Source organism: Sphingomonas glacialis (assembly GCF_014653575.1).
GTDB lineage: Bacteria > Pseudomonadota > Alphaproteobacteria > Sphingomonadales > Sphingomonadaceae > Sphingomonas > Sphingomonas glacialis.
This window is the reverse complement of the sequence record NZ_BNAQ01000005.1, coordinates 1-111077: the sequence shown is the minus strand read 5'-3', so window position 1 is coordinate 111077 and position 111077 is coordinate 1. Positions and strand designations below refer to the sequence as shown.

General features: G+C 67.5%; 116 protein-coding genes and 4 tRNA genes (1 of these 120 running past the window's edge). 45 read left to right on the top strand and 75 right to left on the bottom strand.

From position 1 onward, the window contains the following. The 6 genes from IE187_RS15905 to IE187_RS15880 all read left to right on the top strand — a co-directional run. Nucleotides 1–654, top strand: the end of a protein-coding gene (locus tag IE187_RS15905) for a TonB-dependent receptor (protein WP_229839448.1). Its footprint begins 1626 nt before the window's first position; only the last 654 of its 2280 coding nucleotides appear in the window; the start codon falls outside the window, past its left edge; its stop codon occupies nucleotides 652–654. 116 nt (nucleotides 655–770) lie between these two features. Further along, the gene (locus IE187_RS15900) at nucleotides 771–2066 is read left to right on the top strand and encodes a glycoside hydrolase family 1 protein (protein WP_189677046.1); all 1296 of its coding nucleotides are present in this window, start codon (nucleotides 771–773) and stop codon (nucleotides 2064–2066) included. A gap of 10 nt (nucleotides 2067–2076) precedes the next feature. Beyond that, nucleotides 2077–2970: an alpha/beta hydrolase gene (locus IE187_RS15895; RefSeq protein WP_189677045.1), complete on the top strand. Its 894-nt coding sequence runs from the start codon at nucleotides 2077–2079 to the stop codon at nucleotides 2968–2970. Beyond that, nucleotides 2967–4280 (top strand): glycoside hydrolase family 1 protein, encoded by a 1314-nt coding sequence (locus IE187_RS15890; protein ID WP_189677044.1) that lies wholly within the window; start codon nucleotides 2967–2969, stop codon nucleotides 4278–4280. The genes IE187_RS15895 and IE187_RS15890 overlap by 4 nt, the downstream gene beginning before the upstream one ends. Nucleotides 4281–4341: 61 nt before the next feature. Continuing rightward, nucleotides 4342–7713, top strand: a complete 3372-nt coding sequence (locus IE187_RS15885; protein ID WP_189677043.1) for a glycosyl hydrolase — start codon at nucleotides 4342–4344, stop codon at nucleotides 7711–7713. Next, nucleotides 7710–8183: a hypothetical protein gene (locus IE187_RS15880; RefSeq protein ID WP_189677042.1), complete on the top strand. Its 474-nt coding sequence runs from the start codon at nucleotides 7710–7712 to the stop codon at nucleotides 8181–8183. The genes IE187_RS15885 and IE187_RS15880 overlap by 4 nt, the downstream gene beginning before the upstream one ends. A 485-nt stretch (nucleotides 8184–8668) precedes the next feature. Here the strand turns inward: IE187_RS15880 and IE187_RS15875 are convergent. Then, a tRNA-Ser gene (locus IE187_RS15875) sits at nucleotides 8669–8761 on the bottom strand. 167 nt (nucleotides 8762–8928) lie between these two features. Here IE187_RS15875 and IE187_RS15870 point away from each other — a divergent pair. The 3 genes from IE187_RS15870 (at nucleotide 8929) to IE187_RS15860 (ending at nucleotide 10456) form a co-directional block, all read left to right on the top strand. Next, nucleotides 8929–9786, top strand: coding sequence for a DUF1134 domain-containing protein (locus IE187_RS15870; protein WP_189677194.1), 858 nt, complete (start codon nucleotides 8929–8931; stop codon nucleotides 9784–9786). A gap of 116 nt (nucleotides 9787–9902) precedes the next feature. After that, on the top strand, nucleotides 9903–10307 hold the full coding sequence (locus IE187_RS15865) for a DoxX family protein (RefSeq protein WP_229839447.1): 405 nt from the start codon (nucleotides 9903–9905) through the stop codon (nucleotides 10305–10307). Then, a complete protein-coding gene (locus IE187_RS15860; RefSeq protein WP_165954556.1) occupies nucleotides 10304–10456 on the top strand; it encodes a hypothetical protein in 153 nt (50 codons plus the stop codon). The genes IE187_RS15865 and IE187_RS15860 overlap by 4 nt, the downstream gene beginning before the upstream one ends. A 7-nt stretch (nucleotides 10457–10463) precedes the next feature. Here IE187_RS15860 and pyrC read toward each other — a convergent pair whose 3' ends face one another. Further along, the gene (pyrC, locus tag IE187_RS15855; RefSeq protein WP_189677040.1) at nucleotides 10464–11501 is read right to left on the bottom strand and encodes a dihydroorotase; all 1038 of its coding nucleotides are present in this window, start codon (nucleotides 11499–11501) and stop codon (nucleotides 10464–10466) included. A gap of 90 nt (nucleotides 11502–11591) precedes the next feature. Here pyrC and ygfZ point away from each other — a divergent pair, with 90 nt between their 5' ends. Further along, nucleotides 11592–12293 (top strand): CAF17-like 4Fe-4S cluster assembly/insertion protein YgfZ, encoded by a 702-nt coding sequence (ygfZ, locus tag IE187_RS15850; RefSeq protein ID WP_229839446.1) that lies wholly within the window; start codon nucleotides 11592–11594, stop codon nucleotides 12291–12293. A 14-nt stretch (nucleotides 12294–12307) separates the two neighbouring features. Here the strand turns inward: ygfZ and IE187_RS15845 are convergent, their stop codons facing one another. The 27 genes from IE187_RS15845 to IE187_RS15715 form a co-directional block, all read right to left on the bottom strand. After that, nucleotides 12308–13621 (bottom strand): UDP-glucose dehydrogenase family protein, encoded by a 1314-nt coding sequence (locus tag IE187_RS15845; RefSeq protein ID WP_133191680.1) that lies wholly within the window; start codon nucleotides 13619–13621, stop codon nucleotides 12308–12310. Nucleotides 13622–13828: 207 nt separating this feature from the next. Next, entirely contained in the window at nucleotides 13829–14959 is a 1131-nt protein-coding gene (locus tag IE187_RS15840; RefSeq protein WP_165954589.1) for an OmpA family protein, read from the bottom strand. Between the two features lie 138 nt (nucleotides 14960–15097). Then, on the bottom strand, nucleotides 15098–15604 hold the full coding sequence (locus IE187_RS15835) for a DUF2793 domain-containing protein (RefSeq protein WP_189677039.1): 507 nt from the start codon (nucleotides 15602–15604) through the stop codon (nucleotides 15098–15100). A 12-nt stretch (nucleotides 15605–15616) separates the two neighbouring features. Beyond that, a complete protein-coding gene (locus IE187_RS15830; RefSeq protein WP_189677038.1) occupies nucleotides 15617–17794 on the bottom strand; it encodes a phage tail protein in 2178 nt (725 codons plus the stop codon). 1 nt (nucleotide 17795) lies between these two features. Beyond that, nucleotides 17796–18197: a peptidoglycan endopeptidase gene (locus IE187_RS15825; RefSeq protein ID WP_189677037.1), complete on the bottom strand. Its 402-nt coding sequence runs from the start codon at nucleotides 18195–18197 to the stop codon at nucleotides 17796–17798. Further along, nucleotides 18194–19006: a phage/gene transfer agent baseplate hub protein gene (locus IE187_RS15820; protein ID WP_189677036.1), complete on the bottom strand. Its 813-nt coding sequence runs from the start codon at nucleotides 19004–19006 to the stop codon at nucleotides 18194–18196. Before IE187_RS15820 ends, IE187_RS15825 begins: the two co-directional genes overlap by 4 nt. 106 nt (nucleotides 19007–19112) lie before the next feature. Continuing rightward, complete coding sequence (locus tag IE187_RS15815) at nucleotides 19113–21419, bottom strand: DUF2460 domain-containing protein (protein ID WP_189677035.1); 2307 nt, start codon at nucleotides 21417–21419, stop codon at nucleotides 19113–19115. Nucleotides 21420–21528: 109 nt separating this feature from the next. After that, nucleotides 21529–22086, bottom strand: a complete 558-nt coding sequence (locus tag IE187_RS15810; protein ID WP_189677034.1) for a tail tape measure protein — start codon at nucleotides 22084–22086, stop codon at nucleotides 21529–21531. Beyond that, nucleotides 22079–22279, bottom strand: coding sequence for a phage tail assembly chaperone (locus IE187_RS15805; protein WP_189677033.1), 201 nt, complete (start codon nucleotides 22277–22279; stop codon nucleotides 22079–22081). The genes IE187_RS15810 and IE187_RS15805 overlap by 8 nt, the downstream gene beginning before the upstream one ends. Beyond that, on the bottom strand, nucleotides 22279–22593 hold the full coding sequence (locus IE187_RS15800) for a gene transfer agent family protein (protein WP_189677032.1): 315 nt from the start codon (nucleotides 22591–22593) through the stop codon (nucleotides 22279–22281). Before IE187_RS15800 ends, IE187_RS15805 begins: the two co-directional genes overlap by 1 nt. Continuing rightward, a complete protein-coding gene (locus IE187_RS15795; protein ID WP_189677031.1) occupies nucleotides 22590–22997 on the bottom strand; it encodes a phage major tail protein, TP901-1 family in 408 nt (135 codons plus the stop codon). Before IE187_RS15795 ends, IE187_RS15800 begins: the two co-directional genes overlap by 4 nt. A gap of 215 nt (nucleotides 22998–23212) precedes the next feature. Then, entirely contained in the window at nucleotides 23213–23599 is a 387-nt protein-coding gene (gene gp17, locus IE187_RS15790) for a tail completion protein gp17 (protein WP_189677030.1), read from the bottom strand. After that, a complete protein-coding gene (locus tag IE187_RS15785) occupies nucleotides 23596–23793 on the bottom strand; it encodes a hypothetical protein (protein ID WP_133191669.1) in 198 nt (65 codons plus the stop codon). Before IE187_RS15785 ends, gp17 begins: the two co-directional genes overlap by 4 nt. Next, nucleotides 23787–24335 carry a head-tail connector protein gene (locus tag IE187_RS15780; protein WP_189677029.1) on the bottom strand — a complete coding sequence of 183 codons (549 nt, stop codon included), beginning with the start codon at nucleotides 24333–24335 and terminating at the stop codon, nucleotides 23787–23789. The genes IE187_RS15785 and IE187_RS15780 overlap by 7 nt, the downstream gene beginning before the upstream one ends. Nucleotides 24336–24494: 159 nt before the next feature. Further along, entirely contained in the window at nucleotides 24495–25538 is a 1044-nt protein-coding gene (locus IE187_RS15775; RefSeq protein WP_189677028.1) for a phage major capsid protein, read from the bottom strand. A gap of 129 nt (nucleotides 25539–25667) precedes the next feature. Next, on the bottom strand, nucleotides 25668–25865 hold the full coding sequence (locus tag IE187_RS15770; protein ID WP_133191666.1) for a cold-shock protein: 198 nt from the start codon (nucleotides 25863–25865) through the stop codon (nucleotides 25668–25670). After that, on the bottom strand, nucleotides 25858–26325 hold the full coding sequence (locus IE187_RS15765; RefSeq protein ID WP_189677027.1) for an HK97 family phage prohead protease: 468 nt from the start codon (nucleotides 26323–26325) through the stop codon (nucleotides 25858–25860). Before IE187_RS15765 ends, IE187_RS15770 begins: the two co-directional genes overlap by 8 nt. Then, nucleotides 26322–26636, bottom strand: coding sequence for a DUF6127 family protein (locus tag IE187_RS15760; protein ID WP_133191664.1), 315 nt, complete (start codon nucleotides 26634–26636; stop codon nucleotides 26322–26324). The genes IE187_RS15765 and IE187_RS15760 overlap by 4 nt, the downstream gene beginning before the upstream one ends. Nucleotides 26637–26752: 116 nt before the next feature. Then, nucleotides 26753–27910, bottom strand: coding sequence for a phage portal protein (locus IE187_RS15755; protein WP_189677026.1), 1158 nt, complete (start codon nucleotides 27908–27910; stop codon nucleotides 26753–26755). Nucleotides 27911–28079: 169 nt separating this feature from the next. Then, nucleotides 28080–28763: a spermidine synthase family protein gene (locus IE187_RS15750; protein WP_133191662.1), complete on the bottom strand. Its 684-nt coding sequence runs from the start codon at nucleotides 28761–28763 to the stop codon at nucleotides 28080–28082. 232 nt (nucleotides 28764–28995) lie between these two features. Next, the gene (locus tag IE187_RS15745) at nucleotides 28996–30345 is read right to left on the bottom strand and encodes a DNA-packaging protein (RefSeq protein WP_189677025.1); all 1350 of its coding nucleotides are present in this window, start codon (nucleotides 30343–30345) and stop codon (nucleotides 28996–28998) included. Beyond that, nucleotides 30342–30899, bottom strand: coding sequence for a hypothetical protein (locus IE187_RS15740; protein ID WP_189677024.1), 558 nt, complete (start codon nucleotides 30897–30899; stop codon nucleotides 30342–30344). Before IE187_RS15740 ends, IE187_RS15745 begins: the two co-directional genes overlap by 4 nt. A 148-nt stretch (nucleotides 30900–31047) precedes the next feature. Continuing rightward, complete coding sequence (locus IE187_RS15735) at nucleotides 31048–31596, bottom strand: glycine zipper 2TM domain-containing protein (protein ID WP_189677023.1); 549 nt, start codon at nucleotides 31594–31596, stop codon at nucleotides 31048–31050. A 71-nt stretch (nucleotides 31597–31667) separates the two neighbouring features. Beyond that, nucleotides 31668–32612, bottom strand: coding sequence for a diaminopimelate epimerase (gene dapF, locus IE187_RS15730; protein ID WP_189677022.1), 945 nt, complete (start codon nucleotides 32610–32612; stop codon nucleotides 31668–31670). Between the two features lie 84 nt (nucleotides 32613–32696). After that, nucleotides 32697–33776 (bottom strand): DUF2855 family protein, encoded by a 1080-nt coding sequence (locus IE187_RS15725; RefSeq protein WP_189677021.1) that lies wholly within the window; start codon nucleotides 33774–33776, stop codon nucleotides 32697–32699. A gap of 57 nt (nucleotides 33777–33833) precedes the next feature. Further along, complete coding sequence (locus tag IE187_RS15720; protein WP_189677020.1) at nucleotides 33834–34160, bottom strand: hypothetical protein; 327 nt, start codon at nucleotides 34158–34160, stop codon at nucleotides 33834–33836. A gap of 6 nt (nucleotides 34161–34166) precedes the next feature. Continuing rightward, nucleotides 34167–34628: a DUF6456 domain-containing protein gene (locus tag IE187_RS15715; protein ID WP_189677019.1), complete on the bottom strand. Its 462-nt coding sequence runs from the start codon at nucleotides 34626–34628 to the stop codon at nucleotides 34167–34169. Between the two features lie 91 nt (nucleotides 34629–34719). Here IE187_RS15715 and IE187_RS15710 point away from each other — a divergent pair, with 91 nt between their 5' ends. Continuing rightward, nucleotides 34720–35304, top strand: coding sequence for a helix-turn-helix domain-containing protein (locus tag IE187_RS15710; protein ID WP_189677018.1), 585 nt, complete (start codon nucleotides 34720–34722; stop codon nucleotides 35302–35304). Continuing rightward, nucleotides 35304–36083, top strand: coding sequence for a glutaminyl-peptide cyclotransferase (locus tag IE187_RS15705; RefSeq protein WP_438810933.1), 780 nt, complete (start codon nucleotides 35304–35306; stop codon nucleotides 36081–36083). Before IE187_RS15710 ends, IE187_RS15705 begins: the two co-directional genes overlap by 1 nt. A 47-nt stretch (nucleotides 36084–36130) precedes the next feature. On the opposite strand, the gene IE187_RS15700 is transcribed toward IE187_RS15705, so the two are convergent. The 9 genes from IE187_RS15700 to IE187_RS15660 all read right to left on the bottom strand — a co-directional run bounded on the left by IE187_RS15700 (nucleotide 36131) and on the right by IE187_RS15660 (nucleotide 41604). Next, nucleotides 36131–36496, bottom strand: a complete 366-nt coding sequence (locus tag IE187_RS15700) for a hypothetical protein (RefSeq protein WP_133191652.1) — start codon at nucleotides 36494–36496, stop codon at nucleotides 36131–36133. A 128-nt stretch (nucleotides 36497–36624) separates the two neighbouring features. After that, nucleotides 36625–36700 (bottom strand) — tRNA-Val (locus tag IE187_RS15695). Nucleotides 36701–36779: 79 nt separating this feature from the next. Then, nucleotides 36780–37742: a hypothetical protein gene (locus tag IE187_RS15690; protein ID WP_229839445.1), complete on the bottom strand. Its 963-nt coding sequence runs from the start codon at nucleotides 37740–37742 to the stop codon at nucleotides 36780–36782. 196 nt (nucleotides 37743–37938) lie between these two features. Next, complete coding sequence (locus IE187_RS15685) at nucleotides 37939–39447, bottom strand: NAD(P)(+) transhydrogenase (Re/Si-specific) subunit beta (protein ID WP_189677015.1); 1509 nt, start codon at nucleotides 39445–39447, stop codon at nucleotides 37939–37941. A 108-nt stretch (nucleotides 39448–39555) separates the two neighbouring features. After that, a complete protein-coding gene (locus IE187_RS15680) occupies nucleotides 39556–39864 on the bottom strand; it encodes a proton-translocating transhydrogenase family protein (protein ID WP_189677014.1) in 309 nt (102 codons plus the stop codon). An 18-nt stretch (nucleotides 39865–39882) separates the two neighbouring features. Then, nucleotides 39883–40098: a type II toxin-antitoxin system HicB family antitoxin gene (locus tag IE187_RS15675; RefSeq protein ID WP_133191648.1), complete on the bottom strand. Its 216-nt coding sequence runs from the start codon at nucleotides 40096–40098 to the stop codon at nucleotides 39883–39885. Continuing rightward, the gene (locus tag IE187_RS15670) at nucleotides 40095–40343 is read right to left on the bottom strand and encodes a type II toxin-antitoxin system HicA family toxin (protein ID WP_189677013.1); all 249 of its coding nucleotides are present in this window, start codon (nucleotides 40341–40343) and stop codon (nucleotides 40095–40097) included. Before IE187_RS15670 ends, IE187_RS15675 begins: the two co-directional genes overlap by 4 nt. A 9-nt stretch (nucleotides 40344–40352) precedes the next feature. Next, entirely contained in the window at nucleotides 40353–41474 is a 1122-nt protein-coding gene (locus IE187_RS15665; RefSeq protein WP_189677012.1) for an NAD(P) transhydrogenase subunit alpha, read from the bottom strand. Between the two features lies 1 nt (nucleotide 41475). Continuing rightward, nucleotides 41476–41604, bottom strand: coding sequence for an aa3-type cytochrome c oxidase subunit IV (locus tag IE187_RS15660; RefSeq protein ID WP_133191646.1), 129 nt, complete (start codon nucleotides 41602–41604; stop codon nucleotides 41476–41478). Nucleotides 41605–41804: 200 nt separating this feature from the next. On the opposite strand from IE187_RS15660, the gene IE187_RS15655 reads away from it, so the two are divergent. Together IE187_RS15655 and IE187_RS15650 are read left to right on the top strand one after the other, a co-directional pair. Continuing rightward, nucleotides 41805–43229 carry a sigma-54-dependent transcriptional regulator gene (locus IE187_RS15655; protein WP_133191645.1) on the top strand — a complete coding sequence of 475 codons (1425 nt, stop codon included), beginning with the start codon at nucleotides 41805–41807 and terminating at the stop codon, nucleotides 43227–43229. Between the two features lie 96 nt (nucleotides 43230–43325). Continuing rightward, entirely contained in the window at nucleotides 43326–43700 is a 375-nt protein-coding gene (locus IE187_RS15650; protein ID WP_189677011.1) for a hypothetical protein, read from the top strand. A 24-nt stretch (nucleotides 43701–43724) separates the two neighbouring features. On the opposite strand, the gene folP is transcribed toward IE187_RS15650, so the two are convergent. From folP to glmM, 6 genes are all read right to left on the bottom strand, one after another. Further along, entirely contained in the window at nucleotides 43725–44786 is a 1062-nt protein-coding gene (folP, locus tag IE187_RS15645; RefSeq protein WP_189677010.1) for a dihydropteroate synthase, read from the bottom strand. Between the two features lie 120 nt (nucleotides 44787–44906). Then, nucleotides 44907–46034: a site-specific DNA-methyltransferase gene (locus IE187_RS15640; RefSeq protein WP_308435293.1), complete on the bottom strand. Its 1128-nt coding sequence runs from the start codon at nucleotides 46032–46034 to the stop codon at nucleotides 44907–44909. 153 nt (nucleotides 46035–46187) lie between these two features. Continuing rightward, nucleotides 46188–46811, bottom strand: a complete 624-nt coding sequence (gene rnhB / locus IE187_RS15635; protein ID WP_189677009.1) for a ribonuclease HII — start codon at nucleotides 46809–46811, stop codon at nucleotides 46188–46190. Beyond that, a complete protein-coding gene (locus IE187_RS15630) occupies nucleotides 46792–48024 on the bottom strand; it encodes a bifunctional hydroxymethylpyrimidine kinase/phosphomethylpyrimidine kinase (RefSeq protein ID WP_189677008.1) in 1233 nt (410 codons plus the stop codon). The genes rnhB and IE187_RS15630 overlap by 20 nt, the downstream gene beginning before the upstream one ends. Then, nucleotides 48021–48251, bottom strand: coding sequence for a DUF1272 domain-containing protein (locus IE187_RS15625; RefSeq protein WP_189677007.1), 231 nt, complete (start codon nucleotides 48249–48251; stop codon nucleotides 48021–48023). Before IE187_RS15625 ends, IE187_RS15630 begins: the two co-directional genes overlap by 4 nt. Nucleotides 48252–48409: 158 nt before the next feature. After that, nucleotides 48410–49750 (bottom strand): phosphoglucosamine mutase, encoded by a 1341-nt coding sequence (glmM, locus tag IE187_RS15620; protein ID WP_189677006.1) that lies wholly within the window; start codon nucleotides 49748–49750, stop codon nucleotides 48410–48412. Between the two features lie 74 nt (nucleotides 49751–49824). On the opposite strand from glmM, the gene IE187_RS15615 reads away from it, so the two are divergent. Continuing rightward, nucleotides 49825–51108: a dicarboxylate/amino acid:cation symporter gene (locus IE187_RS15615; protein ID WP_189677005.1), complete on the top strand. Its 1284-nt coding sequence runs from the start codon at nucleotides 49825–49827 to the stop codon at nucleotides 51106–51108. Here the strand turns inward: IE187_RS15615 and IE187_RS15610 are convergent. The 8 genes from IE187_RS15610 to IE187_RS15575 form a co-directional block, all read right to left on the bottom strand. Then, nucleotides 51105–51848, bottom strand: a complete 744-nt coding sequence (locus IE187_RS15610; RefSeq protein ID WP_133191636.1) for a sigma-70 family RNA polymerase sigma factor — start codon at nucleotides 51846–51848, stop codon at nucleotides 51105–51107. The two genes, IE187_RS15615 and IE187_RS15610, sit on opposite strands and share 4 nt — an antisense overlap. Continuing rightward, nucleotides 51845–53896 (bottom strand): flagellar biosynthesis protein FlhA, encoded by a 2052-nt coding sequence (gene flhA, locus IE187_RS15605; RefSeq protein WP_189677191.1) that lies wholly within the window; start codon nucleotides 53894–53896, stop codon nucleotides 51845–51847. Before flhA ends, IE187_RS15610 begins: the two co-directional genes overlap by 4 nt. A gap of 49 nt (nucleotides 53897–53945) precedes the next feature. Next, complete coding sequence (locus IE187_RS15600) at nucleotides 53946–54848, bottom strand: lytic transglycosylase domain-containing protein (RefSeq protein WP_133191635.1); 903 nt, start codon at nucleotides 54846–54848, stop codon at nucleotides 53946–53948. Nucleotides 54849–54908: 60 nt separating this feature from the next. Continuing rightward, nucleotides 54909–55259 carry a flagellar protein FlgN gene (locus IE187_RS15595; protein WP_133191634.1) on the bottom strand — a complete coding sequence of 117 codons (351 nt, stop codon included), beginning with the start codon at nucleotides 55257–55259 and terminating at the stop codon, nucleotides 54909–54911. Next, nucleotides 55256–55543, bottom strand: coding sequence for a flagellar biosynthesis anti-sigma factor FlgM (locus IE187_RS15590; RefSeq protein ID WP_133191633.1), 288 nt, complete (start codon nucleotides 55541–55543; stop codon nucleotides 55256–55258). Before IE187_RS15590 ends, IE187_RS15595 begins: the two co-directional genes overlap by 4 nt. Nucleotides 55544–55636: 93 nt before the next feature. Further along, nucleotides 55637–56182, bottom strand: coding sequence for a flagella basal body P-ring formation protein FlgA (locus IE187_RS15585; protein WP_189677004.1), 546 nt, complete (start codon nucleotides 56180–56182; stop codon nucleotides 55637–55639). After that, nucleotides 56179–56769 (bottom strand): flagellar motor protein MotB, encoded by a 591-nt coding sequence (locus IE187_RS15580; protein ID WP_189677003.1) that lies wholly within the window; start codon nucleotides 56767–56769, stop codon nucleotides 56179–56181. Before IE187_RS15580 ends, IE187_RS15585 begins: the two co-directional genes overlap by 4 nt. Next, nucleotides 56766–57422 (bottom strand): MotA/TolQ/ExbB proton channel family protein, encoded by a 657-nt coding sequence (locus IE187_RS15575; RefSeq protein WP_189677002.1) that lies wholly within the window; start codon nucleotides 57420–57422, stop codon nucleotides 56766–56768. The genes IE187_RS15580 and IE187_RS15575 overlap by 4 nt, the downstream gene beginning before the upstream one ends. A 282-nt stretch (nucleotides 57423–57704) precedes the next feature. Here IE187_RS15575 and flgB point away from each other — a divergent pair, with 282 nt between their 5' ends. The 15 genes from flgB to IE187_RS15500 all read left to right on the top strand — a co-directional run bounded on the left by flgB (nucleotide 57705) and on the right by IE187_RS15500 (nucleotide 71287). Next, nucleotides 57705–58055: a flagellar basal body rod protein FlgB gene (gene flgB, locus IE187_RS15570; RefSeq protein ID WP_133191630.1), complete on the top strand. Its 351-nt coding sequence runs from the start codon at nucleotides 57705–57707 to the stop codon at nucleotides 58053–58055. A gap of 1 nt (nucleotide 58056) precedes the next feature. After that, on the top strand, nucleotides 58057–58464 hold the full coding sequence (gene flgC, locus IE187_RS15565; protein ID WP_133191629.1) for a flagellar basal body rod protein FlgC: 408 nt from the start codon (nucleotides 58057–58059) through the stop codon (nucleotides 58462–58464). A gap of 1 nt (nucleotide 58465) precedes the next feature. Beyond that, nucleotides 58466–59149 (top strand): flagellar hook assembly protein FlgD, encoded by a 684-nt coding sequence (locus IE187_RS15560; RefSeq protein ID WP_189677001.1) that lies wholly within the window; start codon nucleotides 58466–58468, stop codon nucleotides 59147–59149. Between the two features lie 42 nt (nucleotides 59150–59191). Further along, nucleotides 59192–60439, top strand: coding sequence for a flagellar hook protein FlgE (locus IE187_RS15555; RefSeq protein ID WP_189677000.1), 1248 nt, complete (start codon nucleotides 59192–59194; stop codon nucleotides 60437–60439). 23 nt (nucleotides 60440–60462) lie between these two features. Further along, nucleotides 60463–61206, top strand: a complete 744-nt coding sequence (locus IE187_RS15550) for a flagellar basal body rod protein FlgF (protein WP_189676999.1) — start codon at nucleotides 60463–60465, stop codon at nucleotides 61204–61206. Nucleotides 61207–61220: 14 nt separating this feature from the next. Continuing rightward, complete coding sequence (flgG, locus tag IE187_RS15545) at nucleotides 61221–62009, top strand: flagellar basal-body rod protein FlgG (protein ID WP_010184707.1); 789 nt, start codon at nucleotides 61221–61223, stop codon at nucleotides 62007–62009. Between the two features lie 11 nt (nucleotides 62010–62020). Next, complete coding sequence (locus IE187_RS15540; protein WP_229839444.1) at nucleotides 62021–62707, top strand: flagellar basal body L-ring protein FlgH; 687 nt, start codon at nucleotides 62021–62023, stop codon at nucleotides 62705–62707. A 119-nt stretch (nucleotides 62708–62826) separates the two neighbouring features. Continuing rightward, the gene (locus IE187_RS15535; protein ID WP_354288133.1) at nucleotides 62827–63909 is read left to right on the top strand and encodes a flagellar basal body P-ring protein FlgI; all 1083 of its coding nucleotides are present in this window, start codon (nucleotides 62827–62829) and stop codon (nucleotides 63907–63909) included. Continuing rightward, nucleotides 63906–64256, top strand: coding sequence for a rod-binding protein (locus IE187_RS15530; protein WP_133191624.1), 351 nt, complete (start codon nucleotides 63906–63908; stop codon nucleotides 64254–64256). Before IE187_RS15535 ends, IE187_RS15530 begins: the two co-directional genes overlap by 4 nt. Beyond that, on the top strand, nucleotides 64253–65599 hold the full coding sequence (flgK, locus tag IE187_RS15525; protein WP_189676997.1) for a flagellar hook-associated protein FlgK: 1347 nt from the start codon (nucleotides 64253–64255) through the stop codon (nucleotides 65597–65599). Before IE187_RS15530 ends, flgK begins: the two co-directional genes overlap by 4 nt. A gap of 8 nt (nucleotides 65600–65607) precedes the next feature. Next, entirely contained in the window at nucleotides 65608–66522 is a 915-nt protein-coding gene (locus IE187_RS15520; RefSeq protein WP_189676996.1) for a flagellin N-terminal helical domain-containing protein, read from the top strand. Nucleotides 66523–66694: 172 nt separating this feature from the next. Further along, nucleotides 66695–67558: a flagellar motor stator protein MotA gene (gene motA, locus IE187_RS15515; protein ID WP_133191621.1), complete on the top strand. Its 864-nt coding sequence runs from the start codon at nucleotides 66695–66697 to the stop codon at nucleotides 67556–67558. A 286-nt stretch (nucleotides 67559–67844) separates the two neighbouring features. After that, complete coding sequence (locus IE187_RS15510; protein WP_189676995.1) at nucleotides 67845–68750, top strand: flagellar motor protein MotB; 906 nt, start codon at nucleotides 67845–67847, stop codon at nucleotides 68748–68750. Then, nucleotides 68750–70144 carry a glycosyltransferase gene (locus IE187_RS15505; protein WP_189676994.1) on the top strand — a complete coding sequence of 465 codons (1395 nt, stop codon included), beginning with the start codon at nucleotides 68750–68752 and terminating at the stop codon, nucleotides 70142–70144. The genes IE187_RS15510 and IE187_RS15505 overlap by 1 nt, the downstream gene beginning before the upstream one ends. Before the next feature lie 9 nt (nucleotides 70145–70153). Beyond that, the gene (locus IE187_RS15500) at nucleotides 70154–71287 is read left to right on the top strand and encodes a GNAT family N-acetyltransferase (RefSeq protein WP_189676993.1); all 1134 of its coding nucleotides are present in this window, start codon (nucleotides 70154–70156) and stop codon (nucleotides 71285–71287) included. Here the strand turns inward: IE187_RS15500 and IE187_RS15495 are convergent. The 6 genes from IE187_RS15495 to IE187_RS15470 form a co-directional block, all read right to left on the bottom strand. Beyond that, nucleotides 71284–72900 (bottom strand): hypothetical protein, encoded by a 1617-nt coding sequence (locus IE187_RS15495; RefSeq protein ID WP_189676992.1) that lies wholly within the window; start codon nucleotides 72898–72900, stop codon nucleotides 71284–71286. The genes IE187_RS15500 and IE187_RS15495 overlap by 4 nt on opposite strands. A gap of 218 nt (nucleotides 72901–73118) precedes the next feature. Continuing rightward, nucleotides 73119–74855: a hypothetical protein gene (locus tag IE187_RS15490; protein ID WP_189676991.1), complete on the bottom strand. Its 1737-nt coding sequence runs from the start codon at nucleotides 74853–74855 to the stop codon at nucleotides 73119–73121. A 90-nt stretch (nucleotides 74856–74945) separates the two neighbouring features. Next, nucleotides 74946–76166: an argininosuccinate synthase gene (locus IE187_RS15485; protein WP_189676990.1), complete on the bottom strand. Its 1221-nt coding sequence runs from the start codon at nucleotides 76164–76166 to the stop codon at nucleotides 74946–74948. A gap of 35 nt (nucleotides 76167–76201) precedes the next feature. After that, nucleotides 76202–77458: an SAM-dependent methyltransferase gene (locus IE187_RS15480; protein ID WP_189676989.1), complete on the bottom strand. Its 1257-nt coding sequence runs from the start codon at nucleotides 77456–77458 to the stop codon at nucleotides 76202–76204. 19 nt (nucleotides 77459–77477) lie between these two features. After that, nucleotides 77478–78239 (bottom strand): molybdopterin-dependent oxidoreductase, encoded by a 762-nt coding sequence (locus IE187_RS15475; protein WP_189676988.1) that lies wholly within the window; start codon nucleotides 78237–78239, stop codon nucleotides 77478–77480. After that, nucleotides 78236–79003, bottom strand: a complete 768-nt coding sequence (locus tag IE187_RS15470) for a cytochrome b/b6 domain-containing protein (protein WP_189676987.1) — start codon at nucleotides 79001–79003, stop codon at nucleotides 78236–78238. Before IE187_RS15470 ends, IE187_RS15475 begins: the two co-directional genes overlap by 4 nt. 108 nt (nucleotides 79004–79111) lie before the next feature. Here IE187_RS15470 and IE187_RS15465 point away from each other — a divergent pair, with 108 nt between their 5' ends. Then, nucleotides 79112–79741, top strand: coding sequence for a flavin reductase family protein (locus tag IE187_RS15465; RefSeq protein ID WP_189676986.1), 630 nt, complete (start codon nucleotides 79112–79114; stop codon nucleotides 79739–79741). A 39-nt stretch (nucleotides 79742–79780) separates the two neighbouring features. Here the strand turns inward: IE187_RS15465 and IE187_RS15460 are convergent, their stop codons facing one another. The 6 genes from IE187_RS15460 to IE187_RS15435 form a co-directional block, all read right to left on the bottom strand. Continuing rightward, complete coding sequence (locus IE187_RS15460) at nucleotides 79781–80650, bottom strand: 3-hydroxybutyryl-CoA dehydrogenase (protein WP_189676985.1); 870 nt, start codon at nucleotides 80648–80650, stop codon at nucleotides 79781–79783. Between the two features lie 58 nt (nucleotides 80651–80708). Next, nucleotides 80709–81686, bottom strand: coding sequence for an L-histidine N(alpha)-methyltransferase (gene egtD, locus IE187_RS15455; protein ID WP_133191609.1), 978 nt, complete (start codon nucleotides 81684–81686; stop codon nucleotides 80709–80711). A gap of 1 nt (nucleotide 81687) precedes the next feature. Further along, entirely contained in the window at nucleotides 81688–82926 is a 1239-nt protein-coding gene (egtB, locus tag IE187_RS15450) for an ergothioneine biosynthesis protein EgtB (RefSeq protein WP_229839462.1), read from the bottom strand. A gap of 96 nt (nucleotides 82927–83022) precedes the next feature. Then, nucleotides 83023–83619 carry a cob(I)yrinic acid a,c-diamide adenosyltransferase gene (locus tag IE187_RS15445; protein ID WP_189676983.1) on the bottom strand — a complete coding sequence of 199 codons (597 nt, stop codon included), beginning with the start codon at nucleotides 83617–83619 and terminating at the stop codon, nucleotides 83023–83025. Between the two features lie 25 nt (nucleotides 83620–83644). After that, nucleotides 83645–83884, bottom strand: coding sequence for a twin transmembrane helix small protein (locus tag IE187_RS15440; protein WP_133191606.1), 240 nt, complete (start codon nucleotides 83882–83884; stop codon nucleotides 83645–83647). Nucleotides 83885–83893: 9 nt separating this feature from the next. Further along, on the bottom strand, nucleotides 83894–84919 hold the full coding sequence (locus IE187_RS15435; RefSeq protein WP_189676982.1) for a glutamyl-Q tRNA(Asp) synthetase: 1026 nt from the start codon (nucleotides 84917–84919) through the stop codon (nucleotides 83894–83896). A 68-nt stretch (nucleotides 84920–84987) separates the two neighbouring features. Between IE187_RS15435 and IE187_RS15430 the strand changes: the two genes are divergently transcribed. From IE187_RS15430 to ppc, 3 genes are all read left to right on the top strand, one after another. Further along, a complete protein-coding gene (locus tag IE187_RS15430; RefSeq protein WP_140852173.1) occupies nucleotides 84988–85554 on the top strand; it encodes an HNH endonuclease in 567 nt (188 codons plus the stop codon). An 88-nt stretch (nucleotides 85555–85642) separates the two neighbouring features. After that, complete coding sequence (locus IE187_RS15425) at nucleotides 85643–86029, top strand: EF-hand domain-containing protein (RefSeq protein ID WP_189676981.1); 387 nt, start codon at nucleotides 85643–85645, stop codon at nucleotides 86027–86029. Between the two features lie 46 nt (nucleotides 86030–86075). After that, entirely contained in the window at nucleotides 86076–88754 is a 2679-nt protein-coding gene (ppc, locus tag IE187_RS15420) for a phosphoenolpyruvate carboxylase (protein ID WP_189676980.1), read from the top strand. A gap of 38 nt (nucleotides 88755–88792) precedes the next feature. Here the strand turns inward: ppc and IE187_RS15415 are convergent, their stop codons facing one another. From IE187_RS15415 to IE187_RS15400, 4 genes are all read right to left on the bottom strand, one after another. Then, on the bottom strand, nucleotides 88793–89419 hold the full coding sequence (locus tag IE187_RS15415) for a YbhB/YbcL family Raf kinase inhibitor-like protein (protein WP_189676979.1): 627 nt from the start codon (nucleotides 89417–89419) through the stop codon (nucleotides 88793–88795). A 64-nt stretch (nucleotides 89420–89483) separates the two neighbouring features. Then, nucleotides 89484–89873, bottom strand: coding sequence for an acyl-CoA thioesterase (locus tag IE187_RS15410; protein ID WP_189676978.1), 390 nt, complete (start codon nucleotides 89871–89873; stop codon nucleotides 89484–89486). Continuing rightward, nucleotides 89870–90445 carry a DedA family protein gene (locus IE187_RS15405; protein WP_189676977.1) on the bottom strand — a complete coding sequence of 192 codons (576 nt, stop codon included), beginning with the start codon at nucleotides 90443–90445 and terminating at the stop codon, nucleotides 89870–89872. Before IE187_RS15405 ends, IE187_RS15410 begins: the two co-directional genes overlap by 4 nt. Nucleotides 90446–90587: 142 nt before the next feature. Continuing rightward, on the bottom strand, nucleotides 90588–92648 hold the full coding sequence (locus tag IE187_RS15400; protein ID WP_189676976.1) for a S9 family peptidase: 2061 nt from the start codon (nucleotides 92646–92648) through the stop codon (nucleotides 90588–90590). A 364-nt stretch (nucleotides 92649–93012) separates the two neighbouring features. On the opposite strand from IE187_RS15400, the gene IE187_RS15395 reads away from it, so the two are divergent. Then, nucleotides 93013–94806 carry an aminopeptidase P family protein gene (locus IE187_RS15395; RefSeq protein ID WP_189676975.1) on the top strand — a complete coding sequence of 598 codons (1794 nt, stop codon included), beginning with the start codon at nucleotides 93013–93015 and terminating at the stop codon, nucleotides 94804–94806. Here IE187_RS15395 and IE187_RS21625 read toward each other — a convergent pair. After that, nucleotides 94796–94921 carry a hypothetical protein gene (locus IE187_RS21625; protein WP_268249518.1) on the bottom strand — a complete coding sequence of 42 codons (126 nt, stop codon included), beginning with the start codon at nucleotides 94919–94921 and terminating at the stop codon, nucleotides 94796–94798. The two genes, IE187_RS15395 and IE187_RS21625, sit on opposite strands and share 11 nt — an antisense overlap. Nucleotides 94922–95002: 81 nt before the next feature. Here IE187_RS21625 and IE187_RS15390 point away from each other — a divergent pair. The 9 genes from IE187_RS15390 (at nucleotide 95003) to IE187_RS15350 (ending at nucleotide 102162) form a co-directional block, all read left to right on the top strand. Continuing rightward, nucleotides 95003–95077, top strand: a tRNA-Thr gene (locus tag IE187_RS15390). A gap of 512 nt (nucleotides 95078–95589) precedes the next feature. Further along, nucleotides 95590–96567: a glycosyltransferase gene (locus IE187_RS15385; RefSeq protein WP_229839443.1), complete on the top strand. Its 978-nt coding sequence runs from the start codon at nucleotides 95590–95592 to the stop codon at nucleotides 96565–96567. Between the two features lie 2 nt (nucleotides 96568–96569). Then, nucleotides 96570–97199, top strand: coding sequence for a class I SAM-dependent methyltransferase (locus tag IE187_RS15380; protein WP_189676974.1), 630 nt, complete (start codon nucleotides 96570–96572; stop codon nucleotides 97197–97199). Then, entirely contained in the window at nucleotides 97163–97579 is a 417-nt protein-coding gene (locus tag IE187_RS15375) for a GtrA family protein (protein ID WP_189676973.1), read from the top strand. Before IE187_RS15380 ends, IE187_RS15375 begins: the two co-directional genes overlap by 37 nt. A gap of 75 nt (nucleotides 97580–97654) precedes the next feature. Further along, on the top strand, nucleotides 97655–98425 hold the full coding sequence (rfbF, locus tag IE187_RS15370) for a glucose-1-phosphate cytidylyltransferase (RefSeq protein WP_189676972.1): 771 nt from the start codon (nucleotides 97655–97657) through the stop codon (nucleotides 98423–98425). Then, nucleotides 98425–99483: a CDP-glucose 4,6-dehydratase gene (rfbG, locus tag IE187_RS15365; RefSeq protein ID WP_189676971.1), complete on the top strand. Its 1059-nt coding sequence runs from the start codon at nucleotides 98425–98427 to the stop codon at nucleotides 99481–99483. The genes rfbF and rfbG overlap by 1 nt, the downstream gene beginning before the upstream one ends. Beyond that, nucleotides 99480–100040, top strand: a complete 561-nt coding sequence (locus tag IE187_RS15360) for a dTDP-4-dehydrorhamnose 3,5-epimerase family protein (protein WP_189676970.1) — start codon at nucleotides 99480–99482, stop codon at nucleotides 100038–100040. Before rfbG ends, IE187_RS15360 begins: the two co-directional genes overlap by 4 nt. Beyond that, nucleotides 100037–101260, top strand: a complete 1224-nt coding sequence (locus tag IE187_RS15355; protein WP_189676969.1) for a class I SAM-dependent methyltransferase — start codon at nucleotides 100037–100039, stop codon at nucleotides 101258–101260. Before IE187_RS15360 ends, IE187_RS15355 begins: the two co-directional genes overlap by 4 nt. After that, a complete protein-coding gene (locus tag IE187_RS15350; protein ID WP_229839441.1) occupies nucleotides 101260–102162 on the top strand; it encodes an NAD-dependent epimerase/dehydratase family protein in 903 nt (300 codons plus the stop codon). Before IE187_RS15355 ends, IE187_RS15350 begins: the two co-directional genes overlap by 1 nt. A 49-nt stretch (nucleotides 102163–102211) precedes the next feature. On the opposite strand, the gene IE187_RS15345 is transcribed toward IE187_RS15350, so the two are convergent. Beyond that, nucleotides 102212–103480 (bottom strand): glycosyltransferase family 2 protein, encoded by a 1269-nt coding sequence (locus IE187_RS15345; protein ID WP_189676967.1) that lies wholly within the window; start codon nucleotides 103478–103480, stop codon nucleotides 102212–102214. A gap of 201 nt (nucleotides 103481–103681) precedes the next feature. Here IE187_RS15345 and IE187_RS15340 point away from each other — a divergent pair, with 201 nt between their 5' ends. Then, nucleotides 103682–105403: a hypothetical protein gene (locus tag IE187_RS15340; RefSeq protein ID WP_189676966.1), complete on the top strand. Its 1722-nt coding sequence runs from the start codon at nucleotides 103682–103684 to the stop codon at nucleotides 105401–105403. A gap of 128 nt (nucleotides 105404–105531) precedes the next feature. Here the strand turns inward: IE187_RS15340 and IE187_RS15335 are convergent, their stop codons facing one another. The 5 genes from IE187_RS15335 to IE187_RS15315 form a co-directional block, all read right to left on the bottom strand. After that, nucleotides 105532–106950 (bottom strand): TolC family protein, encoded by a 1419-nt coding sequence (locus tag IE187_RS15335; RefSeq protein WP_308435290.1) that lies wholly within the window; start codon nucleotides 106948–106950, stop codon nucleotides 105532–105534. After that, complete coding sequence (locus tag IE187_RS15330) at nucleotides 106947–108038, bottom strand: efflux RND transporter periplasmic adaptor subunit (RefSeq protein ID WP_189676965.1); 1092 nt, start codon at nucleotides 108036–108038, stop codon at nucleotides 106947–106949. The genes IE187_RS15335 and IE187_RS15330 overlap by 4 nt, the downstream gene beginning before the upstream one ends. Next, nucleotides 108028–109713: an ATP-binding cassette domain-containing protein gene (locus tag IE187_RS15325; protein ID WP_189676964.1), complete on the bottom strand. Its 1686-nt coding sequence runs from the start codon at nucleotides 109711–109713 to the stop codon at nucleotides 108028–108030. The genes IE187_RS15330 and IE187_RS15325 overlap by 11 nt, the downstream gene beginning before the upstream one ends. A gap of 88 nt (nucleotides 109714–109801) precedes the next feature. Then, nucleotides 109802–110701: a hydrogen peroxide-inducible genes activator gene (locus IE187_RS15320; RefSeq protein WP_189676963.1), complete on the bottom strand. Its 900-nt coding sequence runs from the start codon at nucleotides 110699–110701 to the stop codon at nucleotides 109802–109804. A gap of 299 nt (nucleotides 110702–111000) precedes the next feature. Further along, nucleotides 111001–111077 (bottom strand) — tRNA-Met (locus IE187_RS15315).

Here is a 111077-nt window from a genome sequence, read left to right as displayed (position 1 = left end):
ATGGCGTATGAAGCGGGCCTCAAGGCGACGCTGTTCCGTGGTCTGGTTGCCGATATCAACCTGTTCTACACCAAGGTGACGGACTTCCAGGCGCAGCAGTGCACCACGGTTGCTTCGACTGCCGCCTTGTCGTGCGTTCAGACCAACATCGACGGCGTCAAGACGCGCGGGGCCGAGATCAACTTCTTCGGGCGCGTGAACCGGAACCTGTCGCTCAACACCGGCTTCATCTACGCCAAGGCGACCTATCCGACCAAGTACCTCGGCACCGACGGGACGCAGATCGGCGGGACGCAGCTCGCTTATGCGCCAAAGTACAAGTTCACGCTGTCGGGCGAATATCAGCAGCCGGTGACGACGCGGCTCAACGCGTTCCTGGCGGCCGACACGGTGTGGAAGTCGCGGATCCGCTATGAAGCCAATTCGCGCCCAGAATCGACCTTCCGCCCGCATTGGACGGTCGGCGGGCGGATCGGCCTGCGCACCGAGGACGAGCGCTATCAGATCGCGGTGTTCGCGCGGAACCTGTTCGACGTGCATGAGCCGTCGCTGTACCAGAGCGACTTCCCGTACAACGGTGCGGCCAATGTCGGCGCGATCTATGGTCCGCAGTCCTTCCGCCAGGTCGGACTGAGCCTGGACGCGAAGTTCTGAGGATCGCCAGCGGCGGATCGGTTGATGATCCGCCGCTGCGGTCGACGATCCTGTCCGGCCGTTTCGGCGGCGGGCAACCGGGCGAAGGCCCATGTGCTGCCGCGAGGGAATATCTGGTGCTCGATCGTAGAACCCTCCTCGCGGCGGCGTCCGCCATGCTAGCCGCCCCGGTGGTCGCACAGCCGCGCCGCAGCGGCGGCTTTCCCGCGGATTTCCTGTGGGGCGCGGCGACCGCCGGGCACCAGATCGAGGGCAATGACACCAACAGCGATTTCTGGCTGCTGGAAAGCATCAAGCCGACGATCTTTGCCGAGCCGGTCGGGGATGCGTGCAACAGCTTCGAGCTGTGGACGCGGGATCTCGATCTGGCCAAGGCGATCGGCCTCAACAGCTATCGCTTCAGCATCGAATGGTCGCGGATCGAGCCGGTCGCGGGTCAGTTTTCGATCGCGCTGCTCGATCATTACAAGGCGATCATCGCGGGGTGCCACGCGCGGGGGTTGCAGCCGGTCGTAACGTTCAGCCACTGGGCGGTGCCGATCTGGTTCGCCGCGCGCGGCGGCTGGACCAACCCCGAATCTCCGCAGCTGTTCGCGCGCTATTGCGATCGCGCGGCGCGGCATTTGGGCGACGGGATTGCGCGCGCGGTGACGCTCAACGAACCGAACGGTCTGCTGATCGCCGCAGCCATGGTACCGCCGCAAGCGATCATGGCGCAGCAGCCGATGCTGGCGGAAGCGGCGCGCGTGACCGGATCGCAGCGCTTCGTCGGCGGTCCGGCGTTCGGCTCGGCACGCGAGACCTTGCCGAATTTGATCAAAGCGCACCGGGCTGGGTTCGCCGCGATCAAGGCGGTGCGGACGACGCTGCCCGTCGGCTTCTCGTTGGCGATCGTCGATGAACAGGCCGTTGGCGCAACCGCCCTGCGCGATGCCAAGCGGCAGGAATTCTACGGGCCGTGGCTCGAGACCGCACGGCAGGACGATTTCGTCGGCATCCAGAACTATTCACGCAATCAGTGGGATGCCACGGGCCTCGTCGCGCTGCCTGCGACGGCGAAACGCGATCAGATCGGGAACGAGACCTATCCCGCCTCGCTCGCCAATTGCGCGCGCTATGTCCACGCCGCGACCGGCAAGCCGATCTTCGTCACCGAACATGGCATCGCGACCGAGGACGATCGCGACCGGGTCGCGCTGATCCCGGCGGCGCTCGCCGAATTGAAGCGCGCGATCGACGAGGGCGTGCCGGTGATCGGCTATCTCCATTGGTCGCTCATCGACAATTTCGAATGGGTGTCGGGATATCGCCCGAAATACGGCCTCGCCACCGTCGATCGCACCACCTTCCGCCGTGTGCCCAAGCCGAGCGCCGCCGTGCTCGGCGCGATCGCGCGGCGCAACGCCTTGTGAGCACGCAGCCATGACTCGACAATCGGATTCCCTCCGCGCCGCGATCACCGCGATCACCGCGCTCGGCCGAACGCTCGGCCCGACGACATTGGCGCAGGTTCAGGATCTGTTTCGCGCCGAGCAGGATGCGTACCGCACCGCCCAGCCGGCAAGCGCGTGCGATCTCGCCTATGGCGACGATCCCCGTCAGCAGCTCGATCTCTACGCGCCCCCCGCGTCGGCGACGGGCGTCCCGGTCGTGCTGTGGGTCCATGGCGGCGGCTTCGTGCGCGGCGAGAAGAGCAGCCCGGATCATCCGTTCAACGCGCATGTCGGGCGCTGGGCGGCGCGCTCGGGAATGCTCGGCGCGGTGATGAACTATCGCCTTGCGCCCGAAGCCGTCTGGCCCGCGGGCGGGGAGGATGTCGGCGCGGCGATCGACTGGTTGCGGGCGAATGCCGCCGACCATGGCGGTGATCCCGACCGAATCGTCGTCATCGGCACGTCGGCGGGCGCGGTGCATGTCGCGACGCATCTGCGCTTGCGCGCCGCCGATCCCGGCGTGCGCGGCGCTGTGCTATTGTCCGGGCTTTACGGCTACACGCCGCTCGAGGAGCGCGACGTGCTCTATTACGGCCCGGCCGATACTTATCCCGCGCGCCACCCGCGCGATGCCATGGTCGAGACCGGCGTGCCGCTGCTGATCGCGTGCGCCGAGTTCGACCCGGCCCGCTTTCAGACCGAGACGATCGCCGTGTTGGCGGCGCGGCTCGCGCGGTACGGGCATCTGCCGCGCAGCCATATCGCATCGGGCCACAATCACTTCAGTCTCGCTTGCCATATCGGCGGCGCGGACACGCGGATGACCGACGAGATCCGCGCCTTCATCGCCGACGTCGCGGCACCACAGCAGGAGTCCCTATGACCATCGATCGCCGTACGCTGCTCGCCGCCGGTGGTGCGCTCCTCGCCGCCCCGGCGTTGGCCCGCCGCGCGGACCCGGGCGTCACCGCACGCGCTTTTCCCAAAGGCTTTCTCTGGGGTGCCGCGACTGCGGGGCATCAGGTGGAGGGCAACAACACCAACAGCGACCAGTGGGTGCTGGAGAATGTCGAGCCGGCGCTCGGCCCACCATCGGGCGATGCCGACAACAGCTTCGAGCTGTGGCGCACCGATCTCGACCTGGTGAAGAGCCTTGGCCTCAACAGCTATCGCTTCAGCCTGGAATGGCCACGGATCGAGCCAGGGCCCGGCCTGTTCTCAATCGCGATGCTCGATCATTACAAGGCGATGATCGACGGCTGCCGCGCGCGCGGGCTGACCCCAGTGGTGACCTTCAACCATTACACCACGCCGCGCTGGTTCGCGGCGCAGGGCGGCTGGACGAACGCGCAGGCTCCGGCGTTGTTTGCGCGCTTCTGCGAGCGGGCGGCGCGCCATCTGGCGGGGGGAATCGGCTATGCGATGACGTTCAACGAACCCAATATCGCCAGCATGCTGCCGATCGTCCTGCCACCGGCCTTTTTCGGCCTGCTCAAGGCGAATCTGGCGGCCGCGGCGCGCGCGACCGGGTCGGCCAAGTTCGTCGTGGCCAATACCGTGCTGCCCGAAGATGTGCCGGCGGTGACGCGCAACATGCTCGCCGGCCACAAGGCCGGGCGCGACGCGATCAAGGGCGTCCGGCCTGATCTGCCGGTCGGCATCAGCCTTGCGCTTGCCGATGACCAAGCGGTCGGCCCCAACAGTTTGCGCGATGCCAAGCGCGCCGAACTCTACGGCGTCTGGCTCGAATCGGCCAAGGGCGACGATTTCCTCGGCGTCCAGAATTACGAGCGATCGGTGTGGAATTCGACCGGCAAGCTGCCGCCACCGCCTGGCGCGACACTCAACTTCCGCGGGGCGGAGGTGTATGCGCCCTCGCTCGCGGGCGCGGTGCGCTATGCGCATGAAGCAACGGGCAAGCCGATCCTGGTCAGCGAACACGGCGTCGGCACCGATGACGACCGCATTCGCAGCGCGCTGATCGCCGGCGCGCTCCCCGAATTGAAGCGCGCGATCGACGATGGCGTGCCGGTGCTCGGCTATATCCACTGGTCGCTGCTCGACAATTACGAATGGGGTGCCGGGTTCGACCATGGCTTCGGGCTGGCGAAGGTCGATCGCACCACCTTCAAGCGGACGCCAAAGCCGAGCGCTACCGTGCTCGGCGCCTTCGCGCGGCGCAACGCGCTGTGAGGCGGCGTGCTGCGGTCGAGGCGCGGCGCCTGCCGACGCGAAAACTCTGAGGAACGCCCTGATGCAGCATCGCTTTCGCTTCTTCGCGCTGACGGCGGCGCTGCTGGCCTCGTCGGCCGCGCTCGCCCAGACCGCTCCCCCGATCGCGGACCAAGCGTCGGGTGACAGCCTCGCCGCCGGGTTCGTCGATCCTCCGGCGGAGGCGCGGCCGCGGGTGTGGTGGCACTGGCTCGACGGCAATATCAGCGAACCCGGGATCGTCGCCGATCTCGAATGGATGAAGCGCATCGGCCTCGGAGGCGTGCAGACCTTCGACGCTTCGCTGATGGCCCCGCAGGTGGTCGAGCGACGCCTCGCCTATATGAGCCCGGAGTGGCGCCACGCCTTCCGACTTGCGGCGACGACCGCAGACCGGCTCGGGCTCGAATTCGCGGTCGCGGGATCACCGGGCTGGAGCGAGACCGGCGGACCGTGGGTGGCACCCGCCGACGGCATGAAGAAACTGGTGTGGAGCGAAACCGACATCGTTGGCGGCCATCGCTTCGCCGGGCAGCTGGCATCGCCGCCGCGCACGACCGGGCCGTTCCAGGCGCTGCCGTTCGACGATCCGCTGGCCGCCTTTGGCGGCAAGGCATCGAAGCCGCCGACGGATTATGCCGATGTCATGGTGCTCGCCTATCCGGTCGATCCGCCCACAGCCGCGATTCCGGCCGCGACCGTCGCCGGTCGCCCGGTCGATGCCGCGGCATTGCTCGACGCGGATGCCAAGACGTCGGTCGCCGTGCCGCGCGGCAGCGCCGATCAGCCCGGCGTCGTGACGCTGACCTACGCCCGTCCGACCACGATCCGCAGCGCAACGCTGTTCATCCCAGGTGCCTTGCCGCCGTTTGGCGGCGCGCTGTTCCAGCCCGTGCTCGAGGTTGCCGATGGGGCGGGCTGGCGCGCCATCGCGACGCTGCCGCTTGGCGCGGTACCCACGACGGTCAGCTTTGCGCCGATTACCGCGCGTGCGTTCCGGCTCGTGCTCGGTCCCAACACCGCGCCTCCCCGGATCGGGCTCGGCGCGCCCGCGCCCGGCGCCGTGGTCGATGGCATGTTCCCGAGCGGACCGCCCGCGACATCGGTCGCGGTCGCGCAATTGCGCCTGTCGGGTGAGGCGAGGATCGATCGGTTCGAAGCCAAGGCCGGTTTCGCGACCGTCGCGGATTATTACGCACTCAGCGGCGCTGTGCCCGAAAGCATGGGAATCGATCCTGCGCGCGTGGTCGATCTCACCGCGCGGATGCAGCTCGACGGCACGCTCGACTGGACTGTGCCCAAGGGGCGTTGGCGGATTGTCCGGCTGGGGGCGACGCTGCTCGGCACGACCAACCATCCCGCCACCGCCGAGGCGACGGGGCTCGAGGTGGACAAATACGACGCCGCCGCGGTCACGCGCTACCTCGAGCATTATATCGGCATGTACCGCACGGCGGCGGGCCCCGATCTGGTCGGCGCGAAAGGCATCCGTGCGATCGTCACCGACAGTTTCGAGGCGGGCGACGCCAATTGGACGCCGTTGATGCTCGCGCAGTTCAAACGGTTGCGCGGTTATGATCCGCGCCCGTGGCTTCCCGCGCTGACCGGGGCGGTGGTCGGCTCGCGCGCGCGCAGCGACGCCTTCCTGTACGATTACCGCCGGACGCTCGCCGATCTGCTCGCGAGCGAACATTATGGGACGGTCGCGCGCGTCGCGCATGCCGCTGGCCTCAAAGTGTATGGCGAGGCGCTCGAGGATGGCCGCCCGGCGCTCGGCGACGACCTTGCGATGCGGCGCCATGCCGACGTGCCGATGGCGGCGATGTGGACCTATGATCGCGCCGGCAAGCCGCGCCCGACCTTGCTCGGCGATCTGCGCGGCGCGGCGTCGGTCGCGCATCTCTACGGCCAGACCATCGTCGCGGCCGAATCCTTCACCTCGGGGCTGGCGCCCTGGGCATTCGCGCCGGCCGATCTCAAGCGCGTCGTCGATCTGGAGTTTGCGAGCGGCATCAATCGGCCGGTGATCCACACCTCGGTGCACCAGCCGGTCGACGACAAACTGCCCGGCCTGTCGCTCGCGATCTTCGGGCAATATTTCAATCGGCACGAAAGCTGGGCCGAGATGGCGCGGCCGTGGATCGATTACATCGCGCGGTCGAGCTATGTGCTCCAGCAGGGCCGCAACGTCGCCGACGTCGCCTATTTCTATGGTGAGGAAGCGCCGCTGACCGCGCTGTTCGCGCGTGCGCCGCTCGGCGACACGCCGACCCATTATGGCTATGATTTCGTCAACGCCGATGCGCTGACGCAGGATCTGTCGGTCGCGAAGGGAAGCGTGGTTTCATCTGGCGGTGCCCGCTACCGCGCGCTGTATCTCGGCGGTTCGGCACAGCGCATGACGCTGCCGGTGCTGCGCCGGTTGGCGACGCTGGTCGAGCAGGGGGCGACCCTCATCGGCGATGCGCCGACGGGGTCGCCAGCGTTGGGCGACGATCGTGCTGCTTTCTCCGCGCTGGTTCGGCGCCTGTGGTCGGGCACGCCGGTCACGACCATCGGGAAGGGGCGCGTCATCGCCGGGCACGACGTCGAGACCGCGCTTGCCGGAACCGGTCTGCTGCCCGATTTCGCCTATACCAAGCCCGCACCCGACAGCGAGATCCTCTTCGCGCATCGCGCGCTCGCCGATGGCGACGTCTATTTCGTGACCAATCGCCGCAACCGTGCGGAGCGCATCGCGGCGCGTTTCCGCGTCACCGGCAAGGTGCCCGAACTGTGGCACGCCGATACCGGGCGGCGCAGCGCCGTTTCGTATCGCATCGAGGGCGGCCAGACGATCGTTCCGCTCGATCTGGCGGGCGAGGAGGCGGTGTTCGTGGTGTTCCGCCGCGAAGCGACCGACGCCAGCGTGACACGCGCTGCGCCGCCGTCGCGAACCGTGGCACGGATGGACGGCCCGTGGACCGTCACCTTCCAGCCCGGACGCGGGGCGCCTGCGACCACGACGCTGGCGCGGCTGGCCCCGCTCAACGAAAATGCCTCCCCCGCGATCCGTTATTTCTCGGGAGTCGCCAGCTATGCGGCGGCCTTGGATGTGCCAAGGACGCTCGATCGCGCGACGCCGCTGCTGCTCGATCTCGGCCAAGTCGGCGATCTCGCCGAAGTGCGCGTGAACGGCGTTGCGGTCGGCACGGTGTGGCACGCGCCCTATCGGATCGACATCGCCGCCGCGGCGCGCCCCGGGCGCAACCGGATCGAGGTGCGCGTCGCCAATCTCTGGGTCAATCGCCTGATCGGCGACGCGCAGCCGGGCGCGCGCAAGCTGACCTGGACGGCGATGCCGAGCTACCGCGCCGATGCGCCGTTGCGCGCGTCGGGGCTGATCGGGCCCGTCACCGTGCTGGCCGCACCGTGACCCCGGCGCATCGGCGCTATGTGCGCACCGAGATGGCGATCGCCGCGGTCATCAACGCGGCGCTGAGCGCGGTGTTCGTATGGCTGGCGTTCGGCGGCGAGGCGGTTGTGCCAGTGCTTGGCTGGCGCGGGCTGGCGGTCGACACGGTCCCGCAGAGCCTGATGGTCGCGTTGATGAGCTGCCTGGTTCCGACGCTACTGACGCGGCGGCGGCTCGCGGCCGGGCGCGTGACCGCGCTGTCGCGGGGGCGCAGATGGCCGCGCCACGCGCTCGTGCGCGCGCTGCTTGTCGCCGTACCGATCGCGGCGCTGGCAGGGTTGGTGGGCGCGGCCGTGCTGCCGTTGACCGGATCGTCCTGGCCGTTAGGCGCGGTCGCCGTGCTCAAGCCGCTTTATGGTGCGTTGCTTGGTGCCATCATCGCGCGGCTGGCGGTGCTGCTCGCCCTTGGCGATGCGCCTGGTCGAAGGTGATGACGGCAATCGGGAAAGTCCTATCGCATTTCAAGCTCGATGATAGCGAACTCACCGTATCCCCGACGAGTGTTTCGTGTCGAAGTAACCCGAATAGAGACTAACGGGTACAGTAGCGGAATATTGTTCATTTCTTCTATTGATGGCTATTTGTACCGTAACACGCGCTCGACCTGGTTCCGATCGCGGTAGCGTCGGAAGTCACGGGCGGGCGGCTCGCGACGGTTCGCTTCTGGCGGGATGATCGGCAGGATCCCGCGCCACAGCAGGTCTTGGCGGACGCGCCGGCGCTACGCCCAACACGCGCTGCCCGTCGAGCTCGCTCTAAAGGCCGCCGCGCCAGATTTACGAAACGCCCTGTTTGCAATCGCTAACGACGGTCGGCGCGCGTCGGGCTGGGGGCAGCAACGCACCCATGTCGCCGCCTATGATAGGGCTAGATGACCTGCGGCTGATTTTTTTAGGTTCCAGGCTCGCGAGGGCGCTGGCGGAGACGGAGGGATTCGAACCCTCGGTACCAGTAAACCCGGTACGGCGGTTTAGCAAACCGCTGGTTTCAGCCACTCACCCACGTCTCCGGATCACAGCGAAGGCGGGCTATAACCGCGCTTTGCTGCCACGGCAACCGCTTGTGCGCATGTTGCTCGCCGCGGAATCGATTCCGCTGGTCGCGACGGCGCTGCTCGTTCATTGGCGCGACAGCCAGGACGGCGCTATCATGGCGCAATTGCAGCCCCGGGGGAGAATGACGATGCATTTGCGCTGGACCAGCGCGCCGAGGATTGGCGCTGCAATCCTGCTCGCGCTAGCGACCGCCGGGGCACCGCTTGCGGCGCAAGTGCGCACGATCGATCCCAACCAGGCGATCGATTCGGATCTGCGCCAGGCGCAGCCGAAAGCGCAGCCGCCCCGCCGCACGCCCACCCCGGCCCCCGCTCAGTCGGATCCTGTCCCGCTGTCCGACACCCCGCGCTATCCCGACGCGCCAGGATCGACCGAGCCGGTCGAGTCCGGCTCCAGCGGATCGTCCGCGGGCAGCCCCGCAGGCGCGCCGGCAGTCACGAACGGATCGGCACAGGACGTCGCGCGCGACGGGGCAGAGGTCGAATCGGCCGACAGCCAGACCTTCCAGAAGCAGGAATTGCTGCGCGCCGCCGAAGGCACGTTCGGCAAGGGCGCATCGGGGCTCGCCGGCATCCTCGAGCGCACGCTCAAGGAGCAGGGCTATCCCAACGCCTATATCGCCGGGCGCGAGGCGTCGGCGGCGGTCGTCGTCGGCCTGCGCTATGGCAAGGGCGAGATGTTCCACAAGGTCGAGGGGCGCCAGCCCGTCTATTGGACCGGCCCGTCGGTCGGCTTCGATCTGGGCGGGGATGCCAACAAGGTGTTCGTGCTGGTGTACAACCTCTACGACACCGCGGACCTGTTCAAGCGCTTCCCGGCGGCCGAGGGTCGTGTGTATTTCGTCGGCGGGTTCGCGGCGACCTATCTGCGCCGCGGCAACACGGTGCTGATCCCGATCCGGCTCGGCGTCGGATGGCGGCAGGGCGTCAATCTGGGCTATATGAAGTTCAGCCGGACCTCGAAATGGTTCCCGTTCTAAGCGCAGCGCGGCAGGCCGCAAAAGCGGCCTGACTCGCGCAAGCTCGGCCGGCGGGGCCCGCCCCGACCGACGGCATGGGCTTTGCCCATGCCCGACAAGCGCGTAACGTCCCCTGCGTGACCACCACCCGCCAGATCCTCCGCGCCCTGCTCGCCGCCGCTTATCTCGCCGCTGGCATCCTGCACGTGTTCGTGCCCAAACCCTTTCTCGGCATCACCCCGGACTGGGTCCCCTTCCCCGCCCAGGTGATCCTGCTGACCGGCCTGTGCGAGATCGCCGGGGCGATCGGCCTGTTCGTGCCGCGGCTGCGCTGGTGGGCGGGCGTTGGCCTCGCCGCCTATGCGGTGTGTGTCTATCCCGCCAATGTGAAGCACGCGCTCGATTTCATCGAAACCGGCCGCGGCGGGCTCGGGCTATGGTACCATATCCCGCGGCTTGCGTTTCAGCCGGTGATCGTGTGGTGGGCGCTGTTCGCCGGTCGCGTGATCGACTGGCCCTTCCCGCGACGGAGCGCAGCATGAGCGATATCGACGACACCATCATCGACACGCCCGAAGGTCCGATGACCTGGGCGGCCTGGAAGAAGAAGAACCCGGTGCAGATCCCGTCGCGCCGCACCAAGGGCAAGGACCTGCCCGTCAAGGTGAAGCGCTTCACCGAACCGAAGTGACGCTCGGTTAGCCGATGAAGCGCCAGCCGAGCGTCTGGCCGGCGTGGAACGGCACGACCGCAGTGTCACCCGCGCCGATCAGTTCGGGAACCGCCTCCTCGCGCCGCTCGAGCGTGATCGTGCCCTCGTTGAGCGGCAAACCGTAGAAACGCGCGCCGTGTTCCGAGGCGAAACCCTCGAACCGGTCGAGCGCATTTTCCTCGTCGAACACTGCGAGATAGCTTTCGAGCGCGTACGGCGCGTTGAAGATGCCCGCGCAGCCGCAGGACGCTTCCTTGCGCGCGCGGCCATGCGGGGCGCTGTCGGTACCGAGGAAGAAGCTCGGCGACCCCGACACCGCCGCCGCGCGTACCGCAAGGCGATGGCGTTCGCGTTTGATCACCGGCAGGCAATAGGCGTGCGGCTGGAGCCCGCCATCGAACATCGCGTTGCGATTGAGGTGGAGATGCTGCGGCGTGATCGTCGCGGCGACGTTCGGCCCCGCGTCGGTCACGAACGCGGCCGCCTCGGCGGTCGTGATATGTTCGAGCACGATCTTCAGCGCAGGATAGTCGCGCACCAGCGGCGCCAGCGTCCGCTCGACGAAGATCGCCTCGCGATCGAAGATGTCGATCTCGCGGTCGGTCACTTCGCCGTGGATCAGCAGCGGCATGCCGATCCGCTGGAGCGTCTCGAGCACGCTCGACAGCGCGCGGATATCGGTGACGCCGTGCGCCGAGTTCGTCGTCGCATGCGCCGGGTACAGCTTGCACGCCGCCCACACGCCCTCGGCATAGCCGCGCGCGATCTCGTCGGCGTCGGCCGCATCGGTGAGGTAGCAAGTCATCAACGGGGTGAAATCGGTCCCCGCGGGCAAGGCGGCGAGGATCCGCTCGCGATACGCCTCTGCCGCCGCGATCGTGGTCACCGGCGGGGTCAGGTTCGGCATGACGATCGCGCGCGCGAACTGGCGCGCGGTGTACTGCGCAACCGCGGCGAGCATCTCGCCATCGCGGAGGTGGACATGCCAGTCGTCGGGGCGGCGGATCGTGAGGCGCTCGGTCATGCCGACCGCCTAGCGCGCGGCGCGGCGAATCGCCAGCCGCGTATTGCCGCTACCCCTCGCCGCCCCTACCTCCATGCCATGAATGCCACCATGCTCGCCGATCGATCGCTCCTCCGCCTGTCGGGGGAGGATGTCCGCGGCTTCCTGCAGGGGCTCGTCACCGCCGACATGGCCGGCCCCTTCCCGGCCTGGGCCGGCTTGCTGACGCCGCAGGGCAAGGCGCTGTTCGACTTCGTCGTCTGGACCGACGGCGACGACGTCCTGCTCGATTGCGAGGCGAGCGTTGCCGAGGCATTGCGGCGGCGGCTGTCGATCTATCGCCTACGCCGCGCGATCACGATCGAGCAGACCGATGGCGCAGTGCATTGGTCGCGCGAGCCCGGCCAGGGCGTGCCCGACCCCCGGCTGGCCGAACTCGGCTATCGCTGGCTAGGCGAGCCGGGCGAGGCAGCAACCGGGTGGCACGCGCATCGCCTGTCGCTCGGCGTTCCCGAAGGCGAGGCCGAGCTCGGCAGCGACAAGACGCTGTGGCTCGAGGCGAACGCGCGCGAACTGAACGGCGTCAGCTTCACCAAGGGCTGCTATGTCGGCCAGGAGAACACCGCGCGGATGCACCATCGCAGCAAGGTCAACCGCCGGCTGGTGGTGGCACCGCTCGGCGAGCCGGGCGAGCGCACCCGCGCCACCTATCCCGACCTCGGCCTGATGGTCGAACTGCGCCGCGTCGAAGCGCTCGGCGATGCCGTGGTGCCCGATTGGCTGGCGACGGCGTTAGCGCACGCCGACGCCTAACGCCAAGCGCCCCGTCACCGCCCGATCGAGCTATACGCGAACCCGGCGCGCTCGGCATCGCTCGGCGGATAGACGTTGCGCAGATCGACCATCACCGGCGCCGCCATCGTCGCCGCCAGCCGCTTGAGATCGAGCGCGCGGTAGATGTTCCACTCGGTCACGATCACGACCGCGTCAGCGCCCTGCGCGGCGGCATAGGCGTCGCCGCAATAGGTGATGTCGGGCATCATCGTCTTGGCGATCTCCATCCCTTCGGGGTCATGCGCGCGCACGGTGATGCCAGCGTCGAGCAAGCTCTGGATGATCGCCAGGCTCGGCGCATCGCGCATGTCGTCGGTGTTGGGCTTGAAGGTCAGCCCGAGGACCGCGACGGTCTTGCCGCGCACGCTCGTTCCATCGCCGCCGCCGAGCGCCGCAATCACCTTGCGCCCCATCGCACGCTTGCGCGTATCGTTGACCTGGACGACCGCCTCGACGATCCGCACCGGCGTTTCGTAATCCTCGGCGGTCTTGAGCAAAGCGAGCGTGTCCTTGGGGAAGCACGAACCGCCGTAGCCCGGCCCGGCGTGTAGGAACTTCGAACCGATCCGGTTATCGAGCCCGATCCCGCGCGACACGTCCTTGACGTTCGCGCCGACCGCTTCGCACAGATCGGCGATCTCGTTGATGAAGGTGATCTTGGTCGCCAGGAAGGCGTTGGCGGCATATTTGATCAGCTCGGAGGTGCGCCGGCCAGTGAACAGGATCGGACTCTCGTTGAGATACAGCGGGCGATAGACATCGCGCATCACTTGCTGCGCGCGCGGATCCTCGGTGCCGATCACGATCCGGTCGGGCCGCTTGAAGTCGCCGATCGCGGCGCCCTCGCGCAGGAACTCGGGGTTGGAGACGACCGCGATCGGAAAATCGCCGGCGAGTTCGGTGAGAATCTCCTCAACCTTGTCGCCGGTGCCGACCGGGACGGTCGACTTGGTGACGACCACGACGGGGCCGTCGATCGCCTCGGCGATCTCGCGCGTGGCGGCGAAGACATAGCTCAGATCGGCATGGCCATCGCCACGCCGCGATGGCGTGCCGACCGCGATGAACACCGCATCGGCACCCGCCACCGCAGCCTTGAGATCGGTCGTGAAGCGGAGCCGCCCCGCCGCGACGTTGCTCGCGACGAGCGTATCGAGGCCGGGCTCGAAGATCGGCATCTTGCCCGCCTCGAGTGCCGCAATCTTGGTCTCGTCCTTGTCGACGCAGATCACGTCATGGCCGAAATCCGAAAAGCATGCCCCTGATACCAGGCCGACATACCCCGAGCCGATCATCGTAATCCGCATGAAAAGTCCTCAAATCTCGCAAGCGCACCACAGTCCGGAGGCACACAGAGGGGCGCTCCACAACTGCCGCTCTAGCCGATCATGGCGGTATTGCCAGCCCGGCGCGATCGCTCGCCGGCCTCACATGTACCGTGCCACCGGCGCACAAAAAAGGGGAGACCGACTTGCGCCGATCTCCCCGATTTCTGACCAAAGTCAGGTCTGGGCTTAGTTGCCCGAACCCGGACCGTAGGACACTTCCACGCGACGGTTCTGCACTTCGCGAACGCCATCGGCGGTCTGGACGCGCAGATGGGCGGGATCTTCACCGAAGGCTTCGGTGCCGATCGAGCCATCCGGGATCGAATGGGCGGTCATGTACGCACGAACCGCGTCGTTGCGGCGCTGCGACAGACCGACGTTGTACTTCGGCGTACCCGAACGGTCGGTGAAGCCAGCAAGCATGACCTTTGCGTTACCGCAGTTCTGGTACTGCGCGATTGCGCCGTCCAGGATCGAGGCTGCCTCAGGCGTGACGTCCGACTTGTCCCACTCGAAGAACACGATGAACGGTCCAGGCGAGCAAGGCGTCGCGACAACCGGAGCCGGCTCAGGCGGCGGCGGGGGAGGCGGCGGCGGGGGCGGCGGCGGCGGCGGCGGAGCAGCAGGCTCGCCGAAGTTGTACGTCAGACCTGCGAGCAGGCTGTGCGTACGATAGCGACCGTTGTAGCCACGACCCGCGACGTCGACCAGCTTGACGTTGTCGGCGGTGAAGAAGCGATACTTGATCGACGCATCGACGTGCTTCGTGATCGGCGCGCGAACGCCGGCGAGGCCCTGATACGCGAAAACCGTGTCGCTGTCGTTGAGCAGGTTCTGCAGGCTGTTGATGCCGAAGCGCTCCTTGACGCGTGCAACACCAACACCGCCGCCGACGAAGCCCTGGATGCCGTCATCGTCGCCGAAGTCGACAAGGCCGTTGACCATGAAGCTCAGTGCGGTCGTGCGACCACGAGCGAACTGGTACGTGCCAGCCGGATAGTTGCCGACTGCGCCCGACGGGATGAGACCCGGCGTCGTGACCGACGAACGATAGTTATCGACCGATGCGCTCTTGTAGCCGACTTCGGCTTCGAGGCGGAACATGCCAAGGTCGTAACCGATCACGCCATCGACGTCGTAGCCGTAGCGATGATCGACGGTACCGGCGCTCTTCACGTTGTTGATATCGAACTTGATATCTTCCACGAGCACTGCACCACCGTCGACGCCGACATACCAGGACTTATCCCGGGCCAGCGCTGGTGTGGTAACGAGAGCAGTGGAGGCAAGCGCTATGGTAACGGCTAGCTTCCGCATAAAAATCCCCTTCATCTGGTTGTCACTCGGACAGCGCAAACCCTCTACCGAATGGAAGGTTTCCACGCAAGCGCACAAATGTCCGGACTGTTGCTGATTTAACACAGATTTAGCGGGAACCGTCAGCGATTTTCGATGCTACGCGGCAGCGATGAGACCAAGCGTTTGAAGTGCCGCCAGAATCGTTGTGATCGTGGCGCGCGCCTCGGCGTCGATCGTGCTGCCGTTCGCAGGTGCAGCAATGGCCGGCCGCGGGGGCCCGAGCATCGCAAATCCACCGAGGATGAGGTGCGACGCAGCAAGCGTTCCGACCGTCCAACGGCTGCCATCGAAACGCGCGTCGGTCCGATCGGCCTTGCTCCACACCAGCATCCCGGGTTGCGGCGCAACGAACCGCCAGCCCCCCGCAGTCCAACCGGCCAGCGCCTGCGCCTGCCCGCGCCAAACGCCGCGCGGGGTCACGCCAACGATCCAGCATGCGCCCGGCAAAGGCGCCTCTGGCGGCGTGTCGAGCCCGACCGCCTCGACGCTCGCCTGCACCGCCATGTCGAGCAACGTCAGGGCCTCGTTGTGCGAAAGCTCCTTCTGCGCCTGCCCGGGCTGCAGCAAAGGCAGGCCCAGGCGCGTGCTTGTCTCATCGCTCATGCAAATCTCCTGTCATCCGTAGCCGTCGGGAATCGTGATCGTTGCGCCGTCGGATTCGCCCTGCGTGCCGATTTGGACGACGCGCAACACGACCCCGCCCACTCGGTCCCCGGACGCCACGACGACACGCGGTTCGTGCGTCTCGGTGAGCTGAGACCTGCCGTCGTTCCACAGCAGCGTGACGCGATACGCCTCGCGCTCTTCGCCTTGCGGAACATCGATCCCATCGCTCCAGCGCCACCCGTTTCTGCTGCGCCGCACCCAAGTTACGCAGGCATCGCCCGCCCCGCTTTCGCGCCAGCGGAGATGGACGGGGGACGGCGGCACGACCGAAGTTCCGCGCACCATAACGCGCGTCGCAACCGGTCCGTCGACGTCGCCGGTCCCCGACGCGAGAAGGCGAAGGTCGGCTCCCAACGCGGCGAGCGGCAGGTCGAGCGAAAGAGCCGATTCGGCCTCGATCAACACGAAGCGATCGCCGATCGCCTGCCCCCCCATCGCCGCCTCGGTCCCCCGCCGCCCGCGCCACAGCCCCGCCAGCCGCCAGCGCCGCGCGCCGATCTGGGTCGCGGTCGAAAATTGCAGCAGTTCATCGCCCACCAGCGCGAGATTGGCGCCCGCATCGAGCGCGCGCGGATCGGCGCTTTCGAGCGTCATCGCCGAGTAAGCGAGATCGACCTCGAACGCCTGCGCCTGATCGGCGATCGCACTCGACCCGCGCCCCGGTAGGCTCGCCAGCCGCCCCATGCTTCCCGGCGCCGCGGTCGATCCCAGCGGCGTCCAGCGCGCCCCGTCGTCGAGGCTGTAGAGCAACGCCGCACGCCGCCAGCCCGGCTGCGTTCCGCCGGCGACGATCGTCACGCGCGGTGCCGACAGCAGCGCGTCGTCGAACGGCAAGCTCTCGAACACCTCGATCACCGTGGTTCCCGTCACCACATCGGGCGCCGCCAGCACGCGCCCCGGGCTCGCCGCCACCGGCAGCGTCCCGCCCGCGAGCCGCACGCAGTCGAGCGACAGCACCATCTTTTCGAGCGACCAGCCCGTGACGCGCCACACCCCCGCGACCCCGGCGATCGTCACGCACGCGCCGGGCACCACGTCGAGCGCGTCCCAGCCGAGCGTCACGCTGCGCCGCTCGCGCCCCGCCTCGCCGCGCGCGAGGATGCCGTGCGCAAGCGTCTTGGCGGTTCCCGCATCGATCGCTGCCGGCAGCTCGATTCGATCCTCGCGCCGCCCCGCACCGGGCCGCCGCACACTCTGCAAACCTATCTGGTACTCCCGCGCCAGATCGTAGTGCGACAGCGTGACCTGTCGCGGCACGCTTTCGAGCGCAGCGACCGCGCGGTGGGGCTTGCCGCTCGAAGCGCCCACGCTGCGCGTCTCGCCATTGGCGATCTCGCGCTCGGACGCACACCCTGCGCGCATCGCCACCGTGCCGCCAACGGGCGCGAACCACGCTCCCCCGGCCTGGGCCAGCGTGTCGAGCACGCTGCCGACGCTATCGCCATACGCCGCAAAGCCGGCGAGCGGCTGAACCGCGTCTGCCGCGGCCACGCTCCCCTCCGAAAGCGCCTCGGCGATCGCGCCGACCGACACCGGCGCGGCATCGCCGATCACTTCGAAGGTCAGCGAGGGAATGCGATTGCCATAATCGGCGAGCTGGAGCGTCTCGAACACCGCATAGGCGATCCCGCGATGCGCCGGGGCGAACCCCACCCCCTCGGCCGCGGCGATCAGCGGATCGACCGGCTGGTCCTCGCCCCCCAGATGCAGCCGAAACCCCGTCGAGACCTTGAAGTCGCCGCCGCTGCCGCGCAGCAGGTTGCCATCCGCCCAGATCCGCCCGACCCCGACGATCGGCCGCCCCGACAGCGCCACCGCGAACGACGCCGCATAGCTGTAACGCGTCACGCTCGGCTGGCCCTTGCCGCTGCTGCTCTTCGAGCGGCTCTCGATCAGATCGGTCGACCAGATCACGCACCCGCCGACGCGCATCGTGCCGAACACCTTCTGCAGCGGCGTGCCGTAATTCGACGTCTGCAGGTGCAGCGACGCAAGCCGCGGCCCCTCCACGCCCTTGGGCCGCATCAGCACGTCGCGATCGACCACGCCGCCGAGCGCCGCACCGAGCACCGCCCCGATCGGCCCGCCGAGCGCGCGGCCCACCACCGAAAGCACCAACGTCGCCATTTCAGTCTCCTGTCACGCGCCAGCAGCCGAGCATCGGCCAGGGCGCCGCCCCCGGCCGCGCGACGACTCGCCGCAGCACCGCATCGGCATGGATCAGTCCGCCAGCCACCAGCACCGCCAGATGGAACTGCGCCGGCCCCGCCGCGAACAGCGCGATATCCCCCGGCGCCGGGTCGCCAACGCGCGCCAGCCCGCTCGCGTCGAAGCGCGCGATCAGTGTCGCGGCGTCGCCGCCCCGCAGCGCGTAATCTTCCGGAATGTCGCCATCGAACCCACCCGCCCGCGCCGCGAGCGCCGCCACCCCAACGCAGTCGAGCCCATGCACGGGAACACGCCCCTGTAACCGAAATCCGACCCCGATCAGCGCCTCCGCCGCCGCCACGACAGCCGCCGCGCGCGTCATGCCCCGGGATAGCGCGTCAGCAAGTCGATTCCCGGCAGGAACGGCTCGCCACGGAAGTTGACGGCATTGGCGAAGCGCCCGGCACAGGTCGCCAGGCTCTTGTCGCACCCCTCGATCAGCTCGACCAAATCCCCCACCGCAACCGGCAGCGCAGGGTCGATCCGCAGCGTGACGCTGCTCCCGTCGGACACCGCAATCGCCCCCTCGAGCCCCGAATTCTCCCCGCCGATCCAGCGCAGCAGCCCCCCGCCATACGCGTTGGCGACCGGCTCGGCGGCGGCGAGCGTCACCACTCGCTCGTGCCACGCCGCCACCCGCGCATACCGCCGCCGTCCCGCCATCGCGACGCGACAGCGCGCGTCGCCGAGTTCGGCACGACATTCGGGCGAGGTCACCTCGACCACGGGCCGGTCGAGCGCCGCGGTCGCACCGCGCAATTCGGCGGTGAAGCCATGCGCGTCGCTCTCGACCGCACCGATCGTCCCCTCGCCGAGCGGCACGCGACGCCCGTCCGCCCCGCTCCAGTCGACCGCGAACAGCTGCACGCGCGCGCCATCCCACCGCCCGGCGAGCAAATCGCGCGCGCCGATCGCCGCACTGGTCAGCGCGCCGGTAATGTCCATCGTATCGGCATCGAGCCCGTCGCTGCGCTTGATCGCCGAGGGCGTCATCCCCGGCGCGGCGGCATGGACGAGCCCGTCGATCGCGAGATCGCGGTCATGATCGGTCAGCCCGATCGCCACGCCATCGCGCCGCTCGATCCGCCAGCACAAAGCGAGCGTGGTGAGGGGGCCGGTGAGCAAAGCCATGAAGTGTCTCCAGAATCCCTCTCCCTTTGGGAGAGGATGGCCGAGCGCAGCGAGGTCGGGTGAGGGCGGTCCACGCCGGGAAGGCCCCACACACGGGCACTGCACGCTACTCCCGCACCTCGATCAGCGGCACGCTGGTCGTCGCGCCCGCCAGGAACGTCGTCCGAGTGACGCTCAGCGTATCCTCGGCAAAGCGCACCGGCACGTCGAACAAAAACCCCGCACGCACCGCCACCCCCACGCCCGGCGCCGCATCGAGCACGACATAGCCCCCCGCCGCGAGCGTGAACCGCGTCGTCTCGACCCCGCCGACCGCAACGCGCACGCTTCCCGCGACCGGCCGCGTGATCCGCCGCACCGCGTCGCCATAGTGTTTGACGAGCGCGAAGCTGACCGTGACGCCGTCGCCTTCCCCCAGCAGCTGATCGCCCGCCCCAAAGCTCGCCCCAAAGCTCGCCCCGCTCGAGGAAAAATCGAACGGATCGCGCAAGCGAAACCCGCGCGCCGGCCCCATCCGCGCCCGGAAGAAACCAAGCAACGTCGCAATATCCGCCTCCGAGCGCACCCCGGGCGCGACATCGTAGCGCGTCCGCGCCTCGGCCCAGCTCGCATTGCGCATTTCCTGCCCGCCCGCGCTCGTGACGATCGCAGTCGAAAATTGCGGCGTCACCTCGGCCTCGCGCCCCAGCGCAAGCGGGAACAGCACATCGTCGAACGGCACCACCGCATCCTCCTCGGTCTCGAAATGGACGAACCCGTCGCGCAACACTTGCGGCAGCGCCCAGACGAACGTCGCCGCCACGCCGCGCGCGCGCGCCGCCTCGGCCGCCGCCGCAATCTCGCGCCACTGCGCCCGCTGGTCGATGCGCAGCACGAAGCCCGAGGAATAGTGCGTCTGCGCCGCCGCATAGCCGAGCCGCGCCTGCGCCACCGCGACCGCGCGCGCCGTGCCCGCGACATCCCCCGCGGTCACGAAATCATAATCCTCGAGCTGCAACACATCGAACGCCGGCCACGCCCAGCCGAGCGGCACGTTGGCGCGCTTCAACTCGGGCGCATCGCGCGCCAGTACGCCCGGCAAATAGACCAGCAGATGCGTCTCGACCGCCGGCGCCACCGCCCTCACCGCCGCGACCAGCGCCGCGGTCGAGGCCGCGAGCAACGCCCCCGCAGCATCGAGCAGGTTGCGCTGCGCCGCGCTCGTGACGGCGTGGACATCCGCAATCTCGACCGGATCCCCCAGCGCCGCCCGCGCGCTCGCATCGTACAGACACGGCCGCCCATCGCCGAGCACCCACCACCACGGCTCGCCAACCTGGAATTTGGGCGCGAGCCCCGCCGCGAGCGCGATCTCGATCACCGCCACCGCAACCGCGCGCAAATACGCCATCGCCCCCGTGCTCGCCGGCGACAGCAGGCACGACGGCGGATCCCATCCGGTCAGCGCCGGCGTGCCATCCCAGGCGCGCTGCTTCCAGTCGCTCCAGCAATGCGCGTCGAACAGTTCATAGCTGATCGACCAGATCACCTCATACCCGAGCGCCTTCGCGCGCACCGCGAAATCGCGCTGCCACGCCGCCGCCGCGACATTGAGCACGCCCCCCGCCAAGCTCACGTAAAAGCCGCCCGAACTGGCCTCGACCCGCAGGAAGTGGCTCATCCCGAGATAGTGGACGATCCTTCCGCGATAGCCGAGCAGCAGCGCGTTCCGCAGCAGCCGCTCGGGCGTGAGATTGTAGCTGTCGTCATACCCGCTCGCGATCTGCAGCCCGTGTTCGGGCACCACGACATCGCCGATTGCAAGCACCGCGCCCGATCCCTCGCAGCGAAGCGCGCTCAGCTCGACCCACGCCTCCACCGGCGCGGGCAACGCCGCACTGCCGCGTTCGACGAATCCCGGCGGCACCAACGAGACGAACATCCGGTCGACATCGCCCGCCCACACCGGATCGGCTTCGTCGGGCAGCCGATAGCCGCCGTCGAGCGCCGCGAAATCGAGCGTGATCGTCGCATCCTCGGGCGTGCCGTCGGCATAATTCCACAGCCGCACATACCAGGCGCGCGCCGCGCCGCGCGCATCGCGCCCCTCGATCGTCAGCACCGGACCGTTGACTTGATCGAGCGCCACCACCCCGTTCGCGCGCCAGCGGAACGACAGCCGACAGCCGCGAAAATCACGCGCCGTCGCATAGCGCAGCAGCGGGTGATCGTGGCTATCCTCGGCCTCCCAGATCAGCCCCGCCAGATCCCCCACAGTGTAGAACACCGCATCCACCCGGAGCGCGTCGTGACCGATGGTGGTGACGGCGGCCATCATCGGCCGCGGAAAATTGACCGTCCAGAAGCGCGGATCGAAGCGTGTCACCACGCTCTCGCTCTGGATCGTGCGGTCCTGTGCAAGCCAGAATGGCATAAAAAGCCCCTCCCCTTCAGGGGAGGGGTTGGGGTGGGGCCGTAAAGACCCCGACCACCCAGCACTTCCCCACCCCCAGCCCCTCCCCTGAAGGGGAGGGGAGTCTTGGTTACGAAAGCGCCGCCTTCACCGCGCGCGCCACCTGGCGGCTCGACGCGGCGAGCGCTTGCGGCGCATCGCTCCCGCCCTGCACGGTGATCGACACGCGCACATCGCGCGGCCCACCCGCGCCGCCGCTCGCGACGATGCTCCCGCTCGTCGTCGGCACGAACAGTTCGGGCCCACGCTCGCCGACGATATACGGCCGCGCCGGCGACACCGGCCCGCCCGTCGCGCGCCCGGGCGATCCGCCGATCAGCCCGCCAAGCACGCCCAGCAGACTGTCGCCCCCACCGCCACCGCCGCCGAGCAAGGCGCTCAACCCGCTCCGCACCGCCGCCGCGGCGATGTCGCCCAGCACCGACAGCGCCACCTTGCGCAGATCCTCGAAGCCGAGGCTCCCGCCCGTCAGCGCCTTGGCCAGCGTCGTCTCGATCGCGCGCCCGGCGCGGTCGACCCCACTCGCCAGCGGCCCGTCGAGGCTCGCGCGCATCGCATCGACATCGCGCGCAAAGCCCGTCGTATCGGCGCGCACGCCGACCACCAGCCGTTCGATTTCCTCATCCATCGGGAAACGCCTCCTGCAATCGCGCGCGCGTCGCCGCATCGGGCGGATCGACCGCCGCAGCCTCGCCGCGCAACACCGCGACGACGACCGCCAGCTCGGCGGGCGTCGCGAGCCAGAAACGGTCGGGGCTCCACCCGAGCACCGCACCTGCCAGCCCCGCGAGCCGCGCCGCGGCATCGGCGAAGCACGCCATCACCGCCCCGCCAGGATCTGGCCGAGCAACACGCGCAGCACCGGCGTCGCCGCGGCGAGCCCCTGCTCGACCAGCGCCTCGCCGAACTGCGCGCGCGTGATCGCGGCGGGCGTCTCCCCCTGGCAATGCCAGAACAGAGCGACCAGCTCGCCGAGCGACAAGGCCCCCGCCGCCGCGCGCTCGACCAGCGCGAACAGCGGCCCGATCTCGCCCTCGGCAGCGACCAGTGCCGCAAAGCTCGGCCGCAGCACGATCGTCTCGCCCGCGATCCGCACCTCCGCCTCGCCGCGCACCGGGTTTGCGAGCGCGCTCATGCCGCCACCACCGCGCCCGAGCTCTCGAGGCTCAGCGTGTAAGATCGCTCGCCATTGTAATCCCCAGCATAATCGAGCCGCGTGACGAGGAACTTGCCCGACAGCGTCTCGCCGCTCTCGAAGCTCAGCCGATAGTCGTCGATCACCCCCGAAAGCGCATTACCCTTGATCCGCAACTCGGCCGCCGAGCCGGTAAAGATCCCCGCCCCCGACACGCTGACGCTGCGCACCCCCGCCCCCGACAGCAAGTCGCGCCACCCGCCCGAATCCTTCGAGGTGATCGCCACCATCTCGCCATTGAGGCTCAATTGCGTCGTCCGCAGCCCCGCCACCGTCGCATAGACGATCGGACTGCCGCCATTGCCGACCTTCAACAGGAAGGCGCTCCCGCGTTCTGCACTCATTGCTGTATCTCCTTATGATGTCCGACGTGCCGCTCGTGCGTCGCGTGGAATGGGTTCGCGCGGAGACGCGGAGATGACGCGCCCGGCTCGGGCCGGACGCGTCCCAAAATCGTTGGTGGCAGGCACGCCGGGCACCCCAGGCGCGACATCTCCGCGTCCCAGCGTCTCCGCGCGAACAAAACCGCTCTCGAAAGGCGGAACCGCCGAGCGGCACCCTACCCCTCCGCCAACACCCGTACGCGATATTCGACGCTAGCGCTCCACGCGCCGGGCGCGCCGCCGCCGATCCGCGATCGCACCAGCACCACGCTCGCCAGCCGCCACCCGGCAAGATCGCGCGGCAGCGCCTCTATCGCCGTGCCCACCGCCGCCGCCAGCGCCTGAATCCGCGCGGGCGCCTCCCCCACATCGCGCACCGTCACGAGCAGCCGCAGCTCGCGCCCGGCGCGATCCTTGACGCTCCAGTCCCCGCTGAGAAGCTCGCCGAGCATCGCATAAGGCGGCGTCGCCTTGACGGGCGGGCCGAGATACACGCCGTTGAGCCCCGCCACCCCGCGCAGCGCGTCGAGCGCCGCCGCCTGCACCACGCGCTCCGCGCTCATGCGAGCAAACTCCCGATCCAGCGCAGTCGCGGATCGTCGAGCGAGATCCGCCCCGACAGCACGACATCCTCGCCCTCGATGCTGACCGCGACGCCCGGCAAAGCGCTGCGCAGCGCCTCCGCCACGCGCCCACGCGCGCGCTCCGCCGCCACCGCACCCGCCGCGCTCCCACGCGCCTCGAGCGCGCTCAGCATCGCACCGACCCGCGCAGCGTCACGCGCCGGAACGGCCGCCACAACGCCGTCACCGCAGCCGGCGGCGCGACACTCGCATCGCGCTCATCGAACAGATACGCCGCGAGCAACGCGACACCCTGCCGCAGCGGAGCAGGCAGCCCCGCCCACTCCACCGCGATCCCCGCCGCATAGCGCACGACCACCAGCCCCCCGCCCCCCACGCGCACCCAGCCATCCCCCGCCGCATCGATGTCGATCGCATACCGCTCAGCCGAGAGCGCACTCCCACCGCGCGTCTCGACCGCGCTGATCGCGCGCACCGGCCGCGCGCCGAGCCGCTGCCAGCCGCCTCGCGCCGTCACGCTCTCGCGCAAGGCCCGCGCGATCATCACGCGGCCAGTGAATTGCTCGGCGAGCCCCAACGCACTTTCGGCAAAGGCGGCGATGAGATCATCCTCATCGCCACTCGCCACGCGCAGAACCGCCTTGACCGCCGCCACCGCCAGCGCACGGTCGTCCGCCCCAAGCGTCACCGCGCCCGGGCCATTGTCATCGATCATGGAATGTCTCCTCTCTCCCTCTCCCAGCGGGAGAGGGAAGGGGCCCGCTCGGCGCAGCCGAGTGGGAAAGGTGAGGGCAGATCGGGCGCGCCACGTCCCCGCCCTCACCCGACCTCGCTGCGCTCGGTCACCCTCTCCCACCGGGAGAGGGAAACCGGCTCAGCTCACCGCGAACTTGAGCAGCTTGATCGCCTCGCTGTTCGCCACGCACCCGCCGATCCGCTTGGTCGCGTAGAAATTGACGAACGGCTTGTTGGTGTAGGGATCGCGCAGGATCACCGTCTCGCTCCGCTCGGCGATGAGATACCCCGCCTTGAAATTGCCGAACGCGATCGCACAGCTGTTCGCCGCCATATCGGGCATGTCCTCGGCCTCGATCACCGGATAGCCGAGCAGGCTCGCCGGCGTCCCCGCGACGAGGCTCGGGCTCCACAGGAACGCGCCGTCGCTGGTCTTGAACTTGCGGATCCGCGCAAGCGTGCTCGAATTCATCACGAACACCGCGCCCTGCCGATAGGCCCCGCGCAGCGCCTGGACGAGATCGACCAGCCGGTCCTGCGGGTTCGCCGCGAAATCGCCCGCCGCGCCGCTCGCCAGATATTGCAGCGTCCCGAAGGCACGCGCGGCATCGCCGGTCGCCGCGATCGGCGCCTGCAGGAAGCCCTTGGGCCGGTTGACGCCCGATCCGTTGACGAACGCCGCCCCTTCCGCGCGCGCGAACTCGGTCGCGATCTCGCCCGCCAGCCACTCCTCGACATCGAACGCGGCGTCGTCGAGCATCGCCTGGCTCGCGCTCGGATTGGCGTAGAGCTCGCCCATCGGCGGCGCGATCTCGGTGAAGCTCGGCGTTCCCGTGCCGCCGCGCGCATCGGTCTCCGCCGCCCAGCCCGATGGCGTGCCGCCCGTGGTCACGAGCTTGCGATACCCCGCACTCCCCACGCGCACGACATTGGCGACGCCGCGGATCGGCGAGATCGCGGTGAGCGTCGCGTCGATCTGCGCGTCGATCTCGCGCGGGATCGCATAGCCGCCGGCATCACCGCTGACGCTGCTCAGCGCCTTGATCTCGAGCGTCGCGCCCGAGCGGACGAACCCCGCAAACGCACCCTCGCCCGGCGCCCCTGCCCGCTCGAGCAACGGCCGCTGCATCGCCTCCATGTCCTGCGCCGCAAAGCTGTCGAGCGCGTCGTGCGTATCGGTCATGCTGGTCTCCTTGGTGTTGAAAAGGATCGGGCGACCACGTCCTCGGTCACCGCGCACGAAAAAGGGGCGCCGCAAGCGCGACGCCCCTTCTGCTGAACTCGAGCGGCGCATCAGCACCGCATCATGCCATCACGCTTGCTTGACGTTCTCCGCGCGTGGCCCCTTCGGCCCCTGGCCGACGTCGAACGTGACCTTCTCGCCCTCGCGCAGATCCTCGTAGCGCACGCCCTCGACGCTCGACATGTGGAAGAACATGTCGGTGCCCGATGCGTCGGCGATGAAGCCGAAGCCCTTGTCGGTCAGTCGCTTGATGGTGCCTTCAGCCATGATCGTTCCTTCGCTCCGCGCGCCGCCGCCCGGGATCGGGAACCGCGTCGGGATGCGTCGGCGTAGCAGCATCGGCGACGCGATGCACTCGCGCGGCGGGGTGCATCGGCGATGCGACCAGGCTGACCTCGACCAGCTCGAGCGCGGTCAGCTCGCGCACCCGCCCCCCGCCCAGCCGCGGCCGCACGCCGCGCGCGCGATAGCCGATCGACAACCCCGCCACCGCCCCGCTGCGCACCAGCCCCGCAAGCCGCGGATCGTCGACTCGCGCGACCACGCGCAGCCCGCGCGCATCGGTCGCGATCCGCTCGATCGCCCCGACCGGGACGCCGCGATGCTGCCACAGCAACGGCACGCCCGCGCTCACCCCGGCAAACGCCCCCGCGCGGATCACGTCGCCCCCGCGATCGACCGTATCGAAGATAGCGGCGTACCCGGCAAAGCGCACGCCGTCGCTCACTTGACCAGATCCCAGAACCCGAACTTGACCGCGAGCCCGGTCAGCAACAGCGCCGCCGCGATCCGCACCACCCAGCCGACCACCGCCTTCCACACCGAGCGCTTGGCATCGCGCCACGCGCCGAGCAGCGCGCGCAATTCGGCCATGTCCTTGGCGGCATCGGGGTCATCGAGCCCGAGCCGCGCCAGCGCACGCGCCGCCGCCAGCTCGCCGCCTTCCTCGGCGATCGCGCGCAGCGTCGCCAGATCGGCGCCTTCCTGCGCGCCCTGCGCCAGCAATTGCGCCAGCAGCGTACCCTCTGCGAGTGCCATAAAGAATCCTTTCGAAACGCCCCCTCCCATCGGGAGCGGGACGGGGCCCGCGCCGAAGGCGTGGGAAGGGTGCGGGCCGAGGTCAGGGATCGAAGGTCAGCGCGCGAGGCGCCCCCTCACCCCCCAATCGCCCCGCGCTGCGCTTCGCCCTCTCCCGGAGGGAGCGGGTTTGCGAGCCCGACCATCGCGCGCTGTTCGTCGCGCGTCAGGAACGGCGCCGCGCTCACCTGTGCCCACAGCCGCTCGCGATCCTCGGCAAGCGCCGGCACGCGGTCGAGCGCCACGCCAAGCGTCGCTCCCGCGAACCAACCCTCGACGCCTTGCGCGAGCCCGGCGAGGATCGTCCCCGCCAGCGGCAGGATCGCCTGGCGCCACAAGGCGCGGTTGGCTTCCTTGTAATTGGCATAGGTCGCATCGCCCGGCAGCCCGAGCAGCATCGGCGGCACGCCGAAGCCGCACGCGATCTCGCGCGCCGCCGCCGCCTTCATCTCGGCAAAATCGAGATCGGCCGGGGTCAGGCTCAGCGCCTGCCATTTCAATCCGCCTTCGAGCAGCATCGGCCGCCCGGCATTGCGCGCGCCGGCAAAGCTCGCATCGAGCTCGTCGCGCAACCGCGCGAACTGCTCGCCCGACAGCGCCGATCCGTCGCCCGGATCGTAGACCAGCGCACCCGATGGCCGCGCGGCATTGTCGAGCAGCGCGGTGTTCCACGCCGCCGCGGCATTGTGCAGCGCGATCGCGCCCGCCGCCGCGCCGAGACAGCCGAGCCCGTAATGATCGTCGAGCGGATGGAACGCCTTGATATGGACGATCTGCGGCCGCGGATCGTCGGCGACCAGCCGCACCGATTGCGTGCCCACGCCGTAGCGATACGCGACCGGCCACCCCCCGGCATCGGCCTCGACCGTGACGCGCTCGGGCCGCAGCGCGAACAGCTCGACCAGCCGCCCCTGCGCGTCGGTCAGCAGTTGGACATAGGCATTGCCGTGGAGCAGCAACTGCGCGGCGAGCGTCGCAGTGAGCGCCTGTCCGCCCGAGCGCGCCTGCACCAGCCGCACCAGCTCGGGCGTCCCGTCGAGCGGCGCCTCGCCGAGCGCATCGGCGATCATCCGCACCGACCGCTGCGCGACCGCGTTGCGCAGATACAGCGCGCGCACCTGTTCCTGGTAACTCGCCGGGACCCCTCCCGCGCCTTCGACGAAGCGCGAAGTGCGACGCGCCTCGAGCGCCGGACGCGACTCATCGCGCCCGGCCTTGCGACCGAACAATTTCATGCTGATCTCCTGTTTCTTCGCCCGCCCCGTCTCGCTCTCCTCCCGCGTGCGGGAGGGCGCCTTCTCGCTCCCCTCCCGCAAGCGGGAGGGGCGCCTTCTTGCTCTCCTCCCGCGTGCGGGAGGGGCTGGGGGAGGGCCTGTCCTTACCCTGCGCGTGGCGCCCGCGCGGCTACCCCCGCGTCGCGAACCAGATCACGTGGCGCGGCCCCTTGCCGTTCTGCCGCGCCTTGACGACGACTTCCTCGACATGGAACCCCGCCCCCTTCAACCGCGTGACGAAGCGCGGATCGGGCCCGGCCGACCACACCGCGAGCACACCCCCCGGCCGCAGCGCCTCGCGCGTGATCTTCAGCCCGCGCGGCGCGTACAGCCGGTTGTTCTCCGCGCGCACCAGCCCGTCGGGGCCGTTGTCGACATCGAGCAGGATCGCATCATAGCCCGCAGCCCCCTCGCTCGCGCCCGCCGCGATCGCGGCGGCGACATCGCCCTCGAACACGCGTGTGCGCGGATCGTCGAGGCAGCCGTCGGTCACCGCCGCCATCGGCCCGCGCGCCCAGGCGAGGATCTCGGGCACCAGCTCGGCGACCGTCACCTCGGCCTTCGGCCCGACCTGCCCGAGCACCGCGCGCAGCGTGAAGCCCATGCCGTACCCGCCGATCAGCACGCGCGGCGCGGCGACCTTGGCGATGCGCGCGCACGCGAGCGTTCCCAGCGCCTCTTCGGAGCCGTTCATCCGCGTGCTCATCAATTCGTTGCGATCGACCACGATCATGAAGTCCGCGCCGCGCGCATAGAGCGTCATCACGTCCCCACCGGGGATTTGCGCGCTGTCGATCAATTCCCGCGGCACCATCGCTGCGCTCCTTCATGCTCGGGCCAAGCCTGGCCGGGCCGCCGGGCCATAAGCCCAGAACCCACGAAACGAAAGGCACCGAGCGCGCCAGGCCACATACCCATGCTCCCGATCGGCCGATCGTGCGGCTGCGACAGGCTGCGTTTTGCACTCCCGTCGCCCGCCTCCCGGCCCCCTCGAGCCCATGGCGCAACCCCGCCGCCCCGCGGTGCCAAGGCCGCACGCCGCCGACTCACCACGGCCGCACGCGCGCCGCCTTGCGCTTGACGATCATCAGCTCGGTCAGCGCCCACACCAGGGCATCCGCGCGATCGGGCGATCGCCCCGGCCCGCGATACGCCCCGCCGACCACCAGCCCGCACAATTCGGCCTCGAGCGCGGCAAACACCCCGACATGCGCCACCTTGCCGCGTTCGTAGAGCGTCGCGACCGGCTCGGCCCGCGCGCCCTTGCCGAGCTTGGCATGGACCAGCGCGAGCGGCAGCGCGGCATCGGCGGCGAACAGCACGCTCGCCACCATCTGCCCGCCCTGGTTCTTCTCGGCGATCACGCGGTCGGCGCCGTGCCGCGCCGCACACGCCACCACCGCGCGCGCCCACCCCTCGGGCGAAAGCCCCGCAACGCTCGCATCCTCGAGGACATAGCCGCGCCCGTCGCGCCCGAGCGCGACCGCGACGATCCCGCACGCGTCGCCGGTCCCATCGGCACTCCCCGCCGGCGGATCGACCGCGACCACGACGCGCACACTCTCGGGCGCGGCATCGACCCGGCAATCGTCGAGCATCGCGCGCGTCCACAGCGCACCGTCGAGGTCCTCGATCAGTTCGCCCGCAATCTCCTGCCGCCCGAGCCGCGTCCCGCCGTATTGCGCCTCGATCGCCGCGAGAAAGGCATCGGGCAAATGCGGGTTGTCATGGCTGCTGCCCCGCGTCTCGACCGTCCCCGCCGCGCCCATCACGCGCTGCAGCAGCGGGACGGGGCGCGGCGTCGTCGTCACCACGACGCGCGGATCGGCGCCCTGCCGCATCCCGAGCATCAGATTGTCCCACGCCGCATCGCCGTAGCGCCATTTGGCGAGCTCGTCGCACCAGGCGATCTGATGCTCGGGCCCGCGGAGTTTCTCGGGTGCCGCCGCCGAGAACACCGCCGCGACCGCCCCCGACTCGAACTCGACGACGCCATCGGCGCGGCGATAGGCGGTCCGCTCGCCACCATGCGCGACGCTGAGCAACCCCGCCTCGCCCTCGATCATCACGCGCCGCACATCCTCCTCGGTCGCGCCGACCAGCGCGATCCGCGCCTTGGGATGCGCGCGCGCCATCGCGCTGACCCATTCGGCCCCGGCGCGCGTCTTGCCGAAGCCGCGCCCGGCGCGGATCAGCCAGACGCGCCACGCACCCGGCGGCGCGAGCTGTCCGGGATGCGCCCAATAGCGCCACGCATTGTTCAGCGTGCGCAATTGCGGGCGGCTCATGCGGTCGAGGATGGAAATCTGGTCGGCACGGTCGAGCGCGGCGAGCTGATCGAGCAGCGCGTCGAGATCGGGGCCGGCATCTGCGCGCCTGCGCTTTGCCCGCGTCATGCCAGGCCACTCCGCGCGCGCCGCCGGGCGCGCGCCGCAAGCTTGGCGAGCAAGGCATCGCGGACTTCCTCGATCGTCGTATGCTTGAAGGCGAAGGGGGTGCGGCGCCGCGCGTTGTGCGGCGTGTCCGCGGCACGCATCGCCTGATGCTGGCGCACCAGCTTGAGCGCCGCATCCGGATCGATGGGCGCCGCCGCGACCGCGCCCGGGTCGCCGATCATCGATCCGTCGTCGCGCTGCCCGAGCGCGAAAGCGAGCACTTTGGTCTCGAGCAGCTCGTATCCGAGGTCGATCGCCTCGCGCCACTGTTCGGCGAAGGCGGCGTCGCGGCGGCGCAGCGCATACACTCCGCTCGCCGAACTGCCGACCGCCTTGGCCGATTGCGCGATATTACAGGTCGCAGCGAGATGATCCAGGAACGCCACGCGCCTGGCGATGGTCCATCCGTCACCGCGCGTCGTGTACGCACGGCGCGGCTTGCCCGTGGTTGCAAGCGTGCCGAGCGTATCCGTACCCAGCGCCTCAGCGTCCTTACCGGTCGCCTCCCCCGTCATCGCGCTCTCCCATCGCTGCCGCAGCGCCAAACAAAAGGGGCCGCAGGCGTTTCCGCCCCGGCCCCTCAAGGTCGCAATTCTGCATCGTTCCTGTTATGTACCAAAACAGCGCGACGATGTCAAGCGGTTTGTACCGCTTTGGTTCGCTTTAGCGGCAGCGGACCTCGCTGTTGTTCTGGTCGACGCTCTTGCCGAGCACGCCACCGGCAATCGCGCCGAGGATCGTGCCGACGCCGCGCGAATGGCCACCTGCAATCACGTTGCCGAGCGCACCGCCACCGACCGCGCCGACGATCAGGCCCGTCGTGCCGTCGTTGCGCTTGCAGTAATAGCGGTCGTCGCTGCCGCGATAGATGCGGTCGTCGCTGCTCAGCACACGCTCCTGATAGCGGTTCGGATCGGCGCGATAATAGCGCGTCGGGTCATAGCCCGCCTCATAGCGGTCGTCGTAGCGCGGATCGGCATACCGCGGGTCGGCATAGCGCGAGTCGTTATAGGCCGGGCGGACGTCGCGATAGCCGCGCGCGCGCGCTTGCTGGTAGCGATCGAACTCGGCCCGGAAGATACCGAGCTCGGTGTCGAGACGCTGCTGCGCCTGGGCGAAGCGCTGATCTTCGGCCTGGGTCTGGGCGAGCGCAGGCGTAACGCCGGCAAGCAACAGCGCGAACGCGGGGACAAGAGAAGCGAGACGGCGCATAGGGACCTCCAATTGGTTACGGCACGATAACGACTCGACCCCGCTTTGGTTGCGACCGAACCGGCCCAATCTCAGACGATCGCGTCGACCACCCCGCGCCACGCCGCGACTTCCTCGTCATGGCGCGTCGTCACGGTGACGGGCCCGGCTGTGCGCGTCGCGAGATGAATATCGACCGAACCGCGCCATTCGACCGTCGCATTGCCCGAGAGGCGCACCATCCCGTCCTCGCGCGCCTCGGCACGGACCAGCCCGCCGCGATTGTGCACCGTGATCTCGGTGCCGAAGCCGCAGCGCCGCGTCAGGCACGCGGCGTAGGTCGATGCCGCCATCGCGCTGCCGCAACTGTCGGTGAGGCCGACGCCGCGCTCGAAGGTGCGCACGAACAGCAGATTGGCGCCGCGCACTTCGACGAACGAGACGTTGGCGCGGTTGGGCAGCCAGTCGGGCGCCGCCTCGCATTGTGTGCCGAGCGCGACGAGCTCCGCCTCGGCGATCGTCTCGACGAAGCAGACGAGATGCGGGTTGGGAATCGCCACTGCGGTAAACACGCGCTCGCTGCCGAGCGGCGCGATCGGCGCCTCGACGATCCGCTCGACGCCAATGTGCATCGGCCAGTGCGACACGTCGAGATCGACCGGGCCGGCCACCTCGCGGATCGTCACCACGCCCGCGGCAAGATCGGGATCGCGCGAGACGTGCGCGTCCGACAACTTGAGCCGCACGCGCGCCTCGTCGATCCCCAATGCCTCGAACCCGGCGCGCGCGACGCAGCGCAAGCCGTTGAGGCACGTCTCGGCCTCGCTCCCATCCGAATTGAACATCCGCATCCCGAAATCGTGCGTCGCATCACCGGCGGTGAGCAGCAGGATCCCGTCGCCCCCCACACTCCCGCCGCGATCCGCGAGCGCGACCGCGACGCGCGCCCATTCGTCTTCGGACAGCGCGAGGTCGCGCGCGTCGATCAGCGGGAAATCATTGCCCGAACCGTGGCATTTGAGAAAGTCGATCTGCATGGTCAGCGCCTTAACGGGTGCACGGGGAGGGCAACAAGCCGCGCGCGATGACTCGCGCGCAACGGACGGCGAGCGCCGCGTGGGTCAGAACCGGATGCAATAGCCGGTGTCGGGCTTCGCCTGCCCCGCGACCTGCAACCGCCAGATCCGCTGGAGCGCATCGATCCCGCTGTCCTCGGCGACTTTCACCAGCCCCGCCGCAAGCTCGACAAAGCCGTCCCACTGCGCCGCGACCGCCACGTTGAACGCGTCCTGGCCGATCTCGCCGATCAGCGTCGTCGCAGCGTCGGGCGCAAAGAACCAGACGGGCTTGGGAGCGAGCGGCAGCGCGGACGCGGTGGCGGCGTCGTGATGCGTCACCCCGACGCGCAGGCTGTGCGCGATCCGCCCCGCCAGCCGCGCATAGACCGCCTCGAGCACTGCGGCATCGCCGGCGAAATCGATCAGCACGCTCGATCCCGTCGGGGCGAGCGTATCGATCGCATCGTAGGCGAGCACGCTGTCGTACAGCCCGGTGCCCTCGACGAAGCCGACATTGGCGGCCGCGGTCAGCCCGATCCGCGTCAAGCCGGGGCTGCGCGCCCGCAGCACATAGGCGGCGGCGAGCGCGGTCTTGCTCGATGCGCTCGTCAGCACGACGCTTTGCGCGCCGTGGTGGTCGGCGCGGCGCAGCGCGTCCTCGATCAGGAAGCTTGTCAGGAACAGCGGCTCGAACAGCATCCGCAGCGCCTCGCGCTCGGGCGTCGCGGGCAGTTCGGCGCCGAGCCGGCGATATTGGTTGTAGACCGCGCTCATCGGCTGGCGGTGCGGCGCCATGTCGCGGAACAGCCCGCGGCCGATCTTGCCGGGCGTGACGAGCAGGTGCGATGCCATCGGCATGAAGCCATAGACGCGCTCGCCGACCGCGATCTCCGCGCAGCGCGAGGCGACGACGCGCGCAAAGCCCCAGGCCGGCACCACGCCCCACCCCTCGGGCGCGGGGAAGAACTTCCAATAGCCGACGGTCTCGCCGACCACGCCGTTGGTCACGGTATTGGCGGTGATCGCGATCGCCTCGACCTGGAGCAGCACCTCGCCTGCGCCTGGGTCCGACACGAGCGTTTCGTTCACCGCCAATTGGTCGAGCGCATCGCGGCGCACGAGCATTTCCCGCTTGATCGGCATGGCAGTCTCCTCGTTGCGTCGGCGCACCTTGGCGTGCCGCGCGGTGCGAGGCCAGCGTTATACCGGGTGCGTAACGTCGTGCAGCATCGGCACCCCATAGGACCATGCCGCGGCTGCGCACCTTGGCGTGGGCCTCGTCGGCTGTAGCTCCTGCGCCAGAGCGAGCTGCTCGGCCAACACCAGCGCGACGAGTTGCGAGCGGTACAGCTTTTCGAGATCCTCGTGCATCGCGCGAATCGAATCGCACAGTGCCAGTCCGGCCAGCTCGAGCTGCGTGTTGATCTGGTGTTGCAAGTGCGCGGCATGGGTCGACAAGGGCATGCCGCGGGTTTCCGTGATAGGAATGAGGGAAACGTGCGCGAGCGTGGTTAAGAGCCGCGCCACGCCGCTTCATCGCAGACCGTAGAAATCGGCCAGCCGGTCGAGCGCGAGCGTCAGCACCAGCCGCCCCGCGCGCTGTGGCCAGCCGAGCGCCTTTTCGGCGACCGGCAGCCCCTCGCCCGCGCACACCACACGCCACAGTACATCGCTCAACCCCTTGCCGACCGCCGCGATCGCCGCGTCGAAGCGGCGCTTGGCGGCGATCTGCGCAAGCGTCGGGTCGAGCGCATCGCTCCCGCCATCGACGCGCGCACTCCAGCTCATCGTGACTCGCGGCGCGATCGCCGCGCGCTCGTAATCGGCGCGCAACCGCTCGCCCGCCTCGAACTGCCGCGCGTCGACCAGCCCGCGCGCCCGCAGCCAAGCGAGCGGCGACTCGGCCTGGTTGACCGTCACCCGGCGCCCTCCCTTCGCCGCTGGCGCGTCGCCCACCACACCGTCTATGAAATTGCGCTCAACCAGCTCCCGCATCGTTCAGCTCCTTGCTTGAGTCGCGTAGGGGATTGCCATGCGGGCGCGCTTGTAGGACAGCGAAAAAACCGATCTGGTTAGGAGCTTGCCGATGATCACCGCGATTCGCGAAGTCCGTCGCGCCAAGGGGATGACGCTCGACGACGTCGCCCGCGCCTGCGTCCCGCCAACCACCGCCCAAACGATCGGCCGCCTCGAAACCGGAACGCGCACAGTTTCCGTCGCCTGGCTAAACCGTATCGCAGCAGCACTCGGCGTTCAGGCGGCCGATCTCGTCACGCTGCCCGACCGCGTCGAGATCGCCGTCGCCGCGCTGCTCGATCCAAGCGGCGCGCACGCTCCGCGTCAGCCCGCGACGATCGTCCCACCAAGCGCCGCGCCAGAGCATGTCGCGGTCAGCGTCCAGGCCGGGGTCGGCGAATATCGCGCGGGCGACCAGATCTGGTGCGCGCGGATCGCACCCGATCGCTTTGCCAGTGCACTCAATCGCGACGTCCTCGTCCCGCGCCCCGCCGGCCGCTTCCTGTTCGGGCGACTGATCGGTCGTGAGGGGCCAGAACCAGCCGGCGGCGGCGGCAAGCTCCATCTGCTCCCGCTCGGACCGGGGTCGCGCCAGCAAGTCGTCGCCGACCCGGCATGGATCGCGACCGCCGTCACCTTGGTGCGCAGCCTGTGATGCGCGCTCTGCTGCTCGCCGCCCTGGCCGCGCTGCAAGGCGCCGCCGCGCCCGCGCCCGTCGCCACGCCTGCGCCGATCACGCCCGAACCGGCGCGCATCCTCGCAAGCTATCCGCACGACACCAGCGCGTTCACCGAAGGCCTGCTGATCGACCGCGGCACGCTTTACGAAAGCACCGGCCGCGAGGGACAATCTGACATCCGCCGCGTCGACCTGACGAGCGGTCGCGTCCTCGCCCGCGCGAAGCTCCCGCCCGCGCTGTTCGGCGAGGGGATCGTCGCGTGGCGCAACGACCTTTTCAGCGTCACTTGGCACGGCGGCCAGGGCTTCCGCTGGAGCTTGCCCGCGCTCAAGCGCAGCGGCGGCTTCCGCTATGATGGCGAAGGCTGGGCGATGACCGAGGACGGCCGCAATCTGATCCTGTCCGACGGGACGCCCGTGCTGCGCTATCTCGATCCCAAGACGCAGAAAGTCGTGCGCCGGCTTACCGTGACGCTCGGCGGGCGACCGCTCGAACGGCTCAACGAGCTCGAATATGTCGATGGCGAGATTCTCGCGAACATTTGGATGACGCGCTATATCGTGCGGATCGATCCCGCCGACGGGCATGTCCGCGGCGTGATCGACCTCGCGCCGCTGATCGCGCAAGTGGGCACAACCGATCGCGATTCGGTACCCAACGGGATCGCGTACGATCGTGCCGCGCATAAGCTCTACGTGACGGGCAAGAACTGGCCGCGCCTGTTCGAGATCGCACGGCCCCAGCGCCCGTCGTAACGCACGCCGGGAAGGCGGGAACGGCAACGCCGCCCCGCCCCATCCCCTCAGCAGCTGCAGCCGAAGCCCTTTTTGAGGATGAGCTTGCCGGCGACCGACAGCGTGACCTGGACGCCGCACGGGATGCCCCATTTGGTGCAAATGTCGAGGCACGCCTGCACCGCGGTGCCCTCGGGCACCCAGGCGGGGACGGTGAAGCACTTACTCCCGATGCCGAGCGGCAGGTTGATGCAGACCTTGTGGTTCTTGACCGTGACACTGATGCACTGCGCCCCGATCATCATCGCGCCGTCGGTCAGTTCCATCGCGCCGGGGGCCAGGCTCGCGTGCAGCTCATCGCTATGCGCCTTCGCGGCCGCCAGCGATTGCTTGATGATCTCCGAATCGAATGATGCATGCTCGTGCGTCGCCATGATGATCCTCCTTGTTTTTGCCAGGTTTTGGCAGCGACAAGTCTATCAAGGCTTTGAACACGACTGAGCGGAGACGCACCCATTTCGGCGGGAAGCGACGCGTGTGTGGCAAGGGGAGGCGGTGGGAGTGGTGGGCGATGACGGGCTCGAACCGCCGACATTCTCGGTGTAAACGAGACGCTCTACCAACTGAGCTAATCGCCCCAATCGCGCTTTGGCGCGTCGGTGGAGCGCGACTGCCACGCCTTGCGGCGCAAGGCAAGCCGGCCGATCGCCAAAGCCACTAGCCAAGCGCCATCCCAGCGGCCCGCAATGCCGCGAAATAGTGCCGCATCCCCATACTCGCGCGCCGCGAAAGGCCCATGAACGCGCGGCGGCGGTCGAAGGGATCGGGACGGCGTTCGAACAGCCCCGCTTCGGTCATCCGTGCGATCCAGCGCAGCGCGGTCGTTGGCGCCACCGCCGCGGCGATGCACAGGCTCGATACCGAAACTTGCGCTCGCTCCAATTCGGCGGCGAACAGATCGAGCAGCATGTCCCAGGCAGGGTCCTCGAACAGTCCTGCGCCGAAATGCTGGTCGCGCAAGCGTCGCGCGCGAATCGCCTTGCGGATCTCGCGGGCGGCAATCTCCACGGGCGGCGCGTCGATCGACTGCGTGCGATACGATAGCGTCGGCTCCTCGACGCTGTGGGCGAAGCCAGGATCGGCATGGGGTGCCGAGTCATCGCGCGTCAGCCGCGCGAGCGTTTCGGCGATCCGCGCGACTTCTTCGTGCAGGCGCCGCAGTCGCGTGGCTTCGCTCTCGCGCACGACGTCATAGGCGCGCTCGCCGTGCCCGCTGGCGGCCAGACACAGCGCGACGACGCGATCGGCGAGTGTCGGGCCACATAGCAGATCGACGCCCGCCCCGGTCAGCGCCCCTGCAACCAGATCGATCTGGCGCGGTTCGATCGTCGCGACGATGCGGGTGGTGTCGCGACGCGCGATGCCGTCGAGCACCGGCAGCACATGGGCGAGCACCGCATCGTCGACCCCGGCAGCTTCGGCGAGCACGATTCCGACCGCGCCTTGCTGCTCGAACCGGTCGAGCGCGTCAGCCCACCCGACGCGGGCGAGCAAGCGTCCTTGCGCCGCGGCGACCGCATCCTCGGCGTTTCGGACTGCGTCCTGGTCCGCGATGATCAACACGCCCCCGCCCGAAGCGCCGCGGGCGGACCAGTTCGTCGATTGCGTGATCGCCATCATGCCCGCCCGCCCCCAATGCCCGGCGGATGCCGTGCCGACATCCGCAAATTACGCATTACTCCGAAACGGGGTAGCCTAAGTCACGCCGATTCGGGGGTAACCGCCGCGGAGCTCAGGGATCGAATCAGCAATCAGATCCGAAACGGACGAGACCGCTTTGGAACGCCCCGGACAATCCCGCCGGATCGGCGCGCGCTTATTCGATCGCCTTGACGATTTCCTCGACCATCTTCTTGGCGTCGCCAAGCAGCATCATCGTGTTGTCCATGTAGAACACGTCGTTGTCGACGCCGGCATAGCCGACCCCGCCCATCGAGCGCTTGATGAACAACACGGTCTTGGCCTTTTCGACGTCGAGCACGGGCATGCCGTAGATCGGCGAGGTCTTGTCGGTCTTGGCCGCCGGGTTGGTGACGTCGTTGGCGCCGATCACGAAGGCGACGTCGGTCTGCGCGAATTCGGAGTTGATGTCCTCGAGCTCGAACACGTCGTCATACGGCACGTTCGCCTCGGCGAGCAGCACGTTCATGTGCCCCGGCATGCGGCCTGCGACCGGATGGATCGCATATTTCACGCGGACGCCATGTTCCTTGAGCTTGTCGCCCATCTCGCGCAGCACGTGCTGCGCCTGGCTCACTGCCATGCCGTAGCCCGGCACGATGATGACCTGTTCGGCCTGGCCGAGCAGGAAGGCGGCGTCCTCGGCGCTGCCGCGCTTCCAGGGTCGGTCGGTCGCAGCTGCCGCCGCACCGCCTGCGCTGTCGCCGCCGAAGCCGCCCGCGATCACGCTGATGAAGCTGCGGTTCATCGCCTTGCACATGATGTAGCTGAGGATCGCGCCCGACGAGCCGACCAGCGCACCAGTGATGATCATCGCCGTATTGTGCAACGTGAATCCCATCGCCGCCGCCGCCCAGCCCGAATAGGAATTGAGCATCGACACGACGACCGGCATGTCCGCGCCGCCGATCGGGATGATCAGCAGAAAGCCGATCACGAAGCTCAGCGCCGTGATCGTCCAGAAGATCCACGGGCTCTGGTCCTGCGTGAAATAGGCGATCAGCCCGAGGATCGCGGCGAGCACGCCGAGATTGATGACATGGCGCCCCGGCAGCATGATCGGCTTGCCGCCCATATTGCCGTTGAGCTTGAGGAAGGCGATGACCGAGCCCGAGAAGGTGATCGCGCCGATCGCGACGCCGAGGCCCATTTCGATCCGGCTGACCGGGAAGATGTAGGCGAGCGGCACGCCGGTGTCGGTGACAAGCATCTGCGCGATGCCGAACGCACCGGGGTTCAGATAGGCAGCGCACGCGACGAGCACTGCAGCCAGACCGACCAGCGAATGGAACGCCGCGACGAGCTGCGGCATGTCGGTCATCGCGATGCGGCGCGCCGTGGTCACGCCGATCACCGCGCCGATGCCGATCGCGGCGAGGATCTCGACGAAGGTCAGCGCATCGATGCGCGACAGCATCGCGACATAGTCGAAGCCGGTGTCGGTCGTCCCGACCGCGAGCGTCTGGATTGTCGGGACGTGCGTGATGAGCGTCGTCACCACCGCGATGGTCATGCCGATGATGCCCATGCGGTTGCCGCGCTGCGAGGTCGCCGGGCTCGACAGCCCGCGCAGCGCGAGGATGAAGCACACCCCGGCGACGAGATAGGCGAGCGATGCCCAGGGATTGACCGTTAAATGTTCCACGTGTTCGAACCCCTTACCGTCACCCCGGACCTGTTCCGGGGTCCACCGCGCCATTTGCCCCAGCGTCAGTGGATGAGTGGACCCCGGCACAAGGCCGAGGTGACGAAATTACTGTTTCGCCGCCGCCGGCGCCTTCTTCTTGTACATCGCCAGCATCCGCGCAGTGACCGCAAAGCCGCCGAAGATGTTGACGCTCGCCAGCACGACGGCAAGCAGCCCGAGCCATTTCGACGTCGCCCCGCCGCCGCCGATACCGGCTGCAGCAGCCGCAATCAGCGCGCCGACGATGATCACCGAGGAGATGGCATTGGTCACCGCCATCAGCGGCGTGTGGAGCGCCGGCGTGACCGACCAGACGACGTAATAGCCGACGAAACAGGCCATCACGAAGATCGAGAGAATCGAGATGAAATCCATAGTCAGTCCCCCAGTCGGTCAGGCGGCGGCGCGGCGGGGTTGCGGGACGGGACGCCCCATTTCCCGCGCCGCCTCGATCCAGCACCCGATCGCGTCGTAGATATTGTCGAGCGCCTCTTGCGGGGTCTCGCCGTCGGAACGGCAGCCCGGAAGTTCCGGGGCAACCGCAGTATAGCCGCCGCCATCCGCGGCGGAGAGCGGCAGGATGTCGACTTCGTAATCGAACGGATTCATCTCCGTAATCCCTGCACTGCGTCGACGAACCGTACGAGCTCCCGAATGTAGATCGGCTTGATCGGCCGATGCGCCGGGATCGTCAGGATTTCGGGTCGCTCGACATGCTTCACCTTAGAATGTGACCCCTTGCGCGGTGGCGTGCAAGCGATCCCGAACCCGTCGCACAGCGCCGCCACATCCTCGATCCGCCAATCGCGCGGGTTGGCGCGCATGCGCTCGAGGAGTTTGTCGGCATTGGCCACGGCCGGGCATCATCCCAGCAACCGCGCGTTGACGACCTTGCCACCCTGCGTCAGCCGGATCGCATCGCCGATCTCGGTGTCGAGCACGGGCTTGCCGGCCTCCTTGTCCCAGAAGGCATTGAGGAAATTGTACAGGTTACGCGAGAACAGCGCCGACGCATCGGCCGCAAGCCGCGACGCCACGTTGCGATAGCCGACGATCGACACGCCGTTGACCACGACCACCTCGCCCGCAACCGCGCCCTCGACATTGCCGCCCGCCTCGACCGCGAGATCGACGATCACCGAACCCGGCTTCATGCTTGCCACCTGTGCCGCCGAGATCAGCCGTGGCGCGGGGCGCCCCGGGATCAACGCCGTGGTGATGACGATATCCTGCTTGGCGATATGGCCGGAGACCAGTTCGGCCTGCGCCGCCTGATATTCGGGGCTCATCTCGCCGGCATAGCCGCCCGAGCCCTCGCCCTCGATGCCGGCGACGTTCTCGACGAAGATCGGCTTGGCGCCGAGCGACTGGATCTGCTCCTTGGTCGCCGAGCGCACATCGGTCGCCGAGACCTGCGCGCCCAAGCGCCGCGCGGTGGCGATCGCCTGCAGGCCGGCGACGCCGACGCCCATCACGAACACCCGCGCGGCCGACACGGTGCCCGCCGCGGTCATCATCATCGGGAAGGCGCGGCCATAGACGCCCGCGGCGTCGAGCACCGCCTTATACCCGGCGAGGTTCGACTGCGACGACAGGATATCCATCGACTGCGCGCGCGTGATGCGCGGCATGAACTCCATCGCGAGCGCTTCGAGCCCGGCGGCGGCATAGCCGTCGATCCGCGCGCGGTCGGCAAACGGGTTGAGCCCGGCGACGAGCCAGGCGCCCGGCGCCACGCCCGCCAGCGCATCGGCCGACGGCCCCTGCACGCCAAGCACGATCTCGGCCCCCGCGAGCGTCGCCGCGCGATCAGCGACGGTCGCGCCAACCGCCGTATAATCGGCATCTGCGATCGACGCGGTCGCGCCCGCGCCGATCTCGACGGCGACGGTCGCGCCGAGCGCCAAGAATTTCTTGACCGTTTCTGGGGTCGCGGCAACGCGGCGCTCGCCCTCGACGGTTTCGCGGAGGACGGCAATCTTCATGCTACTTGCCCGAAACCAGCCACACCACCACGAAAGCGATGATGAAGACCGCGACCGCGCCATATTTCATGACGCTCATGACCTTGTCATAGGTCGCGCGGTGGACCTGCATGTCATTCTCGGCAGCCATCGTTCCATCCCCTGCAAGACGGGGTAGTCCCCCGGTTCGTCCTTGTGCTTAGCTTGCACACGCCTGCGCCTCAACCCCCGCGCATTCGCATTGCCAAACGCGCGTTTGTGTCCCGCGCGTCCCATGGCGGGGCGTTTAAGGGCGCTTTCACACCTTCACGGTATGCTTTGCACTGGATTTGACACGAATGGGATGGACGCATGACGCGTAACGGACAGCGGCTGCTGATGTTGATCGACGACGAGCCCGCACAGCGGCGGCTCGTCGCGGCGATCGCAGCGCGGCGCGGCTGGCGGGCGGTGTTTGCCGCCGATGGTGAGATGGCGATCGCGATGCTCGGTACGCAGGACGGGATGCAGCTCGACGCGATCCTGCTCGACCAATGGGCGCCCGAGGCCGACCCCACCGCGCTGATCGACGAGATCCGCCGCCGCCGCCCCGCGCTCCCGCTGCTGCTGCTCACCGCCAACGGATCGGTCGCACAAGCCGTCGCGGCAATGCGCAGCGGCGCGACCGATTTCCTCGTCAAGCCACTCGCCCCCGAGCGGCTTCTCACCGCGCTCGACGCCGCGGTCGCCGGCAAGGCGGCTGGCGAATTGCGCCCGCTCACCGAGAAGATCCCCGCTTTGCTCGCGTTCGACGAAATCGTCGGCTCCGCCCCCGATTTCCGCGCAGCGCTCGCCATCGCCGCCAAAGCGGCGCGCGCCCGCGTTCCGGTGCTCGTCGAGGGCGAGAGCGGCGTCGGCAAGGAAGTCGTCGCCGAGGCGATCCACGCCGCGTCCCCCCGCGGTAAAAAGGCGATGGTCGCGATCAACTGCGGCGCGCTGCCGCCGAACTTGATCGAGTCCGAGCTGTTCGGGCACGAGAAGGGCGCGTTCACCGGCGCGTTCGAGCGCAAGATCGGGCGCTTCCAGGAAGCCGATGGCGGCACGCTGTTCCTCGACGAGATTGGCGAGATGCCGCTCGAGGCGCAGGTCAAACTGCTCCGCGTGCTGCAATCGGGCGAAATCCAGCCGATCGGCGCGCGCCACACGCGCGAGGTCGACGTCCGCGTCATCGCCGCGACCAACAAGCGGCTGATCGAGGAAGTCGAGGCCGGCCGCTTCCGCGAGGACCTCTATTATCGCCTCAACGTCGTCCAGGTGACGATCCCGCCGCTTCGCGAACGCGCCGGCGACATCCCGGCGCTCGCGCGCCATTTGCTCGCGCGGATCGCCGAGCAGCCGGGGCTTCGCCCGCTTGGTATCACCGACGATGCGCTGGCGCTGCTCGGGCGATACGATTGGCCGGGCAACGTCCGACAGCTTCAGAACGCCCTGTTCCGCGCGGCGGTGCTGTGCGACGGCGCGGCGCTGACGCGCGTCGATTTCCCGCAGATCGCAGCGCTCGGCGGACAGCGTCACACCACGCCGACGCCCATGCCGATGGCGACGAGCGGCGGCGTCACGCTGTTCCATGCCGATGGCAACCTGCGCGCGCTCGAGGAGATCGAGGCCGACGTCATCCGCCTCGCGATCGGCCATTATCGCGGCCGCATGACCGAGGTCGCGCGGCGGCTCGGGATCGGGCGCTCGACGCTGTATCGCAAGCTCGGCGAGCTCGGAATCGACAACGCCGCCGCCTGACCTGCCTTTCGCCACAACGATTCGTCGCAAATTTCGTCCCGCTACGGACACACCCGCGCCTCAGAGAGTTGGTACGGCAAAGGAGTATGTATTCTCATGCGTAACAAACTGATCCTCGCAGCGCTGACCGCTGCCACCCTCGTCCCCAGCATGGCACCTGTCGCCGCGTCCGCGCAGAGCTACGACGACCGTCGGTACGATCGTCGCGACGACGATCGTCGCTATGACCGTCGCGACGATGACCGCCGCGACAAGCGCACCTATCGTGGCCAGGATGGCCGCTACTACCCCTGCAAGCGCAGCAGCGGCACGACCGGCGCGGTTGCCGGCGGCGTTGGCGGTGCGGTTGCGGGGAACGTCCTCGGTGGCGGTTTGCTCGGGACGGTCGCTGGCGGCGTCGGCGGCGCGCTGCTCGGCAGGACGCTCGACAAACGTCATGACGCCGCCCAGAACCGCAAGAACGGGTGCTGATCGGATCCGGGTGGTAGCCTGAGGCTACCGCCCGACCAGGGCGCGGTCGCGAAGACCGCGCCATACCCGCATCGCCTGGACGGTTTCGGGTACATCGTGGACGCGCAGCAGCTGCGCGCCCGCCATAACCCCCGTCAGCGCGAGCGCAACCGATCCCCCCAGCCGCTCGGTTGCCGGTGCTTCGTTCGACAAAGCTCCGATCATGCGTTTGCGGCTCGCGCCGAGCAGGATCGGACAGCCGAGCCCGTGAAAGATGGTCAGCGCATTCATCAGCGCCAGATTATCGGCGAGCGATTTGCCAAAGCCCACGCCCGGATCGACGATGATCCGCGACCGCGCGACCCCGCCCGCCACCGCCGCGGCAATCCGCGCCTCGAGCCAGTCGAACACCTCGACCACGACATCGCGATAGCCCTGCCCGCCATGCGGTCCCTTGGCCGGATCGGGCGAGTGCATCAGCACCACCGGACACCCCGCCTTGGCGACGACGTCGAGCGCGCGATCATCCCACAGCAATGCCGCAACATCATTGACGATCGCCGCCCCCGCCGCGAGCGCCGCCTCCATTACTGCGGCCTTGCGCGTGTCGATCGAAACCAGCGTACCCGCGCGCGCGAGTCGTTCGATCACGGGCACGACGCGCGCGATTTCGTCGCCCTCCCACACCGTCGCCGCGCCCGGCCGTGTCGATTCGCCGCCGACGTCGATCAGCGCCGCCCCCGCCGCCGCCATCGCGACACCGGCGCTCGCTGCTGCTGCAGGATCATCCGACACGCTTCCGCCATCGGAGAAACTGTCGGGCGTCACGTTGAGGATGCCGCACACCGACGGCTGATCGAACCGGAGCGTCCGCTCGCCGAGCGTGAGCGCGGCGCGCGGGGCGATAATCGCTGCGTGCAGCCGCGCCGCGCGGTCGTCGCGCAGCAGCGTGGCGAGATCGGCGATCGGCACCGTCCGGCGATGCCCGTCCTCGATCACCTCATAGGCCGAGAACCACAGCATCCCGCCGGCCAGCCGCGCGACCTCGCCGTCGCGGTCGACCGGCGTGTCGACGAACTGGATCGGGCGGAGGTGGAGACTGCTCATAGATCATCCCGTCGCCCCGGCGGAGGCCGGGGCCGCTGCGTTTGACGCGAAACCCCTGTTGACGCGAAACCTCTGTCGCGCGCAACTGCCTGGCGGCCCCGGCCTACGCCGGGGCGACGCCTAGATCTGCGTCGCCAGCAGATAGGTCTGCCGCAGCGTATCGATCGGCTTAAGCCCCTCGGGCGTCTCGTGATGCCAGAAGGTCCAGCCATTGCACGCCGGCGCCCCCTGCAACACCGAGCCGAGTTTGTGGATCGACCCCGTCTGGTCGCCACTGATGACCGAGCCATCGGCGCGCACCGTGACACTGTAACGGCGCTTGGCATCGACCAGCACTGCGCCCGCGACCAGCATACCGTTCTCGACGATCGTGCCGAAGGCGACGCGCGGTGCGGCCTTGGGGCTCTGCATCGTCTTGAGGGCCGATTCATCGAGCGGCAGCGCCGCCGCGATGCGTTCTTCGGCCGCCGCGATATAGTCGCTCTCGCGCTCGATCCCGATCCAGTGCCGGCCGAGGCGCTTGGCGACAGCCCCCGTCGTGCCGGTACCGAAGAACGGATCGAGCACCACGTCGCCGGGCTTGGTGCATGCCAGCAGGATACGGTAGATCAGCGCTTCGGGCTTCTGCGTCGGGTGAACCTTGACGCCGTCGCGCTTCAACCGCTCCTGCCCGCCGCACGTCGGGAACTCCCAGTCGGAGCGCATCTGCAGCTCGTCATTGAGCGTCTTCATGCTGCGATAGTTGAAGGTGTAGCGCGACTTCTCGCCCATCGACGCCCAGATCAGCGTCTCGTGCGCGTTGGTGAAGCGCGTGCCCTTGAAATTGGGCATCGGGTTGGTCTTGCGCCAGACGATGTCGTTGAGGATCCAATAGCCCAGATCCTGGATCGCCGCCCCCACCTTGTAGATGTTGTGGTACGATCCGATCACCCAGATCGCGCCATTGTCCTTGAGGATGCGCTTCGCCTCGGCGAGCCATTCGCGCGTGAACTTGTCATAGGCGCTGAGCGAATCGAACTTGTCCCATTCGTCGGTGACCGCATCGACATGGCTGCCATCGGGCCGCGACAGGTCGCCGCCGAGCTGGAGGTTGTAGGGCGGATCGGCAAAGATCAGGTCGACCGACTTGGCCGGCAGCGCGCGCATCGCAGCAATGCAGTCGCCGCGCAGGATCTGGTCGAGCGGGAGCTGCACCGGTGCCTCGACCGCGCGCGGCGCCGCTTTCCTGATCTTCTCCAAAACCCCCATCGTCGTCGTCCCTTCGTGTGTGACGGGCATCCCTGCCAGCAACGAGACTCGCGTCAAGCGAACATTGGTTAACGAAAAACCTTGAGATTCCGTCAATTTGGCGGAACATTTCGGGAAACGAACCAGATATTGAGTCCCGACTTATCCACAGGCTCAAGCGCTGGTGTGTGGCACCGAAGACTCGTTAAGCAAGAAAGCTTCGGCGACCGGGCGAAAACTGCGCCGATGGAGCGCGCACGGCCCATGTTCGCGCAAAGCACGCAGGTGGTCGGGCGCGCCATAGCCCTTGTTCGCATGCCAGCCGTACTGCGGATGCGCCTCGGCGTGTGCGAGCATGATCGTGTCGCGGGTATGCTTGGCGATGATCGAGGCGGCGGCGATCGACAGGCTGATCGCATCGCCCTTGACGATCGGCGTCGCGGCGAAACCCCATTTGGGGAGACGGTTGCCGTCGACCAGGACATGCCCCGGCGCGCAGCCAAGCGCTTCGACCGCGAGCGTCATCGCCTTCATCGTCGCCCAATAGATGTTGAGCGTGTCGATCTCGTCAGCCTCGACGATGCCGATCCCGACGATCGCGCAGGCGCGCAGCCGGTCGTGGAGCCGCTCGCGTTCGCTGGCCGGCAGCTTCTTCGAATCGTTGAGCCCGCGCGGCACACCCTTGGCGGGCAGGATCACCGCCGCCGCGACCACCGGCCCGGCAAGCGGCCCGCGCCCCGCCTCATCGACGCCTGCGACCGGCGCGAGACAGAGCTTTTCATGTTTGAGGCTTGGCATAAGGCAGTCGCCATGGCGGATAGCGCCGGTTCTCGCCAGCCTGGTAGAGACAGACCGCATTGCCCGCGGGATCGCACAGCCGCGCTTCGCGCCAGAGCCACGGCTGGTCGGTCGGCAACTGGTCGAAGACGAGCCCCGCAGCCTGTAGCCGCAAGACCTCAGCATCCAGATCGCTGCATTCGAAGAAAACCGTCGGGCCCGCGTCACGCTCGATCGACAGCGTCGCACCGCCGGCGGCTTCGAAGCGTGCGTAATGCGCATCGTCGGTGCCAACGATCTGCGTAAGCCCAAGCGTCGCATAGAACGCCCGCGACGCCGCATGATCGGTCATGCCGAGCGTCACTTGGTTGAGCCGCGCTTCGGGCCCAACGTCGAGCCGCACCGCCTGATGCCCCATCGGCCCATGCCCGCCACCCAAACCCGGCGCGTCGCGCAGAGCGAGGCGAACGAAGGTCCGCGCCGCTGCCACCGCCGCTTCGAGCGACCGCCCTTGCGCGAGCAAGGTCGCGATTGCCGAAGCCAGCGTGCAACCCGTCCCGTGTGTGCTGTGCGTGTCGATCCGCGGAGCCGACCAGGACGCGACTTCGCCTGCTGCATCAATCAGCCGATCGACGATGTCGACTCCCTCCCCGTGCCCGCCCTTGATCAGCAATGATCCCTCTCCCAGCGGGAACGGGACGGGGTCCCCGCCGAAGGCGTGGAAAGGGTCAAGGCCACCCCCCGATAAGCCGCGCGCCTCACCCTCATCCTTCCGCTGGGAGAGGGATTTCTCGAGCGCACGCAGCTCGGGCAGGTTCGGCGTCGTAACCGTCGCGATTCGCATCAACCGCGCAAACGCCGCGATCGTTTCGGCATCGGCGAGCACCGCACCGCTCGTCGCGACCATCACCGGATCGAACACGATCGGCACCGCAAGCGTCTCGAGCAGATCCGCCACGCCATGCGCGGTCGCCGCCGAACCGAGCATCCCGATCTTCACCGCATCGACGCCGATATCCGACACGCACGATTCGATCTGCGCGATCACCATGTCGGTCGGCACTGGCAGCACGGCCTGAACGCCGAGCGTATTCTGCGCGGTGATCGCCGTGATCGCGGTCATCGCATGGCCGCCGAGCATCGTCACCGTCTTGATGTCGGCCTGGATCCCAGCGCCGCCGCCCGAATCCGAACCGGCGATGATCAGGATGCGCGGCGTGGCAGCGCGGCTCATTGCGGCCGCTTGAAGCGCCGCACGGTCGATGCGGGGTGCCGCTCGAGCAAATCATCGACGCGCGCGGGGCGATCCATCAGCTCGCCGCCGCAATTGGGGCAACGGTCGTCGGCCTTTTCGGCGCATTGCGCGCAAAAGGTGCATTCGAACGAACAGATGAAAGCCCCCGCCTCATCGGCCGGGAAATCGGTGCCGCACCGTTCGCAATCGGGGCGCATTTCGAGCATCGTGTCTTCCTTTTCCCCTCGGCCTCTCCTGACCCCCCCGCTTGCGGGAGGGGTTAGGGAAGGGGCTGGCCTAGCAAAGAGGCAGCATCGCATGCCGCACTGCCCTCCCCCAGCCCCTCCCGCAAGCGGGAGGGGAGCAGAAAGTCGGGGGAGAGCTTTCAGCCAGCCGCGACGCGCACCGCTTCGCAGATCCGATCGACCACCGCTTCGACCTGCGCGGGGTCGTCGCCTTCGGCCATCACGCGGATCACCGGTTCGGTGCCCGACGGACGGATCACCAGCCGCCCCCTGCCCTTCAGCTCGACCTCGGCCTGCGCGATCACCGCCTTGACCGCCGCGTCGTCGAGCGGCTTGCCACCCGCAAAGCGCACGTTCTTGAGCAATTGCGGCAGCGGCTCGAAGCGATGCAACAGCTCGCTCGCCGGTGCGCCCGCCCAGGCGAGCTCGGCGAGGATCTGCAGCGCCGCCACCAAGCCATCGCCGGTCGTCGCATAATCCGACAGGATGATGTGCCCCGACTGCTCGCCGCCGACATTGTACCCCTGCGCGCGCATCGCCTCGAGCACGTGGCGATCGCCCACGCTCGTGCGCACCATGCCGATACCCTGCGCCGCAAGGTGCCGCTCGAGCCCGAGGTTCGACATCACCGTCGCGACCAGCCCGCCATTCTTCAACCGCCCGCTGCGCGCCCAGCCACTTGCGATCGTCGCCATCAGCTGGTCGCCATCGACGACATGGCCCTTTTCATCGACCACGATCAGCCGATCGGCATCGCCGTCGAGCGCAATGCCGAGGTGCGCGCCCGTCTTCACGACGGTCTCGCACAGCAGCGTCGGCGCGGTCGAGCCGACCCCGTCATTGATGTTCTTGCCGTTCGGCGTGACACCGATCGCGACGACCTCGGCCCCCAGCTCCCACAAGGCGGTCGGCGCGACACGGTACGCCGCGCCATTGGCGCAATCGACGACGATCTTCATCCCGTCGAGACGCATATTCTCGGGGAAGGTCGATTTGGCGAAATGGATGTAGCGCCCCTGCGCATCGTCGACGCGCCGTGCGCGACCGATTTCGGGGGCGGGCGAAAGATCGATGTCGCCGTCGATCAACGCCTCGATCGCGAGTTCGTCGGCGTCCGAAAGCTTGTAGCCATCGGGCCCGAACAGTTTGATGCCGTTGTCGAAATACGGATTGTGGCTCGCCGAGATCATCACGCCGAGATCGGCGCGCATCGACTGCGTCAGCATCGCGACGGCGGGCGTCGGCATCGGCCCGAGCAGCACGACGTCCATCCCGACCGAGGTGAATCCCGCGACCATCGCCGATTCGAGCATGTACCCCGACAGGCGCGTATCCTTGCCGATCACGACGCGGTGGCGGTGATCCCCGCGCCGGAAGTGCGCGCCCGCGGCCATCCCGACCTTCATCGCCATCGCCGCGGTCATGGGCGTTGCGTTGGTGAGCCCACGAATCCCATCGGTGCCGAAATATTTTCTTGCCATGCGCGCGCGTCCATTCGGTTATGCGGGTTCCTCTTTGGGGCGTTCGACCGCGTCCCGCAATGACAAGGGCGAGCATGTCGGCGAAGTTGAACACCCCATCGACCCGGATTTTGCTGTCGCTCGTGGCCGGGCTCGCGCTCGGCACCGCGCTCGCAGCAGGGCTGCCGGGCGCCGTCCCGACCGTCACGGCGATTGCCGGACCGATCGGTTCTGCGTGGCTCAACGGCTTGCAGATGACGGTCATTCCGCTCGTCTTCGCGCTGCTCGTTACCGGGATCGCCGAGACGACGGCGGCGGCACAAAGCGGTGCGATCGCGGCGCGCTCGATCGCGATCATCCTCGTCGTGATGATCTCGAGCGCGGTCGCCTCGGCGATCCTCACGCCGCTGTTCCTCCGCATCGTGCCGATGCCCGCTGCATCGGCCAAGGCGCTGCGGGGTGCGCTGGTCGATGCAGCGCCCGCCGGCCCGGTGCCGCCGCTCGGGGAATTCCTCGCCGGCATGGTGCCGAGCAACGTCGTCGCCGCTGCCGCCAACGGCGCGTTCCTCTCGCTGATCCTGTTCGCGCTCGTCTTCGCCTTTGCGCTCACCAAGATCGATCGCACCGGCCGTGACGTCCTGACGAGCTTCTTCGCGGCGATCCGCGATGCGATGCTGGTGATGATCGGCTGGATTATCTGGATCGCGCCGATCGGCGTCTTCGCGCTTGCGCTGAGCGTTGCAGCCAAGACCGGCACCGCCGCGGTCGGCGCGCTGTTCCATTACGTCGCGACGGTCTCGGCCGTCGGAATCGTCGTCAGCCTGTTCGCGCTGCCGCTCGCGGTGTGGGGCGGACGGATCGCGCTCGGCCGCTTCCTGCGCGGCTCGGCACCGGTGCTCGCGGTCGCGCTCAGCACGCAGAGCTCGCTCGCCAGCCTTCCCGCGATGCTGCGCAGTACCGAGGCGCTGGGCGTTCCCGTCGCCACCTCGGGCGTGGTCCTGCCGCTGGCCGTCGCGATGCTGCGTGCGACCGGGCCGGCGATGAACCTCGCGGTGGCGATCTATGTCGCAGCGTGGTTCGGCGTGCCGCTGACCTTCGCGACGCTGAGCGCGGCGACCGCGATCGCGGTGCTCACCTCGCTCGGGTCGGTCAGCCTGCCTGGGCAAGTGAGCTTCATCAGCGCGATCGCGCCGCTTGCGGTGACGCTCGGCGTGCCGGTCGCGCCGCTCGGGCTGCTCGTCGCGGTCGAGACGATGCCCGATATCTTCCGCACGCTCGGCAATGTCATCTTCGACATGGCGGTCACGCTGACAGTCGCGGCGCGGAGCACCGCCACGCCCGAAACCGCTGCCGATGCGCTGCTGCGCGATCCCGCCTAGCGGCGCAGCATGGCTTTCTTGAGCCGGGCGTGCGCCGACGCCTTGATCTGGCACACGCGCGCCGCGCCGACTCCGATCACCGAGCCGATGTCCTCGAGGTTGAACTCCTCGACATAATACAGCTGGATGACCAGCGCCTCGCGCTCGGGCAAGCTGGCGATCGCGGCGATCAGCGTGTCACGCTCCTGCTCGTCGGAGAGGTGGGCGAACGCGTCGGGCTCCTCGCTCGCGAACCACGGGCCCTCGTCCGAATACACATCGTCGATCGGCTCCATCCGCACCGGCTGGGCATTGGCATAATCGAGCCGGAGCTTCTCGGGCGTCACGCCGATCCGCGCGGCGACGAGCGCCGCATCGGGCGCATGGCCGAGTTCGGTGGTCAGCATCGCGACGGTTTCGGCATACAGGCGTTTCCTTTGCATCGCGCCGCGCGTGATCGTCGCGCTGCGGCGCAGCGCGTCGATCATCGCGCCGCGCACGCGCGTGGCGAGATATTGTTCGAAGGTCACTTGCCCGCGATCCTCGAACGCAGCGGCCGCTTCGACCAGCGCGACCATCCCGGTCTGGACAAGATCCTCGACCTCGACCGCCGACGACATGCTGCCATGGATATGCCGCGCGATCCGCCGGACGAGCGGGAGATGCTTGCGCGCCAGCACGTTCATGTCGGGCGCCGCGGTGCGGCCATAGACGAGCGGCTGGGCATCGGCGAAAAGCGCGGGGTTGGGCTGTGCGGTCATGCTGGGAGCGCTCCGGCTGCGCCGATCACGGCGACGACTTCGACCGATTTGTCCTCGGGGACTTCGAAGAAGCTCATCACCGGGATATCGGGCAGGCAGGTCTTGACGAGCTTGCGGATCGCGATGCGGATCGCGGGCTGGACGACGAGCGCGAACGGCTTGGCTTCGTTGATCAGCGGCTGCGCGGCGTTCTGCAGCGCATCGACGATGCGGCGGCCGAGATCGGGCTCGATCGTATGGCGCTTCGACGGATCGCCGCGCATCGCCTGGCCGAGCAGCCCTTCGAGCTGCCCCTCGAGCGTCATCACGCGCAGCGGCTCGCGCACGCCGCACAGCTTGCCGATGATCAGCCCGCCGAGCGCCGGGCGGATCATCTCGATGATCTCGTCGGCATCGAGCGTCTTCTGCGCAGCGACCGCGATCGCGGCGGCGATCCGCCGGAATTCCTTGAGCGGCACGTTCTCCGCGAGCAACCCGCGCAGCACCTGGGTGAGCGTGGTGAGCGGCAACGGATTGGGCGAGAGCGACGCGACCAGGTTCGCCGCGCGCTCCTTGAGCCCGTCGAGCAGCGCCTGGACTTCGTCGGGGCCGAGCAGTTCGGAGGCATGGACGCCGAGCTGATGGTTGAGATGCGTCGCCATCACCGTGCCCGGATCGACCACGAGATAGCCAGCACCCGTCGCCGCATCGGCGTCGCTCGGCGCGATCCACACCGCGTCGAGCCCGAAGGTCGGATCCTTGGCGCGCTTGCCCATCAGCCCGCCGACCGCCTGGCCGGTATCGAGCGCGAGCATCTCGTCGGGCGAGACGCTGTCCTCGCCGACGACCACACCGCCGACGATGATGCGATAGGCGAACGGCGCGAGGTTGATGTCGTCGCGCACGCGGACCTGCGGAATGACGAAGCCCATGTCCTTCGACAGCTGGCGCCGCACCCCAGTGATCCGCCCCATCAGCGGCGCACCGCGACGCTCGTCGACCAGCGGCACCAGGCCGTAGCCGATGTCGAGATTGACCTGCATCGTGTCGGCGACTTCGTCCCAGCCGATCTTCGAATAATCGATCGGCTCGGCCGGGACGGTCTCGACCGGCGCGGGGCGGCGCGCTGCCTGGCGCATCTTCCACGCGGCGAAACCGGCGAGGCCCGCGGCGGGCAGGATGATGAGGTGCGGCATCCCCGGCATCACGCCGAGCAGGGCGAGGATGATCGCGACCGGGGTCCAAGTCCGCGCCGAGCCGAACTGGCTGCCGATCTGGCCGGCAAGATCCATCGTCGACTGGACGCGCGTCACGATTGCCGCCGCGGCGATCGACAGCATCAGCGACGGGATTTGGGCCACAAGCGCATCGCCGATCGCGAGCAGCACGTAATTGTGCGCCGCCGCCGCGATCGTCATGCCGTGGCTGACGGGACCCAGGATCAACCCGCCGACGATGTTTGCGGCGAGGATCAGCAGGCCCGCGACCGCGTCGCCTTTCACGAACTTCGACGAACCGTCCATCGACCCGTAGAAATCGGCCTCGGTCGCGACTTCGACGCGGCGCAGCTTGGCTTCCTCGGGGGTGATCAACCCGGCGTTGAGATCGGCGTCGATCGCCATCTGCTTGCCCGGCAACGCGTCGAGCGTGAAACGCGCCGACACTTCGGACACGCGACCCGCGCCCTTTGTGACGACGATCATGTTGATGATCACGAGGATCGCGAAGACGAACAGGCCGACGACATAATCGCCGCCGATCAGGAAGGTGCCGAACGCCTCGATCACATGGCCAGCGGCGCTCTCGCCCTCATGCCCGTGGACCAGCACGACGCGCGTGGAGGCGACGTTGAGGCTGAGACGGAACAGCGTCGCGAACAGCAGGACGGTCGGAAACGCCGAGAAATCGAGCGGCTTCTGCGCATTCAAGCTGACCATCAGCACCGCGAGGCTGATCGTGATGTTCATGATGAAGAACACGTCGAGCATCGCCGCCGGGATCGGCACGACCATCAGCACGACGAGCAACAGGATCGCGACGGGGAGCGCTGCCGAACGCAGCAGCGGCAGGATCCCGCCCGCCTTTCCGGCGGGAGCTGTCAGAGCAATCGCCACTTAGTTACGCCCCCATCTGCGCGAGCAACATGTACGCGAGCCGCGCGTTCGCCGGCGTCGGACGGAGCAAGCTGGCGGCTGAGTTCGATGCCATCTGCGTCGTCGAGCTGCCCATCGCGCCGCCCAAGCGCTCGAGCGTCGACTGCGCCCAGATCGTCGCGTCCGAGGTAGAGGTTTCGGCATTGCCGGGGATGACGTCGGCGCCCCACGAACCAAGCCGCGTCGCTGCCAGGCCCGACGTTGCGGGTGCGCTGGCGCCCTCGATGCTCTTGCCGAGCTTGGCCGAGAAGCGGCTGTAAATGTCGGAGAGCGATCGCGCGCTGCCATCGGAATTGAAGAACACGCCGCGATTTGCGCGTGCGGCGGCGGGGAACATCGCCGCGCCGCTCTTGTCGGGATTGGCCTGCATCGTCGTCAGGAACGAGCGCGCGCCGCCGAGCCCGAGGAAATGCGCCATATAGAGATCGGTGCCGGTCGCGGTGCGCCCGGTCGCGCTTTCGAGCGCGTCCTTATTGTCGCTGGCATGTTCGGCCGCCATCAGCGACGCCGCCGCCGGATCGTTGCGCAGCGCGAGGATCGCGCGCTTCATCGTCGGATCGGAGACCGTGGCATGCCCGCCGGCACCCGTCGTAATCGCGTTGGCGGCCCAGGCGAGGCCGTTCTCGGCGCCGTGCGCTTTCACGACGCGCAACCAGCTTTGGTCGACGAACTGGTACAGCCCGCGCGCACTCGACGTCCCGGCCTTGGCCGAGGCATTCAGTCCGCTCTCGAGCTTGGCTTGCCCCAGCAGATAGTTGAAGTCGATGCCGGTCTTCTGACTGGCATTGGCGATGGCGTTGCGGATCGCACCGCCAGCGCCGGTCGCATCGACCGCCCCGTTCAGAATGGAAAGTGGATTGAAAGGCATCGGACCCCTGCTTGCGCGTCTTCACGGCAAACACAGCAAGGGTCGTGCCAAGATGCTTAATCAGGCGTAAGCGGCGAGCCCCATGCCGGGGCGATAGACCGTTCCGGGGCCCGACCCGGTCGCGACACCGGCAGACCCGGTCAAGGTTTGCAGGCGGCGGCGAACATTTGCCGCCATCAGATTGACGTAGATCCGGCAGGTTTCGTTCAAGCGATGCGCTTCCTCGGCAAGCGCGCGCAGCTCATCGCCGGCGGGCGCCTGGCCGAACGCGGCAACCGCCTCGATCGCGGCGAGCTTGTCCGCGGTCGCGCGCTCGAGTGCGGCGACGTCGTTGACCTTCAACGCACCGATCTCGGCATGGAGCGCTTCGATCACGCCGATCAGCGCGTCGCGCCGCGTCGGGACGCTCATTTGTTCGGGCTCCAATACAGTTTCAAAGCGAGCATCCGGTCGGCAATCGTTTCAGGGGAGATCGGGTACGTTCCGTTGCGCACCGCACGGCGGACTTCGTCGACGCGCTCGGTCTCGGCGGCGCTTGGCTTGCCGAAGTCGAAGGCGATCGCCGACAGCTCGCGCTGCTGGGCCACCGCGTCGCTCCGCCGCTCGACCGTCGCCGCGGGCTTTGCTGCTGCGGCTACCGGCACGACCAGCCGGTCGTGCGGTGTCACTGCCTTGGATCCGATTGCATCTACCATGTCTGCACCTTCGCGGTTCTCGCTGACATAGAGAGGAACGACCGATGCGCGCGGACCTTAAGAAAAGATTTCGCGCTTTTTTGGCGGTGCCGCTTATTCGGTCCAGCCCGGCAGCGTCGCGCGGCCGCTGTCGATCGCGACCGCCTGGATCGGTGCCTTGGCGGCGTCGATCTTGACGAGGAAGCGCCCGCCCGCGACGGCATCGCCGACCGCGATGCCATCGCGCGTGATCGAGAAGCCGCGCGACCCCGCACTGATCGTCACCGGATCGCCGCGCTTGATGACATAGACGGGGCGCGCCGCGCTGACTTCGCTTGGCGTCAGGACGAGCGGCGCGGCACCCTTGGGCGCCGCCACGGGCAGCTTCATCGGCACATACATCCGCCATTCGGGCCCGGTGCACGTCACCACCACGGCATCATGCACCTCGGAGCGCCACGCCAGCGACACCATCGGACAGGCGGCCAGCTTCAGTCGGCTGTCGATCGGCGTGCGCGCGCCCCCTTCGTCGCCAATGCCGTGCCCGGCAAAGGCGGTCACGGCGCGGTCGAGCGCGGTGGTATCCTGGAAGGCCCGCGGCGCTGTCGCGGCGAGCGGCGTGGCGACGGCGAGCAAGAGCAAGGGGAGACGACGAATCATCGCGGGGTCCTTTGAGGCGGCAAATTGGGGTTGCCGGGCGGCAAGCGCGTGCCGGCCCCGGCAAAGCCGGTGGAGACAGTCACCGATCGGCCCAGCGGTCGCGCGGTGGAGACGATCGAGAGGCGATCGGCGGGAACGGCATGCGCGACGAGCAGCAGCGTCGCCACCGCGCGCGCGCGATCGGCGGCGAGCATCGCGCCGCTCCCGGTGACGGGGTCGACATCGCCAGGCGAGCCATCGACCGCGCCGGCGATCCGCAAGGTCACCCGGCGGTCGCGCGTCGCCTCGCGCGCCCAGGCAATCAGCGCATCGGGCGACTGCGTCGCCACTGCCGAGCCCGGCGCAAAGCCGCGCAACGCGCCGACCGACACCGCGATCGGATCGGCGGGCTCGGTCCGCGCGCTGTCGCGCACGCCGAAACCCTCGCGCAAGCCCTTGGCGAGCGCATGCCGGTCGAGCGTCTGGCTCGCCTGGAGAAACACGAAGAAGCCGATCAGCAGCAGCGCCAGATCGGCGAGCGTCATCAGCCACACCGGCCGGCTCGAACCGAGCTCGGGCAGCGCGTCCTCGAAGGCAGCGGCGGTCATGCGACTTCCATCAGCGCGGCACCGCGCGGCCGCTCGCGCGCGGCGAGCGCGATCAGCGGCGGATCGAGCCGCAACCGCTCGATCGCTTCGTCGCGCGCCTGGCGGCGCAACCGCGCGGCGATCGGCGCAAGCATGAGATTGGCGAGCACCGCGCCATAGAGCGTGGCGAGCAAGGCAACCGCCATCGCCGCGCCGATCGCGGCGGGATCCTGCATCTTCACGAACATGCCGACGAGGCCGATCAGCGTGCCGACCATGCCCATCGCCGGTGCGGTCTCGGCCGCGCCCGACCAAAGTTCTGCGGACGCTACGGCGCGTTCGGTGCGCGCACGGCGGCGCTGGCGGAGCAGTTCGGCGACATCCTCGGGCGTCGCGCCATCGACGATCGCGGCGACCGCGGCGGCGATGTCGGGGTCGGCGATGACGGAGCGGTCGAGCGCCATCACGCCGTGGCGCTTGGCGATGCGGCCGAAGGCAGCGATCTGGTCGAGCAAAGGGTCGGCATCGAACCGCGCCCCGGCAAGTGACCCGAGCGCGGCAAACCCGCCCGCCAAGTCGCGCGCCGGCGTGCGCAGCACCATCGCCGCGAGCGTCCCCCCGCCGACGATGGCGAAAGCGAGCGGATCGAGAAAGGGGGCAAGGAGCGCTGTCATCTCGGGACTCACTGCAAGGCGCGGGCCAGTTTCACCCCGCGTCGCCCCGGCGCAGGCCGGGGCCGCCATGGGACCGCGCACGGCGTCACCCGCGCGCTACGCCAGCTCTCTCACGTCGCAGCGGCCCCGGCCTGCGCCAGGGCGACGACCGGCAATCGTATTGCCGCCTTCCGGCAAGCGTTTGCCGCCCGCTCCCGCCAAATGCCGCATTTCACCCCCATACTCCATTTGGCACGCCCCTTGCTGATACCCCTTCGCGCAATAAGGCGCTGGAGACGGGCGATGCCCAACGACAGTTTGTTCGGAGTACATGGGTCAGCCCTCGAAGTGCGTTCGCAGCGCATGGGCGTACTCGCGTCGAACATCGCCAACGCCTCGACCCCGGGCTTCAAAGCGCAGGACGTCGATTTCCACACCGCGCTCGCCGCGGTCGAAAATGCTGGCGGCGGCAATGCGAGCATCACCGGTGCGCTGCAATATCGCGTGCCCTCGCAGCCTTCGCTCGATGGCAACACCGTCGAGCTCGCGACCGAGCAGACCGCCTTTGCCGAGAACGCCGTCGCCTATCAGACGACGCTTTCCTTCCTCAACGGGCGGATCAGCCAGATCACCCGTGCACTGCGAGGCGAATAGAATGGCCGATCCTCTCACGATCTTCCAGGTCGCCGGGCGCGCGATGTCCGCGCAGCTCGTGCGGATGAACACGACCGCGTCGAACCTCGCCAATGCCGGTTCGGTCACGACCAGCGCCGAGACCGCCTACCGCACGATCAAGCCGATCTTCCGCACGCAGTACGACAAGGCCTCGGGCCTCGCGACGGTCAACGTCGAAAGCATCGTCACCGCGGGCGAGACGCCGTCGAAGCATTACGATCCGTCGCATCCGCTCGCCGACAAGGACGGCAACGTCTGGGAATCGGCGGTCGATGAAACGCGCGAACTGGTCGACATGATGGAGACCTCGCGCACCTACCAAAACAATGTCGAGGTCATGCAGACGGCGAAATCGCTGATCCTCGATACCCTCAAGATGGGACGCTAACATGGCCAGCACCTTCGATTCCACGCTCTCCAGCCTCGGCATCAGCGCGACGAAGTCGACTTCGGCCGCAGCGGCCACCGCCAAGTCGACCTCGCTTGGCACGTCGGATTTCCTCAAGCTGCTCACCGCGCAGCTGCAGAACCAGGATCCCTTCTCGCCGACCGACAACAGCCAGATGGTCGCGCAGCTCGCGCAGATCACCAGCACCTCGGGCATCGCCGACATGGGCACGACCTTGAAGGCGATCCAGACCAAGCTCGGCGCCACCAGCACCGCCGACGCGCTGTCCTATGTCGGCAAGACGATCCTCACCGAAGGCAGCACCGCCTATGGCCGGACCAGCGGCGGCATCGCCGGCGCGGCCGAGATCGACGGTGATGCGAGCGCAGTCCGCGTCGCGATCAAGGATGCCAACGGCCAGTTGCTCAACACGCTCGACCTCGGCGCGCAGAAGGCCGGCACGATCAATTACGACTGGGACGGCAAGACCGCGAGCGGCACCGACGCCGGCGCCGGCCCCTTCACCGTCTCGGTCAGCGCGAGCAGCGCCAGCGGCAGCGTCGCCGGCCGCAATCTGGTGTGGGCGCCGGTCTCCACCGTCTCGGTTCCCGCCTCTGGCAGCCCGACGCTCACCGTCCCCGGTGTCGGCCAGGTCGCGCTGAGTGCGGTTCGCCAAGTCGGCTGACGCCTTTCCCCCGCTTTCGTCCCAGATTTTCAGGAGCCCGCCATGTCCTTCTACACCTCGCTCAGCGGCCTGCAGGCCGCGCAGACCGAACTCTCGACCGTCAGCCACAACCTCGCCAACGTCTCGACCGACGGCTTCAAGAAGAGCCGCACCAATTTCGCCGACGTGATCGCCTCGAGCATCGCGACCGATCCGACCAAGCTCGTCGGGTCGGGCGTGGTCGTCAAAGCGAACCAGCAGCAATTCACCGAGGGTAATCTCAAGACCACCGGTGGCGCGCTCGATCTCACGGTGACCGGCGACGGCTTCTTCACGGTCAAGACCGCCGGGCTCAATCCCACCACCGCCTATACCCGCAACGGCGGCTTCAAGGTCGATCCAGCGACGCACAACATCGTCGACGCGCAAGGGTCGGCGCTGCTCGGCTATCCGGTCGATGCCAAGGGCAACGCCACCGCAACGGGCGCGGCGGGGCTGAGCGCGCTCAACCTGGCCGAGACGAGCGGCACCCCGGTGGCGACCGGCAAGGTCGCGCTCGGCGTCAATCTCTACGCCGCCGCGAGCGTGCCGTCCGCGACCTTCAGCCCGACCAACGCCGCGAGCTACAACAGCACGACGACGTCGACGATCTACGATTCGTCGGGCAAGGCGAGCACGCTCACGAACTATTACGTCAAGACCGCGGACAATGCCTGGACGGTGCACAGCTTTGCCGGCGACAAGGAATTGACCGTCGGCGGATCGACCGCGGGAACGCCCGTGACGTTCGGCAGCGACGGCAAGCTCACCGCGCCGACCGCGGCGATCGCCTATGACGCCTTCATGCCCGGCACCGGCGGCGTCTCGCAGACGCTGACGGTCAATCTGGCGGGTTCGACGCAAGCCTCGACGGCGTTCGCGGTCAATACGCGCAGCGTCGACGGGTCTTCGGTCGGCATGCTCTCCGGCGTGTCGGTCGATACGCAAGGCATCGTCTCGGCCAATTATTCGAACGGCGACACCGTCGCGCTCGGCAAGGTCGCGCTCGCCAATTTCGCCGATCCAACGGGCCTGCGCCAGATGGGCAACAGCTATTGGTCGGCAAGCGGCGTTTCGGGCCAGGCGACGCTCGGCGCCGCCAACGAGAACGGCTTCGGCTCGATGCTGTCGGGCACGCTCGAGGGGTCGAACGTCGATATCACCGAGGAACTGGTCAATCTGATCGCGGCGCAGCGCAACTTCCAGGCCAACGCCAAGGCGCTCGATACCGCCAGCCAGATCTCGCAGACGATCATCCAGATTCAGGGCTGATCGGGAGGCGATTGGAGTAACGCATGGACAAGCTGGTCTACACCGCGGCCTCGGGGCTCAAGGCGCATCTCGCGTCGCAGGCCGCGATCGCCAACAATATGGCGAACGCCTCGACGATCGGTTTTCGCGCCGATCGCGTCGTGTTCGACCGGCTGTCCTTGCAAGGCTCCGATTTCGACACGCGTACGCCCGCGTCGGCCGAAGTGGTCGATGCCGATCGCAAGGCCGGCACGATCCAGCAGACCGGGCGTCCGCTCGACGTCGCGGTGGCGAGCGACAGCTGGCTGACCGTCCAGGCGACCGACGGGACCGAAGCCTATACGCGCCGCGGGGATCTGGAAATCGCGCCTTCGGGCGTGCTCCAGACCGGCGACGGCTTCCCGGTGATCGGGTCGGGGGGCCCGATCACCATCCCGCCGGCACAAAGCGTCAGTATCTCGCAGAGCGGCGAGATCTCGATCATTCCGATCGGCGGCGACATCAAGAATCCGCAAGTGATCGACACGCTCAAGATCGCCAGCGCCAAGGGGTCGGACACCGTCAAGGGCACCGACAATCTGCTCTACGTGCGCGGCGGCGGCGTGCTCCCCGCCGATGTCGACGCGAAGATCGAGAGCGGCGCGCTCGAGGGATCTAACGTCAACATGACTCAGGCGCTGGTCGACATGATCGAGAACCAGCGCAGCTACGAGGTCCAGGCCAATCTGATGAAGTCGGCCAAGGACATGGATGAATCCAGCGCATCGCTGATGCGGCTGCCAAGCTGAAGAAGGAATAGACCATGGGTAGTGCAGCCATGCAGATCGCGCGGACTGGGATCGATGCCCAGGACATGCGTATGCGCGTCATCTCGAACAACCTCGCCAACGTGAACACCACGGCGTACAAGAAGGACCGCGCCGCGTTCGAGACGCTCGCCTACCAGACGGTGACCGCGCCGGGGGCGCCGAGCTCTTCGGAATCGAAGTACGCGACCGGGCTCAACCTCGGCACCGGCGTCAAGATCCAGGGCACCGCGCGGATCGATACGCAAGGGTCCTTCCAGCAGACCAACAACAGCCTCGACATGGCGCTCGACGGCGACGGCTATTTCCAGGTCCAGCTGCCCGGCGGCACGCTCGGCTACACCCGCGCGGGCAATTTCTCGCGCAGCCCCGAAGGGCTGCTGGTGACGAGCGAGGGCTATCAAGTCCAGCCCGGCATCACGATCCCCGAAGGCGCGACCGCGATCACCGTCGGCACCGACGGCACCGTCTCGGCGACCGTCCCCGGCCAGTCGGCGTCGACCCAGCTCGGCCAGATCCAGGTCGCGAGCTTCCCCAATGCCGCGGGACTGCTGTCGAAGGGCGACAATTACCTCGCCGAGACCTCGGCCTCGGGCGCGGCCAATCTCGGCATCGCGGGCCAGGAAGGCCGCGGCAACATCCGCCAGGGGCAGCTCGAAGGATCGAACGTCAACGTCGTCGAGGAACTCGTCGACATGATCGAGACGCAGCGCGCGTATGAGGTGAATTCGAAAATGATCACCGCGACCGACGAGATGCTGAAATATGTTAACCAAAATCTGTGATGGTTAACACCATGACATCCCTCTCTCTCCGAATCGCCTGCGTCCTGACGCTCGCTTTGGTGCCGACGGTCGCGCAAGCGAACCTGTTCGGCGGCAAGAAGAAGCCCCCGGTCGATTTCTCGGCGGCACTCCCCGCAGCCGAGCCCGAGGCGCCGCTCGTGGCGAACGGGTCGATCTTCCAAGCGAGCACTGGCTATGCCGCGCTCTACGAAGGCACGCGCGCGCGCCGCGTCGGCGATCCGCTGACGATCGTGCTGGTCGAGGCGACCGCTGCCTCCAAATCCGCCAATTCAAAGCTCGGCTCGAGCGGCGGCCTCAGCCTGATCCCGCCGACAACCGGCCGGCTCGCGCTGTTCCAGGGCACCGACGTGTCGATGAGCGGATCGCGCAATTTCAACGGCAGCGGCGCCGCCGACCAGTCGAACAGCCTGTCGGGCGAAGTCAGCGTGACGGTGAGCAAGGTGCTCTCGAACGGCACGATGCTCGTCCAAGGGCAGAAGCGCGTCACGCTCAACCGCGGCGACGAGTTCGTCCAGATCAAGGGGCTGGTCCGCTCGGCCGATATCGACGCCAACAACCGCATCCCCTCGACGCGCGTCGCCGACGCGCAGATCGCCTATACCGGCAAGGGTGACGTGGCGCGCGCGAGCCGCCAGGGCTGGCTGAGCCGCTTCTTCTCGGTGGTGAGCCCGTTCTGATGACCCTTTCGCGCGCCCTCCCCCCCGTCACCCCCGCGAAAGCGGGGGTCCCGCTTCTCCTTCGGACCGCGGGCAAGAAGCGGGACCCCCGCTTTCGCGGGGGTGACGGCTGGAAGCTGGTGCTCGCTTTCCTTTTCGCCGTGCTGTTTGCCACCCCCGCTTCGGCCGACCGGATCAAGGATCTCGGCGGCTTCCAGGGCATCCGCACCAACCAGCTGACCGGCTACGGCATCGTCGTCGGCCTTCCGGGCACGGGCGACGACAATCTCGAATACACCATCCAGTCGATGAAGGCAGTCGCCTCGCGCTTCGGGCTGCAATTGCCCGCAAACGTCAACCCCGGCCTCAAGAACGCCGCCGTCGTGATGATCACCGCCGATCTGCCGCCCTTCGCCAAGCCTGGCCAGAAGCTCGACATCACCGTCGCCTCGATGGGCAAGGCCAAGTCCTTGCGCGGCGGCGCGCTGATCATGACCCCGCTGCTCGGCGCCGATAACCAGATCTATGCAATGGCGCAGGGCAATCTCGCGGTCGGTGGCCTTGGTGCCGAGGGCAAGGACGGTTCGACGATCGTCGTCAACATTCCCTCGGCGGGCCGCATCCCCGAAGGCGCGACGGTCGAGCGCGCGGTCGCGACCGGGTTCGAGAACACGCCCACCCTGACCTTCAACCTCGCACGCGCCGATTTTACGACAGCGCAGAACGTCGCCGGCGCGATCAATTCGCGGCTCGGCGCGGGCACCGCGCAAGCGACCGATGCCGTTTCGGTCGCGGTGCGCGCGCCGGTCGGCGGCGACATCCGCGCGACGCTGATGAGCGAGATCGAGAACCTCGACGTCGTCTCGGCCGAACCCTCGGCAAAAGTAATTGTTAATGCCCGGACGGGAACAGTCGTTATCAACTCTGCGGTCCGCGTCGGCACCGCCGCGGTGACACACGGCAAGCTGACGGTGCGGATCGACGAAACCGAAAAGGTCAGCCAGCCCTTGCCGTTCAGCCAGGGCCAGACCGCCAAGCAGCAAAAGTCCGCAGTTGCGGTCGACGAGGAAAAGCACCCAATGTTCCTGCTCGAGCCCGGCCCCAAGCTGTCCGACGTGGTCAAGGCGGTCAATGCGATCGGCGCCTCGCCGGCCGATCTGGTCGCGATCCTCGAAGCGCTGAAGGAAGCCGGCGCGCTCAAGGCCGAGTTGATCGTGCTATGAGCGACGTTCCCGCCATCACCCCGATCCCGGGCCCGACGACAGGCATCAGCGTCGACACCAGCCGCTTGCAGAGCCGCGCCAATCTCGAGGCTGCCGGCAAGAAGTTCGAAGCGGTGTTCACCGGCATGATGGTCAAGTCGATGCGGTCGACGCATCTCGCCGAGGATGGCCTGTTCGGCTCGAAGGGCATGGATACCTTCAAGGAAATGCAGGACACGCAAGTCGCGCAGAACATGGCCGAGCACGCGCCGCTCGGCATCGGCAAGGCGATGACCGCGTTCCTCGCCAAGTCGCAGGCCGCCCTGCAGCCCGCCGCCGAGCCGCCGGCTGAGGGCAAGACGCCGTGAGCGACCTGCTCAGCATCGGCGCGAGCGGGGTGAAGGCGTATCAGACCGCGCTCACCACCGTATCCGAGAATATCGCGAATGCCGCGACGCCGGGCTATGCCAAGCGGACCGCGGATTTGCGCGAAGTCGCGCCCGCGCTCGGCATCGCGAGCGGCGGCAAGATCGCGGTCGGGCAAGGCGTCATCGCCGCCGGAATTACGCGCTCGGCCGACTCGCTGCGTGCCGCCGACGTGCGCAACGCGAGCGCCGATCTCGCGCGGACCGACACCAGCGTCGAATGGCTCGGCCGCATCCAGAACGCGCTGACCGGCAACCAGGTCGGCGAGCAGATCACCGGCTTCTTCAATTCGGCCAAGACCGTCGCCGCCGATCCCACCGCATCGGCGCCGCGCGCAGCGATGCTCGAACAGGCCAAGACCGTCGCCGCCAGCTTCGCTGCGACAGGCAAGGCGCTCGACAGCCTCGACGCCGATCTCGATACGACCGCGACGCAGGCGGTGACGACGCTGACCGCGCTCGGAACTGCGCTCGCCAAGGTCAATGACGGGCTTGGCCGCGTACAACCCGGTTCGAACGGCGCGGCGCAACTCGCCGACCAGCGCGATTCGATTCTCAATCAGATGAGCGCAATCAGCGATCTCTCGGTTTCGACCGACTCGGCCGGGCGCGCGAGCGTGAAGCTCGGCAACGGCGGCGGCCCGACGCTCGTCGCGGGCAACCAGTCGGCAAGCGTCGGCTTTGCGCGTGGCACCGACGGGACGGTCGCCTTCACCGTTCAAGCCGCCGACGGCGTGGCGCCGGTGACCTCGTCGGGCGGCGCGCTTGCGGGCGTGGTCGAAGCCGCAGCGCGGATCGCCGATGCCCGCATCCAGCTCGGTGGGATCGCCAGCGCCTTCACCAGCGGCGTCAACGCCGTCCAGGCGGAAGGCAGCGACCTCACGGGCACTGCCGGCGCAGCGCTGTTCGCGACCGGCAGCAGCGCGACCGACATCACCGTCGCACTCACCGACCCGAACGGCATCGCCGCCGCCGCCAAGGGCGCGGGCCCGCGCGACAACAGCAATCTCGCCAATCTCGCCACGTTGCGCACCACCGGCGCGTTCGAGACCAAGGCTACCGCGCTCGTCTCGAGCAACGCCGCCACGCTCGCCAGCCGCCAACAAGTCGCGACAGCGCAAGGGTCGATCCGCGACAATGCAATTGCCGCGCGCGACGCCGTATCGGGGGTCAACCTCGATAGCGAAGCGGTCGACCTGCTGCGCTTCCAGCAAGCCTATTCGGCGTCGAGCCGCGTGATCCAGGTCGCGCGCGACACGCTCCAGTCGATCCTCGACATCCGCTAGGACCCGCCATGCAGATCGGCACCAGCCAATTCTACGACACCGGAGCGTCCCAGCTGTCGAAGCTGTCGGCCAAGGCCGATACGCTCAACACGCAGATCGCGTCGACCAAGAAGTTCACCGATCCGTCCGCCGACGTGGTCGCGTACAACCGCCTTTCCACGATCAAACAGGCGACCGCCGACAGCAAGGCCTATGCCAGCAATGTAAGCATGGCGACATCGCTGCTGCAGCAGTCGGATTCGACGCTGAGCGCGATCGGCACCCAACTCCAGCAGGCGGCCGAGCTTACCACGCGAGCCGCGAACGGCACGCTCAATGACACCGACCGCAAGGCGATCGCGATCCAGCTGCAGAGCATCCGCGACGATCTCGTCAATCTGGCTGGAACAAAGGATGCGCGCGGCCAGCCGCTGTTCGGCGCGGCGACTGGCACCAATGCGGTGACCCAGGCCGCCGACGGCACGGTCAGCTTTGGCGGCACGGGCGAAGTCTCGGCGATCCCGATCGCCGACGGCACCAACATCCAGGCGACCGACAGCGCGCAGCGCGTGTTCGGCAACATCCCGACGAGCGGCGGCGGCACGACCGATGCGTTTGCGGTGCTCTCGAACTTCATCTCGGCGCTCAACGCGGGCGGCGACATTTCGAGTGCTGCGGGCACGGCGGCCGATGGACTCAAGGGCGCGATGACGCAGGTCAACGCGGTCCAGGGCTCGGTCGGCGCGCGCGCGGCGCGGCTCGACATCGTCTCGACGCAGTCGACCGACGCCGCCAGCGCGCGCGAGCTCGATCGCTCGGCGCTCGAGGATACCGACCTGTCGAGCGCGATCGCCGAACTGCAGAAGACGATGACGGTGCTTTCGGCAACGCAAGCGAGCTTCACCAAGCTCGGCTCGCTCTCGCTGTTCGATTACCTGAAATAAGCCGGTCTTCCGCCGGGAGCGCAAGCGATCGGCGCGGCTCGCCCCGCTCCTGAGGGCGATCGGGGTAAAACAAACCTTCGTTGGTTAACTGGTTGAACACCAATCCCCGCTAAGCCGTCATCATAGTCCGCAGGTCCACCCGACCCGCGTCAGCCAGGGGCCACCGCCACTCATGTTTCCGGTCATCGGCATAGTCGTTCTTCTCGTGATGATCTTCGGCGGTTTCGCGATCACCGGCGGCGCGCTCGGCCCCGTGATGGAGGCCATCCCGCACGAGATGCTGATCATCGGCGGCGCCGCAGTCGGCGCGCTCATCATCGGCAATTCGATGAAGGAGCTGAAGGCACTCGGCGGCGGGTTGATGAAGGTCTTCAAGGGCCCGAAATACAAGAAGCAGGATTATCTCGACGTCATCTTCCTCGTGTCGAAGCTGATGAAGATGCTGCGCACCGAAGGCCCGATCGCGCTCGAACCGCATGTCGAGGATCCCGCTTCCTCCGCAGTGTTCGCCGAATATCCGCGGCTGCTGTCGGATCATGCGCTGACCAACCTGATCGCCGATACGCTCCGGCTCGTCGTCGTGTCGTCGGGCACGCTCGACGTCCATGCCGTCGAGGACGTGATGGACAACATGATCAAGACCCACCACCACGAGGTCGAGGGCCCGCAAGGCACGATCGCGACGCTCGCCGACGCGCTCCCCGCGCTCGGCATCGTCGCGGCGGTGCTCGGCGTGGTCAAGACGATGGGGTCGATCGACAAGCCGCCGGCGATCCTCGGTGCGATGATCGGCTCGGCGCTGGTCGGCACCTTCATGGGCGTTCTGCTCGCCTACGGCATCGTCGCGCCGCTCGCCAATCGCCTCAAGCAAGTGCTCGATGCCGATGGCGCGATCTACCATGTCGTCAAGCAGATCATCATCGCCTCGCTCCACGGCCACCCGCAGCCGCTCGTCATCGAAGCAGCGCGCTCTGGCATCGCGCATTCGAACCAACCCGGCTTCGCCGAGGTGTTCGACGGGTTGCGGGGGCGGTAATCGTGACGGATCTAACGCGAAGCCGCGAAGGCGCGAAAAAGACTTTCACGCGGAGACGCGGAGACGCGGCGGCGTCGCACGTCGTTGCTTCGGCAGCGCTGCACCATTGCCGTGCGGAAGACGACAGCGCGCTGGCGCGCGCGCATCCTGCTTTGCGGGAACTGCGCGCTCTGCGCTGCCGCGCAAACGCCTCCTTCTTCCTCCGCGTCTCCGCGGCTCCGCGTGACTCCTCTCCGCTTCGCGCCTTCGCGCCGTCGCGTGAGCCCCTTCCGACAGGCCGACGCTGATGGCCGCCGCCCGCGCCCCGCACGGCGCCAACGTGCCGCCCAAGATCATCTACAAGAAGATCTATATCGAGGGTCATGGCGGCCATCACGGCGGCGCATGGAAGGTCGCCTATGCCGATTTCGTGACGGCGATGATGGCATTCTTCCTGCTGATGTGGCTGCTCGGTGCGACCAATGAAAAGCAGCGCAAGGCGCTCGCCGATTATTTCTCGCCGACGCTCGTCCAGATGAAGGAAAACAGCGCGGGCTCGAACGGCATCTTCGGTGGCGATTCGATGACGTCGAAGGACAATTACGCACACCGCGCCTCGCAGACCGGCACGCGCTCGATGACGATCCCGGTCGAGGCGATCGGCGGCGACCAGGTCGGCACCGGGCAGAAGGGCACGCTCAAGGACAAGGCGCTGACGACCGAGGATCGCAAGAATTTCGAGGCGATGAAGCACGCCATGACCAAGTCGATGGCGACCAACCCGGCCCTCGCGCGCCTCTCGAACCATGTCCGCTTCGTCAAGACCAATGACGGGATGCGAATCGATCTGCTCGACGATGCCGATTACTCGATGTTCGATCTCGGCACGACGCAACTCGATCCGCGCGCGTCGGCGCTGCTCGGAATGATTGCCAAATCGATCAAGGGCACCGACAACCCGATCATGATCCGCGGGCACACCGACAATCTGGGCTATGGCGATCCGCTCGCGATGAACAATTGGATGCTGTCGAGCGCGCGCGCCGAAGCGACGCGGCGCCGGCTCGCCGCGGGTGGGTTGCCCGACACGCGGTTCAACCGGATCGAGGGCGTCGCCGACCGCGAGCCGATGATCAAGGACAATCCCTCCGATCCGCGCAACCGCCGCGTCGCGATCACCTTGCTCTACCGAGTGACTGCTTTCGGGCAGTGATGCCGCGCAGGACCCAGATCGAGCGCTGGACCAGATGGAGCGTCCAGGCGGCGCTGGGGCTGCTGCTGCTCTACGGGCTCAGTTCGATCCCCGATCTGAACGCGCGATGGGGCATCACCGTCGCTTCGATCGGCGCGGTCGCCGGCTGGATCGCCCTCGCCGCAACCGGGTTCGACATCCTGCGCGAGCGCCCCGGCATCGGGCCGCTCGCCGCGCTGGCGACGACGCTGGTGGTGGTCCGCAGCGTCTTCGCGTTGCTTGCCGTCGGGCGCACATCGACCGGCGACCCCAACGCCTATCTCAATCTCGCCAAGGGCCTGCTCGCTGGCCACGGGCTGGTGATCCACGATCCGTTCTTCGGCTCGGCGTGGCGCGCGCTGTTTCCCCCGCTCTATCCGCTGCTGCTGGCAGGCTGGGGCGCGGTTTTCGGGTTCGACACGGCCGCTGTGTTGACGCTCGGCACGCTGACCGATGGTGCGACGGCATGGCTGCTGTTCGTCCTGGGGTCCCGGCTCGGCAGTGCAGTGGCCGGACGCCGCGCCGCCTGGCTCTATCTGATCTGGCCGTCGGTGCTGTTTTCGGCGCCGCTTGCGCAGAAGGAGTCGCTGTGCGCGCTGCTCGTCCTCTTGCTGGCGCTCGCCTGGATCGATCGCCGCGCGGGCTGGCGCGGTGCGCTCGCGCTCGGGGTTCCGGCCGGGTTGCTCGCCCTGACGCAGCCGGGCGAGGCGCCGCTCGCCGCTGTGTTCGGGTTAGTGCTCGTCGGCCGGATCGGGCTGTGGCCGATGCTGCGCACGGGACTGCAAGGCGGCGTGGTCGCAGCGGTGGTGCTGGTGCCGTGGTGGGTGCGCAACTGGGCAGTGTTCCACGCTTTCGTCCCGCTCACCACCGCGAGCGGCGCGAGCCTGTGGATTGGCAACAATCCCGATGCGACGGGCAATTGGCAACCGCCGCCGCCCGCCCTCAAGGGGATCCCCGAGCTCGCTTACGGCAAGCGCATCGGCGCGATCGCGGTCGAGTGGATCCGTACGCATCCGGTCGGCTTCGTCCGGCTGACGCTGACCAAATTCGTCCGCGCGTCGGGCATCGCGCAGTTCGGCGTGACGCGGCTCGTCGCGATGGGTCCGCCGGTGCCACGCGTGCTCGCCGCCGCCCTGTGGCCGCTGTCGATGCTCGCGCATCTCGCCTTGCTCGGCGGCGCGGCGTTCAAGCTCGGTCCCCGCCTGCCCTTCACGCTCGTGCTGCTGATCGCCGCCTGCGGGCTCCAATTGCTGCTGTTCGGCGTGTGGTTCGAATTCGGCGAACGCCACCGCGAATTCGTCACGCCGTTCCTCCTGCTCGCTTTATGCTGGTCGTTCGCGGCGCCAGCGGTTGAGAAAGCGCCTGCGACCCCCTAGCTTGGGGACGTGAAGAACGCCGTCACCGCCCGTATCGTCGACGGCATCGCCGCCATCCCGGCGGAAGACTGGGATGCCTGCGCCGGCACCGCCAATCCCTTCGTCAGCCACGCCTTCCTGTCGATCCTTGAATCGTCAGGCAGCGCGCGGTCGCGCACCGGCTGGCAACCGATCCCGATCATCGTCGACGGCGCCGACGGCAAGCCCGCTGCGATCGCCCCGGCTTATGCCAAGAGCCACAGCCAGGGCGAATATGTCTTCGACCATGGCTGGGCCGACGCGTGGGAGCGGGCCGGCGGTTCCTATTACCCCAAGCTGCAGATCGCCGTGCCCTTCACCCCCGCGCCCGGCCCCCGGCTGCTGCTGCGTGATCCCGTCCAGGCACCCGCACTGATCGCCGCGATCGAGGCGGTGACCGACCAGCACGGCCTGTCCTCCGCGCACGCCACCTTCGTCGCGCCCGAACAGCTCCCCGCATTCGAGGCGGCGGGCTGGCTGATCCGCGAGGGCACGCAGTTCCACTGGCAGAACCAGGGCTATGCCGATTTCGACGGATTCCTGGGCGATCTCGCCAGCCGCAAACGCAAGGCGATCCGCAAGGAGCGCGCTGGCGCGGTCGAGGGCCTGACGATCCGCCACATCTCGGGCGCCGACATCAGCGAGGCCGACTGGGACGCCTTCTGGGTGTTCTATCAGGACACCGGCGCGCGCAAATGGGGCCAGCCGTATCTGACGCGGCAGTTCTTCACGCTGCTCGGCCAAACGATGCCCGAGCGCGTCCTGCTGATCTTTGCCGAGCGCGACGGGCGTCCCATCGCGGGCGCGCTCAACCTGATCGGGGAGGACACGCTCTACGGCCGCTATTGGGGCTGCACCGAGGATGTCCCCTTCCTGCATTTCGAGCTGTGCTATTACCAGGCGATCGACGCCGCGATCGCGCGCGGATTGAAGACCGTCGAGGCGGGTGCGCAAGGCGAGCACAAGCTCGCGCGCGGCTATGTCCCGGTCCCGACCTGGTCGGCGCATTACATCCCCGATGCGGGCTTCCGCCGCGCGATCGCCGATTTCCTGGTGCGCGAACGCGCCTCGGTCGAATCCGACCAGGAATTCCTCGGCGCGATGACGCCGTTCAAAAAGGGTTAGAACGGCGTCGGGCGCGGGCGTGCGGTTTTCAGCGCGGCATCGCTGATCTCGATGCCGCGCTGGCTGTGATCGACGCGGAACAGCACGCTGCTTCCGTCGCGCCAGATCGGGATCAGCCCCTGGTTGAATTTCGCATCGTATGCCGGCGGACGGATCAGCCAGACATAGTCGAAGGCATTGCGCGGGAAGCGCGCCATCGCCTTGCTGATCGGGCGCCACCATTCGCGCGGGCATTGCACGCTCGTCACGATCTCGGACGGATCGTGCGCAAAGCGCTGCGCACGGACATATTTCACCGTGAGCAATTGCGCGCCCGCCATCGACCATTGATCGTTGGCATAGGCCGCGCGGCGCTCGAGCGCGATCGCGGGGAGATGCTCGAGCCGCGTCATTTTCCACGGCGCACCGCATTGCGCGCCGACGAAGGTGACGAGCTTGGCGCCGACCGGGAGATGATCGAGCGCCTTCAACTCGCGGTCGTAATCCTGCGCGAACATCCAGAAGCTCGCCGTACCCGCCGCGATCCGCACCAGCACGAAAGCGAGCCCGAGCGCCGCGATCGTCGCGCTGCCACGGATCGACAGGCCCTTTTTGGGGCGCACCGCGATTACCGCGATCGCGAGCATGAACGGCGCGAGCCGCATGTCGGCATAGGCCGATCCGAACACGATCCGCGGCAGCAGGATGAACACCGCGAGCAGGAACAGCGCCGACAGGCCGAGATTGCGCGAATATTCGACGCTCGGATCGCGGAAACCGCGGAACAGGATCAGCAGCAGGATCGCCATCCCGGCGAGGTCGAAGGTGATCCAGCGGTCACGCAGCGCCATCGTCATATAGCCGATCTTGGCGCGCCAGTTGAACCAGTCGCCGGTCTGCCCGCCGACATGCTCGCCGCTGCGCCACACCACCATCAACACCATCGGCAGGGCGAGCGGAACGCAACCGACGCCGGCGCGCAGCCATGCCTTGATCCAGCTTAGCGGACCGCGATCGACCCGCGCATCATGCTGGCGGACCATCTCGGCCGAATACGCCAGCACGCCGAGCACGCCCCAGCCAAAGGTGTGCGCCACCCAGATGATGCACGAGAGCGGCACGAAGATCGCCGCACGCAAGCCGAAGCGCTGGTGCCGCGCGAGCCGCAGCCACAGCGCGAACGCGTTGAGCGCGAGCGCCATCGAGAAGGCGAAATTGACGAAGCCGAACTGGAAGGCATAGCTGTATGCAAGCGGCAGCGCGAACACGGCGGTCGGCGGGATGCGCCCATGCACCTCGCGCGCGATCCACAGCAGCCCGGTAACGGTCAGCACCGGGATCGTCATCACGAGCAGCTTCACCGCGAGCTCGAGCCCGAACAGCTTGGCAAGCGGGATGATCAGGATGTCGATCCCGAGATTGCCGATCAGCTGCCAGTTGAAATTGTACCAGTCCGACAGCCACGGATATTCGTCGCGCGACAATTGCACGCGGTAGCGCCCCATATGGCCCGGCAGATCGACCAGCGGCGGGATTTCGGGACGCAGCAAGGGGATGATCGCAATCAGCGCCATCACCGCGACGAACCAGCGCGTCTGCCACCATTGTAGATCGGAAGAAGTCTCGTTCGGCATGCTAGCGCCTTACCGGCGAAACGGGCGGTGCGACAAGCGAAGTCGCGCCAGGCAGTGCAACACGAGCGGCCCGGTATGCGCCACGTGGCCGATCTGACCGGCAGGAGACGACACGGCGCGATGCCGATGGGCACGCCGTCGCGGTGATCGCGACATACCCGAACCAGCGCACTTGCGAGCAGCGCGATATTGAGAAACCTTCCCGCATTTGCGGGGTCTTACTGCGGTGGCGTTTGCGAAAACAAGCGTGCTTCGACGCGGTAGAGGGCAAACGCCCGGCCGGGCGGCGCGATCGGCACGAGCCAGTTCGGCGCATGGCCCTGCCGAATGGCATAGGCGAGCGAGGCGCCGCCGGCCGAACCGAAGCTGTCGCCGCACAGCGCAACATACTGCACGTCCCAGCCGCGCGCGATCGCCGCGGCCTGCGCCGGGGTGCCGACGAAGAAGCGATAGACCGCGAGGTTGCCCGCAGCGTTGCGATGATAGGGCGCACCGACCACACTCAATTGCGTCGCGCCGATCGCATAGGCGCCGAGCTCGAGCGGCGCGAGCAAGCCACCGGGGGGCAGACGTCGCAGCATCGCGAGTGTCGCTGGCGCGGTGCAGCTGTCCGCCGCAGTCTCGCGGGCGCTGCGGCTCGGGACGAATGCCTGCGCGGCGATCGGATACAGAATCCCAGCCGACGTGATCCACGCCCCGGCCAGCGGCAGCACACCCCGCGTGCGCGCCGCGGCGATCACCGCCGCGAGCCCGGGCGCGGCCAGGATCGCACCGGCATATGCACCGCGCATCTGCGCGCAGCTCAACAGCAGCGCGGCAAGCTGGACGATCAGCAGACCGGCCCAACGCTGGTCGCGCGTCGCATACAGCCGCCAGCCGCTCGCCAGCACGCCCGCGACCATCATCCCGGCATAGCCGATCGCGGTCGGCAGCGTCGCTATGGTGACCGACCGCGCGTCGGCAATCTCGGCGCGCCACAGCTGGACGAGGATCGGATCGATGCCGCCATCCGGTACAAGGCATTCCGGCGCGACCAGCACGATCCCCGTCGCGACCACCGCGATGATGATCGTCCCCAACACCGCACGCGTCGCCGGACTGGCGATGTCGCGCGCGGCGAGCGCCATGCCCATCGGCGCGAAGGCGGCGATCACTCCGGCGCGCCAGGCGGTCATGGTGAAGCCGTCGCACGCTGCATAAGTCCATACGATCGGCCGGAATACGATCGACGCGGCGAGCAGCCCCGCTCCGAGCCCGATCCCCAGCCCCATCATCCGGTCGTCGGCGCCGCTGCGCGCGCGCAGCCATTCGATCGCCATCGCACCGCCGACCGCCACGATCAGCGGGGCGTACTCAACCCCGATGACAAGGCTCGCCGCCCCCGCAAGTCCGGCGACCAGGCCCGGTTCGATCGCCGCCCGGGCGACGAGCGCGCGCGCCATGACCAGCACCAGCACGATCTGCAGCCCGGCGGCGTCGATCCTGCCGGGCAGGAAGATCGTGGTTGCGGGAAAGGCAATCGCGGCGACGACGGTCGCGGTGCGCGCGATCGCGCTGCCGCCAAGCGCGCGCGCGATCCGTGTGACGAGCAGCAGCGCCGCAGCGAACAGCGCGGTCGGCCAGACGATCACGGCGATCATTTCGGCAAGCGGCGCGCCGGCGATCGGTGCGAGCGCAGCGATGATCGCGCCGGGCGCGAGGTCGGGCAGACGCGACCATTCCAGCGCAAGTCCGGGCGCAGCACCGAGCCGGTGCTGACGCAGATCGGCAAACCCCTGCCCCGCCAGCCAGTCGCGAATCTGCTGAAGCCGCAGCATGGCGTCGGCGTCGGGAAGGTGCAGTGACGAAAGCGACCCCCGGTCGCAAAACGCCCAGACCGCACCCAGCAGCGCCGCCAGCGCGAGCGCACACAGTGCGTCGCTCCGGCGGGCCAATCGGGATTCGCGAGCGTCCATCGCGACCGACTTAGGCGAACGGGGTTAAGGCGAAGTTAGATCGCGCCGTTTTCGCGCGTCACTTGACCCCATCCGCCTGTTGTCAAACGCTTAGGCGCGATCACGCCGCCCCAGAAGCCGCAAGCGGAGCGCCTGCAACTTGATGAAGCCAGCCGCATCGCGCTGGTCGTACGCGCCCTGATCGTCCTCGAAGGTGACGACCTTCTCCGAATAGAGCGAGAAGGGCGACTTGCGCCCGGTGACCGAGACATTGCCCTTGTAGAGCTTGAGGCGGACGGTGCCCGTCACCTTGCTCTGGCTGTGGTCGATTGCCGCCTGCAGCATCTCGCGCTCGGGGCTGAACCAGAAGCCGTTGTAGATCAGCTCGGCATAGCGCGGCGCAAGCTCGTCCTTGAGATGCGCCGCGCCGCGGTCGAGCGTCAATTGCTCGATCCCGCGATGCGCGAGGTGATAGATCGTGCCGCCCGGCGTCTCGTACATCCCGCGCGACTTCATGCCGACGAAGCGGTTTTCGACCAAGTCGAGCCGGCCGATACCGTGGCGCCGGCCCATCTCGTTGAGCGTCTCGAGCAAAGTCGCCGGCGACATGCCGACGCCGTTGATCGCGACGCCGTCGCCGCCCTCGAAATCGATCGTGATCGTCTCGGGCTCGTTCGGCGCGTGCTCGGGATTGACCGTGCGCGAATAGACGTAATCGGGAACCTCGTCCCATGGATCCTCGAGCACTTTGCCTTCGGACGAGGTATGCAGCATGTTGGCGTCGGTCGAGAACGGCGCTTCGCCGCGCTTGTCCTTGCTCACCGGGATCTGGTGCTGTTCGGCGAACTCGATCAGCTTGGTGCGGCTGGTCAGATCCCATTCGCGCCACGGCGCGATCACCTTGATATCGGGCGCGAGCGCGTAATAGCCGAGCTCGAAGCGGACCTGGTCGTTGCCCTTGCCGGTCGCGCCGTGGCTGACCGCGTCGGCGTTCAGCATCTTGGCGATCTCGATCTGGCGCTTGGCGATCAGCGGCCGCGCGATCGAGGTGCCGAGCAGATACAGCCCCTCATAGAGCGCGTTGGCGCGCATCATCGGGAAGACGTAATCCTTGACGAATTCCTCGCGCAGATCGTCGATGAAGATGTGCTCGGGCTTTACGCCGGCCGCTTCTGCCTTCCGCCGCGCCGGCTCCAACTCTTCGCCCTGACCGAGATCGGCGGTGAAGGTGACGACCTCGCAATTGTAGGTCTGCTGCAGCCACTTCAGGATCACGCTGGTATCGAGCCCGCCCGAATAGGCGAGGACGACGCGGTTGATCTGATCAGTCATGCGAGCGAATCCTTCGGTTTTGGCGCGGGTGCGCCCTATGCGACCAGCGCGGCAGGTGCAACCGTCGGGGAGCGCATCGCGCGCTCGCCCTCGAGCATATAGTCGCGCGTGATCGGCAGGACATGGCGGTTCTTGGCGAACTGGACCTGGTAATTGACCATGCTGCCGTAATGGAACGACTGCCCCGCCCCGGCGAGGTAGAATTGCCACATGCGATAGAAGCGCTCGTCATACAGTGCGATGATCTCGTCGCGCGCCGCGACGACGCGATCGTACCATTGGTCGAGCGTGTAGCCGTAATGCAGCCGCAGCACTTCGATGTCGGTGATCATGAAGCGCAGCCCTTCGTTCGCCGCGACGATCTCCGACAAAGCGGGATTGTAGCCGCCCGGGAAGATGTATTTTGCGGTCCACGAATCGGTCACGCCCGGCCCGCCGGCACGACCGATCGTGTGGAGCAGCATCACGCCGTCCTCAGTCAGCAGATCGCGGCACTGGCGGAAAAAGGTGGTGTAATTGGCGGGACCGACATGTTCGAACATGCCGACCGAGACGATCCGGTCGAACTTCCCCGTGACATGGCGATAGTCGATCAGCTCGAACTTGACCTTGTCCGCCACCCCCGCCGCGTCTGCCCGTTCGCGCGCGACCTTCAACTGCTCCTCGCTGAGCGTCACGCCGAGCACTTCCGCCCCGGTCTGCTGGTGAAGATACAGCGCCATCCCACCCCAGCCGCAGCCGATGTCGAGTACGCGCATCCCTGGCGCGAGCGCGAGCTTGGCGGCGATATGCGCCTTCTTGTCGTCCTGCGCCTGCTCGAGCGAGTTGGCCGGATCGGTGAAATAGGCGCAGCTATATTGCCGGTCGGCATCGAGGAAGAGATCGTACAGCCGATCCGACAGATCGTAATGATGCGCGACGTTGCGCTTCGACTGGCGCGCCATGTTGACCCGTCCGAAGCGCAGCGTCACCGCTTGCACCGCGCGCCGCAGCGGCGACGCGGCGAGCCCGTTCTGGCCGGCCTCCCACGGATCGTTCTTCATCAGCAGCTTGACGAGATCGCGCGCGTCACCCTGCTCGATCACCATCCGCCCGTTCATATAGGCCTCGCCCGCGCCGATCCCCGGATCGCGCACGATCGCGGCGGCAGCGCCGGCATCGGTGAAGCGCAGAACGATATCGGGGAAACCCGGTGTCGCGGTGCCGAAGGTGCGGGTCTTGCCATCGGCATGATGGAGCGTGAGCGTGCCGCGCTTGACGCGCTTGGCGAGGAATAAGTCGATCAAAGCCATAGCTGCGCGTATTTAGCGATTAGATGCCGGCATACCAATCGTAATCGATCGCATCTTCCCAATAGCCACCCTTGCCCTTGCCGATCCCGGCGAGCGAAGCGACCGCGTCGATCTGCATAATGTACTTCGCTTGCTTGTAGCCGAGCTGCCGCTCGACGCGCAGTCGCACAGGCGCACCGTGGCCGACGTCGAGCAGATGCCCGTTCATCGCCCAGGCGAGGATCGTCTGCGGATGGAAGGCATCGATCAGGTCGATCGACTCATAATAATGCTGCCCCGAAAACAGATCGGCGCAGGTGAACACGACATAGCGCGCCGTGGTGCGCACGTCGGCCGCCTTGAGGAGCGTGCCGAGCAGCGGGCCGTGCCACTGGCCGATCGCACTCCACCCCTCGACGCAATCGTGCCGCGTGATCTGGCTCCGCGCCGGCATCGCCTGGAGCTGCGCGAGCGACAGCGCGAGCGGCCGGTTGACCAGCCCGCCGACCTGCAGCCGCCACTGCGAAAACTTGTCCGCGACCATCGCGGTGTAATCGGGCGTGTTGGGGTTGCGGGTGCCATTTGTGCGGAAGAAGGGCGACATCTGGTCGGGGCGATATTCCTTCGCCAGGCTGCCGCGGTTCGATAATGCGCGCTGCAACCCCTCGTTGATTGTCTCGCCCGAGAACAGGATCTTGCGCAACGCAGGTGTGTTGGCGACCTGATCGCACCCGCTCAGCAGCGCGCCCGCGCCGAGCGCGCCAGTGGTGAGCAAAGCGCGCCGCGTGATGATACCGCTCATGCCGCTTCCTCCGCACGGTCTTCGGGCACGCGCCACCAGCCCGTCAGCATCGACTTCACCTCGGGCCAGGCGCCCGCGAGGATCACGAGCACGAGGTGCACGATGATGAACACCACCAGCCCCGACGCGGCGATGAAATGCACCGACCGCGCCGATGCGCGCCCGCCGACGACCGCGAGCAACCACGGCCACGCAGCGGTCATCGCGGGCGACAATGCGAGCCCCGAGACGATCATCGCCGGGATCAGCCCGAAGATCGTCAGCGCATAGGACAGCTTCTGGAAGATGTTGAACGCCGCCGGATGCTTCGGATCGTGGAAGCGGAAGGCGAGATGCTCCTTCAGATCGAACCACAAGTGCGACGGCGCCAGCTCCTTCAGGCGGATCCGCAGATCCTTCTGGAAATGGCGGTTGAGCAAGCTCGCGACCATGAAGGCGAGGAGGCCGAAGCCAAAGACGAGTGCGAACAGCAGATGCCAACGCCGCGCGATCGCCAGATTGTAGCCCGCCGGGATTGTCAGATAGGACGGCATATGCGGCGGATTGAACCACGAATGATCCGAATTCGCGCCATATTCGCCCCAATAGAGGTGCGGATGCGCGTTGAGGATCGTCAGCCCGCTGCCGATCATGATGACGATCGTCACCGCATTGACCCAGTGCCAGACCCGCGTCGCGAGGCGATGGCGATAGATCGAGGTGCTCGCGGGAACGGCCGTGGGCGAAGCGGGTTGTCCCGGGGTTGGCTGGGGTGCGTCGGTCATGCAGATCCCTATTCGCGCCACACGGCGGCTCGGTTACACCTTAGTCGCAGCGACGCGCCGACGAAACCGCAAACACGACCGCACATATGAGCCAAGGGCCGCCCGATCATGTCAGACCTGCATTTCTACGAACCGCGCAACGGCCATGCCGCCGTCCCCGGCCTAGCGCACGATCCGCTCAATTCGATCGTCGCGCCGCGCCCGATCGGCTGGATCAGCTCGCTCGCCACCGACGGCACACGCAATCTCGCGCCGTATAGCTTCTTCACGCTGCTCAACTATCGCCCGCCGGTCGTCGGCTTCGCCTCGATCGGCTGGAAGGACAGCGTCGCCAATATCGCCGCGACGGGCGAATTCGTCTGGAATCTCGCGACGCGCGAGCTCGCCGCGCCGATGAATGCAAGTGCGGCGATGGTCGCGGCCGGCGTCGACGAATTCGAGCTTGCCGGGCTCGAGGCCGCGCCCTCGCGGATCGTCGGCCCACCCCGCGTCGCGGCGAGCCCCGTCGCGTTCGAGTGCCGCCACACCCAGACGCTGCGCTTGCAGGGCATCGATGGCGCCGAGATCGACACCTGGCTGATCCTCGGCGAGGTCGTCGGCATCCACATCGCGCCGCAGCTGATCGAGGATGGCGCTTACCGCACCGCCGCAGCGCATCCGATCCTGCGCGGCGGTGGCCCGGCCGATTATTTCGAGATCAGCGACGACACGCGCTTCGAGATGCGCCGGCCTGGGTAACGCTATACCCCTCCCCTCCACGGGAGGGGCTTACGCACCTCAGCGCGTCGGCACGGGCTCCGGGCCCGAATAGTCGTAGAAGCCGCGTCCGGTCTTGCGGCCGAACCAGCCCGCCTCGACATATTTCACCAGCACCGGCGCAGGCCGGAACTTGGGGTCGCCCGTCCCTTCGAACAGCACGCGCGTGATCTCCAGACACGTGTCGAGCCCGATGAAATCGGCGAGCGTCAGCGGACCCATCGGATGGTTGAGCCCCAATTGGCACGCGAGATCGATGTCGCGGATCGTCGCGACGCCCTCGCCGAGCGCAAAGCACGCTTCGTTGAGCATCGGCATCAGCACGCGGTTGACGATGAAGCCCGGCGCATCGTTGGCGCGCACGACCTGCTTGCCGAGCCGCCCCGCATAGGCCTCGACCGTCGTCACCGTCGCATCCGACGTGGCGAGACCGCGGATCAATTCGATCAGCCCCATAACCGGCACCGGATTGAAGAAATGCACGCCGACGAAGCGCGCCGCATCGGGTGCCGCCTGCGCGAGCCGCGTGATCGGGATCGACGAAGTGTTCGAGGCGAGCACCGCGTCCTGCGACAACACCTTGCCGACCTCGGCGAAGATCGCGCGCTTGATCTCTTCGCGCTCGGTCGCCGCCTCGATCACCAGAAACGCCGGGCCCATCGCCGCGACGCTCTCGACCGGCTCGATCAGCGCGAGCGCGGCGTCGCGCGCCTCGGCGGTGATCTTTTCCTTGGTGACGGCGCGGTCGAGCTGCTTGGCAATGCCCGCCTTGCCCGCCTCGGCGCGCGCGAGGTTCATGTCCGAAAGCAGCACGCGGTATCCGGCTTGCGCCGAAACCTGCGCGATTCCCGCGCCCATCTGTCCTGCCCCGATGACTCCGACCGTATCCATGCGTCCGCTCCTATCCGTTTGACGCGTCGATAGCGGATTTGGCGCGGCGGGGAAGGTCTTACGGTGCGAGCCGTGCCGCTTGCGCTTCGGCGAGGATCACCGCGAACTTGCCCTCGGGGTCGGTCCATTCGGCGATCGGCGTCCACCCGCCCGCGCGCAGCAGGATGCGCGCGTCGCGCGCGCCGTATTTGTGGCTGTTCTCGGTGTGGATCGTCTCGCCCGCGGTCATTTCGAACGGCCGCCCCTCGATCGTGAAAGCCACGTCCTCGGTCGCCTCGAGATGCATCTCGATCCGCGCACGATCGTCGTTCCAGATCGCGCGGTGGCGGAAGCGCTCGACCGGGATCGTGCCGGCAAGCTCGCGGTTGATCCGCGTCAGCAAGTTGAGATTGAACGCCGCGGTGACGCCCTGTGCGTCGTCATACGCCGCCTCGAGCGTGGCCGCGTCCTTGATGCGGTCCATCCCGATCACGAGCATCGCGCCCTCGCCGAGCGATTCCTTCATCGCGCGCAGCAGATCGACGCTCGAATGCGGGATCATGTTGCCGATCGTCGAGCCGGGGAAGAAGCCGAGCTTGGGCGTCGCTGCGACCTGCATCGGCAAGGCGATCGGATGCATGAAATCGGCCTCGACCGGAAGCACGTCCAGCCCGGGAAACGCCGAAGCCAGCCCCGCAGACGATTCGCGCAGGAAGTCGCCCGAAATGTCGATCGGCACATAAGCCGCAGGCGCCACCGCCTGCAGCAGGATCGGCGTCTTGGTCGAGGATCCCGAGCCAAATTCGACGACGGCACGCCCCTCACCAGCGCGCGCCGCGATCTCGGGCGCGCACGCGCGCAGGATCGCCGTCTCGGTCCGTGTCGGATAATATTCGGGGAGATCGGTGATCTGCTCGAACAGTTCGGACCCGGCGCGATCATAGAACCAGCGCGCTGGGATCGCGCGCGGACGCATGTCGAAGCCCCGCAATACATCCTGGCGAAACGCCGGGTCGGCCAGCGACGCCTGGCCGTCCTCGATTTCCTGCTTCAACATCTCAAAGGTCTTTCGCGAGCCGCACGCCGGTGAATTGCCACCGCTGGTGCGGGTAGAAGAAATTGCGGTAGCTGGCGCGTGCATGCCCGCGCGGCGTGGCGCAGGAGCCCCCGCGCAACACGCACTGGCCGCTCATGAACTTGCCGTTATATTCGCCGACCGCGCCTTCGATCGCGCGGAAGCCGGGATACGGGCGGAAGGCGCTGCCCGTCCATTCCCACACATCGCCGAAGAACGCCGGACCGCCCGCCGAAGGCCGCGGCTCGACCGGGCCGGGCGCGTCCATCTGGTTCCCGCCGGCGGAATCGTGCGCGCTCGCCGCGACTTCCCATTCGGCCTCGGTCGGCAGCCGTGCGCCCGCCCAGCTGGCATAGGCGTCGGCCTCGTAGAAACTGACGTGCGTGACGGGCGCGGCAGGATCGATCGCGCGGCGTCCGTCGAGCCCGAAGCGCGTCCAACCCGACTCGCCCTGCTCCCAATAGAGCGGCGCGACGATGCCCTCGCGCTTGACCCACGCCCAGCCGTCCGACAGCCAGTGGCGCGGCTCGGCATAGCCGCCATCAGCGATGAACGCGGCCCATTCGCCGTTGGTGACGGTACGGTCGGCGATGGCATGCGGGCTGAGCAGCACGGCGTGGCGCGGCCCCTCGGCGTCGAACGCGAAGCCGTCGCCGTCATGCCCGATCTCGGTCACCGCGGCCGGACCTTCGATCCAGCCGATCGGACCCGGCATCGCGACGGGCACCTTGCGCGCGGCGGGCCAGATCGCGGGCTCGATCGGATTTTGCGCCATCAGATGCAGGATGTCGGTGACGAGCAGTTCCTGGTGCTGCTCCTCATGATGGCAGCCGAGCGCGATCAGATCGTGCGCAGCTTGCGGAAGATCGGGCAAGGCGGCCAGCACCGCCGCATCGACATGCGCGCGATAGGCGAGGATCTCGTCGAGCGCGGGGCGGGTCACCATTCCGCGCCGGTTGCGCGCATGGCGCTGCCCCTCGGCTTCGTAATAGCTGTTGAACAGGAAGGGGAAGCGCGCGTCATAGAGCGTGTAGCCCGTCACGAAATCGCGCAGCACGAAGGTTTCGAGAAACCAGGTCGTGTGCGCGAGATGCCATTTGGCGGGGGAGGCATCGTCCATCGACTGCGCCGTCGCATCGGCGTCGGACAACGGCGCGACCAGGCCGACGGTCAAGCCGCGCACCGCTTCGAAGCGGGTGGCAAGACCCGCAGGGTCGGGCATCGGGGCGGTCTGCGGTCGCGTCGTCATCTCACCATTCCCCCGTATGACCCGCGCCGTCACCTTGACGGACAGCGAGTCCCGGCAGCGCTGGTGCGATTATCGCGTCGCGCCGGGTCGCCAAAGAACGTCGCCACCCGCCTTTTGGTTCACTGCGCGAGCCGCAACGAAAAGATAATCCGAGAGCCGGTTCAAATAGGCGAGCGCGAGCGGGTTGATCGCGACCTCGCGCGCCGCCGCGACGCCAGCGCGTTCGGCCCGCCGGACGGTCGCGCGCGCGACGTGCAACGCCGCCGCCGGGGCGGTGCCGCCGGGCAGGATGAAGCTCGTCAGCGCGCCCAGTTCGGCGTTCATCCGGTCGATTTCGTCCTCGAGCCGCGCGACCTGCGACGCGACGATGCGCAGCGTCATCTCGGACGGGGCGAAATCGTCATCCTCCCCCGCGCTCGGGGTCGCGATATCGGCGCCGAGGTCGAACAAATCGTTCTGGATCCGCTCGAGCAACGCCGGCAGCCAGGCGAGATCGAGCCCGGCACCGCGCAAGGCGACGACCGCGACACCGATCGTGCTGTTCGCTTCATCGACATCGCCGATCGCCGCCATCCGCGCGGCGTCCTTGGCCGTGCGCGATCCGTCGACGAGGCCCGTCGTGCCGTCATCGCCGGTGCGCGTATAGATTCGGTTGAGCTTGACCATGCTGGATTCCCCGAGAGCGAGCGGCTCAGCTCTTGCCGGCGAGCCACATCAGCAGGACGACCAGGAAGATCGCAATCGCCTGGAACATCACGCGATATTGCATCATCTTGTTCGACTTGATCGACGAGGCGGAGACGGCATCGTTCGACGTCCCGTCGCGCAGATCCTGGCTGGCACCGAGCAGGAAGACCACCAGCCCGCGCACGAGGACGACAACCACCGCAATCATCGCGGCGACCAGCAAGATGGTGAGAAATGTGCTCATGCAGTCAATCTAGGCGTTCGCTGCGACAAAGCCAATGCCCGCGCGCAGCGATGCCGCAAGCGCAGGCCCGTCCTCGCCAGCGAGGCGCAGGCTTTCGAGCGTCGGCGCGTGATTGCGCTTGGCGAGGCGCGCGCCATCGGGCCCCGCGATCAGCGCATGGTGGTGATAGATCGGCGTCGGAAAACCGAGCAGCGCCTGGAGCAGGCGGTGGACATGGGTCGCGCCGAACAGATCGACTCCGCGCACGACATGGCTGACGCCTTGCGCGGCATCGTCGATCGTCACCGCAAGATGATAGCTCGCGGGCGCATCCTTGCGCGCGAGGATGACGTCGCCGTGCGAGAGCGGATCGGCGACGATCGTGCCGGCGATTTCGTCGGTCCAAGTCAAGTTTACGCCTCCCCTCCCTGGACGGGAGGGGATCGAGGGGTGGGTCGGCCCGTAGTGGGGCGCAACACCCGCCTCTAGCCGACCCACCCCCAGCCCCTCCCTTCCAGGGAGGGGAGGCGCGAGGGCGAGCGCCTTGGCCATATCGAGCCGCCATGCGAAGCGGTCCCCGTGCGCGACCCGCGCCGCGACCGCATCCGCGTCGAGCGCACGGCACGTCCCCGGATACACCGCCTCGGGCCCATGCGGCGCGCTCAAGCTCGCCGCGATTTCGGCGCGCGTGCAGAAGCACGGATACAGCAGCCCCATCCCCCGCAACCGCTCGAGCGCGGCGGCATAGACATCGAGCCGAGTCGATTGGAACAGCACCGGTCCGTCCCACGCCAAACCGAGCCAGCGCAAATCGGCCTCGATCGCCGCGACATGCTCGGGGCGGCTGCGGGTGCCGTCGATATCCTCGATCCGCAGCAGAAACCGCCCGCCGGCCGCCCGCGCACGGTCGTGCGCCCGCACCGCCGAAAAGGCGTGCCCCAGATGCAGCCGCCCGGTCGGGCTCGGCGCAAAGCGCGTGATGACCGAGGCCACGCGCGCACTTGACCGCGAGTCGGTCGCCGTGCTGAAATCGTCCGAGACGGGTAGCGCTGTCATGACAGCGTCATCCTAATGGGCTTGAAGCCCCGCAGGAAGCGCCACTCAGTGGTAAAGGAGGGGCCGAAGTGTACCATCCCGATCTGATCCGCCACCCCGATGGCTGTCCCGCGCTTGTGCTCAACGCGGACTACACCCCGCTGAGCTATTATCCGCTGTCGGTCTGGCCGTGGCAGACCGCGATCAAGGCGGTGTTCCTCGACCGCGTCGACATCGTCGCCGAATATGAGCGCGAAGTGCGCAGCCCGACGCAGCGGATCAAATTGCCCTCGGTGATCGCGCTCAAATCGTATGTCCGCCCCAGCGCCTTCCCCGCCTTCACGCGCTTCAACCTGTTCCTGCGCGACAAGTTCGTCTGCCAATATTGCGGCGCGGGCAACGATCTGACCTTCGATCATATCGTCCCGCGCGCGCAGGGCGGTCGCACGACGTGGGAAAATGTCGCCACCGCGTGCTCGCCGTGCAACCTCAAAAAGGGCGGGCGCACGCCGAAACAGGCGGGGATGCCGCTGCATATCGACGCGATCCGCCCGACCAGCTGGCAGCTGCAGGAACACGGCCGACGCTATCCGCCCAATTTCCTCCATGATACCTGGCACGACTGGCTGTATTGGGACGTCGAGCTCGAGGCCTGAGCTGCCGACGGCGCCCCGACGACAGTGCCGGAACGATCGGCGTGGCGCGCCGTTCACCCCTCAACGGGAGAAGAGAATGCGCCGGCTGATGATCACGACCTGTCTGTTGCTTGTGGCAGGATGCGAATCCAAGCCGACCAATGACGAGTATGCGGCGAATTTCGTGCCCCCGACGCTGCTCAAGCGCGCCGAATATGAGACGCTCCTCGAAGCCCGCTGGACGCGGCTCGACCGCAATCTCGACGGCGCCATCGCGCAGTCCGAGGTTCCGGTTAAATATGCCAAGCGACTGAACGCACTCGATGCCGATCACGACGGCAAGATCACCCACCGCGAATTCATCAGCGGGAGCCTCGCGCGCTTCGACCGCGAGGATGCCAACCACGACGGCTTGCTGACCAACGTCGAGAGCAGCGCGGCGCGCACCGCCGAGGATGCTTCGAACAATGCGTCGTCCGCCGCAGCAGTGAAATAATCGACAAGCGATTGACCGCGCCGCTGCCGCAATGCAGCATGAAATCATGGCTGACCTCCCCGGAATCGCAAACAATCCCGACATTCGTTTTCTGGGCAAATTGCTCGGCGACGTGATCCGCACCTATGGCGGCGACGCGCTCTACGCGCGGACCGAATCGATCCGCGCCGCCTCGGTCGACCGGCATCGCACCAAGAATGGCGACGGGGGGCCCGAGGCTGATCTCGGCCTCGATGCGCTGAGTCTAGACGAGACGCTCGATTTCGTGCGCGGTTTCATGCTGTTTTCGATGCTCGCCAATCTTGCCGAGGATCGCCAAGGCGTCGCCGCCGAACAGGGCGCCGATCTTGCCGCCGCGCTCGAACGGCTCGCCGGCGAAGGGATCGACAAGGCGCAGGTGATGGACTTGCTCCACCATGCGCTGATCGCCCCCGTCCTCACCGCGCATCCAACCGAAGTCCGCCGCAAGTCGATGATCGACCATCGCAACCGGATCGCGGCGCTGATGCGGCTGCGCGATGCCGACGTCCACGAGACGCCCGATGGCGACGACGTCGAGGAAGCGATCCTGCGCCAGATCGCGCTGCTGTGGCAGACGCGTGTGCTGCGCCGCGAACGGCTCTACGTCACCGACGAGGTCGAGATCGCACTGTCGTATCTGCGCGACGTCTTTCTGCCCGCGCTGCCCGCGCTCTACCAGCGCTGGGACCGCGCGCTCGGCGAGCGCGTGCCGAGCTTCCTCAAGCCCGGCAGCTGGATCGGCGGCGACCGCGACGGCAACCCGTTCGTCACCGCCGACAGCCTCAAGACCGCGCTCGCCAAGGCGAGCGAAGCGGTGCTCGGCTATTACCTCGACGCGGTCCATGCGCTCGGCGCCGAGCTGTCGATCTCGACCAATCTCGCGCCCGCCGACGACGCGGTGATCGCGCTCGCCGATGCCAGCGGCGACACCGCCGAGAGCCGCAGCGACGAGCCGTATCGCCGTGCGCTGTCGGGCATCTACGCGCGCCTCGCCGCGACGCATCTCGCGCTCACCGGCAAGCCGGCGCCGCGCGCCGCTGCGCTCAAGGGCGAACGCTATGCCGATCCACAGGCGTTCCGCGCCGATCTCGTCACGATCGCGCGCGCGCTTCGGTCGGGCGGCGGCGCGCTGTCGTCGGGCGGGGCGCTCGGCCGGTTGATCCGCGCGTGCGAGACCTTCGGCTTCCATCTGGCGACGCTCGATCTGCGTCAGAACAGCGCGGTGCACGAACGCGTCGTCGCCGAACTGCTCAAGGTGGCGGGTGTCGAGGCGGATTACCTGTCGCTCAACGAATCGCAGCGTGTCTCGCTGCTGCGCCACGAACTGTCGAACGCGCGGCCGCTCGCCAGCCCGTTCGCCGACTATTCGGACGAGACGAAGTCCGAACTCGCGATCGTCCGCGCCGCCGCCGAGGCGCACGCCACCTACGGCCCGGCGTGCATCGTCCAGCACATCGTCTCGATGGCGCAATCGGTGTCCGACCTGCTCGAGCTCAACATTCTGCTCAAGGAGGTCGGGCTCTACCGCGGCGGCGCGACGCCTAGCGCGGCGATCATGGCGGTGCCGCTGTTCGAGACGATCGGCGATCTCGAGGCCGCGCCCGGCATCATGACCGAATGGTTCTCGCTGCCCGAAGTGCGCGGCATCACCGCGGCGCGCAGCTTCCAGGAAGTGATGATCGGCTATTCCGACAGCAACAAGGATGGCGGCTATCTCACCTCGACGTGGAGCCTGTCGAAGGCCTCGACCGCGCTGAAGGGCGTGTTCGCCGGCGCGGGTGTGGGCATGCAGCTGTTCCACGGCCGCGGCGGCGCGGTCGGGCGTGGCGGCGGCTCGGCCTTCGCGGCGATCCGCGCGCAGCCGTCGGGCACCGTCCAGGGCCGCATCCGCATCACCGAGCAGGGCGAGGTGATCGCGGGCAAATATGGCACGCGCGACAGCGCGATCACCAATCTCGAGGCGATGGCCTCGGCCACCTTGCTCGCCAGCCTCGAGCCCGATGCGCTTTCGGCCGCCGACACGCGGCGTTTCTCGGCGGCGATGGACACGCTCTCGGCGTCGGCCTTCGAAGCGTATCGCGGGCTGGTCTATGGCACCGAGGGCTTCCGCACTTTCTTCCGCCAGATGACGCCGATCGTCGAGATTGCCGGCCTCAAGATCGGCAGCCGCCCGGCGAGCCGGACCAAGTCCGACAAGATCGAGGATCTGCGCGCGATTCCGTGGGTGTTCAGCTGGGCGCAGGCGCGCGTGATGCTGCCGGGCTGGTACGGCGTCGGCCAGGCGCTGAGCAGCTTCGAGGACAAGGGGCTGCTCGCCGAGATGGCCCAGGGCTGGCCGTTCTTCGCTGCAAGCCTTGCCAATATGGAGCAGGTGATCGCCAAGTCCGACATGGACATCGCCGCGCGCTACGCGACGCTGGTCGAGGATCGCGCGCTGGCCGACGCGATCTTCCCGCGGATCGTGGGTGGCTGGCAGCAAGCGCATGACGGCTTGCTCGAGATCACCGGGCAGACGCGGCTGCTGCAGGCGCATCCCGCGCTCGCCGCATCGATCCGGCTGCGGCTGCCGTATATCGAGCCGCTCAACCTGCTCCAGATCGAGCTGATCAAGCGCCGCCGCGCGGGTGACGAGGACGAGCGGATCGGCGAAGGCATCCTGCTGTCGATCAACGCGATCGCGACCGCGCTGCGCAACAGCGGCTAACCTGAAAGCCCCTCCCCTGAAGGGGAGGGGCGCGACACCTACGCTACCGCTGGTCCGCCAATCGCGGCCGCGTCACCCACCGGCGCATCGACGACCTCACCGCGCGAATAGAGCCCGGTCAGAATCCCGGCACCGATCACATGCCCCGCCATCGCATTGAGCACCGCCCCGCGCCCCGGGCCATCCCCCAGATCCTCGGGCGAGCAATCGAGCGCGAACAGCTGGAAAACGTAGCGATGCTCGCCATGCCCGCTCGGCGGATCGGGCGCGAGCCAGCCTTGCGACAGATACGAGTTGATCCCGATCGCCCCCGCCGCGCCGTCGGCGGCAATCGCGCCCTCGGCAAGCCCCGTCGTCGCGACGTTCATGCCCCACAGGATCGCGTGCACCAGCGGCGCGGGCGTCGGCGAATCGGCATCCTCGACGATCAGCGCGAGGCTCTGCGTCCCGGCCGGCGCGTCGGCCCAGTGGAGTGGCGGCGAGACGCCCGCGCCATCGGCGGTGAAGCGCGCCGGCATCTCGGCAAAATCGCCGAACGCCGGGCTGCTCAGCGCAATCTCGACCGCGCCGACGCCGAGCGCGGGATGGACGATCGCGAGATGCTCGGCACCGGCGCGGATGTTGCGCAAACTGGCGCCAAGCCATTCGGGGACATGTTCGAGCATCGCTGCGGCCTTTCAAAAGCTTGAGACAACCAAGCCCTCGGGCGCCGCACAGGTTCCGCCCGCGTCACAAAAACGGCGCGGCGATCTCGTCGCGCACCCGCGCGAGCTTGCCGGTCGCGCGGTCGAGCATCGCCCAAGTCGTCACCGCCTCGACCTTCACCTTGCCGTCGGCTCCGGTGAAGCGCACCGCGCGGTCGAAGCGCGCGCCCTTGGGTGCCGCGGCAACCCAGGTCTCGCCGGTTACCGTCTCGCCGACACCGACATTGCCGCGATAATCGACCTCGTGCCGCGTCACGACCCAGAAATAGGCGTCGCGATGCTCGGGCAGCGCCTGCGCCATCCAGTGCGCCACCGCGATCTCCTGGATCCAGCGCACCCATACCGCATTGTTGACGTGGCCGAGCTCGTCGATGTCGGCGGCGCTCGCGGTGATCGCCTGCACGAAGCGGCTCACGTCGCGGCTTTCCCGCGCGTGCGCCACCAATGGATCGCCCCGACGATCGCGGCGACAGCGACGACCGCGCCGCCGACGATCAGGATCGCATGCTTGTCGGGCAGGAAGCGCTCGATCAGTTTTTCGAAACTGTGCCCGAACAGATAGCCGATTCCGGTGAAGACGATCCCCCATACCACCGCCGCGATCGCATTGATCAGCAGGAACAGCTTGGTCTCGACCCTGGTCGTGCCAATCGCGATCGGGCTGATCGTGCGGAAGCCGTAGATGAAGCGGAAGGCGAAGATGAAGCCGATCGGATAGCGTTCGAGCAATCCCAGCGCGCGCGCGAAGATCGGACGCTGCTGCTGGCGTTTGACCCACGCCTTGCCGCGGAAATAGCGCCCGGCGCTGAAGAAGATCTGGTCGGCGACGAACGACCCCGCCGCCGCCGCCGCCATCGCACCGGGCAGCGGGAGCAGCCCCTTGTGCGACAGCAACCCACCCGCGACGACGACGGTCTCGCCCTCGATGCCGGCGCCGAGAAACAGCGCAGCCAGCCCATATTTCGCAATGATCGTTTCGATCGACACTAGCGTACGCCGCCTCTTGCTTCAGTCCCCACCGTCATCCCCGCGGAAGCGGGGATCCCGCTTCTTCCTCTCGAACCGCGCCAGGCAGCGGGGCCCCCGCTTTCGCGGGGGTGACGGAGGAAGGGCTCCACCGTCATCGCAGCTAAGCCTCGACGCCCAATTGCCACAGCACGAAGGCATGCTCCTCGGCCGCCTCGCGCAGGCTTTCGAAGCGCCCCGACTTGCCGCCATGCCCCGCGCCCATGTTGGTCTTGAGCAGCAGCACGTTGCTATCGGTCTTCACGCTGCGCAGCTTGGCCGCCCATTTCGCGGGCTCCCAATAGGTCACGCGCGGATCATTGAGCCCGCCGCTGATGAACATCGGCGGATAGGCCTGCGCCTTCACCTGGTCATACGGCGAGTACCCGCGGATCAGTTCGAACGCCGCCTTATCCTCGATCGGGTTGCCCCATTCGGGCCACTCGCCCGGCGTCAGCGGCAGTTCGGCATCCAGCATCGTGTTGAGCACGTCGACGAACGGCACGTCGGCAATCACCGCGCCCCACAGTTCGGGATCGGAATTGACCACCGCACCCATCAACTCGCCGCCGGCCGAACGGCCCGCGATTGCGATCTTGCCGGCCGAGGTCCAGCCGCCCGCGATCAGCCCCTTCGCCACATCGACGAAATCGTTGAAGGTGTTGGCGCGCTTCTGGAGCTTGCCGTCGAGATACCATTGCTGGCCGAGATCGTCCCCGCCGCGGATATGCGCGATGGCATAGGCAAAGCCGCGATCGAGCAGCGACAGCCGCCCGGTCGAGAAGCCCGGCGGGATCGCATAGCCATACGCGCCGTACGCATAGAGATAGATCGGCCGGCTGCCGTCGCGCGGGAAGTCCTTGGGGTAGACGATCGACACCGGCACTTCGGTGCCGTCGCGCGCGGCGATCTTGAGCCGCTCGGTGCGATATCTGTCGCCGTCATAGCCGGAAGGGATTTCCTGCACCTTGAGCGTGGTCAGCGTGCCCGTCGCGACGTCGTAATCATATTCGGTCCCCGGCGTGACCATCGATTCATAGCCGACGCGCAGCACGTCCATCGCATATTCGGGATTGTTGCCGAGGCCGGCATCGTAGCTCGCCTCGGGAAACACGATCCGCTGTGGTGCGATGCCTTCATCGTAGCGGTGGATCTCGATCTGATCCAACCCGTCCTCGCGCCCGTCGACGATGAAGAAATCGCGGAAGCAGTCGATCCCCGTCATGTAGAAATGCTTCGACGGGCCGATCTTCTCGACCCACTCGCCCGGCGCCGAGATATGCGCGGTGCACAGCCGGAAATTGGGGTCGGTGTCGTTGGTGTGGATGAACAGCGTGTCGCCGTGCATGTCGACATCGTACTCGCACCCCACCTTGCGCGGCGCGACGCACAGCGGCGTGGCGAGCGGGTCGGTCGCCGGGAGCAGGTAGATCTCGCTCGTCACATGGTCGCCGCTCGACAGCACGATCCACTTTCGGTCGCTCGTCTCGCTGACGCCGACGCGGAAGCCCTCATCGGCTTCCTTGAACAATTCGACATCGTCGGCGACCGGCGTGCCGAGCCAGTGCAGCCTCGCATTGTCGGTGCGCCACTGCTCGTTGGCGAGGCCGTAGAGGAAGCCCTTGTCGTCGGCGGTCCAGACGATCTCCGACAGCATCCCCGGAATGACGTCGGGCAGATGTGCGCCGCTCGTCAGATCCTTGACGCGCACCTCGAACCGCTCCGAGCCATTGTCGTCGATCGCATAGGCGAGCAGCCGCCCGTCGTTCGACACCGAGAAGGCGCCCAAACGGAAATATTCCTTGCCCTCGGCCAGCGCGACCTCGTCGAGGATCAGGTCGGGCTCGCCCCCGCCGACGGGCTTGCGCCACCATTTGCGATACTCGCCGCCGGTCTCGAACGAGGTCCAATACAGCCAGTCGCCATCCTTCTGCGGCACCGACGAATCGTCTTCCTTGATGCGCGCCTTCATCTCGGCGTAGAGCCGGTCGATCAGCCCCTTGTGCGGCGCCATCACGGCTTCGAAATAGGCGTTCTCGGCCGCGAGATAGGCGAGCACGTCCGTATCGTCGACCTCGGGATAGTTGGGGTCCTTCAGCCACGCGTACGGGTCTTCGATGGTCACGCCGTGTGCGGTGAAGCTGTGGGCGCGAGTCTGCGCGACGGGCGGGGTAAGGTCTGTCATCCCCAATCCCTACCCGCTCCCGGCGGGACAAGTCGAGATGCGTGCACTTGGGCGACCCGGCTCAGGCAGCGCGCCGTCGATCTGTCCGACCGCAGCGAACGCCACCCCGACATCCGCTTGCGTCGCGCTGCGCTCTCTTCTCGGCGCGCATCGCCAGCGTCGGGACGAGACCTCCAGCAGCAACCCACATCCTTAGGATTGCGCGTCCGCAGGCGAACGGGGCACGCCTGCGGGGATGGATGCCGTCGGCCCTGTCGCGCCCGGGCGCGATCTGGCAAGGTTGCGCTTCGTCCCGCCCGATCCGTCAGGATAGGCTGCCTCGCAACCGAACGCCCCCCCGCTTCCCGCAACCACGAGAAAACGCATGTCGATCCATTCCACACGCCTCGCCGCCCTTCGTGCCCAGCTGGCGCACGACCGTCTCGACGGGTTCGTCGTCCCGCTGACCGATGAGCATATGAGCGAATATGTCGGTGCCTATGCGCAGCGCCTCGCGTGGCTGACGGGATTCCAGGGGTCCGCCGGGAGCGCGGTCGTGCTGACCGAGAGTGCCGCGATCTTCACCGACGGCCGCTATACGCTGCAAGTCCGCGAGCAGGTCTCGGCCGACGACTGGGCCTATGTCGCCGTTCCTGCGACGAGCATCGCGGCATGGCTCGGCGAGCATGCGCCGGCCGGCGGGCGGATCGGCTATGATCCCTGGCTCCACACCCGCGGCTGGATCGACGAAACGCGCGCCGCGCTCGCCGCGCGCGGTGCCGAGCTCGTCGCGGTCGAGACCAATCCGATCGACGCCGTCTGGAGCGAACGCCCTGCCCCATCGGACGCGCCGCTCGTCGTTCAGGACGAAGCGCGCGCCGGCGTCGGCTCGGCCGCCAAGCGTGCGCAGATCGCCGACTGGCTCGCCGCGACCAAGGCCGACGCCGTCGTGCTGACCGCGCTCGATTCGATCGCCTGGGCGCTCAACGTGCGCGGCAAGGACGTCGCGCACACGCCCGTCGCGCTGGCCTACGCGATCGTCGATGCCGACGGCACCGCCGACCTGTTCGTTGCGCCGGAAAAGGTCAGCGACGCGGTGCGCCAGCATCTCGGCAATGCGATCCGCCTCCACCCGCGCAGCGCCTTTGCCGACGCGCTCGGCCGCTACGCCGGCAAGCGCATCGCCGCCGATCCCGAGCGCGCGGTCGCCGCGATCTTCGACCGGCTCGATCAGGGCGGCGCCACGGTGCTCGCGCTGCGCGACCCCGTCGTGCTCGCCAAGGCGGTCAAGAACCGCGTCGAGATCGACGGTCACCGTGCCGCCTCGGCGCGCGATGGTGCCGCGCTTGCGAAATTCCTCCGCTGGGTCGAGGCCGAGGCGCCCAAGGGCGGGCTCGACGAACTGGCGTGCGTGGCGAAGCTGCAGACGTTCCGCGAGGCGACGGGCGTGCTGCTCGACACCTCGTTCGACACGATCTCGGCAACGGGCGCGCATGGCGCGAGCCCGCACTATCACTCGACGCCCGAATCGAACGCGCCGCTCGAACTGGGGCAGCTCTATCTCGTCGATTCGGGCGGGCAATATGCCGACGGCACGACCGACCTGACGCGCGTCCTGCCGATCGGCGAGCCGACCCCCGAAATGTGCGATCGCTTCACACGCGTGCTGCAGGGCCATATCGCGCTGGCGACCGCAGTCTTCCCGCACGGCACGACCGGCGGGCAGCTCGATCCGTTCGCGCGGCGGCCGCTCTGGGCGGTGGGGCTCGATTATGCGCACGGCACGGGCCACGGCGTCGGCGCCTATCTCTCGGTGCATGAAGGGCCGCAGCGGATCGCGCCGCCGACCTATCCCGGCGGCGGCCCGGCCGAGCCGCTGCGTGCCGGCATGATCCTCTCGAACGAGCCCGGCTATTACAAAGCGGGCGAATACGGGATCCGGATCGAGAATCTGATCCTGGTCGAGGAACGCGGCTTTGCCGAGGGCGCGACGATGCTCGGGTTCGAGACGCTCACTTTTTGTCCGATCGAACGCTCGCTGATCGTCACCGGGATGCTGAGTGCAGCCGAACGCGCGTGGCTCGATTCATACCATGCCCGCGTCGTCGCGGTGATCGGCGATCATCTCGATGCCGACGAGCGTGCCTGGCTCGCGGCGAAATGCGCGCCTATCGCGTGACATCGTCGTCGCGCGGCGCAGCGTCGAGCGCTCGCTCGCGCCCCTTGCGGCGCTTGAGGTTCTCGCGCAGCGCCGCGGCCAGCCGCGCCGCTTTCTCGTCTTCTTTTGTGCTCACCGGTGAAACGCTCCTTGACAATCCCCGCGCCAACCGCTCTTAGGCCGCTTCCGCAGACGCCGTAAGGTGCTTTGCGGACATGCTGCCGTAGCTCAGTGGTAGAGCGCATCCTTGGTAAGGCTGAGGTCGTGAGTTCAATCCTCACCGGCAGCACCAGTTTCTAAAGTACATTCCTACGTTGGGTCTGACAATTTGCCTTCGGGCAAGGCTGCCGCAGCGCCTTCGTCGGTCGGCGGCGCCGCTCGTATGGAATACGCTCACACCGAAAACTCGTTTCAGTGCCGCTACGCCACGGGCGATGACGGGCAGAACGACGCACGACGCCCGCGTTGCGGCGGAGAAGCCGCGTCGATCGGCAACCGCTTCGGTTTTGCCGACTATCGGCAACCACCAGTTCCTTTCGACAGCCAACTTCGCCACCGCCGACCGCGCGTCGCTGTTCTTGATGGACTATTCCGCCCGACGCCGCTCAAGATAATCGGCCCCGCACGCTAAACCCGTCGGCGTCGTAGCCACGATCATTCGACCACCGGAAGCTCGGTGCAACGACGGCCATCGCCGCCGGCGCTGGACGGGGCATCGGCCCTAGAGGTTTCGTTAACTAACAATCCTTAGAAATGGCATGCACAATTCGGGACGACGCGAAAATGCATACAGCTCTCAGTCTTATGCAAGCATCCCCGGCTAAGCACGCCGTCCCGCGACCTTGGCTCTCGGTCATTCTGCCCGTCTATCGTGGTGAGGAATGGCTGGAACGGACGCTGTCGTCGATCGCCGCCGATTCCGATCCCGGCATCGAGGTTGTGGTCATCGACAGCAGCCCCGATGACGGATCGATGGCCATCATCCGCCGTTTCGCGGACCGGCTGAACTTCCGCTTCGTCGACCCCGACGGCATCGACGGCTGCTCGCCCAAAACCAATCTCGGTGTCCGCCATGCCAGCGCCCGGCATGTCACCTGGTTATGCCAGGACGATCTGTGGCTGCCAGGCCGGGCCGCGGCAGTGCGGCGCTGGATCACGGGACGGCCGGACGCGGCGCTGCACCTCGCGCCGACCGCGATCATCGACAAGGACGACAAGGTTCGCGGTATCTGGCGGTGTCCGCTGGCTGACGGCGAAGCGCCGGTCGAGCGGAGCGCATTGCTCGAAAAGCTGCTCGTCCAGAATTTCGTCGCGGTGGTGAGCCCGGTCATCCGCCGCGACGCCTGGCTCGCTTGCGGCGGCCTCGACCTTGATCTGTGGTACACCGGCGACTGGGATCTGTGGATCAAGCTCGCGCTGCATGGCGAGGTCCTCTATCACGACACCGTCACCGCCGCCTTTCGCATTCACGGGTCGTCCGCCACCACGACCGGCAGCCGCGCGGCGAGCAATTTCAAGGCGCAGCACCGCATCGTCGTCGAGCGTCACATCGCCGCTATTCCGCAAGGCCGTCGCGCACAGGTACGCCGGCTCGCCAATGCCTCGATCGCCGTCAATTCGGCGCTCGCCGACGCGGCGAACGGCCAGTTGCGCGCGCTTGGCGCAGCGCTGCTGTCGGTGCTTCGGCTCGGGCCCGTCGGGGCCGGACGCTATATTCATCGATCGCGCATCATCGAGCGCGTGCTGCCGCGCCTGCGCGCCAAATCCGCAGGAGTGCTGTGACGATGCCGATCGGGCCCACCGTGCGCCGCATGTTCGGTCGGCACGAACATCTCGTCGCCGCCCTCTATCGATCGGTGTTCATCGATATCGACGCCTATTGTCGTCAAATCGGCGCATGGGTGCCGCAGGCGCGCAGAATTCTCGAAGTGGGATGCGGCGAAGGTGCGGTTACCGAACGGTTGGTACAGCTGTACCCCGACGCGGAGATCATGGCGATCGACGTGACGCCCAATGCCGGACGCTTGTTTCGCGGATGCCGCGAGCGCGTTTCGTTCGAGGAGAAGACCGTCCAGGCGGTCGCGCTCGAGCAGCCCGGACAGTTCGATCTCGTCATCCTGTCCGACGTGATCCATCATGTTCCGACAGCGATCCGCCGCGAACTGCTGGCGGCAGTGCGGCGGACTGTTGCGCCCGACGGAGCGCTTGTTTTCAAGGATTGGGAGCGGACGCCTACCCCGATCCACTGGCTTTGCCACGCCGGAGATCGATGGCTGACGGGCGACCATGTCCACTATCTCTCCAAGCCCGACGCTGATGCGATGCTCGCCGAAGCCTTCGGCCGCCGACCGATCGTGGCGGAGGCGCGCGTGCGGCCGTGGCGCAACAATTTCGCGATGCTGGCCCGCGCGTGATCTGGCAGACGATCCGGTGGCAACCGCTCCGCTATCTGGCAGGCGGAGCCTTTTGCGCGCTGGTGCACAATGTCATCGTGATCAGCGCCACGCAGTGCGGGATCGCGTATCCCGTCGCGCTCATCCTCTCCTTCGGCGTTACGACGCCGATCGGCTACCTGATCCACAGCGCGTTTACCTTCGAGCAAGCGCGTTCCTGGATCCGGCTGCAGCGTTTCATGCTTACCGCGATCATGGGATTTCTGGGCTCGACGCTGCTGATGGTGCTGCTCTGCACGGGGCTGCGCGTCCCGGTAATCGTGGCGACGCCGGTAGCCACCGTGCTCTTGTTCGTGTGGAATTTCACGTCGGCACGCTGGGCGATCCTCCAGGGGCGCTAGCCGACGGGCGGTCGGGGTGTAGCATCGCAGGGCATCGTCCTGTATCGAAACGCCAAATCGGGCGGGGAGTTTGATATGAAGGCTGTGATCCTCGCCGGCGGTCTGGGGACGCGCATCTCCGAGGAAACCCATCTCCGCCCGAAACCGATGGTGGAGATCGGCGGCAAGCCGATCCTGTGGCACATCATGAAGATCTATTCCGCGCACGGAATCAACGACTTCGTGATCTGCTGCGGCTATAAGGGCTATATCATCAAGGAATATTTCCTGAACTACATGTCGCATGTCTCCGATCTCACGATCGATCTGGCACGCAACGAAACCACCTACTCCAACCGCCGCGCCGAGCCCTGGCGGATAACCCTGGTCGATACCGGCGAAGCGACGATGACCGGCGGGCGATTGCGCCGCGTCGCAGACCATGTCCGCGACGAGGCGGCGTTCTGCTTCACCTATGGCGATGGTGTCGCCGACATCGACATCACCGCCTCGATCGCGTTTCACAAGGCGCATGGCAAGGCGGCGACGATCACCGCGGTAAAGCCGGCGGGCCGATACGGCGCGCTCGAGACGACCGGCGATCAGGTCATGGGCTTTGCGGAAAAACCGCGCGGCGACGGGGGCATGATCAACGGCGGATTCTTCGTGCTCAACCCCAGCGTCATCTCCGAAATCGCGGATGATGCGACGACCTGGGAGGCCGCCCCGCTCGAGACGCTCGCCGCCAAGGGCGAGTTGATGGCCTATGCGCACGATGGCTTCTGGCAACCGATGGATACGATGCGCGAAAAGCAGCAGCTGGAAGAGATGTGGGCCAGCGGCCGGGCGCCGTGGCGGACATGGTGATGCGGGCCGACCCGTCCTTCTGGCGGGGGCGTCGGGTTCTGCTGACCGGCCATACCGGCTTCAAGGGCGGTTGGCTCGCGATCCGGCTCGCCCAGCTTGGTGCCGAGGTGACGGGGCTCGCGCTCGCCCCCTCGACGACGCCCGACCTGTTCTCGCTGGCCCGCATCGCGGATGGCCTTACGCATCGCGACTGCGACGTCCGTGATCGCGCCGGCGTTGCCGACGTGGTGCGCGCCGCGCGCCCCGAAATCGTCCTGCATCTGGCCGCCCAGCCGCTGGTGCGCGCAAGCTACGCCGATCCGCTCGCGACCTTCGCGACGAACGTGATGGGCACCGCCCATCTCCTCGACGCTTGCCGCGACAGCGCCGGCCTGCGGGTGATCGTCGTCGTCACCACCGACAAGGTGTACCGCAACTTGGAGCATCCTTATCCCTATCGCGAGACCGACGCGTTGGGCGGGCACGACCCCTATAGCGCGAGCAAGGCGTCGGCCGAGATTGTCACCGCAAGCTATCGCGACAGCTATCTGGCGGGCGCCGGCATCGCGGTCGCAACCGCACGCGCGGGCAATGTCATCGGCGGCGGGGACTGGTCGGACGATCGACTGCTGCCAGATGCGGTGCGGCATTGGCAGACAGGCGCCGTGCTGGACGTGCGCCGCCCCGACGCGGTCCGTCCGTGGCAGCACGTCCTCGAGGCCGTCCATGCCTATCTCCAACTGGCAGAGGCGTTGTGGCAGCAACCCGCCTTGGCCGGCGCCTATAATTTCGGACCAGAGACCGGTGACGCCGCGTCGGTGCGGACGGTGGTTGATCTCGCCCGTGCGGCCTATGGGCGCGGCGAAGCGCGCTTCGGTGCGGTCGAGCCGGGACCGCACGAAGCCGGCTGGCTGAGTCTGGAGATCGCCCGAGCGCGCGCCGCGCTGGGCATCGTGCCGCGCTGGACATTGGAGGAGGCGGTACGTCGCACGATGGTCTGGTACCGCGATCTTCACGACGGCGCCGACGCCCGTGCGCTGTGCGAAGCGGACATTGCGGCATTCGGGGCAGCGCGATGAGCCGCTTTACCGTCACCGAGCTGATGCCTGGCGGGCCGCGCCTGGTCGTCCGTCATCCGGTGGGGGATCCGCGCGGCGCCTTCACACGCCTGTTCTGCGACGATGATCTGCTCGCGGCCGGCTGGAGCGGGCCGATGCGCCAGGCGAACCACAGCCGGACCGAGCAGGCCGGCACGGTTCGCGGCATGCATTTCCAACGCGCGCCGCATGCGGAGACCAAGCTGGTGCTGTGTCTAAACGGCACCGTCTGGGACGTGGCGACCGACATTCGCCCCGACTCTCCCACCTTTCTCACCTCGGTCTCGGCCGAAGTGTCGGCGGACAACAATACCGCGATGCTGCTTCCGCCGGGCTTTGCGCACGGCTTCCAAACGCTGACCGACAGTGTCGATCTGCTCTATTTCCATTCGGCGAGCCATGTCCCCGAAGCCGAAGACGGCCTCAATCCGCTCGACCGACGCCTTGCGATACCGTGGCCGCGGGAAATCACGATCCTGTCTGAGCGCGATCGCTCGCGGCCGATGCTGACAGACGATTTTCGGGACGTAATGCTGTGAAATGTCGCCACTGCGCCGCGCCTTTGCACGCGCCCTTTCTTGATCTCGGCAGTGCGCCGCCGTCGAATGCCTATCTTGCCGCGGATCGGCTCGACGCGCCCGAGACGTGGTTCCCGCTGCGTCTGCTGGTGTGCCATGCCTGTTGGTTGGTGCAGACCGTCGATTTCACCAGCCGCGACGCCTTGTTCACCGCCGACTACGCCTATTTCAGCTCCTTCTCGCAAAGCTGGCTCGAGCATTCCAAGCGGTATGTGGCGGACATGACCGAACGGTTCGGCCTCGATGCGGCGTCGTGCGTGGTCGAGGTCGCCGCCAATGACGGCTATCTCCTGCAATATGTCCGCGACGCCGGCATCCCTACCTACGGCATCGAGCCGACCGCCAGCACCGCGGCCGCCGCGCGTGCCAAGGGCATCGAAATTGTCGAGGCGTTCTTCGGCGTCACGCTAGGGGAGACACTGGCCGCCGACGGGCGCGCTGCCGATCTGATCATCGCCAACAACGTGCTGGCGCATGTGCCCGACATCAATGATTTCGTCGGCGGTTTCGCGCAGTTGCTCAAGCCGACCGGCGTTGCCACCTTCGAATTCCCGCATTTGCTCGAAATGGTTTCACGCAACCAGTTCGATACGGCGTATCACGAGCATTATTCCTATCTCTCGCTGACGGCAGTCGAGCGGATTTTCGCGGCGAACGGCCTTTCGGTGTTCGACGTCGCGCGCCTTCCGACGCATGGCGGCAGCCTGCGCGTCTTTGCTCAGAAGGCGGGCGGGCCTCATGCCGTCACCCCGGCGGTGACGGCACTGCTCCAGACCGAGCAGGATGCCGGCATCACGACGCCCGCTTTCTACGCGACGTTCCAACGCTCCGCGGAAACGGTGAAAGACGATTTGCTCTCGTTCCTGCTGGCGGCGCGGCGCGACGGGTTGAAGGTGGGCGCCTATGGCGCTGCCGCCAAGGGGAACACCTTGCTCAACTTCGCCGGTATCCGCCCCGATCTTCTTCCCTATGTGGTCGATCTCAATCCAGCGAAGGCGGGATCGTACATGCCCGGCAGCCGGATCCCGATAGTCGCCGAGGATCGACTGCGTGCCGACCGGCCCGACCGCATCTTGATCCTGCCGTGGAACCTGCGCGACGAGGTCGTTGCGCAACTCGCCTATGCGCGGGAATGGGGTGCCCGCTTCGTGGTGGCGGTGCCCAGTCTCCAGCTGATCTGATGCGGGTCCTTCTCACCGGCGCCAGCGGCTTCATCGGCCGCGCGGTGGTGCCGATGTTGCTGGAGGCGGGTGTCGAGGTCCACGCGCTGGGCCGATCGCCGGTCGACCATGCCGGGGTCATCGATCATCCGGCCGATCTGTTGGCCGGTGTCGATCGCGGCATGATCGAGGCAATCGGCGCGTCGCACCTGCTCCATCTCGCCTGGGAGGCCAGACCCGGCTTCTGGGCGGCTTCCGAAAATCTCGATTGGGTGGCGGCATCGATCGGCCTCGTCCGCGCCTTTGTCGCGGGCGGCGGCCGGCGCGCGGTCGTTGCGGGCAGCTGCGCGGAATATGACTGGACGGGGTCGGGCCGGCTCGAAGAGGCCACCTCGCCGATACGGCCAGCGACCCTCTACGGCACGGCGAAAGCGAGCCTCCACGCGGTCCTTGCAAAGGCGCCCCCCGGGCTTGGTCTTTCGCTTGCCTGGGCGCGGATCTTCTTTCCCTATGGCCCCGGCGAGCGACCCGAACGATTGCTCGGCTCCCTGCTCGAAGCGGCGCACAGCGGCGACGTCGCCAAGGTGTCCGAGGGTTCGCAGCGACGCGATTTCATCCACGTCGAGGATGTTGCGGCCGCGCTGGTGGCGATCCTCGCCGCGCCGGTCGAGGGCGTAGTCAACGTCGCAAGTGGAGAGGCTACGACCGTCCGACGCTTCGTCGAGATCGCGACGCAGGCAGCCGGATCGGCCGATCGCGTCGCCTATGGGGCGATCCCGACTCGTCCGGATGATCCGCCCCTTATCGAAGGCGCGATCGACCGCTTGCTCGCCGAGACCGCGTATCGCCCCCGCTTCACGCTGGAGACGGGTTTGGCCGACGCTGTTGCCCGTTTTGGCGTCTCGCCGCCGACCTCTGACTAACGCGCCGGCTTCCGCCGTCAGCCGAGGCCGAGCGTCGCGATCGGGATCGTCATGCCGCGATCCGGTCGATCGGGACGGCGCTTGCGACACGCGCGTCCTGGCGCGCCGTTGCGACGAAGCGCGCTTCGTGCCCGGCGATAATCGCCAGCAGGAAGCCGCCGATGATCGTCTGCAGCCCGGTCGCGCCCAGCACGCACGCGAGGATCAGCGGCAGCGGTGTGGACAGCGCGGCAAAGTCGCCGTTGGACCACTCCCACGCGACCGCGCCGAGCCCGCACCCCGATACGAGCAGCAACGCAGCACCGGTGATCAGCATCGTCTCCAATGTCAGCAGCCGAGCATAACGGCGCACGATCTTCGGCATGCGCCGATACCCCTCGTTGACGCTGTGAAGATGCGTCGCGGCGGCCATGACGGCCGAAAGATGCCCGATGCAGAACAGGAATCCGGCAACGAGCGACCAGCTTGTGCCGAACGCACCCGTCCCGGGGAGAAGTCCCAGCATATGCGCGAGCGCTATGGCGAGGATGACCGTCGCGACGCCCATCGCCGCGAGGGCTGGAATCCCGAACAGCCATGTCGGGCTAAGCATCAGCAAATAGCGCAGATGCCGCCACCCGTCGCGCCACGGGCGCAGATGCGGCGCACGGTCACGCAGATCGACCGACAGGGTCGCCGGCGTCTGTTCGATACGGATTCGCTTGAGGCTGGCTTTGACGACCATTTCGCTGGCGAATTCCATGCCCGCCCCGGTCAGGCCCAGCGCAACGAACACATCGCGGCGAATGGCGCGCAGCCCGCAATGCGCATCCTCGATGCCCGAGCGGAACAGCAGGTTGAGCACACCGGTGAGCAGCGGGTTGCCGATATAGCGGTTCTTCCAGGGCATCGCGCCCGGTGCGATGCCGCCGGCGAAGCGCGATCCCATGCACAGGTCGGCGCCCGCCAGGAGACGCGCGATCATCGCGACGCCATCGGCAAAATCATAGCTGCCGTCGGCATCGCCGATGAGGAGATAGTCACCGAAGGCGGCGTGCCCGCCGCCGATGATCGCCGCACCGTAGCCGCGCTCCGCAATCGCCACGACGCGCGCACCGCACGCGGCCGCGATCGCCTGGCTGCCATCGGTCGAGCCGTTGTCGGCGATGAGGATCTCGCCGCTGATCCCGAACTCGCGCTCGATCGTGTTCAACGCGTCACGCGCATTGGCGATGCAGTGCGGCAAGCTGATCGCTTCGTTGAGGCACGGCATCACGATCGAGATCGCAAGCGGCATGGCGGCTGGCGGGAGCGTCTTGTCGAACCGTTGAACGAACATGCATGGCCTCCGCTGCGCTCATCTCGGGCTAGCGGACAATGGTTAATCAACCGCTACCGCATGGTCGGACGGCCGGCCGCAATCGACGTCGCCGCTATTGCTTCTCCCGACATTTGACTAACCCAACGCTGCTCGGACAGGGTGAACGCGTCGTTTGGCTTTCCCTGGTCGATCGGCCACGCCACCGTGTCAGGAACTTCGATGCAGACTATGATCGGTGCGCCCAAGCGACAGCCAAAACCGCTTGGATCGCTGGACCTCGCTGCGCTCATGCTGCTTCCGCTGGTCGCGCGTGCGGCGACGACGACCGGCAATCTTTTCACACTGTACCAAGTGCAGACGCAGGACATCGCCATCCTGCTCGCGCTGCCAGTCCTGCTTTTCATCCTCCAGCGTTTCGCCCCCGCATGGCGCCTGCCGGATCGAGCACCGAGCGTGCGGGTCGTTCTGGTCGCCAGTGTCATCATCGCACTGGTGCTTGGCTGGGGCGCCTACGCCCTGCTCTTTGATTTTCCGATCTCGGGCGACGAGCGCATGGTCGTTTTTGACATGCAGGTCTATGACAAGGGGCGGCTCGCAGCTCCCTTAGCCCCGCAGTGGCGACCTTTTGCGGGTGCGCTGGTGCCCGCATTCCTCCTGAACGCGGAATCGCCGACCGCAATGGTCTCCGGCTATTTGCCGGTCAACGCGCTGTTGCGGCTCGCCTTTTCCAAGATCGCCGACCCGGTGTTCTACAACCCCGCATTGGTGGTGTTCGGCGCGGTGGCGCTGCTCGATCTCGCCAAGCGCTTGTTCGGCGCAGATAACCGAGCGATCTGGGTCACGCTGATCGTCTATTTCACCTCGAGCCAGATGCTCGTCAACGCGATGACCACCTATGCGATGACGGGCCACATGGCGTTGAACCTGATCTGGCTGGCCGCGTTTCTGCGCGGCGGTCGTTGGGGTCATGCCGGCGCGATCGCGATCGGGTTTCTCGCGACCGGGCTCCACCAACTGGTGTTCCACCTGTTCTTTGTCGCGCCGTTCATTGTCTGGCACCTCCGGCTGGGCAGATGGCGGCTGTGGCTGCTGTACTGCGCTGCCTATTGCGCAATTGCCGCGTGGTGGATCGGGTTTCCGTTGATTGCGGCGTTGCAAACTGGCGCATCCGCGCATCCGGACCCGAGTGGCAGCCGGTTCCTCGACAAGGTCATACCGCTGCTCCTGGTTCGCGATCCGCTGACGTTGTCATGGATGATGCTGAACATGCTGCGCTTCGTCGCCTGGCAGAACCTGGCGCTGCTCCCGCTCATCGTGGCGGCGGTGCCCGTCGCCCGACGTGGCGGACTGGCCGCGCCGATGCTTCTCGGGATCGCGATCTGGCTGTTGTTCGTAGGATTCACCCTGCCGTACCAGGGTCACGGCTGGGGATATCGCTATCTGCACCCCTATCTCGGCAGCTTCGCGCTGCTCGCGGGGCTGGGCTATCAGCAGCTGGCTGCGAAAGCGCCGCAGCGGACCGACGGTATGGTCATCCTATTGAGCGTGCTGACGCTGGTGCCGGCGATGCCGATCCTAATGCTCCATGCGCGGTGGTTCGCGGAGCCGCAAGTGCGGCTCGATCGTTTCATCTCGACGAAGCAAAGCGACTTTGTGGTGATCAATACAGATCCGCCAAGATCAACCAGCGACGGGCGCTGGGCGATAAGCGCGGTGGATCAAGTCGGGACGGACCCGGATCTTACCAACCGCCCGTTGCGCTTCGCCAGCCATGCCCTGAACCGCGAAATGGCGGTCGCGCTCTGCCGCCGTGGTGCGGTCAGTGTGGTCGACTGGCCCGAAATGCACAAACTCGGCTTCGGCCTCAACGTTATCGGTAGCGAGCGGAGATTTGATGCACTGCAAAATCTCTTTCGAACCGAGGGGTGCCTGAAACCGTAACTTCGACCGGCCGCGCGAAGATCGGTAGCCCACGCCCATAGCGGACGCTTTCAAGAGGGAAACTTCAGCGGCAATCGGCCTTGAAGGTCCGACAGGGTTTCTCGAGGTTGCTGTGCGCGCAAGTGCGATCAGCGGATGAGCTGCAACGCTTCGCGATCGGCGGTCGCCGCAGCCAATTCGGCGCGAGCAGACGCGATCCGCGCCTGGGCGTCGACCAGACGCACGCGCGCGTCGGTCGCGGTTTCCTCGCGCTGGTTGACCAGGAAGAATTCGGCCGATCCAAGCTCGAACCGACGGCGCTCGGCCGTCGCCAGGCGTTCGGCTAGCTGACGCTCCTCGTCGGCAATCGCGGCCAGCCGCTCGGCGGCACCGACCGCGATGACGATCCCCTGAACCTCGACGGTAATCTGGTCGCGGAGAAAGCGGCTGCGCTGGCCGAGCGCCTCGATCTCGGCGCGGGCTTCGGCGACACGGCCCTTGGCGGCGCGGTTCTGCAGCGGCACGCTGAACCGGAAACCGACGGCAGACTCAAGCGGCGTCCTGCTCGGGCCGCCCAGACCGACCGACCCGACATCCTTGCCGACTTCGCCGCGCAGGTCGAGCCGAGGCGACAGATCGTTTTCCGCCAGGGCCAGCCGCGACGTCGCCTGGTCGATCCGCGCGAGCACCGCGCGGTAGTCGGGCCTCTCGACCGGTCCCGCGCGCGTCGTGGCGATAGAAAGCGCGGCCAGCGCGCCGGCATCCTCCGGCAGGCGATCCTCCGAAACCGTCACGGGCGCCCCCGCTTCGTCGCGCAGATAGAGCGACAGCGCATTGGCCGCGCCCGCAACGTCCTGTTCCGCACGAACCGCTAGCGCACGTCGCCGCACGAGATTCTGATCGTTCTCGACGAGCAGGATGTCGGGACGCGCGCCGAGCGTCACCAGCCGGCCGATAGCGCTGCGGCGGCGCTCCGCGAGGTGCAGCAGATCGCGATAGGCGCGCATGCGCAAGCCGGCCGCGACCCAGGCTTGATAGGCATCGACTGCGCGGCGCTGGACGCCGATCGCAACCATGTCCGATTCGAACCGCGCGACGTCGATATCGGTGCCGGCGATGCTGCGCCGGGTGCGGCGTTCGTCGATCACGCGGTCGCGCAGCAGCGCAAACAGCGCGCCGACCTTCGCCTCGCCGAGCCGGTTGGTATAGGCCTGGTCCTCATACACAGGAAAAGTGCCGCGCGACGCGCGATAGCCGCCATAGACGTAACCGCCATTGCCGGTGAGCGGTCGTGTCGCGCGCGCTTCAACGACGGTGCCGTCATAATAGCCCGCGACGCGCGACCGCGCATCCACGTCGAACACGGTGTCGAACGCGCCCTCGGCGGAAAGCGCGCGCCCATCCGCCTGACGCACCCGTGCCAGCGCCTCTACGATCTGCGGCGCGGACCGCGCGGAGGAGCGCAGCACCTCGTCGAGCGTCAGTGGCGCGCCCTGCGCCGATGCGACGCCAGACCACAGCATGAAGAGCAGCGGGACGATGCGCAGCAGGGCGATCACACGCGTCACTTCTTTGCCTCCGCGTCCTTGCCGGTTTCGTCGACGCTGGGCTTTGCGGGCGGCTTGGGTTGCGCCTTGCCGGACGCCGCGCCGCGCTGACCGAATTCCAGCGGAAAGTCGTTAAGCTGTCGCCACACTTCGTAGCCGACGAGGACGGTTTCGCCCTGCACCCAACCGCGCACTTTTCCGCCTGGGCGGACGAAGGTGCCGGTTGGCCAAGCCGGTTTGCCGGGTCGCGGTTCGACAAGGATGCGGAAGGCGCCGTCGGGGGCGGCATTGGGATCGATCATGCGAACGCGCCCGTCGAACATGCCTTGCGCGACCGATGGCCAGCCACTGAACTGGATTGCGGGCCAACCCTCGAACTCGAGCCGCACCGGACGACCGGGGCGGATCAGCGGCATGTCGCGACCATCGACGTACAGCTCGACCGCGCGCTCGACGCGCTCGGGCGCGATCACCGCCAGCACCGTGCCGGGCGATACCAGCGCGCTGCCGCTCGCGGCATTCAATTGCTGGACGCGGCCGTCGCGCGGGGCGCGGACGAGTTGCGCCGACTGCCGCCTGAGCTGGATATCGATCCGGTTGAGTTTGGCGCGCGCTTCGGCGAGCTTGGCGCCGGCGTCGGCGACCTTGATCTGCGTCTGCTCGTAATCGCGGCGGGCGGCGAGCCCCTCGGCGAGCAACTGCCCGGTGCGCGCAACATCGATTCCGGCGACCGCGCGGCTTTGCTGGATCGCGGCGATCTCGGCCTGCACCTGCGCGCGTTCGGCTGCCAGGCGCGCGAGCAGGTCTGGGTCGAGATCGACGACGCGTGCGATCGGATCGCCGCGCGCGACGTGCTGGCCGTCCTGAACGTACCAGCGCTCGACCTTGCCCGGAACCAGCGCGGTCACCGGTTGCTGCCGGTCGCCGGGATCGAGCGCGACGACTTGCCCCGTGCCGTTGGCGGTCTGCACCCAGGGGACCAGCGCCATGATCGCCGCGGCGATCGCGATGCCCAGCACGAGCATCCACGCCACGGCCGACGCCACCTTCGGCGCGCGCATTGCGGCAAGCGTCTGGAAATGCGCGAGGCGATCGGGCTTATACGGCATTGCCGGCTCCCTGTTGGGTCGCGGCGACCAGCGCTGCACAATTGTCGAAGCGTCGCTGCCGATCGGGTTCGAGATGGAACCAGCCGTCGAGCGCGATATCCTCGGGCCGCCCCGTGCACAGCAAGACCGTCGTACCGGCCGCCTTGAGCTGGCGCAGCACCTCGGCCAGGCGGCTCGTCGGGATCAGATCGTAGAGCTGCGCCAGCATCAGGACGTGCGGGCGCACCAGCAGCGCATTGGCGAGCTTCAGCGCCATGACCTCGCCGATCGACAGCGGATAGCCCGATGCCGCCAGCGGGGTATCGAGGCCGTGCGGCAGCCCGGCGATGCGGTCGCGCAAGCCGACCGTCTCCAGCGCGTCGAGCATGACGGTGGATGTCGACGCAGCCGCAGCGAGAGTCAGATACTCGCGGATCGTGACCTCGACGATGCTCGGCCGGTCGAGCACCATGACCTCGGATCGCAGCCGATACATGTCGAACGTCGCCATGTCGGCACCACCGACAGTGACCAGGCCGCGCTCGGGAATCACGTGGCGTTTGAGAACCATCGCCAACAACCGTTCGGCACCCCCGTCGGCCCGCGTGACGAGCTGTTCGCCCGCCGCGAGCTCGAAATCGAAGCGCGCGCCCTCGATCACGACACGGTCGAGCCGCACCGCACCGTCGCCGGGCGACTGCCCCACCGCGACGACCGCGCTCTCCTGCGGTATCGCGTAGAGCAGCGACAATTCCTCCGCGCTCGCCACCAGATCGTAGAGCGTGTCGAGATACCAGCCGAGCTGCGACACGCCGTAGAACACGCCGCCCAGGATCAGCTCCGCCGCAACCAGCTGTCCGATCGACAACTCTCCGCTCAAAATGAGGGTGCCGCCCAGCGCAAGCAGCGCCGCGCTGGCAAAGGCATAGAGGAGCAGGAAGGCGACCGTCTGCGTGAAGCTGTAACGGAAATAGCGGCGATGGCGATCGACATAGGTGGCGGTGACGGCTTCCGAACGGTCCATCGCGAAATCGAAATGGCGGCTCGACTTGTAGAAGCCGTTCGACCCGCCGACGCTTTCGAGCCAGCGCGCGGCGTCGTGCTTGGCGTGGCTCAGCGCGACCGCCGAGCGGATCGAGCCACGCGACCAGATCAGCCAGATCGCTAGAATGATGAGCAGGAGGATCGCGTTGAAGGCAAGGAAGAAGGGATGGTAGAAGCTGGTGACGATGAGGCCCACCGCCGATTGCAGGATGATCGTAAACGCGCCGATGACCAGGCTCGGCACCGCTTTCTGCACGATGACGAGGTCGAAATAGCGATTGAACAGGTCGCCGCGATTCTGGTCGGCGAAGAACGGGTTCTGGGCATGGACCGCGCGGACGGTGATCTCGGCGACGATCCGCGCGAACAGCCGACGCTCGAACAGCGCCATCATCCAGAACCGCATGGCGCTGAGCCCCGCGACCACCATCAGCAGCCCGAGCAACAGCCCCGCCAGCGTCCATAACGGTGCTGGCATCGCGGTGTAGGCGACGCTGTTGATCAGCAGCTGCACCGAGATCGGCGTGGCGAGCGACAACAGGCTGATCGCGACGCCGTAGACCATCGTGAGACGGACGTACGCCATGTCAGGCCCGACAATCTCTGCCAGCCACCCGAGCGCTGAACGCCATCCGATGTGTTCGACCGCCATGTGCCCCTCGCGTATAATCGAAGCCGAGTATCTTCGATTGCCGGCATTAGGACAATGCAGCGCAGCTTATGATATCAATAGGAATCTCCTATGAGAAGACGGAGCGGAGCAAGCCGGCGATCAAGCCATAGGCCGGTGCGCGCCCGGCACCGTGTCGCCACAGCAGTCCGATATCTCTGTAGTAGCGGCTCCCCTTTATCGGCCGCACGACGACGTCGTCGCCTTCGCGAACTTCCTGGCGGACGTAGAGTTCGGGCAGCAAGGCAAGGCCCATGCCCATGCCCGCCATCTGGCGGATCGCATCAAGGCTGGTCCCCTCATAGTCACGTAGTACGTTGGCGCCCACATCGATCGCGATCGCCGCGACCTGTTCGGCCAGCCGATATTCGGGTTGCAGCGTCAACAGGCTGGTGCCGCGTAAATCGGATGGTGCGATGATCGTCTTTGCCACGAGGGGATGATCGGACGCCATCGCGACGTACAAAGGTTCGCGAAAGAGGCGCTCGCTGTGGAACGCGCCGCCCGTCACGGGCAGTTGCGCCAGGATCAGATCGTGGACGCCAGTGGCAAGTCCGGTCGCGAGTGCGGTCGGCAGGCCCTCGCGGACATGGACACGGAGCGTGGGATGCTCGCGGTGCAGCCGCGCGACCAGCGCCGGCATAAGATACGCGCCGAGCGTCGGCGATACGCCGAGCCGGATCGTGCCGATCAAGGGATCGGCCGAACTTGCCCTGAAATCTTCCAGATCGACAACATCGAGCAGGATGCGCCGTGCCCGGTCGAGCAAGTCGCGTCCCAGCGGGGTAAGGATTGCGGGACCTCCCCGATCGAACAACGCTGCGCCGATGATGGTTTCGAGCGCGCGGATCTGTTGCGAGAGCGACGGCTGGGAAACGCCCATCCGCTCGGCCGCCCGCGTGAAGCTGCCCGCTTCGGCCAGCGCGACGAAATAGCTGAGGTGACGAATCGTGGTTTTGGGAAAAGGCATGACCCACGCTATCGCGTTAGGCCGTCTGCGCGCACCCCTTGATCGCTGAACCGCGCAGACGCGCGCCTGTCAGGGAATGCCGGTTGCAGGATCAGGTTGCCGTGGCCGATACGCTTTACGACGAGTTGGTCCACGGCGAAGCGGCGTAGATACAGGCAGGGCTTATCGAGAGCGTGACGATACATTCGGACGGTGCACACGGCCCGTAAGCGGACGTTGTCGCGAAGGTGTCGAATTGATGGCGTTTGCCACAAACGACAACGCCGCCCGTGAGGGCGGCGATGGTCGTTTTATAGCGGTGGTTGCGGGGACAGGATTTGAACCTGTGACCTTCAGGTTATGAGCCTGACGAGCTACCGGGCTGCTCCACCCCGCG

Excerpts from the sequence above, each read along its gene's own strand:
- IE187_RS15550 (WP_189676999.1), top strand. The coding sequence starts at position 60,463 with ATGGACAAGCTGGTCTACACCGCGGCCTCGGGGCTCAAGGCGCATCTC.
- IE187_RS15470 (WP_189676987.1), bottom strand. The coding sequence starts at position 79,003 with ATGACCGACGCACCCCAGCCAACCCCGGGACAACCCGCTTCGCCCACG.
- IE187_RS15590 (WP_133191633.1), bottom strand. The coding sequence starts at position 55,543 with ATGGTAGATGCAATCGGATCCAAGGCAGTGACACCGCACGACCGGCTG.
- IE187_RS15595 (WP_133191634.1), bottom strand. The coding sequence starts at position 55,259 with ATGAGCGTCCCGACGCGGCGCGACGCGCTGATCGGCGTGATCGAAGCG.
- IE187_RS15860 (WP_165954556.1), top strand. The coding sequence starts at position 10,304 with ATGAGCGATATCGACGACACCATCATCGACACGCCCGAAGGTCCGATG.
- IE187_RS15600 (WP_133191635.1), bottom strand. The coding sequence starts at position 54,848 with ATGCCTTTCAATCCACTTTCCATTCTGAACGGGGCGGTCGATGCGACC.
- flgG (WP_010184707.1), top strand. The coding sequence starts at position 61,221 with ATGGGTAGTGCAGCCATGCAGATCGCGCGGACTGGGATCGATGCCCAG.
- IE187_RS15555 (WP_189677000.1), top strand. The coding sequence starts at position 59,192 with ATGTCCTTCTACACCTCGCTCAGCGGCCTGCAGGCCGCGCAGACCGAA.
- IE187_RS15885 (WP_189677043.1), top strand. The coding sequence starts at position 4,342 with ATGCAGCATCGCTTTCGCTTCTTCGCGCTGACGGCGGCGCTGCTGGCC.
- IE187_RS15400 (WP_189676976.1), bottom strand. The coding sequence starts at position 92,648 with ATGACAGACCTTACCCCGCCCGTCGCGCAGACTCGCGCCCACAGCTTC.
- IE187_RS15740 (WP_189677024.1), bottom strand. The coding sequence starts at position 30,899 with ATGACGGGGGAGGCGACCGGTAAGGACGCTGAGGCGCTGGGTACGGAT.
- IE187_RS15750 (WP_133191662.1), bottom strand. The coding sequence starts at position 28,763 with ATGGTGCCGCGGGAATTGATCGACAGCGCGCAAATCCCCGGTGGGGAC.
- IE187_RS15745 (WP_189677025.1), bottom strand. The coding sequence starts at position 30,345 with ATGACGCGGGCAAAGCGCAGGCGCGCAGATGCCGGCCCCGATCTCGAC.
- IE187_RS15415 (WP_189676979.1), bottom strand. The coding sequence starts at position 89,419 with ATGCTCGAACATGTCCCCGAATGGCTTGGCGCCAGTTTGCGCAACATC.
- IE187_RS15660 (WP_133191646.1), bottom strand. The coding sequence starts at position 41,604 with ATGGCTGCCGAGAATGACATGCAGGTCCACCGCGCGACCTATGACAAG.
- IE187_RS15380 (WP_189676974.1), top strand. The coding sequence starts at position 96,570 with ATGCCGATCGGGCCCACCGTGCGCCGCATGTTCGGTCGGCACGAACAT.
- IE187_RS15890 (WP_189677044.1), top strand. The coding sequence starts at position 2,967 with ATGACCATCGATCGCCGTACGCTGCTCGCCGCCGGTGGTGCGCTCCTC.
- IE187_RS15895 (WP_189677045.1), top strand. The coding sequence starts at position 2,077 with ATGACTCGACAATCGGATTCCCTCCGCGCCGCGATCACCGCGATCACC.
- glmM (WP_189677006.1), bottom strand. The coding sequence starts at position 49,750 with ATGGCAAGAAAATATTTCGGCACCGATGGGATTCGTGGGCTCACCAAC.
- IE187_RS15815 (WP_189677035.1), bottom strand. The coding sequence starts at position 21,419 with ATGCCATTCTGGCTTGCACAGGACCGCACGATCCAGAGCGAGAGCGTG.
- IE187_RS15425 (WP_189676981.1), top strand. The coding sequence starts at position 85,643 with ATGATCACGACCTGTCTGTTGCTTGTGGCAGGATGCGAATCCAAGCCG.
- IE187_RS15575 (WP_189677002.1), bottom strand. The coding sequence starts at position 57,422 with ATGACAGCGCTCCTTGCCCCCTTTCTCGATCCGCTCGCTTTCGCCATC.
- IE187_RS15530 (WP_133191624.1), top strand. The coding sequence starts at position 63,906 with ATGAGCGACGTTCCCGCCATCACCCCGATCCCGGGCCCGACGACAGGC.
- IE187_RS15725 (WP_189677021.1), bottom strand. The coding sequence starts at position 33,776 with ATGCCGATCAAGCGGGAAATGCTCGTGCGCCGCGATGCGCTCGACCAA.
- ygfZ (WP_229839446.1), top strand. The coding sequence starts at position 11,592 with ATGCTCGCCGATCGATCGCTCCTCCGCCTGTCGGGGGAGGATGTCCGC.
- rfbG (WP_189676971.1), top strand. The coding sequence starts at position 98,425 with ATGCGGGCCGACCCGTCCTTCTGGCGGGGGCGTCGGGTTCTGCTGACC.
- IE187_RS15480 (WP_189676989.1), bottom strand. The coding sequence starts at position 77,458 with ATGGCTTTGATCGACTTATTCCTCGCCAAGCGCGTCAAGCGCGGCACG.
- IE187_RS15775 (WP_189677028.1), bottom strand. The coding sequence starts at position 25,538 with ATGACCGATACGCACGACGCGCTCGACAGCTTTGCGGCGCAGGACATG.
- IE187_RS15805 (WP_189677033.1), bottom strand. The coding sequence starts at position 22,279 with ATGGCGTGCTTCGCCGATGCCGCGGCGCGGCTCGCGGGGCTGGCAGGT.
- IE187_RS15585 (WP_189677004.1), bottom strand. The coding sequence starts at position 56,182 with ATGATTCGTCGTCTCCCCTTGCTCTTGCTCGCCGTCGCCACGCCGCTC.
- IE187_RS15475 (WP_189676988.1), bottom strand. The coding sequence starts at position 78,239 with ATGAGCGGTATCATCACGCGGCGCGCTTTGCTCACCACTGGCGCGCTC.
- IE187_RS15700 (WP_133191652.1), bottom strand. The coding sequence starts at position 36,496 with ATGGCGACGCACGAGCATGCATCATTCGATTCGGAGATCATCAAGCAA.
- IE187_RS15495 (WP_189676992.1), bottom strand. The coding sequence starts at position 72,900 with ATGCCGAACGAGACTTCTTCCGATCTACAATGGTGGCAGACGCGCTGG.
- IE187_RS15350 (WP_229839441.1), top strand. The coding sequence starts at position 101,260 with ATGCGGGTCCTTCTCACCGGCGCCAGCGGCTTCATCGGCCGCGCGGTG.
- IE187_RS15810 (WP_189677034.1), bottom strand. The coding sequence starts at position 22,086 with ATGGATGAGGAAATCGAACGGCTGGTGGTCGGCGTGCGCGCCGATACG.
- flgB (WP_133191630.1), top strand. The coding sequence starts at position 57,705 with ATGCCCAACGACAGTTTGTTCGGAGTACATGGGTCAGCCCTCGAAGTG.
- IE187_RS15830 (WP_189677038.1), bottom strand. The coding sequence starts at position 17,794 with ATGGCGACGTTGGTGCTTTCGGTGGTGGGCCGCGCGCTCGGCGGGCCG.
- IE187_RS15845 (WP_133191680.1), bottom strand. The coding sequence starts at position 13,621 with ATGCGGATTACGATGATCGGCTCGGGGTATGTCGGCCTGGTATCAGGG.
- dapF (WP_189677022.1), bottom strand. The coding sequence starts at position 32,612 with ATGCAGATCGACTTTCTCAAATGCCACGGTTCGGGCAATGATTTCCCG.
- IE187_RS15665 (WP_189677012.1), bottom strand. The coding sequence starts at position 41,474 with ATGAAGATTGCCGTCCTCCGCGAAACCGTCGAGGGCGAGCGCCGCGTT.
- IE187_RS15755 (WP_189677026.1), bottom strand. The coding sequence starts at position 27,910 with ATGAAATTGTTCGGTCGCAAGGCCGGGCGCGATGAGTCGCGTCCGGCG.
- IE187_RS15800 (WP_189677032.1), bottom strand. The coding sequence starts at position 22,593 with ATGAGCGCGCTCGCAAACCCGGTGCGCGGCGAGGCGGAGGTGCGGATC.
- IE187_RS15680 (WP_189677014.1), bottom strand. The coding sequence starts at position 39,864 with ATGGATTTCATCTCGATTCTCTCGATCTTCGTGATGGCCTGTTTCGTC.
- flgC (WP_133191629.1), top strand. The coding sequence starts at position 58,057 with ATGGCCGATCCTCTCACGATCTTCCAGGTCGCCGGGCGCGCGATGTCC.
- IE187_RS15330 (WP_189676965.1), bottom strand. The coding sequence starts at position 108,038 with ATGCCGTATAAGCCCGATCGCCTCGCGCATTTCCAGACGCTTGCCGCA.
- IE187_RS15395 (WP_189676975.1), top strand. The coding sequence starts at position 93,013 with ATGTCGATCCATTCCACACGCCTCGCCGCCCTTCGTGCCCAGCTGGCG.
- IE187_RS15650 (WP_189677011.1), top strand. The coding sequence starts at position 43,326 with ATGCGTAACAAACTGATCCTCGCAGCGCTGACCGCTGCCACCCTCGTC.
- IE187_RS15785 (WP_133191669.1), bottom strand. The coding sequence starts at position 23,793 with ATGCTGAGCGCGCTCGAGGCGCGTGGGAGCGCGGCGGGTGCGGTGGCG.
- IE187_RS15640 (WP_308435293.1), bottom strand. The coding sequence starts at position 46,034 with ATGGGGGTTTTGGAGAAGATCAGGAAAGCGGCGCCGCGCGCGGTCGAG.
- IE187_RS15825 (WP_189677037.1), bottom strand. The coding sequence starts at position 18,197 with ATGACGCGCGCGGCGGCTGTCGTGGCGGCGGCGGAGGCGCTGATCGGG.
- IE187_RS15505 (WP_189676994.1), top strand. The coding sequence starts at position 68,750 with ATGCCGCGCAGGACCCAGATCGAGCGCTGGACCAGATGGAGCGTCCAG.
- IE187_RS15770 (WP_133191666.1), bottom strand. The coding sequence starts at position 25,865 with ATGGCTGAAGGCACCATCAAGCGACTGACCGACAAGGGCTTCGGCTTC.
- IE187_RS15580 (WP_189677003.1), bottom strand. The coding sequence starts at position 56,769 with ATGACCGCCGCTGCCTTCGAGGACGCGCTGCCCGAGCTCGGTTCGAGC.
- IE187_RS15345 (WP_189676967.1), bottom strand. The coding sequence starts at position 103,480 with ATGTTCGTTCAACGGTTCGACAAGACGCTCCCGCCAGCCGCCATGCCG.
- egtD (WP_133191609.1), bottom strand. The coding sequence starts at position 81,686 with ATGTTGAAGCAGGAAATCGAGGACGGCCAGGCGTCGCTGGCCGACCCG.
- IE187_RS15840 (WP_165954589.1), bottom strand. The coding sequence starts at position 14,959 with ATGCGGAAGCTAGCCGTTACCATAGCGCTTGCCTCCACTGCTCTCGTT.
- egtB (WP_229839462.1), bottom strand. The coding sequence starts at position 82,926 with ATGCCCGACCCTGCGGGTCTTGCCACCCGCTTCGAAGCGGTGCGCGGC.
- IE187_RS15820 (WP_189677036.1), bottom strand. The coding sequence starts at position 19,006 with ATGGCTTTGCTCACCGGCCCCCTCACCACGCTCGCTTTGTGCTGGCGG.
- IE187_RS15795 (WP_189677031.1), bottom strand. The coding sequence starts at position 22,997 with ATGAGTGCAGAACGCGGGAGCGCCTTCCTGTTGAAGGTCGGCAATGGC.
- IE187_RS15325 (WP_189676964.1), bottom strand. The coding sequence starts at position 109,713 with ATGGCGGTCGAACACATCGGATGGCGTTCAGCGCTCGGGTGGCTGGCA.
- gp17 (WP_189677030.1), bottom strand. The coding sequence starts at position 23,599 with ATGAGCGCGGAGCGCGTGGTGCAGGCGGCGGCGCTCGACGCGCTGCGC.
- folP (WP_189677010.1), bottom strand. The coding sequence starts at position 44,786 with ATGAGCAGTCTCCACCTCCGCCCGATCCAGTTCGTCGACACGCCGGTC.
- IE187_RS15560 (WP_189677001.1), top strand. The coding sequence starts at position 58,466 with ATGGCCAGCACCTTCGATTCCACGCTCTCCAGCCTCGGCATCAGCGCG.
- motA (WP_133191621.1), top strand. The coding sequence starts at position 66,695 with ATGTTTCCGGTCATCGGCATAGTCGTTCTTCTCGTGATGATCTTCGGC.
- IE187_RS15655 (WP_133191645.1), top strand. The coding sequence starts at position 41,805 with ATGACGCGTAACGGACAGCGGCTGCTGATGTTGATCGACGACGAGCCC.
- rnhB (WP_189677009.1), bottom strand. The coding sequence starts at position 46,811 with ATGCCAAGCCTCAAACATGAAAAGCTCTGTCTCGCGCCGGTCGCAGGC.
- IE187_RS15705 (WP_438810933.1), top strand. The coding sequence starts at position 35,304 with ATGCGCGCTCTGCTGCTCGCCGCCCTGGCCGCGCTGCAAGGCGCCGCC.
- IE187_RS15445 (WP_189676983.1), bottom strand. The coding sequence starts at position 83,619 with ATGGTCAAGCTCAACCGAATCTATACGCGCACCGGCGATGACGGCACG.
- IE187_RS15465 (WP_189676986.1), top strand. The coding sequence starts at position 79,112 with ATGTCAGACCTGCATTTCTACGAACCGCGCAACGGCCATGCCGCCGTC.
- IE187_RS15540 (WP_229839444.1), top strand. The coding sequence starts at position 62,021 with ATGACATCCCTCTCTCTCCGAATCGCCTGCGTCCTGACGCTCGCTTTG.
- ppc (WP_189676980.1), top strand. The coding sequence starts at position 86,076 with ATGGCTGACCTCCCCGGAATCGCAAACAATCCCGACATTCGTTTTCTG.
- IE187_RS15690 (WP_229839445.1), bottom strand. The coding sequence starts at position 37,742 with ATGATGGCGATCACGCAATCGACGAACTGGTCCGCCCGCGGCGCTTCG.
- IE187_RS15835 (WP_189677039.1), bottom strand. The coding sequence starts at position 15,604 with ATGAGCGATGAGACAAGCACGCGCCTGGGCCTGCCTTTGCTGCAGCCC.
- IE187_RS15520 (WP_189676996.1), top strand. The coding sequence starts at position 65,608 with ATGCAGATCGGCACCAGCCAATTCTACGACACCGGAGCGTCCCAGCTG.
- pyrC (WP_189677040.1), bottom strand. The coding sequence starts at position 11,501 with ATGACCGAGCGCCTCACGATCCGCCGCCCCGACGACTGGCATGTCCAC.
- rfbF (WP_189676972.1), top strand. The coding sequence starts at position 97,655 with ATGAAGGCTGTGATCCTCGCCGGCGGTCTGGGGACGCGCATCTCCGAG.
- IE187_RS15870 (WP_189677194.1), top strand. The coding sequence starts at position 8,929 with ATGACGATGCATTTGCGCTGGACCAGCGCGCCGAGGATTGGCGCTGCA.
- IE187_RS15760 (WP_133191664.1), bottom strand. The coding sequence starts at position 26,636 with ATGGCACTCGCAGAGGGTACGCTGCTGGCGCAATTGCTGGCGCAGGGC.
- IE187_RS15440 (WP_133191606.1), bottom strand. The coding sequence starts at position 83,884 with ATGAGCACATTTCTCACCATCTTGCTGGTCGCCGCGATGATTGCGGTG.
- IE187_RS15780 (WP_189677029.1), bottom strand. The coding sequence starts at position 24,335 with ATGATCGATGACAATGGCCCGGGCGCGGTGACGCTTGGGGCGGACGAC.
- IE187_RS15485 (WP_189676990.1), bottom strand. The coding sequence starts at position 76,166 with ATGACTGATCAGATCAACCGCGTCGTCCTCGCCTATTCGGGCGGGCTC.
- IE187_RS15460 (WP_189676985.1), bottom strand. The coding sequence starts at position 80,650 with ATGGATACGGTCGGAGTCATCGGGGCAGGACAGATGGGCGCGGGAATC.
- IE187_RS15630 (WP_189677008.1), bottom strand. The coding sequence starts at position 48,024 with ATGAGCCGCGCTGCCACGCCGCGCATCCTGATCATCGCCGGTTCGGAT.
- IE187_RS15735 (WP_189677023.1), bottom strand. The coding sequence starts at position 31,596 with ATGCGCCGTCTCGCTTCTCTTGTCCCCGCGTTCGCGCTGTTGCTTGCC.
- IE187_RS15625 (WP_189677007.1), bottom strand. The coding sequence starts at position 48,251 with ATGCTCGAAATGCGCCCCGATTGCGAACGGTGCGGCACCGATTTCCCG.
- IE187_RS15340 (WP_189676966.1), top strand. The coding sequence starts at position 103,682 with ATGCAGACTATGATCGGTGCGCCCAAGCGACAGCCAAAACCGCTTGGA.
- IE187_RS15510 (WP_189676995.1), top strand. The coding sequence starts at position 67,845 with ATGGCCGCCGCCCGCGCCCCGCACGGCGCCAACGTGCCGCCCAAGATC.
- IE187_RS15710 (WP_189677018.1), top strand. The coding sequence starts at position 34,720 with ATGATCACCGCGATTCGCGAAGTCCGTCGCGCCAAGGGGATGACGCTC.
- IE187_RS15360 (WP_189676970.1), top strand. The coding sequence starts at position 99,480 with ATGAGCCGCTTTACCGTCACCGAGCTGATGCCTGGCGGGCCGCGCCTG.
- IE187_RS15715 (WP_189677019.1), bottom strand. The coding sequence starts at position 34,628 with ATGCGGGAGCTGGTTGAGCGCAATTTCATAGACGGTGTGGTGGGCGAC.
- IE187_RS15675 (WP_133191648.1), bottom strand. The coding sequence starts at position 40,098 with ATGAATCCGTTCGATTACGAAGTCGACATCCTGCCGCTCTCCGCCGCG.
- IE187_RS15385 (WP_229839443.1), top strand. The coding sequence starts at position 95,590 with ATGCAAGCATCCCCGGCTAAGCACGCCGTCCCGCGACCTTGGCTCTCG.
- IE187_RS15490 (WP_189676991.1), bottom strand. The coding sequence starts at position 74,855 with ATGGACGCTCGCGAATCCCGATTGGCCCGCCGGAGCGACGCACTGTGT.
- IE187_RS15320 (WP_189676963.1), bottom strand. The coding sequence starts at position 110,701 with ATGCCTTTTCCCAAAACCACGATTCGTCACCTCAGCTATTTCGTCGCG.
- IE187_RS15435 (WP_189676982.1), bottom strand. The coding sequence starts at position 84,919 with ATGACAGCGCTACCCGTCTCGGACGATTTCAGCACGGCGACCGACTCG.
- IE187_RS15615 (WP_189677005.1), top strand. The coding sequence starts at position 49,825 with ATGTCGGCGAAGTTGAACACCCCATCGACCCGGATTTTGCTGTCGCTC.
- IE187_RS15610 (WP_133191636.1), bottom strand. The coding sequence starts at position 51,848 with ATGACCGCACAGCCCAACCCCGCGCTTTTCGCCGATGCCCAGCCGCTC.